This window comes from Roseivirga sp. YIW32 (genome assembly GCF_057219245.1).
Genome location: NZ_JBXVVG010000001.1, coordinates 1,552,298 through 1,666,359 on the forward strand (window position 1 = coordinate 1,552,298; position 114,062 = coordinate 1,666,359).

At 43.5% G+C, this 114,062-nt stretch carries 115 protein-coding genes and 1 tRNA gene (2 of these 116 running past the window's edge); 66 read left to right on the forward strand and 50 right to left on the reverse strand.

The window, feature by feature from the left end; genetic code table 11:
- The 5 genes from yidC to dapB all read left to right on the forward strand — a co-directional run.
- A protein-coding gene (yidC, locus tag AC2D6U_RS07500; RefSeq protein WP_484720333.1) for a membrane protein insertase YidC crosses the window boundary here: on the forward strand, positions 1–356 show its 3' portion. It extends 1,486 nt beyond the left edge of the window; only the last 356 of its 1,842 coding nucleotides appear in the window; the start codon falls outside the window, past its left edge; the stop codon is at positions 354–356.
- A 309-nt stretch (positions 357–665) separates the two neighbouring features.
- The gene (locus tag AC2D6U_RS07505) at positions 666–1,436 is read left to right on the forward strand and encodes a ParA family protein (protein ID WP_484720334.1); all 771 of its coding nucleotides are present in this window, start codon (positions 666–668) and stop codon (positions 1,434–1,436) included.
- Positions 1,437–1,443: 7 nt separating this feature from the next.
- The gene (locus tag AC2D6U_RS07510) at positions 1,444–2,349 is read left to right on the forward strand and encodes a ParB/RepB/Spo0J family partition protein (RefSeq protein ID WP_484720335.1); all 906 of its coding nucleotides are present in this window, start codon (positions 1,444–1,446) and stop codon (positions 2,347–2,349) included.
- A gap of 66 nt (positions 2,350–2,415) precedes the next feature.
- Positions 2,416–2,922, forward strand: a complete 507-nt coding sequence (locus tag AC2D6U_RS07515) for a DUF5683 domain-containing protein (RefSeq protein ID WP_484720336.1) — start codon at positions 2,416–2,418, stop codon at positions 2,920–2,922.
- The gene (gene dapB, locus AC2D6U_RS07520; protein ID WP_484720337.1) at positions 2,919–3,638 is read left to right on the forward strand and encodes a 4-hydroxy-tetrahydrodipicolinate reductase; all 720 of its coding nucleotides are present in this window, start codon (positions 2,919–2,921) and stop codon (positions 3,636–3,638) included. Before AC2D6U_RS07515 ends, dapB begins: the two co-directional genes overlap by 4 nt.
- Here dapB and ung read toward each other — a convergent pair whose 3' ends face one another.
- Complete coding sequence (ung, locus tag AC2D6U_RS07525; protein ID WP_484720338.1) at positions 3,639–4,301, reverse strand: uracil-DNA glycosylase; 663 nt, start codon at positions 4,299–4,301, stop codon at positions 3,639–3,641.
- 69 nt (positions 4,302–4,370) lie between these two features.
- On the opposite strand from ung, the gene apaG reads away from it, so the two are divergent.
- Together apaG and AC2D6U_RS07535 are read left to right on the forward strand one after the other, a co-directional pair.
- A complete protein-coding gene (apaG, locus tag AC2D6U_RS07530; RefSeq protein WP_484720339.1) occupies positions 4,371–4,760 on the forward strand; it encodes a Co2+/Mg2+ efflux protein ApaG in 390 nt (129 codons plus the stop codon).
- Between the two features lie 2 nt (positions 4,761–4,762).
- The gene (locus AC2D6U_RS07535; protein WP_484720340.1) at positions 4,763–5,530 is read left to right on the forward strand and encodes an O-methyltransferase; all 768 of its coding nucleotides are present in this window, start codon (positions 4,763–4,765) and stop codon (positions 5,528–5,530) included.
- On the opposite strand, the gene AC2D6U_RS07540 is transcribed toward AC2D6U_RS07535, so the two are convergent.
- Complete coding sequence (locus AC2D6U_RS07540) at positions 5,527–6,111, reverse strand: methyltransferase domain-containing protein (protein WP_484720341.1); 585 nt, start codon at positions 6,109–6,111, stop codon at positions 5,527–5,529. The genes AC2D6U_RS07535 and AC2D6U_RS07540 overlap by 4 nt on opposite strands.
- Before the next feature lie 104 nt (positions 6,112–6,215).
- On the opposite strand from AC2D6U_RS07540, the gene AC2D6U_RS07545 reads away from it, so the two are divergent.
- The 3 genes from AC2D6U_RS07545 to pulA all read left to right on the forward strand — a co-directional run bounded on the left by AC2D6U_RS07545 (position 6,216) and on the right by pulA (position 10,468).
- Positions 6,216–7,124 (forward strand): chromosome segregation protein SMC, encoded by a 909-nt coding sequence (locus AC2D6U_RS07545; RefSeq protein WP_484720342.1) that lies wholly within the window; start codon positions 6,216–6,218, stop codon positions 7,122–7,124.
- Between the two features lie 70 nt (positions 7,125–7,194).
- On the forward strand, positions 7,195–8,487 hold the full coding sequence (locus AC2D6U_RS07550) for an MFS transporter (RefSeq protein ID WP_484720343.1): 1,293 nt from the start codon (positions 7,195–7,197) through the stop codon (positions 8,485–8,487).
- The gene (gene pulA, locus AC2D6U_RS07555) at positions 8,456–10,468 is read left to right on the forward strand and encodes a type I pullulanase (RefSeq protein ID WP_484720344.1); all 2,013 of its coding nucleotides are present in this window, start codon (positions 8,456–8,458) and stop codon (positions 10,466–10,468) included. The genes AC2D6U_RS07550 and pulA overlap by 32 nt, the downstream gene beginning before the upstream one ends.
- Here pulA and AC2D6U_RS07560 read toward each other — a convergent pair.
- On the reverse strand, positions 10,465–11,256 hold the full coding sequence (locus AC2D6U_RS07560) for a PhzF family phenazine biosynthesis protein (RefSeq protein WP_484720345.1): 792 nt from the start codon (positions 11,254–11,256) through the stop codon (positions 10,465–10,467). The genes pulA and AC2D6U_RS07560 overlap by 4 nt on opposite strands.
- Complete coding sequence (locus AC2D6U_RS07565; RefSeq protein ID WP_484720346.1) at positions 11,237–12,100, reverse strand: DMT family transporter; 864 nt, start codon at positions 12,098–12,100, stop codon at positions 11,237–11,239. The genes AC2D6U_RS07560 and AC2D6U_RS07565 overlap by 20 nt, the downstream gene beginning before the upstream one ends.
- A gap of 36 nt (positions 12,101–12,136) precedes the next feature.
- Here AC2D6U_RS07565 and AC2D6U_RS07570 point away from each other — a divergent pair, with 36 nt between their 5' ends.
- Positions 12,137–12,583, forward strand: coding sequence for a peroxiredoxin (locus AC2D6U_RS07570; protein WP_484720347.1), 447 nt, complete (start codon positions 12,137–12,139; stop codon positions 12,581–12,583).
- Positions 12,584–12,623: 40 nt separating this feature from the next.
- The gene (locus AC2D6U_RS07575) at positions 12,624–13,508 is read left to right on the forward strand and encodes a hypothetical protein (RefSeq protein ID WP_484720348.1); all 885 of its coding nucleotides are present in this window, start codon (positions 12,624–12,626) and stop codon (positions 13,506–13,508) included.
- On the opposite strand, the gene AC2D6U_RS07580 is transcribed toward AC2D6U_RS07575, so the two are convergent.
- Complete coding sequence (locus AC2D6U_RS07580; RefSeq protein WP_484720589.1) at positions 13,492–14,148, reverse strand: ABC transporter ATP-binding protein; 657 nt, start codon at positions 14,146–14,148, stop codon at positions 13,492–13,494. The two genes, AC2D6U_RS07575 and AC2D6U_RS07580, sit on opposite strands and share 17 nt — an antisense overlap.
- 125 nt (positions 14,149–14,273) lie before the next feature.
- Between AC2D6U_RS07580 and sucC the strand changes: the two genes are divergently transcribed.
- The 3 genes from sucC to AC2D6U_RS07595 all read left to right on the forward strand — a co-directional run bounded on the left by sucC (position 14,274) and on the right by AC2D6U_RS07595 (position 16,141).
- Positions 14,274–15,485 (forward strand): ADP-forming succinate--CoA ligase subunit beta, encoded by a 1,212-nt coding sequence (sucC, locus tag AC2D6U_RS07585; RefSeq protein ID WP_484720349.1) that lies wholly within the window; start codon positions 14,274–14,276, stop codon positions 15,483–15,485.
- Between the two features lie 9 nt (positions 15,486–15,494).
- Positions 15,495–15,568: transfer RNA gene (locus AC2D6U_RS07590), tRNA-Arg, on the forward strand.
- A 123-nt stretch (positions 15,569–15,691) separates the two neighbouring features.
- Positions 15,692–16,141 carry a hypothetical protein gene (locus tag AC2D6U_RS07595; RefSeq protein ID WP_484720350.1) on the forward strand — a complete coding sequence of 150 codons (450 nt, stop codon included), beginning with the start codon at positions 15,692–15,694 and terminating at the stop codon, positions 16,139–16,141.
- Here AC2D6U_RS07595 and AC2D6U_RS07600 read toward each other — a convergent pair.
- From AC2D6U_RS07600 to AC2D6U_RS07610, 3 genes are read right to left on the reverse strand one after another with little or no spacing between them, the layout of a single operon-like run.
- On the reverse strand, positions 16,071–16,574 hold the full coding sequence (locus AC2D6U_RS07600; protein ID WP_484720351.1) for a polysaccharide biosynthesis/export family protein: 504 nt from the start codon (positions 16,572–16,574) through the stop codon (positions 16,071–16,073). The two genes, AC2D6U_RS07595 and AC2D6U_RS07600, sit on opposite strands and share 71 nt — an antisense overlap.
- The gene (gene kdsA / locus AC2D6U_RS07605) at positions 16,567–17,415 is read right to left on the reverse strand and encodes a 3-deoxy-8-phosphooctulonate synthase (protein WP_484720352.1); all 849 of its coding nucleotides are present in this window, start codon (positions 17,413–17,415) and stop codon (positions 16,567–16,569) included. The genes AC2D6U_RS07600 and kdsA overlap by 8 nt, the downstream gene beginning before the upstream one ends.
- Positions 17,412–17,948 (reverse strand): KdsC family phosphatase, encoded by a 537-nt coding sequence (locus AC2D6U_RS07610; protein ID WP_484720353.1) that lies wholly within the window; start codon positions 17,946–17,948, stop codon positions 17,412–17,414. Before AC2D6U_RS07610 ends, kdsA begins: the two co-directional genes overlap by 4 nt.
- Positions 17,949–18,061: 113 nt before the next feature.
- Here AC2D6U_RS07610 and AC2D6U_RS07615 point away from each other — a divergent pair, with 113 nt between their 5' ends.
- The 8 genes from AC2D6U_RS07615 (at position 18,062) to AC2D6U_RS07650 (ending at position 29,409) form a co-directional block, all read left to right on the forward strand.
- A complete protein-coding gene (locus AC2D6U_RS07615; protein WP_484720354.1) occupies positions 18,062–20,476 on the forward strand; it encodes a penicillin acylase family protein in 2,415 nt (804 codons plus the stop codon).
- Positions 20,473–20,835 carry a hypothetical protein gene (locus AC2D6U_RS07620; protein WP_484720355.1) on the forward strand — a complete coding sequence of 121 codons (363 nt, stop codon included), beginning with the start codon at positions 20,473–20,475 and terminating at the stop codon, positions 20,833–20,835. The genes AC2D6U_RS07615 and AC2D6U_RS07620 overlap by 4 nt, the downstream gene beginning before the upstream one ends.
- Positions 20,832–22,733: a phosphoglycerate dehydrogenase gene (gene serA / locus AC2D6U_RS07625; RefSeq protein ID WP_484720356.1), complete on the forward strand. Its 1,902-nt coding sequence runs from the start codon at positions 20,832–20,834 to the stop codon at positions 22,731–22,733. The genes AC2D6U_RS07620 and serA overlap by 4 nt, the downstream gene beginning before the upstream one ends.
- A 74-nt stretch (positions 22,734–22,807) precedes the next feature.
- Positions 22,808–24,532, forward strand: coding sequence for an amidohydrolase (locus AC2D6U_RS07630; protein WP_484720357.1), 1,725 nt, complete (start codon positions 22,808–22,810; stop codon positions 24,530–24,532).
- Between the two features lie 436 nt (positions 24,533–24,968).
- A complete protein-coding gene (locus tag AC2D6U_RS07635) occupies positions 24,969–26,153 on the forward strand; it encodes an MFS transporter (protein ID WP_484720358.1) in 1,185 nt (394 codons plus the stop codon).
- Positions 26,146–27,228: an aminotransferase class V-fold PLP-dependent enzyme gene (locus tag AC2D6U_RS07640; RefSeq protein ID WP_484720359.1), complete on the forward strand. Its 1,083-nt coding sequence runs from the start codon at positions 26,146–26,148 to the stop codon at positions 27,226–27,228. The genes AC2D6U_RS07635 and AC2D6U_RS07640 overlap by 8 nt, the downstream gene beginning before the upstream one ends.
- Positions 27,229–27,332: 104 nt before the next feature.
- On the forward strand, positions 27,333–28,232 hold the full coding sequence (locus AC2D6U_RS07645) for a universal stress protein (protein WP_484720590.1): 900 nt from the start codon (positions 27,333–27,335) through the stop codon (positions 28,230–28,232).
- Between the two features lie 55 nt (positions 28,233–28,287).
- Positions 28,288–29,409 (forward strand): DmpA family aminopeptidase, encoded by a 1,122-nt coding sequence (locus AC2D6U_RS07650; RefSeq protein WP_484720360.1) that lies wholly within the window; start codon positions 28,288–28,290, stop codon positions 29,407–29,409.
- Here AC2D6U_RS07650 and AC2D6U_RS07655 read toward each other — a convergent pair.
- The gene (locus tag AC2D6U_RS07655; RefSeq protein ID WP_484720361.1) at positions 29,406–29,870 is read right to left on the reverse strand and encodes a MarR family winged helix-turn-helix transcriptional regulator; all 465 of its coding nucleotides are present in this window, start codon (positions 29,868–29,870) and stop codon (positions 29,406–29,408) included. The two genes, AC2D6U_RS07650 and AC2D6U_RS07655, sit on opposite strands and share 4 nt — an antisense overlap.
- 123 nt (positions 29,871–29,993) lie before the next feature.
- Here AC2D6U_RS07655 and AC2D6U_RS07660 point away from each other — a divergent pair, with 123 nt between their 5' ends.
- From AC2D6U_RS07660 to dapA, 8 genes are all read left to right on the forward strand, one after another.
- Positions 29,994–30,533 (forward strand): RNA polymerase sigma factor, encoded by a 540-nt coding sequence (locus AC2D6U_RS07660; protein WP_484720362.1) that lies wholly within the window; start codon positions 29,994–29,996, stop codon positions 30,531–30,533.
- A gap of 31 nt (positions 30,534–30,564) precedes the next feature.
- On the forward strand, positions 30,565–31,086 hold the full coding sequence (locus AC2D6U_RS07665) for a hypothetical protein (RefSeq protein WP_484720363.1): 522 nt from the start codon (positions 30,565–30,567) through the stop codon (positions 31,084–31,086).
- Position 31,087: 1 nt separating this feature from the next.
- The gene (locus AC2D6U_RS07670; protein WP_484720364.1) at positions 31,088–31,576 is read left to right on the forward strand and encodes a hypothetical protein; all 489 of its coding nucleotides are present in this window, start codon (positions 31,088–31,090) and stop codon (positions 31,574–31,576) included.
- 70 nt (positions 31,577–31,646) lie between these two features.
- Positions 31,647–32,870, forward strand: a complete 1,224-nt coding sequence (gene xseA, locus AC2D6U_RS07675; RefSeq protein ID WP_484720365.1) for an exodeoxyribonuclease VII large subunit — start codon at positions 31,647–31,649, stop codon at positions 32,868–32,870.
- Positions 32,870–33,064, forward strand: coding sequence for an exodeoxyribonuclease VII small subunit (gene xseB / locus AC2D6U_RS07680; protein ID WP_484720366.1), 195 nt, complete (start codon positions 32,870–32,872; stop codon positions 33,062–33,064). The genes xseA and xseB overlap by 1 nt, the downstream gene beginning before the upstream one ends.
- Position 33,065: 1 nt before the next feature.
- Positions 33,066–35,117: an NAD-dependent DNA ligase LigA gene (gene ligA, locus AC2D6U_RS07685; RefSeq protein ID WP_484720367.1), complete on the forward strand. Its 2,052-nt coding sequence runs from the start codon at positions 33,066–33,068 to the stop codon at positions 35,115–35,117.
- On the forward strand, positions 35,117–35,638 hold the full coding sequence (locus AC2D6U_RS07690; protein WP_484720368.1) for a DUF6913 domain-containing protein: 522 nt from the start codon (positions 35,117–35,119) through the stop codon (positions 35,636–35,638). Before ligA ends, AC2D6U_RS07690 begins: the two co-directional genes overlap by 1 nt.
- Entirely contained in the window at positions 35,631–36,491 is an 861-nt protein-coding gene (gene dapA, locus AC2D6U_RS07695) for a 4-hydroxy-tetrahydrodipicolinate synthase (RefSeq protein WP_484720369.1), read from the forward strand. The genes AC2D6U_RS07690 and dapA overlap by 8 nt, the downstream gene beginning before the upstream one ends.
- 63 nt (positions 36,492–36,554) lie before the next feature.
- On the opposite strand, the gene AC2D6U_RS07700 is transcribed toward dapA, so the two are convergent.
- On the reverse strand, positions 36,555–36,728 hold the full coding sequence (locus AC2D6U_RS07700) for a histone H1 (RefSeq protein WP_484720370.1): 174 nt from the start codon (positions 36,726–36,728) through the stop codon (positions 36,555–36,557).
- Between the two features lie 99 nt (positions 36,729–36,827).
- Entirely contained in the window at positions 36,828–38,078 is a 1,251-nt protein-coding gene (locus tag AC2D6U_RS07705) for an aminotransferase class I/II-fold pyridoxal phosphate-dependent enzyme (RefSeq protein ID WP_484720371.1), read from the reverse strand.
- Between the two features lie 152 nt (positions 38,079–38,230).
- On the opposite strand from AC2D6U_RS07705, the gene AC2D6U_RS07710 reads away from it, so the two are divergent.
- From AC2D6U_RS07710 to AC2D6U_RS07720, 3 genes are read left to right on the forward strand one after another with little or no spacing between them, the layout of a single operon-like run.
- Positions 38,231–39,715 carry an acetyl-CoA carboxylase biotin carboxylase subunit gene (locus tag AC2D6U_RS07710; RefSeq protein WP_484720372.1) on the forward strand — a complete coding sequence of 495 codons (1,485 nt, stop codon included), beginning with the start codon at positions 38,231–38,233 and terminating at the stop codon, positions 39,713–39,715.
- Complete coding sequence (locus AC2D6U_RS07715) at positions 39,716–41,023, forward strand: DUF1015 domain-containing protein (RefSeq protein WP_484720373.1); 1,308 nt, start codon at positions 39,716–39,718, stop codon at positions 41,021–41,023.
- Positions 40,989–41,564 (forward strand): Maf family nucleotide pyrophosphatase, encoded by a 576-nt coding sequence (locus tag AC2D6U_RS07720; protein ID WP_484720374.1) that lies wholly within the window; start codon positions 40,989–40,991, stop codon positions 41,562–41,564. Before AC2D6U_RS07715 ends, AC2D6U_RS07720 begins: the two co-directional genes overlap by 35 nt.
- A 24-nt stretch (positions 41,565–41,588) precedes the next feature.
- Here the strand turns inward: AC2D6U_RS07720 and AC2D6U_RS07725 are convergent, their stop codons facing one another.
- The 3 genes from AC2D6U_RS07725 to sdaAB are packed head-to-tail and all read right to left on the reverse strand — an operon-like array spanning position 41,589 to position 45,123.
- On the reverse strand, positions 41,589–42,965 hold the full coding sequence (locus AC2D6U_RS07725; RefSeq protein WP_484720375.1) for an efflux RND transporter periplasmic adaptor subunit: 1,377 nt from the start codon (positions 42,963–42,965) through the stop codon (positions 41,589–41,591).
- Between the two features lie 9 nt (positions 42,966–42,974).
- On the reverse strand, positions 42,975–44,435 hold the full coding sequence (locus AC2D6U_RS07730; protein WP_484720376.1) for a TolC family protein: 1,461 nt from the start codon (positions 44,433–44,435) through the stop codon (positions 42,975–42,977).
- A gap of 10 nt (positions 44,436–44,445) precedes the next feature.
- Entirely contained in the window at positions 44,446–45,123 is a 678-nt protein-coding gene (gene sdaAB / locus AC2D6U_RS07735; RefSeq protein ID WP_484720377.1) for an L-serine ammonia-lyase, iron-sulfur-dependent subunit beta, read from the reverse strand.
- Between the two features lie 88 nt (positions 45,124–45,211).
- Between sdaAB and AC2D6U_RS07740 the strand changes: the two genes are divergently transcribed.
- Positions 45,212–46,030 (forward strand): aminotransferase class IV, encoded by an 819-nt coding sequence (locus AC2D6U_RS07740; protein WP_484720378.1) that lies wholly within the window; start codon positions 45,212–45,214, stop codon positions 46,028–46,030.
- On the opposite strand, the gene AC2D6U_RS07745 is transcribed toward AC2D6U_RS07740, so the two are convergent.
- On the reverse strand, positions 46,008–46,802 hold the full coding sequence (locus tag AC2D6U_RS07745; protein WP_484720379.1) for a thymidylate synthase: 795 nt from the start codon (positions 46,800–46,802) through the stop codon (positions 46,008–46,010). The two genes, AC2D6U_RS07740 and AC2D6U_RS07745, sit on opposite strands and share 23 nt — an antisense overlap.
- A gap of 99 nt (positions 46,803–46,901) precedes the next feature.
- Here AC2D6U_RS07745 and AC2D6U_RS07750 point away from each other — a divergent pair, with 99 nt between their 5' ends.
- A complete protein-coding gene (locus AC2D6U_RS07750; protein ID WP_484720380.1) occupies positions 46,902–49,109 on the forward strand; it encodes an efflux RND transporter permease subunit in 2,208 nt (735 codons plus the stop codon).
- On the opposite strand, the gene AC2D6U_RS07755 is transcribed toward AC2D6U_RS07750, so the two are convergent.
- The 6 genes from AC2D6U_RS07755 to AC2D6U_RS07780 form a co-directional block, all read right to left on the reverse strand.
- The gene (locus AC2D6U_RS07755; RefSeq protein WP_484720381.1) at positions 49,104–50,465 is read right to left on the reverse strand and encodes a DUF5723 family protein; all 1,362 of its coding nucleotides are present in this window, start codon (positions 50,463–50,465) and stop codon (positions 49,104–49,106) included. The two genes, AC2D6U_RS07750 and AC2D6U_RS07755, sit on opposite strands and share 6 nt — an antisense overlap.
- Position 50,466: 1 nt before the next feature.
- On the reverse strand, positions 50,467–52,047 hold the full coding sequence (locus AC2D6U_RS07760) for a hypothetical protein (protein WP_484720382.1): 1,581 nt from the start codon (positions 52,045–52,047) through the stop codon (positions 50,467–50,469).
- 29 nt (positions 52,048–52,076) lie between these two features.
- Positions 52,077–52,277 carry a PspC domain-containing protein gene (locus AC2D6U_RS07765; protein WP_484720383.1) on the reverse strand — a complete coding sequence of 67 codons (201 nt, stop codon included), beginning with the start codon at positions 52,275–52,277 and terminating at the stop codon, positions 52,077–52,079.
- 25 nt (positions 52,278–52,302) lie between these two features.
- A complete protein-coding gene (locus tag AC2D6U_RS07770; protein ID WP_484720384.1) occupies positions 52,303–53,310 on the reverse strand; it encodes an endonuclease/exonuclease/phosphatase family protein in 1,008 nt (335 codons plus the stop codon).
- A 115-nt stretch (positions 53,311–53,425) separates the two neighbouring features.
- Complete coding sequence (locus AC2D6U_RS07775) at positions 53,426–55,840, reverse strand: ABC transporter permease (RefSeq protein WP_484720385.1); 2,415 nt, start codon at positions 55,838–55,840, stop codon at positions 53,426–53,428.
- A gap of 87 nt (positions 55,841–55,927) precedes the next feature.
- Positions 55,928–57,025: an alanine racemase gene (locus tag AC2D6U_RS07780; RefSeq protein ID WP_484720386.1), complete on the reverse strand. Its 1,098-nt coding sequence runs from the start codon at positions 57,023–57,025 to the stop codon at positions 55,928–55,930.
- Between the two features lie 115 nt (positions 57,026–57,140).
- On the opposite strand from AC2D6U_RS07780, the gene AC2D6U_RS07785 reads away from it, so the two are divergent.
- From AC2D6U_RS07785 to AC2D6U_RS07805, 5 genes are read left to right on the forward strand one after another with little or no spacing between them, the layout of a single operon-like run.
- Positions 57,141–57,992, forward strand: coding sequence for an SPFH domain-containing protein (locus AC2D6U_RS07785; protein ID WP_484720387.1), 852 nt, complete (start codon positions 57,141–57,143; stop codon positions 57,990–57,992).
- A 10-nt stretch (positions 57,993–58,002) separates the two neighbouring features.
- Complete coding sequence (locus tag AC2D6U_RS07790; RefSeq protein WP_484720388.1) at positions 58,003–58,146, forward strand: hypothetical protein; 144 nt, start codon at positions 58,003–58,005, stop codon at positions 58,144–58,146.
- A 1-nt stretch (position 58,147) separates the two neighbouring features.
- Positions 58,148–58,309: a type II toxin-antitoxin system antitoxin gene (locus AC2D6U_RS07795; protein ID WP_484720389.1), complete on the forward strand. Its 162-nt coding sequence runs from the start codon at positions 58,148–58,150 to the stop codon at positions 58,307–58,309.
- 1 nt (position 58,310) lies between these two features.
- Positions 58,311–58,523 (forward strand): zinc ribbon domain-containing protein, encoded by a 213-nt coding sequence (locus tag AC2D6U_RS07800; RefSeq protein ID WP_484720390.1) that lies wholly within the window; start codon positions 58,311–58,313, stop codon positions 58,521–58,523.
- A 2-nt stretch (positions 58,524–58,525) separates the two neighbouring features.
- The gene (locus AC2D6U_RS07805) at positions 58,526–58,903 is read left to right on the forward strand and encodes an SdpI family protein (protein WP_484720391.1); all 378 of its coding nucleotides are present in this window, start codon (positions 58,526–58,528) and stop codon (positions 58,901–58,903) included.
- A gap of 23 nt (positions 58,904–58,926) precedes the next feature.
- Here AC2D6U_RS07805 and AC2D6U_RS07810 read toward each other — a convergent pair whose 3' ends face one another.
- Entirely contained in the window at positions 58,927–59,172 is a 246-nt protein-coding gene (locus AC2D6U_RS07810; protein WP_484720392.1) for a hypothetical protein, read from the reverse strand.
- Positions 59,173–59,505: 333 nt separating this feature from the next.
- Between AC2D6U_RS07810 and leuS the strand changes: the two genes are divergently transcribed.
- Complete coding sequence (gene leuS, locus AC2D6U_RS07815) at positions 59,506–62,289, forward strand: leucine--tRNA ligase (RefSeq protein WP_484720393.1); 2,784 nt, start codon at positions 59,506–59,508, stop codon at positions 62,287–62,289.
- 65 nt (positions 62,290–62,354) lie between these two features.
- Here leuS and AC2D6U_RS07820 read toward each other — a convergent pair whose 3' ends face one another.
- Positions 62,355–63,098 carry an NIPSNAP family protein gene (locus AC2D6U_RS07820; RefSeq protein ID WP_484720394.1) on the reverse strand — a complete coding sequence of 248 codons (744 nt, stop codon included), beginning with the start codon at positions 63,096–63,098 and terminating at the stop codon, positions 62,355–62,357.
- Between the two features lie 128 nt (positions 63,099–63,226).
- Here AC2D6U_RS07820 and AC2D6U_RS07825 point away from each other — a divergent pair, with 128 nt between their 5' ends.
- Positions 63,227–64,033, forward strand: coding sequence for an FKBP-type peptidyl-prolyl cis-trans isomerase (locus tag AC2D6U_RS07825; RefSeq protein ID WP_484720395.1), 807 nt, complete (start codon positions 63,227–63,229; stop codon positions 64,031–64,033).
- A gap of 41 nt (positions 64,034–64,074) precedes the next feature.
- Here AC2D6U_RS07825 and AC2D6U_RS07830 read toward each other — a convergent pair whose 3' ends face one another.
- The gene (locus AC2D6U_RS07830) at positions 64,075–64,560 is read right to left on the reverse strand and encodes a hypothetical protein (RefSeq protein ID WP_484720396.1); all 486 of its coding nucleotides are present in this window, start codon (positions 64,558–64,560) and stop codon (positions 64,075–64,077) included.
- Positions 64,561–64,755: 195 nt separating this feature from the next.
- On the opposite strand from AC2D6U_RS07830, the gene AC2D6U_RS07835 reads away from it, so the two are divergent.
- Positions 64,756–65,301, forward strand: coding sequence for a VOC family protein (locus AC2D6U_RS07835; protein WP_484720397.1), 546 nt, complete (start codon positions 64,756–64,758; stop codon positions 65,299–65,301).
- Positions 65,302–65,325: 24 nt separating this feature from the next.
- Here the strand turns inward: AC2D6U_RS07835 and AC2D6U_RS07840 are convergent, their stop codons facing one another.
- From AC2D6U_RS07840 to AC2D6U_RS07915, 16 genes are all read right to left on the reverse strand, one after another.
- Positions 65,326–66,348, reverse strand: a complete 1,023-nt coding sequence (locus AC2D6U_RS07840) for a c-type cytochrome (protein ID WP_484720398.1) — start codon at positions 66,346–66,348, stop codon at positions 65,326–65,328.
- A gap of 3 nt (positions 66,349–66,351) precedes the next feature.
- Positions 66,352–67,686 (reverse strand): OprD family outer membrane porin, encoded by a 1,335-nt coding sequence (locus tag AC2D6U_RS07845; protein ID WP_484720399.1) that lies wholly within the window; start codon positions 67,684–67,686, stop codon positions 66,352–66,354.
- 13 nt (positions 67,687–67,699) lie between these two features.
- Positions 67,700–68,113, reverse strand: coding sequence for a YeeE/YedE family protein (locus tag AC2D6U_RS07850; protein WP_484720400.1), 414 nt, complete (start codon positions 68,111–68,113; stop codon positions 67,700–67,702).
- Between the two features lie 4 nt (positions 68,114–68,117).
- The gene (locus AC2D6U_RS07855; protein ID WP_484720401.1) at positions 68,118–68,693 is read right to left on the reverse strand and encodes a YeeE/YedE family protein; all 576 of its coding nucleotides are present in this window, start codon (positions 68,691–68,693) and stop codon (positions 68,118–68,120) included.
- 1 nt (position 68,694) lies between these two features.
- Positions 68,695–70,104, reverse strand: coding sequence for an MBL fold metallo-hydrolase (locus tag AC2D6U_RS07860; RefSeq protein WP_484720402.1), 1,410 nt, complete (start codon positions 70,102–70,104; stop codon positions 68,695–68,697).
- Between the two features lie 92 nt (positions 70,105–70,196).
- Complete coding sequence (locus tag AC2D6U_RS07865; RefSeq protein ID WP_484720403.1) at positions 70,197–71,909, reverse strand: SulP family inorganic anion transporter; 1,713 nt, start codon at positions 71,907–71,909, stop codon at positions 70,197–70,199.
- Positions 71,910–71,992: 83 nt separating this feature from the next.
- Positions 71,993–73,696: a tetratricopeptide repeat protein gene (locus AC2D6U_RS07870; RefSeq protein WP_484720404.1), complete on the reverse strand. Its 1,704-nt coding sequence runs from the start codon at positions 73,694–73,696 to the stop codon at positions 71,993–71,995.
- Positions 73,635–73,919: a hypothetical protein gene (locus AC2D6U_RS07875; RefSeq protein WP_484720405.1), complete on the reverse strand. Its 285-nt coding sequence runs from the start codon at positions 73,917–73,919 to the stop codon at positions 73,635–73,637. Before AC2D6U_RS07875 ends, AC2D6U_RS07870 begins: the two co-directional genes overlap by 62 nt.
- An 18-nt stretch (positions 73,920–73,937) precedes the next feature.
- Positions 73,938–74,405 carry a hypothetical protein gene (locus tag AC2D6U_RS07880; protein ID WP_484720406.1) on the reverse strand — a complete coding sequence of 156 codons (468 nt, stop codon included), beginning with the start codon at positions 74,403–74,405 and terminating at the stop codon, positions 73,938–73,940.
- Between the two features lie 427 nt (positions 74,406–74,832).
- Positions 74,833–75,462: a Crp/Fnr family transcriptional regulator gene (locus AC2D6U_RS07885; protein WP_484720407.1), complete on the reverse strand. Its 630-nt coding sequence runs from the start codon at positions 75,460–75,462 to the stop codon at positions 74,833–74,835.
- A 20-nt stretch (positions 75,463–75,482) separates the two neighbouring features.
- On the reverse strand, positions 75,483–76,745 hold the full coding sequence (locus AC2D6U_RS07890) for an NAD(P)/FAD-dependent oxidoreductase (protein WP_484720408.1): 1,263 nt from the start codon (positions 76,743–76,745) through the stop codon (positions 75,483–75,485).
- A gap of 147 nt (positions 76,746–76,892) precedes the next feature.
- Complete coding sequence (locus tag AC2D6U_RS07895) at positions 76,893–77,435, reverse strand: ferritin (protein ID WP_484720409.1); 543 nt, start codon at positions 77,433–77,435, stop codon at positions 76,893–76,895.
- Positions 77,436–77,462: 27 nt separating this feature from the next.
- On the reverse strand, positions 77,463–78,956 hold the full coding sequence (locus AC2D6U_RS07900; RefSeq protein WP_484720410.1) for a TolC family protein: 1,494 nt from the start codon (positions 78,954–78,956) through the stop codon (positions 77,463–77,465).
- Complete coding sequence (locus AC2D6U_RS07905; protein WP_484720411.1) at positions 78,953–80,272, reverse strand: HlyD family secretion protein; 1,320 nt, start codon at positions 80,270–80,272, stop codon at positions 78,953–78,955. The genes AC2D6U_RS07900 and AC2D6U_RS07905 overlap by 4 nt, the downstream gene beginning before the upstream one ends.
- 57 nt (positions 80,273–80,329) lie before the next feature.
- The gene (locus tag AC2D6U_RS07910) at positions 80,330–82,504 is read right to left on the reverse strand and encodes a peptidase domain-containing ABC transporter (RefSeq protein ID WP_484720412.1); all 2,175 of its coding nucleotides are present in this window, start codon (positions 82,502–82,504) and stop codon (positions 80,330–80,332) included.
- 2 nt (positions 82,505–82,506) lie between these two features.
- The gene (locus AC2D6U_RS07915; RefSeq protein ID WP_484720413.1) at positions 82,507–83,181 is read right to left on the reverse strand and encodes a TetR/AcrR family transcriptional regulator; all 675 of its coding nucleotides are present in this window, start codon (positions 83,179–83,181) and stop codon (positions 82,507–82,509) included.
- Positions 83,182–84,149: 968 nt separating this feature from the next.
- On the opposite strand from AC2D6U_RS07915, the gene AC2D6U_RS07920 reads away from it, so the two are divergent.
- Together AC2D6U_RS07920 and speB are read left to right on the forward strand one after the other, a co-directional pair.
- The gene (locus AC2D6U_RS07920; RefSeq protein WP_484720414.1) at positions 84,150–85,814 is read left to right on the forward strand and encodes a glutamine--tRNA ligase/YqeY domain fusion protein; all 1,665 of its coding nucleotides are present in this window, start codon (positions 84,150–84,152) and stop codon (positions 85,812–85,814) included.
- Positions 85,814–86,629: an agmatinase gene (speB, locus tag AC2D6U_RS07925; RefSeq protein WP_484720415.1), complete on the forward strand. Its 816-nt coding sequence runs from the start codon at positions 85,814–85,816 to the stop codon at positions 86,627–86,629. Before AC2D6U_RS07920 ends, speB begins: the two co-directional genes overlap by 1 nt.
- Here the strand turns inward: speB and AC2D6U_RS07930 are convergent.
- Positions 86,609–87,790, reverse strand: coding sequence for an aminotransferase class V-fold PLP-dependent enzyme (locus AC2D6U_RS07930; RefSeq protein ID WP_484720416.1), 1,182 nt, complete (start codon positions 87,788–87,790; stop codon positions 86,609–86,611). The genes speB and AC2D6U_RS07930 overlap by 21 nt on opposite strands.
- Before the next feature lie 61 nt (positions 87,791–87,851).
- On the opposite strand from AC2D6U_RS07930, the gene mltB reads away from it, so the two are divergent.
- Positions 87,852–88,793, forward strand: a complete 942-nt coding sequence (mltB, locus tag AC2D6U_RS07935) for a lytic murein transglycosylase B (protein WP_484720417.1) — start codon at positions 87,852–87,854, stop codon at positions 88,791–88,793.
- Positions 88,794–88,847: 54 nt separating this feature from the next.
- On the opposite strand, the gene AC2D6U_RS07940 is transcribed toward mltB, so the two are convergent.
- Positions 88,848–89,120, reverse strand: coding sequence for a hypothetical protein (locus tag AC2D6U_RS07940; RefSeq protein WP_484720418.1), 273 nt, complete (start codon positions 89,118–89,120; stop codon positions 88,848–88,850).
- Positions 89,121–89,323: 203 nt separating this feature from the next.
- Here AC2D6U_RS07940 and AC2D6U_RS07945 point away from each other — a divergent pair, with 203 nt between their 5' ends.
- Complete coding sequence (locus tag AC2D6U_RS07945) at positions 89,324–90,088, forward strand: YdcF family protein (RefSeq protein WP_484720419.1); 765 nt, start codon at positions 89,324–89,326, stop codon at positions 90,086–90,088.
- Here the strand turns inward: AC2D6U_RS07945 and AC2D6U_RS07950 are convergent.
- Positions 90,085–90,387: an ArsR/SmtB family transcription factor gene (locus AC2D6U_RS07950; RefSeq protein WP_484720420.1), complete on the reverse strand. Its 303-nt coding sequence runs from the start codon at positions 90,385–90,387 to the stop codon at positions 90,085–90,087. The genes AC2D6U_RS07945 and AC2D6U_RS07950 overlap by 4 nt on opposite strands.
- A 91-nt stretch (positions 90,388–90,478) precedes the next feature.
- Here AC2D6U_RS07950 and AC2D6U_RS07955 point away from each other — a divergent pair, with 91 nt between their 5' ends.
- A complete protein-coding gene (locus tag AC2D6U_RS07955; protein WP_484720421.1) occupies positions 90,479–90,982 on the forward strand; it encodes a metallophosphoesterase family protein in 504 nt (167 codons plus the stop codon).
- 44 nt (positions 90,983–91,026) lie between these two features.
- Here the strand turns inward: AC2D6U_RS07955 and AC2D6U_RS07960 are convergent, their stop codons facing one another.
- Positions 91,027–91,380, reverse strand: a complete 354-nt coding sequence (locus AC2D6U_RS07960) for a hypothetical protein (RefSeq protein WP_484720422.1) — start codon at positions 91,378–91,380, stop codon at positions 91,027–91,029.
- Positions 91,381–91,537: 157 nt separating this feature from the next.
- Here AC2D6U_RS07960 and hisS point away from each other — a divergent pair, with 157 nt between their 5' ends.
- The 4 genes from hisS (at position 91,538) to AC2D6U_RS07980 (ending at position 96,077) form a co-directional block, all read left to right on the forward strand.
- A complete protein-coding gene (hisS, locus tag AC2D6U_RS07965; protein WP_484720423.1) occupies positions 91,538–92,896 on the forward strand; it encodes a histidine--tRNA ligase in 1,359 nt (452 codons plus the stop codon).
- A 68-nt stretch (positions 92,897–92,964) separates the two neighbouring features.
- Positions 92,965–94,701 (forward strand): T9SS type B sorting domain-containing protein, encoded by a 1,737-nt coding sequence (locus AC2D6U_RS07970; protein WP_484720424.1) that lies wholly within the window; start codon positions 92,965–92,967, stop codon positions 94,699–94,701.
- 24 nt (positions 94,702–94,725) lie between these two features.
- Entirely contained in the window at positions 94,726–95,058 is a 333-nt protein-coding gene (locus AC2D6U_RS07975; protein ID WP_484720425.1) for a YbaB/EbfC family nucleoid-associated protein, read from the forward strand.
- Positions 95,058–96,077, forward strand: a complete 1,020-nt coding sequence (locus AC2D6U_RS07980) for a glycosyltransferase family 2 protein (RefSeq protein ID WP_484720426.1) — start codon at positions 95,058–95,060, stop codon at positions 96,075–96,077. Before AC2D6U_RS07975 ends, AC2D6U_RS07980 begins: the two co-directional genes overlap by 1 nt.
- Here AC2D6U_RS07980 and AC2D6U_RS07985 read toward each other — a convergent pair.
- Positions 96,070–96,285, reverse strand: a complete 216-nt coding sequence (locus tag AC2D6U_RS07985) for a PspC domain-containing protein (protein ID WP_484720427.1) — start codon at positions 96,283–96,285, stop codon at positions 96,070–96,072. The genes AC2D6U_RS07980 and AC2D6U_RS07985 overlap by 8 nt on opposite strands.
- Before the next feature lie 119 nt (positions 96,286–96,404).
- Between AC2D6U_RS07985 and AC2D6U_RS07990 the strand changes: the two genes are divergently transcribed.
- The 4 genes from AC2D6U_RS07990 to AC2D6U_RS08005 all read left to right on the forward strand — a co-directional run bounded on the left by AC2D6U_RS07990 (position 96,405) and on the right by AC2D6U_RS08005 (position 100,598).
- Complete coding sequence (locus tag AC2D6U_RS07990) at positions 96,405–98,201, forward strand: tetratricopeptide repeat protein (RefSeq protein WP_484720428.1); 1,797 nt, start codon at positions 96,405–96,407, stop codon at positions 98,199–98,201.
- 132 nt (positions 98,202–98,333) lie between these two features.
- Positions 98,334–99,311, forward strand: coding sequence for a pyruvate dehydrogenase complex E1 component subunit beta (locus AC2D6U_RS07995; RefSeq protein WP_484720429.1), 978 nt, complete (start codon positions 98,334–98,336; stop codon positions 99,309–99,311).
- A 27-nt stretch (positions 99,312–99,338) separates the two neighbouring features.
- A complete protein-coding gene (locus AC2D6U_RS08000) occupies positions 99,339–99,833 on the forward strand; it encodes a uridine kinase family protein (RefSeq protein ID WP_484720430.1) in 495 nt (164 codons plus the stop codon).
- 48 nt (positions 99,834–99,881) lie between these two features.
- On the forward strand, positions 99,882–100,598 hold the full coding sequence (locus AC2D6U_RS08005; RefSeq protein ID WP_484720431.1) for a hypothetical protein: 717 nt from the start codon (positions 99,882–99,884) through the stop codon (positions 100,596–100,598).
- A gap of 4 nt (positions 100,599–100,602) precedes the next feature.
- Here the strand turns inward: AC2D6U_RS08005 and ffh are convergent, their stop codons facing one another.
- Positions 100,603–101,937 carry a signal recognition particle protein gene (gene ffh, locus AC2D6U_RS08010; RefSeq protein ID WP_484720432.1) on the reverse strand — a complete coding sequence of 445 codons (1,335 nt, stop codon included), beginning with the start codon at positions 101,935–101,937 and terminating at the stop codon, positions 100,603–100,605.
- A gap of 135 nt (positions 101,938–102,072) precedes the next feature.
- On the opposite strand from ffh, the gene AC2D6U_RS08015 reads away from it, so the two are divergent.
- From AC2D6U_RS08015 to AC2D6U_RS08030, 4 genes are read left to right on the forward strand one after another with little or no spacing between them, the layout of a single operon-like run.
- Positions 102,073–104,496: a YfhO family protein gene (locus tag AC2D6U_RS08015; RefSeq protein WP_484720433.1), complete on the forward strand. Its 2,424-nt coding sequence runs from the start codon at positions 102,073–102,075 to the stop codon at positions 104,494–104,496.
- Between the two features lie 4 nt (positions 104,497–104,500).
- Complete coding sequence (locus AC2D6U_RS08020) at positions 104,501–105,652, forward strand: glycosyltransferase family protein (protein ID WP_484720434.1); 1,152 nt, start codon at positions 104,501–104,503, stop codon at positions 105,650–105,652.
- Positions 105,645–106,193 carry a class I SAM-dependent methyltransferase gene (locus tag AC2D6U_RS08025; protein ID WP_484720435.1) on the forward strand — a complete coding sequence of 183 codons (549 nt, stop codon included), beginning with the start codon at positions 105,645–105,647 and terminating at the stop codon, positions 106,191–106,193. Before AC2D6U_RS08020 ends, AC2D6U_RS08025 begins: the two co-directional genes overlap by 8 nt.
- Positions 106,194–106,202: 9 nt before the next feature.
- A complete protein-coding gene (locus tag AC2D6U_RS08030) occupies positions 106,203–107,681 on the forward strand; it encodes an oligosaccharide flippase family protein (protein WP_484720436.1) in 1,479 nt (492 codons plus the stop codon).
- On the opposite strand, the gene AC2D6U_RS08035 is transcribed toward AC2D6U_RS08030, so the two are convergent.
- A complete protein-coding gene (locus AC2D6U_RS08035; RefSeq protein WP_484720437.1) occupies positions 107,655–108,953 on the reverse strand; it encodes a glycosyltransferase family 4 protein in 1,299 nt (432 codons plus the stop codon). The genes AC2D6U_RS08030 and AC2D6U_RS08035 overlap by 27 nt on opposite strands.
- Positions 108,954–109,034: 81 nt before the next feature.
- Here AC2D6U_RS08035 and AC2D6U_RS08040 point away from each other — a divergent pair, with 81 nt between their 5' ends.
- Positions 109,035–109,481 carry a hypothetical protein gene (locus AC2D6U_RS08040; RefSeq protein ID WP_484720438.1) on the forward strand — a complete coding sequence of 149 codons (447 nt, stop codon included), beginning with the start codon at positions 109,035–109,037 and terminating at the stop codon, positions 109,479–109,481.
- On the opposite strand, the gene miaA is transcribed toward AC2D6U_RS08040, so the two are convergent.
- Positions 109,468–110,388, reverse strand: coding sequence for a tRNA (adenosine(37)-N6)-dimethylallyltransferase MiaA (miaA, locus tag AC2D6U_RS08045; RefSeq protein WP_484720439.1), 921 nt, complete (start codon positions 110,386–110,388; stop codon positions 109,468–109,470). The two genes, AC2D6U_RS08040 and miaA, sit on opposite strands and share 14 nt — an antisense overlap.
- A 113-nt stretch (positions 110,389–110,501) precedes the next feature.
- On the opposite strand from miaA, the gene AC2D6U_RS08050 reads away from it, so the two are divergent.
- Genes AC2D6U_RS08050 through AC2D6U_RS08065 form a run of 4 tightly spaced genes read left to right on the forward strand, consistent with a single transcriptional unit; the run spans position 110,502 to position 112,200 of the window.
- Positions 110,502–110,816 (forward strand): Hpt domain-containing protein, encoded by a 315-nt coding sequence (locus AC2D6U_RS08050; protein WP_484720440.1) that lies wholly within the window; start codon positions 110,502–110,504, stop codon positions 110,814–110,816.
- The gene (locus AC2D6U_RS08055; RefSeq protein WP_484720441.1) at positions 110,797–111,165 is read left to right on the forward strand and encodes a response regulator; all 369 of its coding nucleotides are present in this window, start codon (positions 110,797–110,799) and stop codon (positions 111,163–111,165) included. The genes AC2D6U_RS08050 and AC2D6U_RS08055 overlap by 20 nt, the downstream gene beginning before the upstream one ends.
- A gap of 1 nt (position 111,166) precedes the next feature.
- Positions 111,167–111,442 carry a hypothetical protein gene (locus tag AC2D6U_RS08060; RefSeq protein ID WP_484720442.1) on the forward strand — a complete coding sequence of 92 codons (276 nt, stop codon included), beginning with the start codon at positions 111,167–111,169 and terminating at the stop codon, positions 111,440–111,442.
- Entirely contained in the window at positions 111,439–112,200 is a 762-nt protein-coding gene (locus AC2D6U_RS08065) for an MBL fold metallo-hydrolase (RefSeq protein ID WP_484720443.1), read from the forward strand. Before AC2D6U_RS08060 ends, AC2D6U_RS08065 begins: the two co-directional genes overlap by 4 nt.
- Here the strand turns inward: AC2D6U_RS08065 and pyk are convergent, their stop codons facing one another.
- Positions 112,201–113,634: a pyruvate kinase gene (gene pyk / locus AC2D6U_RS08070; RefSeq protein WP_484720444.1), complete on the reverse strand. Its 1,434-nt coding sequence runs from the start codon at positions 113,632–113,634 to the stop codon at positions 112,201–112,203. It abuts the gene before it with no gap.
- A 1-nt stretch (position 113,635) separates the two neighbouring features.
- Positions 113,636–114,062: the 3' portion of an IPExxxVDY family protein gene (locus tag AC2D6U_RS08075; RefSeq protein WP_484720445.1), read on the reverse strand. It continues 2 nt past the right edge of the window; the window shows 427 of its 429 coding nt (coding positions 3–429); its start codon straddles the right edge of the window (only 1 of its three bases is visible, at position 114,062); the stop codon is at positions 113,636–113,638.

A 114,062-nucleotide genomic window follows, 5' to 3' on the forward strand; every position in this document is an offset into this window, starting at 1 on the left:
TTACCTTGTTGATGACCATTTCGACCATTGTGTATACATGGTCAAATAACCAAGTAAGTACCGTACAAGGGCCAATGAAAAACATCGGATACATTATGCCGGTGATGTTCATGTTCATTTTGAATAGCTACTCATCAGGTCTTAGCTTTTACTATTTCGTTTCGAACGTCGTTACCTTTAGTCAACAAGCGCTGATTCGTCGATTTGTGGATGATGAAAAGATCAGAGCAACCTTGATGGAAAACAAAAAGAAGAACGCCAACAAGAAGAAATCGAAGTTTCAGCAGCGTTTGGAAGAAGCCATGAAGGCTAGCCAGGAAGCACAAAAACAGAAACAAATCAAGAAGAAAAAATAAAATAAAAAGGAGGTGAACGCCTCCTTTTTTTGTGCTCTTCACAAAAAACAGACGCTCAGGTTCTTAGGCCTTCTAGATGTGCATAAGTCCACGAACTGTGGAATTCTCTGTTGATTATTCTTTGGCCTATTCTTATATCTTTGTATCGGTTGCTTTCACGCTGAATACAATGCGTTGTCAGAGAAGAACAAAGACAAAAAAAGAAACCAAAAGCAGGACGCTATCGCCTGAAAAGAGCGAATAGTTTCCAAATTGGGCCCTGAAAGCGAATTACTTTACCTAATAAATAGACTCTTTTCAAACTAACTAATGGGAAAAATCATTGCGATAGCAAATCAAAAAGGGGGCGTTGGTAAAACGACTACTGCTATGAATTTAGCAGCGAGCTTGGCCGCCTTAGAATATAAAACATTGGTTGTAGATGCTGATCCACAAGCCAATACCACTTCTGGACTTGGGCATAACCCGCGTGAGATCACCAAAAGCATTTATGAGTGTATGGTGGGTAAGTACACCATCAACGAGTGCATCCTGGAAACTGACATGGAAACCCTCAAGCTGGTACCCTCTCATATTGACCTGGTAGGGGCTGAAGTGGAAATGGTCAGCTTGACCAATCGTGAGGAAAAGATGCGCGAGGTTTTGCATGTGGTGAAAGATGACTACGACTTCATCTTGATCGATTGTGCCCCTTCATTAGGCTTGATCACCATCAATGCCCTAACGGCATCCAACTCGGTCATCATTCCGGTGCAATGTGAATATTTTGCCTTGGAGGGTTTAGGCAAGCTATTGAATACCATTACCATTATTCAAAAAAGACTGAACTCGAATCTAGAAATTGAAGGCATTCTATTGACAATGTATGATGTGCGGTTGCGTTTATCGAATCAGGTGGTGGAAGAAGTACAAACACATTTTAAAAGCATGGTCTTTAAAACGATCATCCCTCGAAATGTGAAATTGAGTGAATCACCGAGCTTCGGTGTTCCTGCTATTGTACACGATGCTGAAAGTAGAGGCGCCTTGGCCTACTTGAGTTTGGCGAAGGAAATTGGTGAGAAAGTAGTTGCAGAATAATTTGAATATGGCAGTTCCTAAAAAGAAGAAAAACGCACTGGGTAGAGGTTTAGGTGCACTTTTAGAAGATTCCTCTCCATCACATGAAAAGGAGTCGCTCGGGGCAAATGCCAGTGGCACCATGAATGAAATACCCCTTGATCAGATTCAGGTAAACCCATTTCAACCTAGGATTCATTTTGACCGAACCGCCCTAGAAGAATTGGCTGAATCCATCAAAGTACAGGGCATTATTCAACCGATCACTGTCAGAAAACTAGGCGATAAGGAATACCAACTCATCTCAGGGGAGCGTCGTTTTCAGGCCTCTAAATTGGCAAAACTCAACAGTATCCCCGCTTACGTGAGAATGGCGGATGACCAGCAAATGCTGGAAATGGCGCTGATCGAGAACATTCAACGAGAAAATCTGGACGCCATTGAGATCGCATTGAGTTACCAGCGTCTGATCGAAGAATGCAACCTGAAGCAAGAACAGCTTGGTGAACGCGTAGGAAAGAACAGAACAACCGTTAACAACTACTTGCGCTTGTTACGACTACCGCCTGATATTCAAGCCGGCATTCGAGACAAAAAGATCTCCATGGGCCATGCAAGAGCGATCATTAACGTAGACGACGTCGACAAACAGCTCCACATTTACAAGAAAGCGGTCAATGAAGAGCTTTCAGTTCGCAAAGTAGAACAATTGGTACGTGATTTGATGGCAAAGGCAACGGACGATCCTAAGCCAGAAAAGAAGAAAAGCAGTCCACACCGTTCGTACGAAGTACAACAAGTGCAGACCAAGCTTTCTTCGCATTTTGGTACGCGGGTAAGCTTGAAAGCCGATGGACAATTCAGAGGTGAGATCAAGATTCCTTTTGTTTCGACCGAAGATTTGAATAGAATTCTTGAGATCATCGACCTCTAAATGCGTCAATTCTGTAGTTGTTTCCTCCTTCTGCTCCTAGCCTTTCCGTTAAGGGCTCAAGATACCTTGCAAACCAATCGAGGCATTGTGGGAGGTGAACAAATTACCATTGATCCGGCACCTCGAAAGTTTTACGATCCTAAGGTAGCGTCGACTCGTTCGGCGATCATTCCGGGTTGGGGACAACTGTACAACGACCGCTGGTGGAAGGTACCCATCATCTATGGTGGCTTAGGTGTTTGTGTCTACTACATTGATTTCAACCAACAGCAGTTCAAAACCTTTGAAGGCTTAGCGCAAGAAGAACTGGCCAAACCTCCTGCCGAGCAGGACCCTAATGCCTTACGATTTTATCAGCGCAGTGCTGATACCTGGCGAAAGAACCGAGACCTTGTTTTTTTAACAACGATTGGTGTGTATGCCCTTCAGATCCTTGAAGCTTCCATCGATGCTCATTTGAAAGGATTTGATGTGGACGAAAAACTGGCGTTGAACCTAAAGCCTAAATTTGGTGTCATTAACAACGGCACACCCTATGTTGGAATTGGCTTTACTTTACCCATTGGAAAATGAGAATATTACTACTTGGATATGGCAAAATGGGCCAATTAATTGACCGTTTGGCTTCTGATCAAGGACATCAGGTCGTTGGCAAGATCCATATTGACAATCAAGATGAGCGTAATCAATACAATGCGTCAAATACTGATGTAGCGATTGACTTTTCTCAACCGGAAGCCGCTGTGGACAATATCAAGTGGTGCATTGATCAAGGCATTCCAGTTGCCGTTGGCACGACCGGATGGCTTGCTGAGAAAGAAGCGGTAGACGCATACTGTGAGGCCAAAAACGGCACTTACCTTTATGCCTCGAATTTCAGCATTGGGGTAAACATCTTCTTCAAGCTCAATGCCTACTTGGCCAACTTAATGGCTGGGCAAATAGCCTACAAGGTGAACACGAAAGAAGTACATCATACAGCCAAAAAAGATGCCCCCAGTGGTACTTCGATCACATTGGCTGAAGGAATTATAGCCAACCTACTAGAAAAAAGCCATTGGGTCAATGAAAAAACAGAGGACCCATCGGCATTATCCATTATTTCAGAACGAATTGACCCAACACCAGGCACTCATGTGATCGAATATGCTTCCGCGGTTGACACCATAGAGATCAAGCATACAGCACACTCTAGAGAAGGTTTTGCCAAAGGAGCCCTCGCCGTTGCTGCGTGGCTAAAAGATCAAAAGGGAGTCAAAAAGATGGATGATTTTCTTGAAAGTGTATGATCACCAATCAATGATGGCTTTGCCTTTTTCCTGCAAGTAATGATTGGCTTGACTAAAGTGCGCTGATCCAAAGAATCCACGATGGGCGCTCAATGGCGAAGGATGAACAGACTTTAGTATCAAGTTTTGCGTAGGATCAACGATACTTGCCTTTTTCTGGGCATAGTTACCCCAAAGCATGTACACTATCTCCTTTTTCTCTGAGGCTAAGGCCTTAATGACGGCATCCGTGAACTCCTCCCACCCTTTTTTTTGATGCGAACCGGCTTGATGCGCTCTAACAGTCAAGGTCGCGTTCAATAATAGTACGCCTTGTTCCGCCCATCGCTCAAGTGATCCATTAGGCGGTATTTCTTTGCCTAGGTCGTTCTTGATCTCTTTAAAGATATTGGTCAAGGAAGGAGGAAAAGGCATTCCCTCATGCACTGAAAAACACAGACCATTAGCTTGTCCCGGTCCATGGTACGGGTCTTGCCCCAAGATCACCACCTTTACATCATCAAAAGGGCATGCATCAAACGCCCGAAACAGCTTCTTTCCTGGTGGATACACCTGATGCTTTTTATACTCTGTTCTTACAAATTCGGTGAGTTGCTGAAAATATGCTTTCTCAAATTCTTCTTGAAGTACTCTATGCCAGCTTTCTTCAATTTTTACCGCCATGAAAAATTCATTTTTGAAGCCCTTTCATTTTTAGAACTAATCTATAACTTTAATTCCAGAAATAGCATCATGGTAGTAACCGCAATAACAGAAGGGATTAAGGTCAGCGTCGAGACCAACTACCAGCCGGAGTATTCAAGTCCTGCTCAGAATCACTATGTCTTTACCTATCGAATCACCATTGAAAATGATGGAGATTACACCATTAAGCTCCATAGAAGGCATTGGTTCATTCGGGATTCAAACAATGAACCACGAGAGGTGGAAGGTGAAGGCGTGGTTGGGCAACAGCCTATCTTAGAACCAGGAGAAAAGCATCAGTATGTTTCCGGTTGTAATTTACGCTCCGGGTTTGGCAAAATGTATGGAACTTACTTAATGGAAAAAATTGTGGATGGTAGTCAGTTTGAGGTCATCATACCAGAATTCTCAATGATTGTCCCCTTCCTATTGAATTGATCTTGCATCAACTCATCGCTTATATCAACTACTGGCTTCGTCAAGTTGATGAACACTCACTCCACTCTCCTTTTGTCTATCGACTCTACACCGAACTCATCAAAGGTCCGTTAGCACCAGATCAAGAGATCGAAGCACTCCGAAATACTCTAAAAAAAGACCAAACAACCATTTCTCTAACTGATCTGGGTGCCGGTTCGCGGGTCTCGTCCAAAAAAGAACGGCGCATTGCTTCCATTGCTAAGTTCAGCGCCAGCCCTCCTAAGTTTTCAATCTTCCTTCAAAAACTAATTGAATTGTCAAATGCCAAAAGGGTTTGGGAACTGGGCACATCGTTGGGACTAAACACGCTCTACATGGCCAAAGCGAAGGAAGTTGTAGTGGTCAGCTTTGAAGGTGACCCAGCCTTGGCTGACATGGCGGGTCAACACTTTGATCGTGCGAACACCCACAACATCACGCTTGTTCAAGGAGATATTGACCAAACCCTCCCCATAGCCCTGCAAAGTACCGACACCATCGATCTAGTGTATTTAGATGCGAACCACAGCTATGCCGCCACTCTAAATTATGTCCAACAGCTCCTACCCCACATGAGTCCAAATGGGATCTTGGTCCTCGATGACATCCATTGGTCTAAAGGAATGGAGCGCGCTTGGAAGCAAATACGGAAAGAACAGCATCACAGCTTAAGCATAGACCTTTTCGATGCTGGTCTTCTGTTTTTGAACAAAGACTTACCTCAAGCAGACTATATCTTGAAATTTTAACAAGGAGTCAGTGCTATCCAAAGCTCATTACCAGCTCTTGGAGGAACGGAATTAAAGGCTGTCTCCATTTTCAGCATGGTAAACTCCTTTTCAAACAGCGATAGATAAGTGGATTGATCTCCACCAAATGGTGGCTGATCAGCGTTCAATGGGATATTGAACAAAAGCCCCACCAGTTTGCCTTGAGGCTTGAGCAATTCCTTCATCTTACGAACATAGGCCCCTCTTAAGGAGGGATTTAGGGCACAGAAAAAGGTTTGTTCGATGATCAGGTCGTATGCTCCTTGATGAGCAAAAAAGTCTTTGTGCAACAATTGATTCTCCGGCCAATCGATTACCCGTTGTTTCAGATGATGTAAGGGCTCAATGGATAGATCCAGTACATCGACCTGCCGAAACCCCTTTTCCCACAAGTACTCCGCCTCATAGGCGTTTCCTGATCCCGGAATCAACACCCGCATATCCGTACTTTGTAATTGATCGATGTACTCCTTGATTGGGGTCGATACTTCCCCTATGTCCCATCCGGTTTGATGATTGAGATATCGCGAGGTCCAAAAATCTTCATTGAGCTCTATCATGGGGTGAAGTTGAGAATCTTTGATTAATTAGAAAAAGTTTAGGTAATTCGCCCAATATTTAACCAAGAAGTCGTTTAATAGTTGGTTTTTCAGTGCGCAAAAAAATGACAGAGGAGAAGAAAAATAAAAGAGATCAAATTAGAATTGCTTTGATCGTTGCCATTATCATCGTTATTGGTGGGGCTGGCTTCAAGATCTATACTGATTATAAAGACAAGCAGGCACTTCAGGCCGAATATGACGCGACTCGTTTGACGCTTACAACCAAACTGGACAGCATCTCCATCCAACTAAACGACAGGATATCTGAAATTTCTGCTCTGGGAGGCGATATTGATTCGCTGATTTCCCTAAAGGATTCGATCACAGCTGAGCGTGATCAATTGCAACGGACAAGAGTAGCCAATAAAGCCCTGATCAGGCGCTTGGACAATAAAGTGCAAGGCTATGAAGAGCTGCTGATCGCCAAAGACGAAGAGATCAAAGAATTGCAAGAATTGAACACCAAGCTACTTTCAGAGAACAATGAACTGAAAGAAGAGCAAAACGAATTCAAGGCAAGTTTAAATCAAGCCGAGCAAAAACAGCAAGCATTACAGCAGCAGATCGCCTTGGCAGCCAAACTGCGGGCCGAAAACATCAAACTATACAACATCAACAGCAGAGGGAGAGAACGTGAAGGAGATTTCAGAAGCCGACAGGCACAAAAGATCAAGGTGACCTTCAACCTGGCCGAGAATGATGTGGCTCCGGTTGCCGGGCACCAGATCATGATACAGGTAATCGACCCTTCAGGAAATATCATTTTTGATGTTGCGCGAGGTTCCGGTACCTATGAAGTCGATGGTCGCGAAGAGATCTACACGTCCATGCAAGAAATACTCTTCGATAATTCCAAACAAGCGCTCTCCTTTGTCTATGACAAGGGCTCAGAGTTTGCAAAAGGTGACCATAAGATCGTGATCTTAGCCGACACCTACCAGATCGGTGACATCACCTTTAATGTAAGGTAATTCTGCAAACGTTGTCATTTCTAGTTGAAGTGGAAAAGTGTATATTTCTAGACACTTTTCAATCTTTACCATGCTAGACATTCAACAGCGATTCACAAAGTCATTTTTTGTGCTCTTGAGCCTCCCGGCGACTGCCATGGGCTTTGCCCTTTCCGTTCAGATCGCCGCGCTAAGCTGGATACTCAACACACAATTTGGGTTCAATCTAGAAGAGATCGGATTGGTATGGATCGCGGGGCCTGCTGCCGGTATCCTAGGTCAGCTCATCATCGGCTTCATTAGCGATAAAGTGTGGTTTTGGAACGGCAGAAGAAGGCCTTTTATCCTCATCGGAGGTACTATTGCTGCTTTAATGCTCTTGGCTTTACCTAATATTGGGGTCATCAGCGATGCCCTTGGCTTTGAAGAAGTCTTAGGTGTGGCCATTGCGGTTGCTCTCTCCTTAGATCTAGCGATCAACATCAGCTTTAACCCAACACGTTCAGTGATTGCAGATGTTACACATGAAGGAGATGTGAGAACCAAAGGATATACCTGGATGCAGACCATCTCTGGTTTTTTTGGTGTTGTCGCCTATTTGATCGGAGCCTTCGTCGGCAATTACATCCTCATTTACCTGGGAGCTATTTTGGTTTTTCTTTTTTCCGTACTCCCCACCCTCTTCATAACCGAACCAAGGGAGCTCGACAAACAGGATGAATTGGGGGCGAAAATACCCAGAAGAGACACGAACTATCCAGAATTCATAAAGATCTGTTTGGCGCATGCATTTACATGGATAGGTGTGCAAACCATGTTTATTTACACCTTTTCTTTCATCAAAGAAAACATCATGGGCTTTGCCACAACGGAAACGATCAGTGAACTACAAAATGATGAAGTAGGCTTCATCACCGGTATTTCGTTCGCTATTCTGAACACAGTAGGTTTTTTGTTACCCGCAGTAGTGCTTGAACCGATCACAAAAAAAATTGGGCGCGTAAGAACCCATGCACTCTGCATCGCCACCATGGCATTGGGCTACGCTCTGGTGATCTTCTTTGGAAATTCTCAGGCCATGCTTTTTCTGTTAATGGCCATTATCGGCGTTGGTTGGGCCGCAGTGGTCAGCCTTCCTTTTGCCATCATGTCGGAAGTCGTCGATCAGTCTAAAATGGGCCTATACATGGGCCTATTCAATTTATCGGTGGTGATCCCACAACTCATTGCTTCGGGCTTAGGCAAATGGATCGACGAAGCCCCTAATAAAAACATGATCTTTGTGGTCAGCGCCATCACCTTAGGTATTTCAGCCATCTTGTGGCTTATAGTAAAAGAAAGTAAGAAAACGAATGAAAGTATCAGCCCGGCACCAAGCCATTAATTGTAGTTTTTGTCTTATTCTATTGATTCTATTCTCTGCCTGTATGAGTCAGCCCAGCTATGAAACTGTCGATGATTACCCCGTCTATGAGGGGAATGATTTAGGTCTTACATACAACTCCTCCAAAAGTAGTTTTAAGATTTGGTCTCCCGCCGCAGAGGAAGTCCTATTGCATCTATATGCCGAAGGACACAGCGAGAACAAACTCGAAACCCATGACTTAAAAAAAGGAAAATCGGGTGTGTGGGAACTGACTTTATCAGGTGATCAGGCGGGCAACTATTACACCTACCAAATCAAACAAAATGGAGTATGGCGACAAGAAAAGCCTGATCTCTACTCAACCGCAGTTGGTGTCAATGGGGCACGAACCATGATCTTAGACCTAAAAGACACCGATCCTGCAGGGTGGGAAGATGATCAGAGGCCTCCGCTTAGCGCTCCAAACGATATCATCATTTATGAAGCACAAATTCGAGACCTGACCATCGCGGAAAACTCGGGGGTAAAGGAGAAAGGCAAATACCTTGGCTTAACAGAGGTAGGAACTCAAAATAATCACGGTCAATCGACCGGCTTAGATAATATCAAAGACCTTGGAGTCACTCATATCCACCTCCTCCCGACCTTTGATCACCGCAGTATTGACGAGACTCGTCTGGATGAACCACAATATAATTGGGGCTATGATCCCTTGAACTACAATGTTCCGGAAGGCAGTTTTTCAACCGACCCCTACAACGGAGCGACCCGCATCAAAGAATTTAAACAAATGGTGCAAACCTTTCACGAAAATGGCATCCGGGTCATCTTGGATGTCGTGTACAATCATACTGGGCAAACCGAGGATTCAAACTTCAATCAGCTCGTGCCTGATTACTTTTATCGCAAGAATCCCGATGGCACCTTTTCTGATGCAGCAGCTTGTGGAAACGAAACGGCCTCAGAGCGGGAAATGATGCGAAAATACATGATTGAGTCTGTGACCTATTGGGCGACTGAATACCACTTGGATGGTTTTCGTTTCGATCTGATGGGTATCCATGACATTGAGACCATGAACGCCATTACTGATGCCTTGCATGCCATAGATCCCAGCATCTTCGTTTATGGAGAAGGTTGGACAGCAGGTGCATCTCCTCTTCCGCAAGAAAAACTGGCCTTAAAGGCCAATACAACAGAATTAAAGGCAGTAGCTGCTTTTAGCGATGACATTCGCGATGGGCTCAAAGGCAGCGTGTTCATTCATGAAGATGGCGGGTTTGTTAGTCAAAAACTAGGAATGAAAGAAAGCATCAAGTTTGGCGTGGTGGGCTCAACAGAGCACCCACAAATTGATTATGAAGCCGTCAACTATTCCAACGCCCATTGGGCAAATTCGCCTGCCCAATGCATCAACTACGTGTCTTGTCACGACAACCATACCTTATTCGACAAGTTGACACTTTCACGACCCGAAGCCACAGCTGCGCAGCTCAAAAAAATGCATCTCTTGGCTCAAACCATCGTGCTGACTTCTCAGGGCGTGCCCTTCCTGCATGCCGGAACAGAATTTCTGCGTACGAAGAATGGAGTAGAAAACTCTTACAACTCACCTGATGAAGTGAATCGCATTGATTGGGACGAAAAATTCAAACATGAAGACGTTTATAATTACTACAAAGAGCTAATTGCCTTAAGAAAAGCACATCCAGCCTTTCGCATGAGGAGTACTGAAGAAATTCAGCAACACCTAATGTTCTTAGATTATGCAGGAGAGAACTTCTTGGCTTACCAACTCAGCGATCATGCCAATGGGGATGAATGGAATAACATCTTGGTGCTTCTGAATGGTGCCGATACGAACAAAACCCTAAAGTTACCTGAAGGACAATGGACCTTGGTCGGTAATGGCAAACAAGTCAATCAAAACGGAATGGGTGTACGCTCGGGTACTCTTACTGTACCTGCCATTACAGCTTACATCCTGAAACAAGATTAAATTGAGAGCGTCGTTTCAAATACTTTGACGGCATGACCTGTGATCAACACACGGTCTCCGCTTAGTGCTAATCCAAGATTCCCTCCTCTTTCAGAGGCCTGATATGCCTTAAAGGAAGTTTTGCCTTTTCGGTTGGCCCAGTAAGGAGTCAGAATGGTGTGCATGAAACCGGTGACCGGGTCTTCCTTGATGCCGAGGTTTGGGGCAAAGTACCTGGAGATAAAATCAACTTTGCTCCTAGCCGACCAAGCCGATATGATCAAGCCATTTTGAGCAAGATTTGCTACTTTTTTATCGTCCGGGTCAAAGGCTAATAGTTCTTGCTCATTCTTGAAAATAAAGATCATCTCATTCGGTACCTCCAGTACTTCATGCAGCTCAATATCAAACTGCTCGTTATAGTCTGCCAACTGACCTGAGGATAAGGTTTGAGGCATTTGACTTGGGAAATCAAGGCGTAAGCCCTCTTCTGTATAGTCAACATACAACGGACCACTTAGGGAATCGAACTCAATGGTTTTATGGGTTGGCCAATAGCCCTCTGTATAAAGCACAAAAGAGGAGGCTAAGGTAGCATGCCCACACAATGGAACTTCTCGCGCAGGTGTAAACCATTGAATATTGCAGTGATCGGCATAAACCTTCACAAAAGCGGTTTCCGATAAGTTCATCTCCGATGCAATCGCCTGCATCATCTCGACATTGAGTTCCTCTTCTACAATGCAGACAGCCGCAGGATTCCCTTTGAAGCGCTCTTGCGCAAAAGCATCAATTTGAAACAGTCTCATTTGCTTTCTCCTTATGATTCTTATACATCACATTCAATACAACCCCCAGCATGACGCAGGTCATACCTAAATAAGTTAATAAATTAAACGTCTCTCCGAAAAGTACAAAGCCAAAACCTAAGGCATAGAGTACGCCAATAAAGTTGATGTTGGCCACCTTACTCAAGTCCTCTGATTGATAGGATTTGGTCATGAAATATTGTGCGAACTGGGTCAACACACCAATGGCAATCAACAAGCCCCACTCAATCCCTTCGGGTTGAACCCAATGGAAGACAGAATAGGCTCCTACGATAGGGAGCGTCACGAGTGGAAAATAAAAGATGATCACCAAGGGGTGTTCGGACGTTTTTAGCTTTCGGATCATGTTGTAAGCGACACCGGAGAAAAAAGCAGCACCAAGACCCAATAAAGCCATAAATGGGGAAACACGCGGGTCGAATCCCTTAATCATGACGATCCCCACAAAAGAGACGGCAAAAAACACCCATTGCAATGGGAATACTTTTTCCTTGACGATCCAGACGCCTAAAATTGCCGTAAATATTGGACCTAAGAACATGATGGTTACGGCACTAGCCAAGGGAATCTCTTGAAGCGTCGTGAAAAACATCATTAGGGCCAGAGCACCGGCCAAGCCTCGAATGAATAAGACCTTTCGGTTTTTCCCCAAGGGATTGATCTTTTTGAGGCCTAAGGTTGTTCCGGACATGATGAATGAAACAATTGACCTAAATAATATGATTTCTATGGCAGGAATGTTATCTACGTACTTGACCAATACATTCATCACCGCAAAAATGAATGTGGCCAATAACATGTAAATAACTCCTCTGGAAAACATGCCCAAAATTGTTGAATTAAAACTATACCTCCTTATATGTCTTTAAAAAAAGGATCACCCGCTCCAGATTTTGTTTTGCCATCGACCGCTGGCGATAAATTCCGATTGAAAGATCATTTGCCTTGTATCATTTACTTTTATCCGAAAGACTTCACCCCCGGTTGTACAGAGGAGGCCTGCTCTTTTCGAGATGGCTTTGAAGAGCTGAAAGGACTTGATATCAGTGTCTATGGCATCAGCCGTGATGGAATTGAAAGCCACCAAAAGTTCATCAAAAAACACGGGCTGCCTTTTGAGCTTCTCAGTGATCGGTCCGGCGAAGTGTGTAAAAAATACAGCGCCTTAGTCCCTCTAATCGGTGTACCCAAGCGCATTACCTATTTGATTGATAAAGAGCAAAAGATCGCTGCAGTCTATTCTGACATGTTCGGCGCAAAACAGCACTTGAACCAAATGATAGCCGAACTAAATAGAAAAAAATAAGGGAAAACCGCGTTGGAATTCTAAATTTACTGTCCTTAAAATGACGAACAATCACATCAAAGCCTTTTTATTCACTCTTCTCCTTGGACTGTCATGCAGTGCAATGGGCCAGCGATTCACGACAACGAATAGCTTTGATCGACTATCCAAGGTAACTGTTGGGTTCAGCGCGAATACCTATTTTGGTGAGTTGCGAAGAGCACGAGATCCAAACTTGCAGGCAGCTCTTGGATTTGGGATAGGCTATGAGCACTTGATGACGGACAATGTTGGGCTTAGGGCGCAATTCAGCTATTACACCATAAAGGCCGATGATTCAGTGGCAACCATTCCGGCTCAACGCGACCGTAACCTTAATTTCAAAGCAAATAATGTGGAGTTCGTGGTGCAAGGCATCTATTACACGCACCGACACCCCGCCAAGGGCTATCGCGATAGGGCCTTTGTCAATCCTTTCTTCCATTTAGGAATTGGCGTAACCACAAACAACCCGGTGCAGAACTTGAATGGAACAGACTATTCCATGCGTCCCCTGAGCATAGAAGGTGAACAATATGGCGGTCTTGCCCTCATTGTACCGCTAGGCATGGGGATGGACATTTTTGTTAGTAAGAACTGGGATCTGCAATTGGACCTACAGTACAATATTGCTATGACTGGTTATTTGGATGATGTTAGCGGTGTTTATCGTGATCAAGCCTCTTTTACAGATACGGATGGCGTACCCGCAATTACCTTAGCCCAATTATCTGATCCTCGAACAGTCTTAACTCCTCCTATCGCTCCGGTAGATGCCGGAACACGGCGTGGAGATGGTACTAATGATTCATATCTTAGAGCCTCGATTAAATTAGCTTATTATTTACCGAAATCGCTCTACGGAAAATCCTCCATTCGCTGCCGCGTAATCAAGAAGACAAGATAAGCCCATCTTTTAGGGTCACGATGCGATCTGACATTTTGGCCAATTGATCATTATGAGTCACGATGACAAAGGTGTATCCTAATTCGTCTCTTAGCCGAAAAAACAGTTGATGCAAATCCTCTGCTGAACGAGTATCCAAATTACCCGATGGTTCATCTGCTAAAACCAACTGCGGCTCATTGATCAAGGCCCTAGCTACCGCGACCCGCTGCTGCTCACCTCCAGATAATTCCGAGGGCTTGTGGGTTAGTCGCGCACTTAAGCCCAATAAGCCCAACAATTCACTCGCTCTTTTTTTAACCTCTTGTTGGCGCTTACCTGCAATTAAGGCAGGCATGGAGACATTTTCTATGGCATTGAATTCCGGTAACAGGTTATGAAATTGAAAAATAAAGCCAAAATGCTTGTTGCGCAATTCCGAGATCTTCGTTTGGCTTACGGTCAGTAGATCAACTCCATTTAAAAACAGTTCGCCTGCATCTGCTTGATCCAAGGTGCCTAGAATATGAAGAAGTGTGCTTTTGCCAGCACCTGAAGGTCCAACAATCGAGAGCACCTCTCCTGTTAGAATGTCAAGATCGATACTTTTCAACACCTCTACATGTCCGTAACTTTTGCTAATCGCCTTTGCCGATAATATGTTTTCCATAAACTTAATCCAAACATAAACAGATTATGGAGAATGTAAACGAAATGATGGGTCATTAGCGTGAATTGACTTGTTATTATAGGCCCTTTGGCTTACTTTCGCACAAAATCTGAGACATGAATATTCACGAGTATCAAGCGAAAGAATTACTAAAAAAATACGGTGTTAAAATTCAAGAAGGAATTGTAGCAGATACACCAGAAGCAGCAACAGCTGCAGCTCAACAACTCAATAAAGAAACCGGCACCAGCTGGTACGTTGTGAAAGCTCAGATTCACGCCGGTGGACGTGGTAAAGGAAAGGTGCAAGAAACAGGATCGAATGGTGTTGTCTTGGCCAAAAGTTTGGATGAGGTTGGACCAAAGTCAAAAGCCATTTTAGGTGGAACCTTGGTTACACACCAAACAGGTGCAGAAGGTAAATTGGTCAATAAAGTCTTGATCGCACAAGATGTGTACTATCCCGGAGATAGCGAACCCAAAGAATATTACCTGTCCATTTTACTTGACAGAGCGAAAGGATGGAACGTGATAATGGCCTCTACCGAAGGGGGAATGGATATTGAAACGGTGGCCGAAGAAACTCCTGAAAAGATCATAAAAGAATGGATCGATCCAAAAGTTGGTCTTCAAGGTTTTCAGGCAAGAAAAGTTGCTTTTGCTCTTGGCCTAGAAGGACAAGCCTTTAAGGAAATGGTGAAATTCATTTTTTCACTTTACAAAGCCTATGAAGATACTGACGCCAGTCAATTTGAGATCAACCCGGTATTAAAAACATCGGATGATCAAATCCTTGCTGTTGATGCAAAAGTGAACTTGGACGACAATGGCTTGTTCAGACACAAAGATCTCCATGCACTACGCGACCTTTCGGAGGAAGATGGGGCAGAAGTTGAAGCCGGTGAGTATGGCTTGAGTTATGTCAAACTAGATGGCAACGTGGGTTGTATGGTGAATGGTGCAGGTTTGGCAATGGCAACCATGGACATCATCAAACTATCTGGTGGAGAGCCTGCCAACTTTTTAGATGTAGGTGGAACCGCAAACGCAGAAACAGTAGAAGCCGGTTTCCGCATCATCATGAAAGATCCTAATGTCAAAGCTATTTTGATCAATATCTTTGGCGGTATCGTCCGTTGTGACCGTGTGGCCAATGGTGTGGTTGAAGCGTATAAAAAAATTGGAAATATTGATATTCCGATCATCGTGCGTCTGCAAGGCACAAATGCAGAAGAAGCAGCGAAGATCATCAATGAAAGTGGATTAGCGGTGCAGTCAGCGATAGTATTGAAAGATGCAGCGCTAAAAGTGCAAGAAGCACTTGCTTAAAATTAATTCGCACCCGTAGCTCAACTGGATAGAGCGCTGGATTTCGGCTCCAGAGGTTGAGGGTTCGACTCCTTCCGGGTGTACTATAGACAATGCCTTCAATAGAAGGCATTGTTTTTGAATTAATTATTAAGCTATTTGTCCAACCTCACCCCAATGATTGGCAAACTATCTATTTGCTTAACTTTATACGTATATACGTTTTGATGAGAAAATTCTCTTTCACTGTTTTTTTACTCCTTGCCTTATTGGAATTCACTAATGCGCAAAACTTCTATTCTGCTAGAAGAAATAGAACAGTGATGTTTTCTTATGGCTTAGGATTAGCACAGTATCATGGAGATTTGCATGACGTGCTTTATGATGGTATGGGTTCCGCAACAGGCTACTCCTTTGGCATTGGCTTGAGGAAAAGGCTCGGAAACTCAGTTTCTTTGAGATTTGACATCAACCACTACCAGATCGGTGGTGCTGATGCCGACAATCAAGCAATAGGAGCCATTGCTAGATCTGGTAGTAAAAAGAGTTTCGAAAATGATACACGTGCTGAGCGCAACTTAAGTTTTAGAGCCAGAAATTGGGAAGTTAATTTACAGGCCAATTTAAAATGGTATACGGTATACCACTCAATTTCACACTCACCAAAATATCCTTGATGTCTGGACGAATCAATTCCTCAATGGCGTATTTTAATTCTGTTGTTGTCAAGCCAGAAGCATTCACCCGACCCAACCCATTGATCTCGATGTTCCCGTCTTTGTCGGCATTATAGCCTGTTAAATAAGGATCATTCATTCCTCCTCCTTGACCTCCTCCTTGATTCCCTGCCATCATAAGGTTATCTGGCCGCGCAAAAACGGGATAATAACGCTCCACTGCTTCTAACTGGCTGCTATAAAAATTGATGAGCAAAATATCATTGGGCTGCAAACGGTAATCCACCCGTTTCAATGAGATCAACTGGTCATTCTCTAATCTGGGGTCGAGCTCTTTGTTCTGCAAGTACACGACCTTCTCATTAGGAATGCAGCTACTGGCTAAGACCAGAAGGACCAGAAGGCTAAAAAATTGCTTGAGGGTATTACTCATCAAAAGTGAAATTTGCTTTTTGGCCGAGCTCAAATGCCTCTTTGGCCATGGTGAGAAAATCATTCATCTTGTGTAGTGGCACCATATTGGGGCCGTCACTTTTTGCAGTTTTCGGATCAGGGTGAGTTTCAATGAAGAACCCATCGACCCCGGCTGCACCAGCCGCCCGACATAAATAGGGGGCGAATTCTTTTTGCCCACTTGAGCTCCCTCCTGCACCTCCGGGTTGTTGTACGCTGTGGGTGACGTCAAAAACTACAGGCGCAAATTGCCGCATGGTGGGTAAGGCACGCATATCCACCACCAAATTGTGATAGCCCAATGAAAAGCCTCTTTCTGTTAAAATGACTTTGTCATTTCCTGTTGACTTTACCTTGTCAACGGCGTATTGCATATCTTCCGGAGCCATGAATTGGCCTCGTTTGATCTTTACTGTTTTTCCTGTTTTTCCTGCAGCTACCAAAAGGTCTGTTTGTCTACACAGATAAGCGGGTATTTGCAATGCTTGCGCCACGTCACTCACAGGTTTTGCCTGGCTGGCTTCGTGAATGTCGGTGACAACAGGGAGGTCAAATTCAGCGCCTATCCTTTCTAATACGCGTAATCCTTGATCAAACCCTACCCCTCTGTACGAATCGACCGAGGTACGATTCGCTTTATCGAAAGATGCTTTAAAAATAAACCGAATGCCAAGCCTTTCACAAGTTTCTTTGAGGCTTTCTGCCACTTGAGCGCAAACCTCCCAAGACTCTATGGCACAAGGTCCTGAAAACAAGACCATTTCACCTTTTCCGATGGTTATTCCGTCGGATATCTCTACCCCTCGTTCAAATATTTTCATTGCATTAACTTTTCAATAATTGCGTCGTATTTCCCTTGGGCCTTTAAAATCAAGTCAGCCAGCTCGCGCAAAGCCCCTTTTCCTCCTGAATTTGTCAACACCCAGTCCACTCGTTCTTTTACTTTTTCATGTCCGTCATTGGGGGTAGCACTCAAGCCTACCTTTGTCAAGATGGGCAAGTCATTGATATCGTCTCCGATATAGGCGACTTCGTACATCTCAAGAGCATGTTCTTTCAACACAGCAGATAGTGTCTCCCCTTTGTGCTTGATGCCATGAAAATGGAAATCAAATTTCAATTCTTCACAACGATTTTTAACGACTTGCGAGTCTCTACCGGTTATGACCCCGATAAGCACGCCATTGGCTTTCAAGTACTGAATGATCTGTCCGTCCTTCACATTGAACTGCTTGTACTCCATTCCCGCATTGTCGTAAATGATGGAACCATCTGTCATGACTCCATCGACATCCGTGATCAGACACTTGATCTGCCGGGCTTTTTCAATTAGTCGTTGCTTATCCTCTATCATTGGGTGGTAAAGATATAAAGCTAAACAGCTTTCTGATAAAATAGATGATTTTCGGCGGCTCTTCTTCTTTCATCGCAGGAACATTCTTATGTTGTAGAAATTTCTTTTTGCTTATGAAATGGCTCAAGTTTTTCTTTCTACTTTTCTTGACTGCAGGTAGTTTTTATGCCTTGAACACTAAGTTTGGACAAATCCCACCATTGGGTAAATTCTTGTCTCCCAATCAGGGTTTTTGGCAAAATGATGATTCTGAAGACGGGTTTATTGAGGATGCCGCACTCCCCGGCTTAAGCTCAAGTGTTGAAATAAGCTTCGATGAGCACCTCATCCCACATGTATATGCTTCCTCAAACAAAGATCTTTATCGGGCTCAAGGGTATTTGACCGCTCAAGCCCGGCTGTGGCAAATGGAGTTTCAGACCTATGCAGCAGCCGGCCGATTGTCAGAAATCGTTGGACCAAGTGCGTTGACTTATGATAGAGAACAGCGTAGAAAAGGAATGGTCTGGGGGGCAGAAAATGCCATGAACTTCATGATGGAAGACCAAGAGATCGCTTCGTATGTAACGGCCTACACCGAAGGGGTAAATGCTTATATCCGTGCACTTTCCCCCGATCAATATCCCGTGGAATATAAATTACTAGACTATGCACCCGAAGAATGGACGCCACTAAAAACTGCCTTATTGTTGATGTACATGACGGATATGCTGGCCGGTGGTGACAATGACTTGGAGTTTTCAAATCTTGTCAATGAAATGGGGCAAGAGCAATTTGATTTTTTATTCCCTGATTTCTTCGACGCCATTGACCCGGTCATCCCAAAAGAAAGGGATTGGTCAAGCTGGGAAGTCGAGGTACCCGAAGTTCCAAAAGGTGCTTACCCTGTTGACCCCCAAACCGGTTTTATGACCAAGCCACATCCAGATAACGGCAGTAACAATTGGGCCATTGGCCCGGAGAAGTCTGTCAGTGGCAAACCAATTTTGGCGAATGACCCACACTTGGGCCTCAATTTACCTTCCATTTGGTACGTGATGCATTTGCAAACGCCTGAGAAAAACACCTTCGGAGCCACCTTGCCCGGAGCATTAGGTGTGATCTCAGGCTTTAATGAGTTCATTTCGTGGGGCGTGACCAATGCCACCAGAGATGTGAAGGATTGGTATCAGATCGAGTTCAACGAGGACAAAAGTCAATACTGGCATGATGACCAATGGAAACCTACTTCCTTACGAATTGAAGAGATCCAAGTGAAGGGTGAAGAGACTTTTTATGATTCCATCTATTTTACCCATCATGGTCCCGTTAGCTATGACGAAAGTTTCAAAGGAAATAGAGGACAGTCAACTGGCTATGCCATGCAATGGATTGGTCATGAAGCCAACAACAATCAACGCACCTTCATCGAGCTTAACGCAGCCCGAAACTATGGGGATTATGTTTCCGCATTGAGTCATTACACGGCACCTGCTCAAAACTTCGTCTTCAGTTCCACTGAAGGTGATATCGCCTTGTGGATTCAGGGGAAATTCCCGAACAAATGGGAAGGGCAAGGCAAATTCTATCTTGACGGAAGCAATCCTGAACACGACTGGCAAGGGTACATCCCACAAGAGCATAATGCGCATGTCAAGAACCCTGAAAGAGGCTTTGTCAGCTCTGCCAACCAACATCCGGTAGATGAGCAGTACCCTTATTATGTTTTTAATGATGGCTATGACATGACGAGAAGCCGCGTGATCAACGATTTCTTTCGATCAAAGGAGCAATTCGACATTGAGGATTTCAAGGCATTGCACAACAACAATTACAATTTACTGGCAGCTGAACTCGTCCCCGTTTTTTTGAGGGAATTAAACACAGACGGCCTATCGGCTGAAGCGCTGGACGTACTGGAGCTGGTGAAGAATTGGGATTTCAACAATGACATGGAATCTGAAGAAGCCACTATTTTTCAGCTTTGGTGGCCGAAAGTTCGAAATGCCATTTACGATGAGATCGAAGCTATGGAAAGCCGCGTGCGGTATCCTTTTACTTACAGAACCTACGAACTACTGCGCGACTACCCGGAACATAAATTGATGGATATTCAGTCTACCGAAAAAATAGAGACTGCTGCTGACCTGATCACTGACGCTTTTATCACAACAGTGGAGCAGGTCGCAAAAATGAAAACTCAAGGTACTTCACTCAAATGGGTAGATTACAAAGGAACCTATGCAGGACATTTGCTTCAAGGATTACCGGCCTTCTCTCGCTTTAACATTCCCATCGGTGGAAATGGCGGAATCGTTAATGCCACGAGCAAGAATCATGGACCATCCTGGCGGATGATCGTTGAAATGTCTGATCCACCAAGGGCATATGGCGTGTATCCGGGTGGACAGTCCGGGAATCCTGGTAGTAAGTTCTACGATGATTTGATCGATATTTGGGCAAAAGGAGAGTATCTCAGCTTAGATCTTAAACGGCCCACTGAGGCGAGTTCCGCATTCATCAAACAAACCTTAAGCCAACAACAATGAAAAAGTCAATCCTGAATTTCATCTTCACCCTTGTCTTAGGTTTCCTTTTTTCCTTGATCCTACCCTGGTGGTCAGGCATGCTAGCAGCACTTCTCGTTAGCGCAATCGTTCGCCTAAGAAAAGCAGCCGCTTTCGTTGTTCCCTTCTCAGCAATCGCCTTACTTTGGTTAGTGAATGCCTTCTGGCTCAGTAGTGCTAATGATTTTATTCTTGCCAAGAAAATCACCGTTTTGCTTCAAATAGACAATAATTTGTTCTTGTTATTTCTGGTGACCGGAGTAATTGGCGGGTTATCAGCAGGTTTTGCTGGCTTATTAGGCAACCAGATCCACCAACTCTTTTTCGCTAAACCAGAATGAGCCAACTCACTACTGCCCACCACTTCATTATTGATTTCGACAGTACCTTTACCCAAGTCGAAGCCTTGGATATCCTTGGAGAGATCTCTCTTGCTCAACATCCTGAACGCGAACAACGGCTGGCACGCATTAAGGAAGTGACCGATCAGGGAATGGCAGGTGAACTCTCCCTGAGGCAATCCTTAGAAGCGAGAATAGAGATCCTTGATGCACATCGCGATCACTTGAATGAGCTGGTGAATCGTTTAGGCAAAAAGATCTCCAAGTCCTTCGAACGAAACAAATCCTTTTTCGAACAAAATGCCGAACATACTTACATTGTTTCGAATGGTTTTAAAGATTTTATTGTTCCAGTAGTAGCCCAATTGGGCATTAAACCAAGCCATGTCTTTGCCAACGAGTTTGTCTTTGATGTCTCCGGTAAGATCATCGATTTCGATCGAGAAAACGTCTTGTCATCGAATGGAGGAAAAGTTAAATTGGTACAAGGGCTTGCATTGGATGGTGAGGTCCACATGATCGGCGATGGCTATACCGATTATGAAGTAAAAGAAGCCGGTGTCGCCAAACAGTTTTGGGCGTATACAGAAAATATTGAACGGGACAAAGTTAAGGCCAAGGCCGACCACATTGCCCCAAGTTTTGACGAAATCCTATTTAAGAACAACATGAGCGGAGCCCTTTCTTATCCCAAAAATCGAATTAAAATGCTGCTTTTGGAAAACGTGCATCCAAAAGCCCTCGCTCACCTCAAAGAAGATGGCTTTGCTGTAGAAACCTATCCAGCAGGATTAGATGAAGAGGAGCTTTGCCAGAAGATCAAGGGCATTCACGTCTTGGGCATTCGTTCCAAAACGAATGTGACTCGAAAAGTATTCGAGCATGCAGATAAACTGATGGCCATTGGGGCGTTTTGCATCGGCACCAATCAGATCGATCTTCAGGCGGCTTTGGAAAATGGCGTCGCAGTATTCAATGCACCCTATAGCAATACACGTTCAGTTGTTGAATTGGCTATTGCAGAGATCATCATGTTGATGCGAGGAATCCCGGATAAGAACCAAGACATGCATCAGGGAATCTGGTCCAAAACGGCGAAAAACAGCAACGAGATTCGAGGCAAACAACTCGGCATCATTGGCTATGGAAACATTGGCTCTCAGCTTTCCGTGTTAGCCGAAAACATGGGCATGCAAGTGCAATACTTCGATATTGAAGAACGCTTAGCCCTAGGCAATGCGACTAAGTGTAAAACCCTCGAAGAGCTTTTGAAAAGCTCCGACATCGTTAGCTTACACATTGACGGACGTCCTGAGAATACAAATATTTTTACCTCCAAGGAATTCGATCAAATGAAGGACGGTGCTATTTTCTTGAATCTTGCTCGAGGTCCTGTGGTAGACATCAGCGCTTTGAAAGCAGCCTTAACATCGGGTAAAATCTTAGGTGCCGGTGTGGATGTTTTCCCTGAAGAACCCAAGAGCAATCAAGATCCTTTTGAATCTGAATTGATCGGTCTACCCAACACGATCTTAACGCCACATATCGGGGGCAGCACCCAAGAAGCACAGGAGAACATTGGTGAATTTGTCCCTAACAAGATCATGGATTACATTAATACAGGTGACACGGGCTTGAGTGTCAATTTTCCTAACCTGAATTTGCCTGCGTTGAAGAATGCCCACAGACTGCTCCATATTCATGCGAACAAAACAGGTATCCTCGCGCGCATCAACCAATTGCTCGCCGAGCACGACGCCAATATAGTAGGTCAATACTTGAAGACGAACGAGACCATTGGCTACGTGATCACGGACATCGACAAGGCCTACGACAAGGAATTGATCAAAGCCCTGCGCAACATTGAACATACCATCAAATTCAGGGTGCTTTATTGAGTCTGCCTTCTGCATAAGATTGATTTGTTCGAAGCACTCAATTGCCTTAGCTTAGACTAATTAATTCAGATACTATGTTTTCACTTAGAAAAATCAAACAGACCTTTGCTATTGCTTGCACATTTGTTTTGTTCAGCTGTGGCCCAAGCGAAGGACCCGACTCCATTTTCATCAATGGAGAAATATATACCGTTGATCTCTCATCTCCACAAGTAGAGGCGGTTGCCGTTACGGACGGCATGATCAGTGCCGTTGGTTCAACTGCCGACATTTCAGCGCTCAAAGGAGACAATACTGAGGTGATCGACCTAAACGGTCAAACCATGACTCCTGGATTTATTGAATCCCATGCCCACTTAATGGGCATTGGCTATAACAAGCTTGAGCTAGACCTCATGTATGTGAAAACCTATGATGAATTGGTCGAGAAGGTCGCTGAAGCGGTAGCTAAGGCAGAGCCTGGCGATTGGATCACGGGAAGAGGCTGGCATCAAGACAAGTGGATCAAAAAACCAGACAACATGGTCAAAGGCTTTCAAACGCATGACCAAATGAGTGCGGTAAGCCCAGACAATCCCGTTTTCTTACGACATGCCAGTGGTCATGCAACCTTTGCGAATGCCAAAGCCATGGAAATGGCTGGCATCAATAACCTGAGCATCGAAAGCTTACAAGGTGAAGTAGAGGGTGGTGAGATCATCAAGGATGAAATGGGCAATCCGACGGGCGTATTAACAGAGCGCGCTTCTATGCTAGTGGCCAAGTATGTTCCACAGGACACAGAAGAAAATGCAGAAAAGGCATTGCAATTGGCACTTGAAGAATGTGCACGCTTGGGCATAACCAGTTTTCATGATGCCGGTTCAGGACAAGATTTCATTGACCGCCTGCAGCGATTCAAAGACCAAGGCAAGCTAACTGTGCGCATGTACACCATGCTGACGGGAAGGAATCCGGACTTGCTCGAAGAATGGTATAAGAGAGGCCCGATGATCGACCCGGATCATTTCCATACGGTGCGTTCGATAAAACTGCATACCGATGGCGCCCTAGGCCCACGCGGAGCATGGCTCCTGCAAGCATACGCTGACCGTGTAGGACATTTTGGGCACGAGACCCTTCCCATGGAAACAGTGTACGAAGTATCTAATAGGGCCTTGGAGACTGGTTTTCAAGTGTGCTCTCATGCCATTGGCGACCGCGCAAACCAAGAAGTACTGGATCGATACGAACGAGCATTCGACAATTTCCCGGCAATTGACCGCCGAGCACAACGATTCAGAATTGAACATGCCCAGCACCTGAGCCTGAATGACATTGCACGCTTCGGCGAGATGAACGTCATTGCGGCCATGCAGGCCATTCACATGAGCTCGGACCGTCCTTGGGCCATCGATCGCCTCGGTGAACAACGGATTGTCGAAGGCGCTTACGTATGGCAAAAGCTCATGGATGGTGGAGCGATAGTTTCAAATGGAACGGATGCACCCGTAGAACCGCTGGACCCACTTCCCTCCTTTTATGCGTCGATCACAAGGAAGACCTTAGAAGGTTTACCGGAAGAAGGCTTTGAGGCCGACCAGAAAATGTCGCGTGCCGAGGCATTGAAGTCTTATACCTTAGATGGAGCCTACGCTGAATTTGAAGAGGACTTCAAAGGTTCTATCGAAGTGGGCAAAGCGGCAGATTTTACGGTGTTTGATAAAAACATCATGACCATTCCAGAACAAGAGATCCTCACAGCGAAATCAGTGATGACGGTAGTGGGTGGAAAGATCGTATACAAGGATAAGGACTAGCGTTCTCATGACTCCACATGAAGTGTAGCCATGACTAAAATATAAAAAGCCCCGAAATCGGGGCTTTTTATATTTTCCCAAGAAGCTTTAAGGTCTGATCGAACCTCTCTTAAAGACAAGATTTGGGCTATCCTTAATTTCGCAACAGTCCACTGTTATCCTGCACTAAGTACGAGGCCATAAAGTGCAATACTTCATGGTTGAGGCCTTGTTTTGAAAGAGATTCACCCGGTATTTGAGTTAAAATTGTAAAGTTCGAAAACTGGTCTAAACTCACTTGGGATGTCTTAGTCTCTTTAATTACTATACAAACTTAAGAAGCTAAAGGTTGCATCCCACGCTATTCTTTCTATTTCTGGACTTTCGGCTAGAAAAAGCTTCACCATTTCATTCTCCCAGAAATTAGTTAGTTTGCACTTTTAAAGACGCTTGTTCATTGACTACTGACACAAAGATCCTTACCAAGGATTACGCTTTTCATTTTGTTTCCTACTTCTTCATGGCTGCGGCGTTCTATTTTTTGCTGCCAACTCTTCCGGTGTATGCCGTAAATGCCTTAGATGCCAATAAAAACCAAGTTGGTTACATCATCGGGGTGTATGCGCTCGCTGCCTTGATCATCAGACCTTTTAGTGGCTATGCACTGGATGCCTACGGCCGAAGGTCGGTTTATCTTTGGGCCCTTGGGGTTTTTACGGTATTAATGGGTTTTTATCACCTGGCGGGGAATTTTTATGTACTCCTCTTGATCAGAATGCTACACGGTTTTACCTGGGGCACCATCACTACGGGGGGAAGTACAATTGCCGCTGATCTGACTCCGGAAAGCCGGAGAGCCGAAGGCATTGGCTATTTTGGGATGGCCATGGCCTTCTCTATTGCTTTTGCCCCCTATGCTGGAGATCAGATCATGGGGCAGGATAACTTCAACAACTTATTTACTGTAGCAACCATCGTATCGATTGCCGCATTGCTTTTGGCTTTATTGGTGAAAATGCCAAACATAAAAACAGGTGAAACGAAATTGAGTGTTTCCAAAATGTTCGAAAAGCGAGTGAATCGATTGGCGCTTGTGATGTTCATGGGAGCTTTCCCTTATGCCGCCATCATCTCCTTCATCAGTATTTACAGCGATGAATTGGGTCTGAAGCAAGGAGGACTATTCTTCATTTTTATGGCGATCGGCGTGATCTTAGCGCGCGTATTCGTTGGAAAGGTAATGGATAAAAAAGGACCTAATGGCTTAGTGCTTTTCGGGATCCTTATTACGGTTGCCGGGCTATTTTTGATGAGTTATGTTTCTACTTTTTGGCCCTTGATGGCAAGTGGTATTTTGGTAGGCATTGGCAATGGCATCATCATGCCGACCGTACAGACCATGGCCCTCAACATGGTTCCTGTAGAACGTCATGGCGCGGCGAACGCCACCTTTTTCTCCGCAGTAGACCTCGGCATTGGTGCCGGCTCCATCAGCCTGGGCTATATCGCAGAGTATTTTGGCATTGCGGTCATGTTCTTCATTTGTGGAATCATCTTATTGCTACCTTTACTCTTTTATTTCTTATTCGTGGTCAAGCACTACGAATTCCATGTTGAAAAATTGAGTCACGCAAATGCCTAAAAAGATATTCTTTACACCCGGTCCTTCTGCTCTATACTTTACCGTTGAATCCCATATAAAGGATGCCTTAAAGGCTCAGGTAATGGAAATCAATCACAGAAGTGCACAGGCAGAAGCTTATTTCAAAACGGCAGCGGAGAACCTTAAAGTGTTGATGGATATTCCATCGGATCGGCAGGTCTTGTTCTTGAGTTCTGCTACTGAGATCTGGGAAAGGCAATTGCAAAACTTGGTCATCAACACCTCGCATCACTTTTGCTATGGCGCCTTCAGCAACAGATTCTTTGATTTTGCACAACGGCTAGGCCTATCGCCGACTCAGTCGATAAGTGATTTCGGTAGTATACCCGATTTGAATTTCGATGAGATTCCTGAAGAAACAGAACTCATCGCTTTTGCCCTGAATGAAACCAGTACCGGAGTTAGTTTCCCTACAGAAAGGCTCACCCAACTACGCGAAAAACGCCCCAATGCCTTGATTGCTGTCGATGGTGTTTCGGCATTTCCTGTCATTGATATCGACTTTAGCCAAATCGACAGTGCCTATTTCTCTGTCCAAAAGTGTTTTGGCTTACCGGCAGGGCTTGGCGTGTGGATCTTGAGCCCTCGTGCCATTGCCAAGGCCGAAGAAAAACTAGCCAAAGGACATTCCATCGGGACCTACCAAGCCATTCCGAATTTGATAAAGAATGCATTGAAATACCAAACTACCTATACTGCTAATGTCTTTGATATTTACCTGTTGAGCAAAGTGACTCAAGACATGCTTGAAAGAGGAATCGATGTCATCAGAAGAGAGGCCAACTATAAAAGTGTCTTGTTGCAGCACATGGTCGATAAACACCCGTTATTGACACACTTTGTTGAAGACAAAGCCATTCGTTCTCCAACGGTGACCGTGGCCAATACGGCAGCTAACTCGAATGAGCTTCTGGCCACCCTGAAAGAGAAAGGCTTTGTTTTGGGTAATGGCTATGGATCGTTCAAAGGCAAGCAAATCCGAATCGCCTCTTTCCCGACACATTCCAAGGAACAGATCGAACTTTTGGTGGACGTCGTCAATTCAATCGTTTAGGAGAATGGATTTTTAATGCTAAATTCACAAATAACAACTTTTTATCACGCAATACCCCTATTTTTGCAGTGTAATTAGATACCATGCCTACTAGAGAGAAAATAATGGTTTTGATGGATACTTCTGAGGCCGACAAAACCTTGCTGAAATTCTTAGAACCCATTGCAACGAACAGTGAAACCAAAGAAATTCACTTTTTCAATAGCATTAGTGAAATGAAAATACCAGACCAGGTATTGAAGAGTTTTCCGGAGATCAAAGAAAACTCGATTCAGGAAAGAAAATCTCAGCTTCAAGGCCTGGCAGAACAACAGCTACCTACCGACCTATACAAGATCAGCCAATTCCACGTAAAGGAAGGGGCTCCTTCAAAAGCCATTTTGCGATTTGTTGAGAAACAGAAAATAGACCTCGTCTTAATGGGAAGGCATAAAGATTTCATTGGCGGAGGTGTTTTATCGAATCGATTAGCGAGAAGAGCTGAATGCTCGATTTTCATCGTTCCGGAGGCCGCTGAATTGAATCTTCAATTGCTACATGTTCCATGCGACTTCTCTGAGCATTCCAAAATCGCGATGGAAGAAGCTATTAAAATCTCTCGCAAGTACAAAGACATGAAGATCATCTGTCAGAATGTCTTTACTGTTCCTGGAGGCTACCACTACAGTGGCAAAACCTACGATGAATTTGCCGAAATCATGAAGGAAAATGCCAAAAAGGAATTCAAGCAATTCATGTCAGAAATTGATCATGAAGGTATTGACTTAGAAGTGGTTTATTCCTTAGATACGAACGACAACCCTGTCACCGACATCATTGATTTTGCGCATGAGCACAAGCCCAGCGCGATCATTATCGGTGTCAAAGGGAGGACAGCCACGACCGCCCTGTTCATTGGAAGCCGTGCCGAACAGTTGATCCAATACAACAGTGACATCCCTATGATGGTGGTCAGACCGAAAGGGAAAAATTCAGGAATTATTGACCTGATCAAAGAAATCTAGGAAAGAGAGGCTGAGAAATCAGCCTTTTTTCATGCACTTCTCTTAACTTGATTCCATGAAGGCATTGTCAACGCTCATTTTCCTCTGCTTGCTACCAATCTTGAGCTACGCCCAGCGCCCGGCAGATCTAGGTATCGAATTCGGTGTGATGAAACCTGGCACCCTCAATATGATCACCGATGTGCCTGGAGTGAAGGTAGGTCAGTTGACCCTCATTGAAGGTGAGCATATTCGCACAGGAGTAACCGCCATACTTCCTCACGGCAAGAACCTTTACCAAGAGAAAGTCCCTGCAGCCATCTATGTGGGCAACGGTTATGGAAAGCTTGCCGGTATTAGTCAAGTGATGGAATTAGGCAACCTCGAAACGCCAATCATCCTCACCAATACGCTCAGTGTACCCATGGGAATTCAAGGAGCCGTAAAGTATACCTTAGGTTTGCCGGGAAATGAAAATGTGGCTTCGGTGAACGCGGTAGTTGGAGAAACCAATGATGGTTTTCTCAATGACATACGCGGCATGCACGTTACCGAAGAACATGTGATTGACGCCATTTCCAAAGCCGAAGCAGCCGTCATGCTGGAAGGGAATGTAGGCGCTGGCACCGGTACTTCTGCTTTTGGTTTCAAAGGTGGAATTGGCACTTCCTCTCGTGTCATTCCAATGAGTATGGGCGGCTATACTGTGGGCGTTCTCGTCCAAACCAATTTCGGCGGCAACTTGACAATAGCAGGAGCCCCAATTGGTAAGGAGTTGGCCACTTATCCTTTTCGAAATGCCATAGAAAAGAGTGACGGTTCATGCATGATCGTGGTCATGACCGATGCACCACTTGATGCGCGACAATTGGAGCGCCTCGCAAAACGTGCGATGTTGGGCCTGGCAAAAACAGGAGGAATCGCATCCAATGGTTCAGGTGATTATGTGATTGCCGTTTCAACCGCAGAAAACATGCGGATAAAGAACCAATCCAATCAGACCACAACTGGCGGAAACCCCTTACGAAATGATGAGATGTCTCCCCTCTTCATGGCTGCAATTGAAGCAACAGAAGAAGCCATCGTGAATTCTCTTTTTGCTGCACAAGACATGACCGGTCGAGCTGGTAATACACGATATGCACTACCACGAGCCAAGGTGCTCGAATTACTCAAAAAATATGGTGTGATCGATTAATCGGTGGTAACTCCCCTCATCAGGTCAAGGGTGTCGCTCGCTTTTTCAAATAGCTCATTTTCCATCGTCTCGAATTGAGCGATCCAAGCATACATGTCGGCATCTGCCGCTGCTAACAGCTTCAGGCCTTCATCGGTGATCACTACATCTTTTGCTCGTCGATCCACTTTTGATACTTTTCGCAGAACAAGCTGTTTTGATTCCAATCGGTCAACGATGCGCGAAGCATTAGACATGCGATCTAACATGCGATCGATGAGCGAATTGATGGTGCAAGGTTCTGGATACGCACCGCGTAAAATTCTCAGTACGTTGTATTGTGGAACAGTAAGGCCAAAAGGCTTGAAGATGGAATTTTGCTGCTCCATGAGCCAACTATTGGTGTACATCACGTTCACCATGAGTTTCTCATAGGCATTTTCAAAACTTTTACCTTGTTTGATGTCTTCTTCGAGGCTCATAACAATGTAATGAAGGGCGAATTTAACAATTCTGCCAAAGGATTGCCCAGACAACTCTAAAATTTAGTCGGCAATTAAACCTTCTGCTCTTTTTCTCATCTAAATATCATAATTTCAATTGTTTTGGAAGACAGCCAACTACTTAATGATTTCAAGTCTGAAGCCACTCGACAAAGGGCTTTTCGTGAACTCGTGGATAAGTACAAGGAACGCATCTATTGGCATACGAGAAAGATCGTCATTGATCATGAAGATGCCGATGACGCAACACAAGAGACCTTCATAAAGGTCTATCGTGGTTTGAAAGACTTTCGAGAAGCTTCACAGCTCTACACCTGGATATACCGGATTGCGACAAATGAGTCCTTGAATTTATTGAAGAAAAAGAAACGGCATGAAGCATCCCCACTAGAGGATGTTTACCAAGCATTAGAACAAACCATTGACTCGGGTCATCTGATCAGTGGAGAAGAGATTCAATTGAAATTGCAGAAAGCCTTATTGCAATTACCAGAAAAACAACGGCTGGTCTTCAACATGAAGTATTTCGATGACCTCAAATACGATGAAATCGCTGAGATCACAGGAACAAGTGTAGGCGGACTTAAGGCGAGTTACCATCTAGCCGTCAAAAAGATTGAAACCTATTTAACAAGTGCTTAAACCATTTGAAGATTAAAACGTCAAAGAAGCAGTGAGTAAGAAAGAAAACCATAGCGAATCAGCAGCACATCATCCCGGAAAAGCTTATTTCGATTCGCTTACCGACAGGATCATGGAACGAGTTGAATTGGAAGAATCGGTGCTTTTCACCGACAAACGACTAAAGGTTTTGCCTTTCACTACTCCCGAAGGCTATTTTGATCAATTAGGAAATAAGATCCTGGCGGAAACAGCTGTTGAAACAAAAGTAATTCCACTATTTGCCCGAACCTGGGTTCGGTTTGCTGCAGCAGCGGCCATCGTATTGATCGCAATAGCTGGATTTGTATTGAGCCCTACATTTTCAACGAATGAAACTGAAGGGTATTTGAGCAATATACCCGATGAATTGTTGATCGACTATGTGGCGTCAGACGACAACGCAATAGAAGAACTTTTCATGCATGAAGAGGTGATGGAAGCCGTTATCGAAGACATGATGGCTGATATCGCATACAAGTACGAAGACCTGATCGATTTCGAGAAGGATGGACTTTACTTAGACAATTATTAAGATGAGAAACACATTGATCATATTACTCACCCTATGCTCCCTTAGTGGGTTCGCCCAGCGCGATAGCAATAGCCGCATGGACAGTGAGCGCATCAAAGCAGCCAAAGTGGCCTTTCTAACTGAAAAGCTAAATTTGGATTCCGAAACAGCACAGCAATTCTGGCCCATTTATAATGAGTTTGAAACGGCAAAAGATGAATTGAACAAGCAATTCTTCAACACCATGAAGAATGAAGTAGGGCTTTCCAATCCGCGAAAAGCCATGGAGGAGATCAGTGAAGCTCAAGCCGAGCAGATGGTTAAACTCATGTTTGAGAAGCGTGCTCAAGAGCTCAAGATCGAAATGGACTACATCGCTAAAGTGGGCAAGGTATTATCGGCTAAACAAACCTTAATGGTCAGCCAATTCGACGCAGAGTTTCGTCGTACACTGATGAGAAAGTTCTCTGAAGAGAGTCGAGAAAGAAGAAAATCAAACGACAATGATTGATAAGATCCTGCTTCGGCAGGATTTTTTTTGTCCTTATTGGTGACATCGATCACGTGTACTACCTTGCGTCATGGCTCACTTGACGCTCTTCCAATTCAATCAACAACTCAAAGAAACCCTTCAGGCGCAGATCGCTCCTCAACAATGGGTCATTGCTGAGATCGGTGAATTGCGCATCAATCAGAAAGGGCACTGCTACATGGAATTGGTTGAAAAGGAAGGCAATTTTATTCAGGCAAAGATCCGCGCCAATATTTGGGCCTATCAGTTCAAAAGCCTTAGTCAAGCCTTCCGACTGGCAACAGGAAGCACGCTCTCACCAGGTCAGAAAATACTACTGAATGTTACGGCTAACTTTCATGAAGTGTATGGCCTGAGTTTGACCGTAAACGACATTGATCCAAACTTCACCTTGGGAGAAAGAAGCAAGCAACGTGAGGCGATCCTCAAACGACTGAGTGCAGCAGGAGCACTTGATCAAAACAGCTCCCTCCCATTACCTTTAGTACCTCAACAGGTCGCCGTGATCAGTTCTGCCACTGCGGCAGGATATCAAGACTTTGAAGAACATCTGCAAAATAATCCACGGCAGGTTGATTTTCGATTAACCCTGTTCAATGCCCTAATGCAAGGCGACCAAGCTCCTCCTTCTATCATTGACGCGATCGACCGCATAGAGGCATCCGGCCGTTTTGACGTGATCGTATTGATCAGAGGTGGAGGAGCACAAACCGATCTGGACTGCTTTGATGATGAAGCCCTCTGCATGCGCATAAGTAAACTCCAAACACCCATATTGACTGGAATAGGTCACCAACGCGATCAGACATTGACCGACCTAGTGGCTCACACGGCACTCAAGACGCCAACCGCAGTAGCTGAATTCTTAATCGATGGTGCTTACCGTTTCGATGATGCTCTTCATGACGCTTTATTGAGGATCAAAAGGAGCTTATCCCAAAGTCTTCAACTGCGAATTAATGAGTTGGAGAAGTTTGAAATCAGACTTGAAAGAGAGGTCAACCATCAGCTGGATAAAGCTGATAACGTACTTACTCAATTGAGCACAATAATACAGCACAGGGGTAAACAACGGTTAAAAATACTTCAAACGGAACTGACTCAATTGAGTGACCGTATTTACTTGAACGATCCCAATACCCTTTTCAAAAAAGGCTACACCATTACCCTAAAAAACGGTAAGCGTATTCAGGAACAAAATGTAAATTCGGGTGATGAAATCCTCACTATTGGAGCCGGCCTGTCGATCAAAAGTAACGTGATAGATAAATAATGGACAAACAACTCAGTTATAGTAAAGCAATTGCTCGCATCAACGAAATCGTGGAAGAGATCGAATCAAACGAGCCAGACGTTGATCAATTAACAGCTTTGGTCAAAGAAGCCACAAACTTGATCGCTTCTTGCAAAGAACAGCTGCAAGATGCCGATGCACAAATAAGTGAAACACTTGAAAAGCTCGCTTAGCATGAATGTAAAAGAAGCGAAACAAGAGATCGAGTGGCTAAGCGAACTCATTGAATACCACAACGAGCTGTATTACCAGCAAAGCAGAACTGAGATTTCGGATCAGGAATTTGATCAATTGTTGGAAGCTCTCATCAAACTTGAAACGGAGTTCCCTGAATTAAAAAAACCAGATTCGCCTAGCCAACGAGTTGGCGGGACCATTACAAAAAACTTTGAAACTGTTGTTCACAAATACCCCATGCTCTCGTTGGGCAATACCTATTCCAAAGAAGACTTAAAGGAATGGGATGAACGAGTGCGCAAGGGTTTAGGAGATGATGACTTTCAATATTTCTGTGAACTAAAGTTCGACGGCGTAGCCTTGAGTCTCACTTATGAAGATGGTTTATTGGTTAGAGCCGTAACTCGAGGAGATGGCACCCAAGGAGATGACATTACTACGAATGCCAAAACCATCCGAAGTATTCCTATTCGCATAAAGCAGGATGTCCCGCCTTCTTTTGAAGTAAGAGGGGAAGTTTTCTTTCCAAAACACGAATTCAATCGCGTGAACGAAGAAAAGCTATCCAATGGAGAGCAAGCCATGGCCAATCCTCGTAACGCTGCCTCTGGCACATTAAAAATGCAAGATTCTGCTATCGTTGCACACCGAAAATTGGATTGCTACCTCTATTATCTATTGGGAGAAGCTATCCATGTTGAGACGCATTCCGAAGCGATTGAGCAACTCATCTCATGGGGCTTTAATGTTTCACCAACCTTCAGGCGCTGTAACAACATCGCAGAAGTACTGGATTATATTGAAGAATGGAAAGATAAACGGCACGAATTGGATTCGGAAACAGATGGTGTCGTCATCAAGGTTGACCGATTCAATCAGCAAGAAGAGCTAGGCTATACAGCCAAAAGTCCTCGATGGGCAATTGCCTATAAATACAAAGCAGAAAGTGCCGAGACCATCCTGGAAAGCGTGTCCTATCAAGTGGGCCGTACAGGTGCGGTCACTCCCGTAGCAAACCTGAAGCCCGTGCATTTAGCAGGAACAACTGTGAAGAGGGCCTCATTGCACAATGCCAATGAAATTGAACGCTTAGGCCTTCGAATCGGTGACACCGTCCATATCGAGAAAGGGGGAGAGATCATTCCCAAGGTGACTGCTATCAATTTCGACAAGCGTCCAAATGACTCTGTCCCGTTTGCATACATTGAACAATGCCCTGAATGTGGCACTCCTTTAGCACGAGCAGAAGGTGAAGCCAATCATTATTGTCCGAATACCTTAAGCTGCCCTCCGCAGATCCAAGGCAGAATTGAGCACTTTATTCAACGCAAGGCAATGGACATCGATAGTTTAGGCAGTGAGACCATTAGAGGCTTACTCGACAAACAATTGATCAGCAATTATGCTGACTTGTATCGCTTGACTTTCGACGAACTGAATGGACTTGAATTCACCAGCTATTCCGAGAAAAAAGGAGAGCACAGTATTCGTAGCCTTCGTGAAAAATCAGCGCGGAATATCATTGAGGCCATAGAAAAATCGAAGGAAACACCATTCGAAAAGGTACTTTTCGCGCTTGGTATTCGTTTTGTCGGCCAAACGGTAGCAGAAAAACTAGCAATGCATTTCAAAAGTATCGAACAACTTGCTCAAGCCTCGTACGACATGCTGATCGAGGTACCGGAAATTGGTGATCGCATTGCACAAAGTGTCATGGACTTTTTCCAAAACACAGCATCAGTACAGCTCATTGACCAACTAAAGGCAGCAGGTGTTCAGCTTGAACTGGAAGAACAAGAAAACGAGAACCAAAGCAATACGCTTGAAAACAAAACCTTCGTTGTGAGTGGCGTATTCAGCACGTTCAGCCGTGACGAGTTAAAAGCATCCATAAAAGCCAATGGAGGCAAAGTCGTCTCTTCTATTAGTGCAAAATTGGACTACCTCCTTGCTGGAGACAAAATGGGCCCTGCTAAATTGGAAAAAGCTACGCAACTCAATATTAATATCATCAATGAAGAGGAATACATTCAACTGATCAACTCCTAATGTCGTTTCTCGGAAAAAAAATACTCAACCTTAGGTCACGGCCTAAAAAAACAAAAAGAGCCAATCTTGAGCAACTAAGCTTTGAAACCAGTACATCATTTGGTCTCTTCTATACTTGGGAGAATAGGGCTAAAATGGAGTCGATAGAAGCCTTATCCGAGGCCCTACAAGCAGAAGGTAAAACAGTGAGTTGCCTCTGCTTCAATCCATTAAAAGAAGATATCGCGTCCATTCACCCGACCTTCGGTATCGAAAGCTTGAGTTCTTTTGGAAAGTTTAAGTCAGAAATTGTCGAGCAATTCATGCATCAACCATTCGATTATTTACTTCTTCTCGATTTCAACTTATCCGAAATATCAACCTACCTCTGTGCGCATGCACAGGCATTATGCAAAGTGGGCATTCATCAGGAACAAACGGAAGACTATTTCGATTTAATGGTACAAGTCAATGCCAATGCGGGCATCGATCAATTTATCGAACAAGTGGTTAAATACATTAAGATCATAAAACATGAATAAGTTAACGGGCACAGGAGTCGCCTTGGTGACTCCTTTTGATGAAGAAGGAGCAATTGATTTTCAGAGTTTAGAAAAACTCTTAACGTTTACTGGTCAATTTGTAGACTATTTCGTAGTAATGGGTACTACTGGTGAAAGTGCCACTTGCTCCCAAGCAGAAAAAAAAGCAGTGCTCGATTTCTGCAAAAAAAACAATCCCAATAATTTACCCATTGTTTATGGCATTGGAGGCAATAATACGGCTGCCGTGATTGATGAGATCAATTCGACAGATCTGGAGGGTGTAGAGGCTATCCTATCGGCCAGCCCGTACTACAATAAACCTAGTCAAGCAGGGATAGAGGCCCACTTCAATGCCTTGGCCAATGCAGCGCCAAAGCCCATTATTCTTTACAATGTACCTGGTCGTACAGGATCGAACATGCAAGCTGACACTACCCTCTCGCTGGCCAAACATGAGAACATCATTGGAATAAAAGAAGCATCCGGTGATTTAAAGCAATGCCAACAGATTGCTGCCAATAAGCCTGCCGACTTCTTACTCATCAGTGGTGACGACTTGCTTACCGTCGATATCATAGCAATGGGTGGAGTAGGTGTAATTTCTGTCTTGGCCAATGGTTTTCCTGATTCCTTCAGCGCATCCATTGACAAGGCTATCGCAGGGCAATACGATGAAAGCAGAAAGGTAATGTCGAGTTTCGAGGAGATCAATCCATTACTCTATCAAGAAAGTAATCCAGTAGGCATAAAAACGGTACTTTCTTTAAAAGGCGTATGTAGCAACAATGTGCGCCTCCCGTTAGTAAAGGCTTCAAGTCAGCTTAAAGAGCAACTTTCAGCCCTTATTTAATCGAAAGGACATAAAAAAAGCCAATCTTTTCAGATTGGCCTCTTTATTTTTTTGAGTTCGATATTAGCTGTTCTTAATGTTTTGAACATCAACTCTGATATCCTGCGCTAGATTTTTCAACTCCTGCATTCCTTTTCTTACTCTAGTGCCGGCAGCTTGATTTCCTTTATCATAGAATTTTTCGAAGTCACCTTCCAAAGAATCTACCAAGCTTTTTACTTTCTCAAATTGACTCATATTACTGTGTTTTAAGGTTGTTGATAAATGTATTTAACAGAAGCAAGATAAATCAAAATGTTGATTAATCAACAGTAAACGCACTTTATTTTGATTTTTTTACTCCCCAAAAGCAATTGCCAGTTCCTCTTCACGGTACTTTCCGGAAGCCAGTTTTCCTTTGATGGCTTCGAACGCCTGAATGGTTTGCTCAACGTCTTCCAAAGAATGTGAAGCTGTCGGAATCAATCGCAGAATAATCATTCCTTTTGGAACTACAGGATAGATAACTACCGAACAAAATATGTTGAAGTTTTCTCTAAGGTCCTTGCTCAACGCCGCGGCCTCTCCCACTGTTCCGTTAAGCACTACTGGTGTTACACAGGACTGCGTTGTTCCAATGCTAAAGCCTTTTTCTTTTAATCCATTCTGCAAGGCATGGACAATTGTCCATAATTTGGCCTTATGTTCCGGATTGTCTCTTAACATCGACAGTCTTTTCAATCCACCAATGACGAATGGCATAGGCAGGGACTTTGCAAAGATCTGAGAGCGCATGTTATACTTTAAGAACTTGATGATCGCTGCATCTCCTGCGACAAAAGCTCCAATTGCTGCCATTGATTTGGCAAAAGTCGAAAAATAGATGTCGATTTCGTCTTGACAACCGAGCTCTTCCCCAGTGCCAGCACCTGAAGCACCCATAGTACCGAATCCATGGGCATCATCAACTAATAACCTGAACTGGAACTTCTCCTTCAGTTTAATGATGGAGGGAAGGTCTCCGAGATTTCCGGTCATCCCAAAAACACCTTCGGTGATCACCAAAATACCGCCTCCGGTCTCTTTGGCCATTTTGGTTGCCCGCTCTAGCTGCTTTTCTAGATTTTCAATGTCGTTGTGAGGAAAAACGAAACGTTTCCCCATGTGCAAGCGCACGCCATCAATGATACAAGCATGACACTCGGCATCGTAGACAATAATATCTTTTCTATCCACTACGGCATCAATGATTGATAAGACACCCTGATAGCCGTAATTCAATAAATAGCCTGATTCTTTCCCTACAAAATCAGCAAGCTCTTGCTCCAGTTGCTCGTGATATTTGGTGTTACCAGACATCATCCGCGCTCCCATTGGGTACGCAAGTCCCCAATCTGCTGCAGCCTTTGCATCAGCCTCTCTTACCTCAGGATGGTTTCCCAAGCCTAGGTAATTATTCAAACTCCACGTCAGCACCTCTTTGCCCATAAAGGTCATCCTAGGTGCGATCTCCCCCTCTAACTTAGGAAACATAAAGTAACCTTCAGAAACATCTGAATGCTTACCCAATGGCCCCTGATTCGTCAATAATTTTTCAAATAGATCCAATGCTTATCGATTTAATCTTGTATTTCTAAGAAATGAAGTGCCAAAGGTAACACTATAATTACCATTTATCAAAAATGAAAAGGGGCATATAGGCCCTTCCCTTCTTTAAGAAATTCAATTTAATTAACTAGCATTGCAGAAAAAACCAATCGATGGAAATCAAAAAGATCTTAGTCGCTAATAGAGGAGAAATTGCCGTTCGTGTAATCAAAAGTGCTAAAAAACTAGGCATCAAAACGGTCGCCATTTATAGCGATGTAGATAGTGGTTCTCCTCATGTGATGCTGGCTGATGAGGCCGTCAATGTAGGGCCTGCCCCCTCGTCACAGTCTTACCTCGACATGGACAAAATCATTGCCGTTTGTAAGTCGCTAGAAGTGGATGCCATCCATCCTGGCTATGGTTTTTTATCTGAGAACGCCACCTTTGCGAAAAAAATAGAAGAGCATAATTTGATCTTTATTGGCCCCTCTGCCCATGCCATAGAGGTAATGGGCGATAAACTGGCAGCGAAAAACACAGTTGCCCAATATGATGTCCCCATGGTGCCTGGTGTGGATCATGCCGTTGCCACTGCGAAAGAAGCCAAAGAAATTGCTGCGTCAATCGGTTATCCTGTACTGATCAAAGCCAGTGCTGGTGGTGGTGGTAAGGGCATGCGCGTAGTTGAAGAAGAAGCGATGCTCGAAGAACAGATGGAAAGAGCCATGAGCGAAGCCAAGTCCGCTTTTGGGAACCCAGCCGTTTTCGTAGAAAAATTCATTGCCTCCCCTCGCCATATCGAGATCCAGATCATAGGCGACCAACACGGCAATATTTGTTACTTATTTGAACGAGAATGTTCAATTCAACGAAGGCATCAAAAAGTAATTGAAGAGGCTCCCTCCGCCATCTTAACCCCTGAGATCAGAAAAGCAATGGGCGAAGCAGCCATAGGAGTAGCCAAATCATGTGGCTATTACGGCGCAGGAACTGTCGAATTCATCGTAGACAATGAGCTGAACTTTTTCTTTTTGGAAATGAACACACGGCTCCAAGTTGAACATCCTGTGACAGAAGAGATCTCCGGCATTGACCTTGTGGCTGAACAAATACGGGTAGCCGAAGGAAAACCTCTCTCTTTCAAACAAGAAGATCTATCGATCAATGGGCACGCCTTTGAAGTGAGGGTCTATGCCGAAAATCCACGAGAAGGATTCCTTCCTGAAACCGGAAGATTAAATGCCTACCGAATCCCTAAGGGTGAAGGCGTGAGAGTCGACGATGGGTTTGAAGAAGGGATGGAAATTCCCATTTATTATGACCCCATGATCTCCAAACTCATCACACACGGGAAAGATCGAGAAGAAGCTCGCCTACGAATGATCAAAGCAATTGAGGACTATGAAATATCAGGATTAAGCACCACCTTGGATTTCTGCAAATTTGCCCTCGAACACGAGGCCTTCATTTCCGGGGACTTCGACACCAAATTCGTCGATAAGTATTTCACTCCCGAAAAGTTGAATATTTTTTCAGCTGAGCATGAACAATTGGCCATTGCCTTGGCCTCACATCTTGCAAGCCAGGATGATCGATTGGCCAGAGAGGCAGCAGAAAATCATCACTCCTCAGATTGGAAGCAACAACATAGATAAATGGCAGACATTTTACCGTTCAAGGCCTGGCGCTACAACAAAAGCCTTTCGCATAGCATCAGTGAATTGGCCTCGCCACTTTTTGATGTCATCAACGACAAACAAAGCGAAGCCTTATATCAAATTCCACTGAACAGTATCCACTTAAGTGTTCCAAAATCGCAGGAGACCCCCGACAATGCGCGGCAAACCATTGACAATTGGAAAAAAGAAGGAATCATCTGTCAAGACCCTATTCCTGCGATCTATGTGTATTATCAACAATTCACCTTACCCGGAATCGCAGAGCCCTTGGTTCGTAAAGGGTTCATTTGCATGATCAAAGCGGAAGATTGGGGGAAACTCGATTCCCCCATTTTAAGACACGAAAACACAATTCCACATTCCGTTGAAGGAAGAGTAGCCGTTTTGGATGCTACGGAAATGAATGTAAGTCCTACCCATGGACTTTATCACGACGAATCATTCGAGCTGGAGTCTTATATGGATGAAGCGATGAGATCGCCCGTTTACGAATTGGAAGATTATCAAGGGGTAACCGACCGATTGGCCATTATTCACGACCTGGACATCATCAAAAAATTCGTGAGCCACGTAAAGGATCAGCAGATCATTTTGGCAGATGGACATCATCGACTAGAAAGCTCGATCGCCTACCGTCAACGACGAAAAGCAGCGAATCCTGATCATAATGGAACGGAAGGATACAATTACCACTTGATGTATTTGACGAACGGTGCATCTAAGGACCTCAGAATTTTACCCACCCATCGCCTTATTCATGGCATGGAGACATTCGATAAAGACACCTTGCTCAAGAAGCTGAGTGAGTTTTTTACGATCAATCCATTGGACGATCCCTACGACATTGAAGATATTTTGCTTGGGAAGAAATGGGCATTCGGACTCCTCTTCGGTGAAGAAGTCTATAAAATTCGCCTCAAACCTGAAGTTCATGCACAATTGAATTGGGATTTCCCTGATTTGCTCAAGGAGTTGGACCTTACGGTCATGCACTACTTTATCATTGAAAAGTGTTTGGGCATACCAGGTAAAGACCAACGCCGATCACCTTACATTAGCTTTGAAAGAAACTTTCCTCTGTGCGTAAAAAAGACGATCAAGGGTGAAGCACAGTGTGCATTGATCACAAAAGAAATTGATATGAATACGGTGAGATCCGTTTGTCAATCGGGCTATACCTTACCTCAAAAATCTACCTTCTTTTATCCAAAAGTGATCAGTGGTTTTTTATTTGCCTCAATCAAAGAAGATGAATTTAGCCTACCGTTTGATCTTGGCCTCTAAGTCTCCACGGCGAAAGGAGTTGCTGGATACTTTAGACATACCTTTCCAGGTAGAAACCTACCCTATTGAGGAGGATTTCCCGGAAGCTTTGCCACCCGAGGAGGTCGCCGAATTTCTTGCCATCAAAAAAGCGAAGGGCTTTCGACAACTTCAACAAAGCGAATTACTTCTCACTTCAGATACCACCGTGATCCTAAACGCTAAAATACTCGGTAAACCGGCCAATAGAACAGAAGCCATTGCCATGCTCACAGCTTTGAGTGGAACTCGGCATGCGGTAGTCAGTGGCGTTTGCTTGACCACCTCAACCCAGCAGGTCAGCTTTAGTGAGAAAACTGCTGTCAATTTTAGACGCTTAAACCCCGATGAAATTGAGTACTACGTTGACCAGTACCACCCTTTCGACAAAGCAGGAGGTTATGGTATTCAAGAGTGGATCGGAAAGATCGGCATCACCTCAATTGAAGGAGATTATTACAATGTGGTGGGCCTACCTCTGCAATCCCTCTATCGACAACTCCAATCAAACTTTAGTGCATAAAAAAAGGCCTGTCGGCCTTTTTTTTTAATTTGATGCTGTTGCGGCTTCAGTAGCTGCGCTTGGCTTACCTCCTGCCTTCGCAGTGACCAGATCACCATCTTTCAATCTCTTGGAGACGATAAAGAAAGGACCCGAAATCACCTCTTGGCCTTCTTCTAGACCCGATAGGATTTCAATGTTGTCGTAATCACTGATTCCTGTTACTACTTCATACAGTTTAGCTGTTCCGTTCTCATTGACAAACACCACCTCTTTTAAGTTTTCTGTTCTTGCTGATACCGTGGCGTTCGCTGCATTCGCATTCGCCGTAACGCCATTGATCTCATTCTGATTACGCGTTGTCACTGCCGCCAATGGCACGGAAAGCACATTGGCCTTGGTGGTCGTAATGATCTCCACACTGGCTGTCATTCCTGGACGAAATGGCGATGGACCTGAAATCTCAGATAACAAATCGGAAAAGCTTTCATTCAGGATGCGGATCTCAACTTTGAATTCCGTGACGGCATCTGCACTGGCCTTTGGGTTGGCTGTATTGGCAATGGCCGTTACAACACCTTTAAATTTTTTATCCATTGCAGTATACGAGTCCACATCGATGATCGCTGTGTCTCCCTCACTTACCCTGATGATGTCGTTTTCATTGACATCCACTTGAACTTCCATCAAGTTGAGGTCTGCCAATCGCATCATTTCTGTACCTGCCATTTGCTGTGTTCCAACTACCCGTTCACCTTGCTCAACATCGAGCTTAGATATGGTTCCTGATGTTGGAGCCCTGACTACCGTCAAGCGTACATTCTCGGCGGCTTCATCAACTGTTGCCTGACTTGATTGCACGATATATTCCGATGCTTTTACCCGTTGTTCTGCCGCATCCAAATTGTACTTGGCTACTTCAAAGTTTGCCTTTGCAGTTTCGTAGTCGCTATCAGACAAAACCTGCTCATCTTTAAGCTTTTGTGCTCGCTCAAAGGCCAACTTAGATTGTGTCAACTGTGCTTCGCTTCTAAAATAATCTGCTCTTGCCGAAGCCAAATTGGCTCTTTGTTGATTTAGGTTGGCACGTGCTCGATCCAAAGCCGATTGTAGGTTGTCAGGGCGTATCTTGACCAAGATCATGCCTTCAACCACATCGTCGCCTTCTTCCACGTTCAGCTCAATGATCTCTCCGGCTACGTCCGGGCTAATTGCAATTTCCGTGACAGGCTGAACCACTCCTGAAGCGGTCACTTTTTCAACGATGGTTGCCTTCTTTACATTTCCTAGCTCCACCTCTAGCATTGTGGGAGCCCCAATGATTCCTGATTTCTTGCCGACTATTGCCAGCACTAAAATCAACACCACTGAAATCAATAATATCCAAATTAGTTTATTGGATCCTTTTTTCTTTTTTGCCATGACCTTTTCTTAATCTAAAGTGATTGGGTTACCTAAATAAAAATCTAAAATCTTCACCCGGAAGATGAAAGAGTATTTTGATTGTGTAAGTGCTGCTCTTGCGGCAAACAGGTTATTACTTGCCACCTGAAAATCCGTAAAATGAGCGGTTCCTACATTGTACTGTTGTTGTGTGGCTCTGAAAGTTTCTTCCAAAGCAGCAACACGCTTTAACGACGCTTGATACGACTTATAGCTTGCGATAGCATTCGTATGTGCCGTTTCTACATTTTGTCTTAAGGTATTCTTTGTGTTTTGCGCAGTGATCTCAGCACGTTGTTTTTGAATTTCAGCTCGCTGGACAGAAGATTTTGTTGCCAAACGGTTGAAAATAGGAATGTTCAAGTTTACCCGAACGGATTGACCCAGGTTATCTTCAAATTGATCATTCCAAACATAGTTTTCATTTCGAGTCGGAATAGTCACCGTTCTCGGATTAGATAAAACGGTTTCATTGGTTCCTTGCACGAAACCAATGGGTGCCGCAGGTACATTGACGTCTTGAGTTCCCGTGATCTGAACAGCTTGGTCTGAATAGTTAGTAGTAAGACTTCCAGCAACAGATAAGGAAGGAAGAAATCCACTTTTAGAAATTTTCACACCTATGTCAGAACTTTCGACTCCGAGTTCAGCGCTTTTCACTTCTGGTTGGGTAGTGAGTGCGATTTTATAAATTTCATCTGAATCGGTCACTTCAATCGCTACGTTTTCGACAGCAAGTTCTGGCACTTCAATTTCTAGGTCCTCGATGGCCGGCATTTGCATCGACTGCTTCAGGTTGAGTATGGAAATTGATAAAGTGTTTTCTGCATTGACCACAGAGACTTCATTTGAAGCTACCTGAGATTCTAGATCTAACTGATTGGTCAGAGGTAAAGAACCAGCAGCAACTAAGACCTTGGTACGCTCCAATTGTTGTTTGGTTACTTCCAACTGGAATTCTGCATTTGCCAGTTGCTCTCTGTTCAAGAGTACATTGAGGTAGTTGGTGGCCACATTCAATGCAATGTCGTTTTTCGCTTTTTCCAGATCGTATTGACTTGCCTCAACGTCAATCTTATTTCTTTTGATCGTATTCCTCATCATTCCACCCTGGTAAAGATTCACGCTGGCATTAGCGGAAATACCTCCACTCAAGAAGTCTCTACTGACGAAGTTGTTGGTTACCGGATCAATGGTACGACCAAATGATTTACCCAAACTTCCACCTGCATTCAAGTTCGGCGCAAGGGCCCACTGCGACTGCTTCAAATTGATCTCTGTACCCAATTGATTTAACTCTGAGTTTCTGACGTTTAGGTTATTCTCCCAAGCGTAATTGATACACTCCTCCAGCGACCAAGTCTCTCCTGGTCCCTTGTCCTGACCCTTTACGAGCGAGAAACTCAATAGGAGCATCAATGTTGTTTTAGTAATCGTTCTGAATTTCATTTCCTTTTTGTTAAAAATCTATATCAGGGATAAAGGTCACCGCCTTTATCCAATGTAAATGCTTTAAATAATCTAGAGTAACCTGCGGAGGTTTGCTATCGATCTCAATGACATGACAGGCTAAATCATTCTTACCTTTTCTATTGACCGACATAGAAGCAATGTTGCACTCATCATTAGCCAATACTGTTGCGATGAACGCCACGGCACCCCTCCTGTCTTCAGCAAAGATCATTAGGGTAGACAAATTTGCATTAAAACCAACAGAAAACTCATTCAAGCCAACAATTTTGATGACGCCTCCACCTCTACTTTCGCCGATCACCTCAACCTGCTTTTCACCAGCAGAGGCTTTTACTTTGACCGAGTTAGGGTGCATGATCGAGGCATTGCCAACTGACCTGAATTTGAATTCAAAGCCATGTTTCTCTGCCTCCTCAAACGCCGTTTTGATCCGAATGTCATCGGTTTTGAAATCCAACAATCCAGCAATGATTGCCCTGTCGCTTCCATGCCCTTCGTAGGTTCGTGCAAAGGAATTATAAAACGTGATCTCCGCTTTTTCAGGAGAAGCCCCTAAAAACTTGCGTGCCACACGACCAATACGAACCACTCCTGCTGTATGCGAGCTTGAAGGACCTATCATCACAGGTCCGATCATATCAAATACACTACTTTGCTCTGCCATGGTTACACAGGTCTTTACGTTACGGCGCAATGATAAGGAAATAACACTCTCATGATTTCTGTTTATGTTTGAATGGTTGATTCATTCCATGAAAGCGATATATAACTCCCGAATTACCGAAGAGGAAAACATCCAAATCTCTGCAAATAACCGCGGATTCTGCTATGGAGACGGGCTATTCGAAACGATTGTTACAGGTACACAGCGAATTAATTTAATTCCTCAACATCTTGATCGGCTGATGCGGCACTCAGAACGTCTCGGGATTCAGCTATCGAAAACGACACTTCAGGAGCTACCTGAAAGAGTTGAAGCCCTTAGACAGCTAAACAACATTGAAGGTGATTGCCGAACGAAAATCATGGTATGGCGTAAATCAGGAGGTCTTTACGCACCAACTGAGCAAAATGGAGAGGTGTTGATCACACAAAAAAAGACGTCAAAACCACTTGTCAATTGTGCAGCAACAATTGGAATCTCCAATGATGTCCAAAACCATTATTGGAAGTATGCGGGCATTAAATCATTGAACGCCCTGCACTATGTAATGGCAGGGCAAGAAATGTTGCGTAAAGAATTGGATGAGATCATCCTTCTCGATCAACGTGGTTTTTTGAGCGAAACGCATCTCGGGAATCTTTTTTGGCTGAAAGACGACAGGCTGTACACACCGGCATTAACAACTGGATGTGTTGAGGGAGTGATGAGGAGTTTCATCATCAACTTCTACCAAGATATCGGAAGCCCAGTAGAAATCGTTGAGGAGAAACCGGATGCGCTTGATGAGGCGAACAGCATGTTCTCGACAAATGCATCGGGTATCACTTGGTTCGAAGGGTATAAACGGTCTCTTTCCGACCCAACCCTTTTTCTTGAAGAATTGATCAAACGGCTACAGCAGCCTTGATATGAGGATGAGGATCATAACCGATCAACTCAAAGTCCTCAAATTTAAAATCGAAGATGCTTTTCACTGAAGGATTGATCTTCATGGTTGGCAATGGCCTGAACTCTCTGGACAATTGCAATTCAGCCTGCTCATAGTGGTTACTGTAAAGATGTGCGTCTCCAAAGGTATGAACAAATTCACCGGGCTGAAGGTCGCATACCTGAGCCACCATGAGTACAAGAAGGGCATAACTCGCAATGTTAAACGGTACACCTAAAAAGACATCTGCACTACGCTGGTAAAGCTGACAGCTCAGTTTTCCATCTGCCACATAAAACTGAAAGAACGTGTGACATGGAGGAAGCGCCATGTGATCTACATCTGCCACGTTCCATGCACTCACAATGAGCCTTCTACTATCCGGATTCGTTTTGATGTTGTGGATCAGTTTTTCGATCTGGTCTATGGTGCCACCGTTTCCATCAGGCCAGTTGCGCCATTGATAACCATAAACCGGACCCAGATCTCCATTTTCATCCGCCCATTCATCCCAGATTCTTACCCCGTTATCCTTCAGGTATTTGATGTTGGTATCGCCCGCTAAAAACCACAGCAACTCGTGAATAATAGAACGTAAGTGAAGCTTTTTGGTCGTGACCACTGGAAAACCTTCTGACAGATCAAAACGCATTTGGTAACCAAATACACTCTTAGTTCCGGTACCCGTGCGATCACTCTTTTCTACTCCATTGGCTAAAATGTGTCGCATGAGGTCGTGGTATTGTTGCATAGTGGATGGGCTTTTCTTGAACTATTGAATGTTCAAAATAAACGAAATTCCCTTGAATGAGAAGGGTAATTATGAAGAAAATTCTGCTACTTCGTTTCAATGAAAGCAGAGCACCTGAAGCGCTTTTCACAATTCTCAATTACCTTGATCATCGGCCTCTCTGTGCTGTCTATCTTTCAATTGAATAAACTGAGGTTCGACTATTCATTCGAAAGCTTTTTCCCGATCAATGACCCGGAGTTGGATTATTATGAACGTTTCATCGATGCCTTTGGCCAGCAAAATGACTTCTTATTTCTCGCCATTGAAGACCTTGACCTACAGGACACGAGTCACTTGTCTCATTTGGCAGAGATTGAGGAGGCCTTAGAAGAAATGCCTGAAGTCATTGCCGTTCGAAGCCTCTTTGATGAAGCGATCTATCAACTTACTCCTTTCGGCCTGAATAGCATCCAAAAATATCCGATCGATCGCCCCATAACGTTCAACGATAAGCAGCAGAAGACGGATATTGGCCTTTATTTTAGCAAAACTGAAGATGCCGTTTTGATGGTTATTCAGCATCAGCCATTCGAAAATAAACGTGTAGCGGACAACTTCTACTCCGACTTGCTATACTGGTTAGATGCAGAGGTTCGCTTCCCTACCGTTAGTTCAGGTAAAATTCAAATGCAGAAAGACTTTACTGAACTGCTGGAACAAGAACTGGGCTTGCTTTTGGGTACTGGATTTGGTGTCTACCTTGTGATCCTTTTCTTTTTATTCAAAAGTGTCAAACGTGTTTTTTATTCCGTCCTGGTCATGGGGTTCACCCTTTTATTGACCCTTGGCATAATGGGTTTTGTCCATCAACCGATTGACGTCATGATGGTCATGCTTCCCGCCATTTTGCTCATTATCTCATTATCAGATTCCATTCATTTGATCAATAAATATGACTATCACCTCAGCAGATCCCCTAACGAACATGCCCTTGTCATCGCCTTCAATAGCATCGGAAAAGCCAACCTCATCACTTCGCTTACCACAGCCATTGGTTTTCTAGGCCTTTATTTTATTCCGATCAAACCCATTCGTGATTTTGGCTTGTATGCTGCCATTGGCATCATGATCGCCTTGATCGTCACCATGACCTTGATCCCTGCTCTGCTTTACTTTGCACCCGGAAAGCCCCAACGGAGTAAAGGACGACAACAGCTCGAAACACTCACTAGACGGCTAGGTGCTTTCGGAAAGAACACGAGGTGGTTGACTGTCCTGACCTCATTGGTCATACTCTCAGGTATTTTCCAACTAAAGCTGAATACCGGACTGATTGTTGGATTACAAAAGGATGAACCCCTATTAGAAAAGGTAGCTTATTTCGACCAGCATTTTAATGGATACCGCCCCGTTGAAGTTGGCATCGAATTGAATGAATCACATCCCACAGATACACTGATCAGCCGTAAGATTGAGCAGATCGAGAGACTCCTTGCCAAAGAATTTCAAGCAAAAGGCATCAATTCAACCAACACCTTGGTCAAGAAGATCAATTCTTCGATCTATGGTGGATCACCAAACTACCTAAAGCTGCCTAAAACACAGGATATTCCACGAATAAAACGCTTTTATGAAAGTAAAAAACTCGAAGATGCTGTCCGTACCGTTTCCTCTGATTCGCCTCAATTGATTCGCATGTTTGGCCTCTCGCCTGACCTCGGGAGTAGCTATTTTTTGAATCAAAAAAGCAAACTCGACAGTCTGTTTAATGAAATAAACGATGAGAATTTTGAAGCTAGACTCACAGGCAGCTCCTATCTAATTGACAAGACTGATCGTTATGTAATCGAAGCTCTTTTAAAAGGGTTGGCCTTTGCTTGTTTGACCATCACCTTGATCACTTTACTCTTTTATCGTTCTTGGCAAACTTCCCTTTTGATCCTGCTGGTGAATGTGATTCCCTTGTTGCTACTTTTTGGCCTGATGGGTTTACTAGGGATTGATCTGAACATTTCAACAGCCATCATCTTCACGGTAGCTTTTGGTATAGCCGTGGACGATAGTATCCATCTGATCTCGCGCTATCGTTTAGAAAAAGAAGCCGGAAAATCAAAAGACGAGGCACTGGATTTAGCTCGTTATCAAACGGGAAAAAGCATCTTATTTACCTCCATCGCCATCTCACTTGGCTTTGGTGTACTCCTGGGGTCTGGATTCTCTGCTGTCTATTACCTAGGTCTTTTTATTTGCTCTACTGCTCTTATCGCAGTCTGGTTTGACCTGAAACTGCTACCCTATTTGATCGCGAAGTGGAAAGTGTTATAGCTTATCGAGGTCCACGATCTTATCTTTTTTCCATTTCTTGTATCCAAACATAAGATTGAAACCAAACCTGAAGTCAACTTTCGAATACTGCTCTGGTCTATTCAAGAGCAGTATGTTATCAAGTGCCATGTAAAGTTGCACCGGACCTATACTTGATGCCAAGCTTGCCCCTAAATTGAACTCGGTATTGGCTCTTCGATAAGAACCCACTGCACCAACTACAAAATTTTCAAATCGGTGGTTAAAGGATAAAGCAACGTTTCCGGGCAGATCACTGAAAGCGTTATTCTTAAAATATGTTAGAGAAAAACGATCATTTGGTGTTATAAAACCTGTTGCTGTAAAGTAATACCGCGTACCTAAATTTGATTCAAAAGCCTCTTGTGTTTCATTTGAATTGAACTTAGATCCCAAACTGTCTCGAAGAATGTTATCCGCTTCACCAATGCTGGTCAAATCGAGCCCCTGATAGGTGACAATAGCGTCTTCCGTTTGGTAATTTCGAACTTGTTCGGTCCATTTGATCTTTCCGATATCATTGATGGCCGCCTCTAATTGCAAAAAGGGCAGCACCTTGTATTTGGCTCCAAAATCAAATGCTACGGACCTGTTTTGATTGCTGATCAGGTAATTTGTGAATTCATTACCCTCGTAGGCCCCTGAATTAAAGAGAAAATCTAAACCCGCTGTATTCACTTGCCCGTCGTTGACGGAGATGGTCCAAAGAAAATCTTCTTCTCTTGTATGAAGACTTCCTTCAAAACTATCCTCAAGAGAGCCATGGAATAAGCCTTGAACCAATTTGACTCTGGCGCCAATGGTTAATTTATCATTTAAAAACTGATTGGCATATCCTAGACCGTACTCATTGATCCCATTCATGACAAATTTTGTGTCAGACAAATCAACTGTGGACCCAATCGCATTGGTATTGCCATTGGCAAGGAATTCAAGCAAAGGTTCTCCATAGACCAGATCAAAGGTTGCCCGAGTGTTCGCAAAGAATGAAAACGCTCCCTTCGTTGTGTTGATATTGAGCGTAAACAAATTTGAACTCAAATCGAAGTTGGTGAAGTTTTCATTTTGAGCCGACGTTCGCAACACGTCAAAATCAATGACAAATTGGCCTTGGTCATTCTTCGACAGCAGCTGTTCTAATCTAAAGTCTGCTTGAATACTGGTTCCAAAATTAAGTGCAGGGACACTGACTGAAACCGAATTGTTCGGAATAAAGGCAGGTTGCAACGATTGCGTTTGTTGCACAAGATCTCTTAATTCGTAGAAGGCAAAGTAACCTTGTCCATGCACCTGAATTCCAGTAATAAAGAGAATGATGATGATCGCTAGCTTTTTCATATTACCCTCCCGTGCCTTTTAGTTCAACATCTGCCTGAAGGGCAATATTTATCGTAAGCAAATAATCGTCGTAGAACTTTACCGCCAAGCCTTGACCCGCATTGGTTGAAGAAAGCCGTGCTCGAACATTGAGTCGTGCTGCGTTCTCCATTTGCCGAAGGTCTTCATCTTCCAGTAAAACTTCCGTTGAACCTGTTGCTGCTCCAATGGTACGTCCATCAGGACCAACCTCAGCGGCACTGAAGACTGGCCGCTCATCAATGGTATAGATAACGTTACCATTTGCATCTAAGAACTGGATCTCCAAATCACCACCCATTGGCATTTCATTGGCCGAGTTCACTTTCAGCAAAGCTCTTTTCGCTTGTTCTACTGCTTCCCCATTCTTGAAGTCAAAAGTTTGATTTGCAATCAGTTCATCGATGGCCATATCCAAAGGTATTTCAATCAAAGCTGCCGCTTCTAAGGTATTGAGCTCATTCAAGAAATTGTATTGAACAGGTCCATTAATCGGATTAGAAATAGCGGAAAGACCCAAGCTAAAGGCACTTGGCTGGGCAGAAAAAAGTTCGGCTATATTGGAATTGGTAGCGTCTATGCTATGGATGGTCTCTCTCGTTCCTCCTTGTTCATTGATGGTGGGCGCATCAACCGTGACCAACTGCTCGGTAATGCTACCCGTCAAATTGATTATGGTCCCATCGGAAGTACTGGCTGATATTCCTGAATAATCCACTCCTAGGGGGAAGCCAAAAGAGTTTTGAATAATGAATTGAAGGCTGGGGTTAGCAAACCTTAAATCGCCATCCTCAAAAATCTCAAAGAATGCTAAATCAATTTCTTCCAAGTTGATGTTCAGCCCTTGACGTCCCACATTGCCATAAAGATCTGAATAGCCTGTGTTTCTGATTCCCAGATCAAAACTGACTCCGTCATTGGGTGCAAGATTACCTCCTGCAGGAATATCAAAGGTATAGGCAACTTCCACCAGGAATTTATTGGCTGCCGGATTGCCTAGCGCATCTAGATGAAGCAAGCCCACTTGTCCATTGAGTGCATTAGTCTCTTGTGCATTGCCTGATGCTGCAATTGTTCCATTAGCCACTACTGGTGTTCCATTCTGCGCAAGAGAGCGAAATGTCACTGCATAAGTTAAAGGATAGGAAACCGTAGAATTGAGGGACAAATTCAAGGTGCCATTATCGAAATAAATGCTATCAATTGCCTCATCTCCCTGACTTGAGAAATCAAATTCAAAAGTCTGCCTGGCAGAGAAAGGTTGTGTTGCGGGCGCATTATTGATTGTGGCATTACTTGGAAGACTGCCGCTAAAGGTTTGGTCTAGAATGTCTAGAAAATCAGAGGCTCCTTGCGCAGCTAAGCGTTCTTCGTAGATAATGGTCACCACATTATCTTCACCTGGCTCTATTATGGCAGAGCCATTATCCAATTCGATGAACAGTTCAGACACTGAGTATTCAATCTCGCCCAACGGAATGGCCAAACTACCGTCCCAAACGAATTCTCCGAATTCAGCATCTTGAAAATAATCAAGATTGCAGGCGGTCAACAATGCTATCATCGTAGCGGTAGCTAAACAATTTTTTATTTTCATCTTGAACGTTTTTCGGGCATGACAACCCAAAGGATGATATAAACCAAAATGCCCGGAAAGGCGGCACTAAAAAATGAAATCAATACATAAAGCACCCTTACCAACGTCAGGTCCCAGCCCAACCAATCGGAAAGACCGGCGCAAACACCCGCGATCATGCGTTGGTCGACAGACCTGTGAAGCCCTTCAGAATTCATAGCAATAATAATTTCAACCTTAAACTCAGTCTTTCAAACGATATTTACCAATCAAGGGGAAATGATCGGAAAACTCAACCTCATTCAATGTTTCAAATTGCAATAATTCTATCCCATCACCAAAAAATTGATTGTCAATACGCAAAAAAGGTATTTTCCCATTGTAAGTAACTCCAAAGCCATCCCCCCCTTCTTCAAAGGCATTGGTCAACCGATCGCGAAGTTTAAAGTAGTTGAAACTGTATGGCACATCATTAAAATCACCAGCTATTAACACTGGGTATGGCGATGCGTCTATGTGCTCAAGTAAGGCATCGATTTGTTCAGCTCGTGCTCTACTTCCTTTCAAAATACGGAATTTGACATCGTCGTATTCATTTCGAATGCCTTCGCCATCTTGCAGCTTCTCAGGATTGATCCCCATGGATTCCAAATGCAAACTATAGATGCGCAGCGTGTCATCTTTCAACTTAACGTCAGCAAAAAGCACATTATTCAGCTTTTCTTTCCCAAAAAGAAGACCGCTTTTCAAAATAGGGTATTTAGAAAAAAACGCCACGTTGAAACGCTCGGCATCGGTCGCATCAAAATATCCTCCCCGCCCTTTTATTCGATTTGAAATTCCTCTTTGCGCATAATACTCCTGAAAACACAAGAAATCAGCTTGTTGGTCAACGATCCAATCGATCACCTCATCATAGTTTTCTGCCTTTGCCTCAGTGAACCATTTCACATTATAGCTCAGCAAACTGAAGTCTGCTGCCTGCTCTGCCTTTTCTGAAGTGCCGAAAACAAAGGAAAGTGAATAAAATGGCCAAGCGACAAGGAGAGTGATGAGGTAGATGTACCAATACCTTCCATTCAAAATAATGGAAAAGCTGAACAAGAGCGCACTACATAAAATGATCACGGGAATGGCCAAAGAAATAATGGATGCGTACTGAAAAACTAAGGGAGACACCAACACGCTGCCATAAACGATCATGGCCAGTGTCAGCCACATAATCCCAAAATACTTTCCAAGGATGCGCATTTGTTTGTTGCTCTTGTATCAGTGAACAGTATAATTAGTAAAATCTTATCTGACAAACACAAAAAAATGCGACAGGTGCCGCATTTATTATTTGATTCCGGATGTTAACATCGCGCTACTCACTTCTTAGTGCGTTCACAGGATTGGCTATAGCCACTTTGATGGATTGATAACTCATGGTCAAAAGAGCAATAAAAAATGCACTCGTCCCCGCTAGCAAAAAGACGGAGACATTGATATCAGGACGGTAAGCAAAGTCTTGAAAATACCAGTTGACACCATACCAACCTGCCGCTGACGCCACGGCAAAAGAGATCAATACCAAAACAGATACTTCTTTGCACATGATGTACACCAATTGGCTCATTGACGCTCCCAAGACTTTACGAATGCCGACCTCCTTGGTCTTCTGCTGGGCAGTAAAGGCCGCTAAACCAAACAAACCCAAGCAAGCTATGATTATGGCCAAAACAGCAAAGACGCTAAAAATATCACCCAGTCTTGACTCTGCCTGATACATGTTGATAAAACGGTCATCTAAAAATGTATATTCAAACGGTTGACCAGGAGCAAAAGCTTCCCATTGTGTTCTGGCTTGCTCAATTACAGTCTGGTAGTCCTTAGCATTGAGCTTGAGTGATAAAAATCCTCCTCCGGTCCCCAAACGCATCACAACGGGGCCGATTTCCTCTCTCAGCGATTCAAAATGGAAATCTTCTAAAATACCAATGACCTTAAAAGGAATTAGTCCCGAACCATCGTCATTGAAATCCCCGATCACTGCATTTTCCAGATCAGTGATCCCAAAAAGCTTTGCCGCTTTCTCGTTGATCACTATGGCCGATGAATCGGTTTGCAGGTCCTTTGAAAAGAACCTCCCTTCTTTCAATTTAAGACCGAAAACATCAGCATAATTGACATCCACACGCCAGTTTTGGCTCACAACCCCACGTTCTTGGTCGATCACGGCGTCTGGAAATAATACGGTGGATGATCGACTACTTGAGGTAGGTAAAAACCATGAAACCGAAGTCTCCTCCACTTGAGGTATTCCATCCATTTGATCCTCGTAGGCCTGAGCGGTCTCATCCAATAAATACATATTGTGAATGATCAAAACCTGGTCTTTTTCAAAGCCAAGCTTTTTGCTTTGGATATATTGCATCTGATTGATGATGCTAAACGTTCCGATGATCAAAAGTATCGAAACGAAAAATTGAAAGGAGACGAGTACTTTTCTTAATCCTCCACTTTTCATCCCCATACTTAGGTTTCCTTTCAACACCTTGACGGGAGAAAAAGCGGAAAGGAAAAACGCTGGATAGATTCCTGCCAGTACGCCTACAACTACTGTCCCGACCAATACGATAGGTACACTACCCACCAGATCCAGTTCCATCTGCTTGTCTGCCAATTGGTTGAATAGTGGGATGGAAATATAGGCAAGACCCAAACCTAGCAATCCGCCAATCATGGTGATGACCACAGATTCAGAAATAAACTGGCCGATCAACTGTCCTTTCAACGAACCCATCACCTTTCGCAAACCGACTTCCTTCGCTCTATTGGCAGATCTCGCCGTAGATAAATTCATGAAATTGATACAGGCAATGACCAAAATGAATCCGGCTATGGCTGAAAAAATATAGACATAGGTAATATCACCCTCGGGCTCAAAACCACCGAAACCATTGGAATACAAATGTATCTCACTCAAGGGTTGCAAAAAGTACTCGAATGAGTTCCCCGCTGCTTTGAACTCATCATAGCCCATATCGAGGTATTGCTTGAGTTCTGCTCCCATTTTGTCAATCGCCAGCTCATTCATGAGCTGCTCTACATCATCGACATTGGCATTTGAGTTTAAGGTGACATAGGTCTCGTAATTCTGGTTAAGCCATGCAGGACTGTTGTATTCTTCCTCTCTAGTGATAAACGAAAGGATCATATCAAAATGAAAATGGGTGTTTTGAGGAATATCTTCATATACCCCAGCGACCATATAATCCGCAGAATTATCCATTTTCAAGATCTTCTCTAATGGATCTTCGTCACCAAAATACTTTTTCGCCATGCTTTGGCTAATCACCATCTGATTTTTTCGCAAAAGGGCTTCTTCAGGATTCCCTTTGATCATATTGATTTGGAAGATGTCGAAGAAGGTCTCATCTGCAAAAACAACATCCCGCTCGGTAAAAACCATGTCCTTATAGTTCACAATCCAAGAACCTGATCTTCTAAAACGTAAGCGTTCTTCTACTTGAGGAATTTGATCTCTAAAGGTCGCACCTGCAGGTGACGGGTTTTGAGCTCCCTTAAATTCTCGCCCATTGAAGCTTCCTTCAATTACTACACGGTAAATGTTTTCTTGATTATTAAAATGCTTGTCATAACTCAACTCATTGATGACGTAGGTCATGATGAGCAAACAGCAAGCAGTACCAATGGCTAAACCAGCAATATTAAGAAATGAAAAAAACTTGTCTTTGAAGAGACTGCGAACCGCAATTTTGAGGTAATTTTTGAACATGACGTTGTTGTTGAGTTTTTGACCTTTGAAATGCCGACCAACATTTCAACACAAAGACGCCCACTGCAACTCATAAGTTGCATCACCTCAACAAGTTTTTTCCAAATGCTCAAATAGTTGACCGTCCAAGGTGTGATACGACTTCATCAAATTGGCCGTCAAACAAGAATGTATGGGCAGAATACCAACAACATCACCGACTCGTAGGGTTTCATAAGTGACGGCATCAACTTCCAACACACCGTGCTCCTGAGAAATGGATACTAGTTTGGCCTCAGGAATGATCTGTGACCAACCTTGCTCTTCGAGGATCACCATCTCACCATAAAACTTCTGCTGGTTGCCATCCACTAAATGATCCTTAGAAAAATGGACTGCCCCACCATGAATGATCACTCGGTTATTCCCGTTTTTTGCTACAATGGGACAAGCCAGCGCCACGGCAATTTGGCTCTCTGAGCACACATTCAGGTAATTCATGACCAGGTCATAAAAAATAAAATTGCCCGGACCAATCTCATCTACCCCATTCATTTCTTCAACAACAGTACAACCAGGGGTATCCCCAATTCGGATCTTGAACTCTCGTTCAGTGGCCAAATGGCTCTTGACAAAATTCATCCGCTTGATCACCAGAGCCCAAATCTGCCGAATCTCTTCAATGCTATGCGCACTGTAGGTATTACCCGGGTGACAATACAGGCCATAAAAGGATAACAATGGGCTAGCCTCAATGGCTTCCACCATGGTCTGAATTCGTTCCATATCATTTGTGGGCACGCCACTTCTACCATAACCAGCATCCAATTCAACCATGACGTGGACCGTATTCGTTAACTCCTCCGACAACTGATCGATCGTTCCTAACTCCGTCAACAATAGGGTAATTTGACAACCATCCTTCGTCAAACGATTCACCTCATCCACTTCCAAAATGTTAAACGGAAAAGCAATGGTGATGTCATTCCAGCCATTGGCTGCAAAATAAGACGCCATCTTCACTGACGACACAGTGATCTTGCTCACACCTTTTTGCCTTACCAATTCACCGATCTCTTTCGACTGATGTGTTTTGAAATGTGGGATCAAATCGACTCCTGTGCGACTGGCTTTTTTGATCATGAAATCGAGATTCGCTTCCGCCTTCGCTAAATCAAGTAAGAGAGTGGGTCTTTTGATGTGCATGAACGAAGATACACAAGCGTCTTCAATTTTTTTTGAGCAAGGTGTAACCTCAGGAAATTTTCACCGTTATTGAATTTATATTGATACTATTTTGATATCATATTAAATTAACGCTATGAACAACGAAAAACCATTTAAGCCTTTATCAGGATTCGGCATTTTAACAGTTGCCTTACTGATTTTCATTGCTGCTATTGTCGGTATTGTTCTATTTAGAACCCCATTAGCTGCATTATTATTTCTTGTCTTCTTTTTCATGCTTCCTGGCTTTTTCATCATTCAACCAAATACCTCTAGGGTGTTGGTCTTTTTTGGTGATTACAGAGGCACCGTTAAATCGAACGGATTTTTCTGGGTAAACCCATTCTTTTCTAAGAAGAAGGTCTCTTTGAGAGCTCATAATTTTGACAGTGAACGTGTGAAGGTGAACGATAAATTAGGTAATCCGATCATGATCAGTGTCATCTTGGTTTGGCAAGTAGAAAATACTTACAAGGCCGCTTTCGAAGTCAATGACTACGGGCACTTTGTCCGCGTGCAAAGTGATGCGGCCGTTAGAAAGCTCGCCGGTTCATTTGCCTATGACAATTTCGAAGATGACGGTGAGATCACCTTGCGCTCAGGAATGGAAGAGGTAAATCACGACCTGGAGGAAGAACTATCTGAACGACTGTCTATTGCGGGTATTAAAGTGATCGAGGCTCGTATTGGCTACTTGGCCTATGCCGAAGAGATTGCCAGTGCCATGCTACAAAGACAACAGGCCACTGCGATCGTCGCTGCACGCTATAAAATTGTTGAAGGTGCAGTCGGGATGGTAGAATCTGCCTTAGAAGAATTGAATAAAAAGCAGATTGTTGACTTGGACGAAGACAAAAAAGCGGCTATGGTCAGCAACCTCATGGTGGTACTTTGTTCTGATAAATCTGCTTCACCCGTGGTAAATACCGGTACGTTAAACCATTAATAAAGAAACAATGGAGTACAAGATCATACAAAAAGGACCCTTTGAAAAGGTCGATAAATTTGAGAGAAGACTGAATGAATTGTCGATGTCAGGTTGGCGAGTCATTACCTCCCTCGGTGACTTCTATTTGGTCTTAGGAAAACAAAAACTTTGATATGCCAAAGAAGAAACCCTTTGTGCTAAGAATAGATCCCGAACTCTTGGCAGCCGTTGAAAAATGGGCTGCTGATGAGTTCAGGAGTACAAATGGCCAAATGGAATGGCTCATCAACAAAGCACTAAAAGAAGCTAAAAGAACCCCTAAAACGAAAGAATAACATGCAACATCAAAATTACAAATGCCCGAAATGCCATCATCGAAGTTTTGAAACCGATACCATAGCCACCACCGGTGGGGGCTGGTCGAAAATATTTGACTTACAAAACAGAAAGTTTCATGTGATCTCCTGTTCGAATTGTGGATACTCTGAAATGTACAAAGGAGGTCGTTCACGATCGATCACACAGATCTTAGACTTTTTCACAACCTAGCGATGGAAGAACAAGGCGCATTGATTTTTGCTCATTTGATGATGGGCGTATCTACGCTTTTGCCAGCGTTGATCATGAAGAATTTAGACCTTGATGACCCCAATATGTGGATCGGTTATCGCACACCTTGGTCGATGAAATCTGTCCATACCTGGCGCTATGCCAATACCAAAAGCGCAGATTATTTGCTTTGGGCGGCTTTGAGTGTCATTGCGATTCAAGCGACTACCTTCTTTTTACTGGAACCTGAGATCAGCTTGATGATCGCAGCGGGGACTTTAGTGGTTGCCATCGCAGCGGCCATGATCAAAACCGAAGTAGGTTTAAGACAAAACTTCGATAAGGAGGGAAATCCAAAGATTGATCTCGATCGCTTCTGAGTTCGTCCTGCTTCTGTGGCGAATCAACCACCGATCAATAACACTTTCTGGTTCTCCGTAATGGCATCCACCATTTTGGTATAACTGATGCGTTCTCCGTTTTTTCTCGAGACGTAGAAATACTCTAAGCCATCAAGTTCTACCACACACTCGCCCAATTCATAGCGCAGTGATTTGACCACCGCGCCCTCTACGATCGGGGTGCCGTTCAAATCCAACAATTTAGGAGGCTGTTTTTCTTTAGGTTTCTTATTGAAAAGGCCGAACATATCGAAGTATTAGATCGCTAATATAGTGGTCATTTTGTTTTTGTTATCATTCTGAAGGAGCCTAACCCAAAATCACAATACAATGTCCGACTATTGAACCTCTGTACATCAATTCAGGGGAAAGACTGCTTAGTGAGCTGCTTTGCCGAACCAACTTCGGGCGGAAACGATCACAGGGACGTTCTAATCAGGAGATTCTTCGCTACTCCCGATGATATCGGGATCAGCTCTGAATGACATTAGAGAGATGGTTTTAATTCCTCAAAACCATTTTCTATGGAGCGAAAAACACTAATTTTGCTGCCTTATTGAAACTGAACAGGTTAAGCGGTAATGGCGGACTACAATCACAAAGAAATTGAGCCTAAATGGCAGGCCTTTTGGAAGCAAAACGAGACATTCAAAGCATCGATCGATAAGAACAGACCGAAGTTCTACTCGCTCGACATGTTCCCCTACCCTTCCGGTGCCGGGCTTCATGTGGGGCATCCGCTAGGTTATATTGCCTCAGATATTGTCTCTCGTCATAAGCGAAACAAAGGGTTCAATGTGCTGCATCCCATGGGTTTTGATGCCTTTGGTTTGCCTGCCGAGCAATATGCTATTCAAACCGGCCAGCACCCCGCCATCACTACAAAGCAAAATATTGAGCGCTACAAAGAGCAGCTCGAAAATATTGGCTTTGCCTTCGATTGGGACAAAGAAGTCCAAACCTGTGATCCGAGCTATTACAAGTGGACACAATGGATCTTTATGCAGATCTTCAACAGCTGGTACGACCACAAGGCAGAAAAAGCCAGGCCAATCGCTGAACTGATCTCTCTTTTTGAAAAAGAAGGAAATACAAACGTCCACGCCGCTTGCGATGATGATACCCCGGAATTCTCTGCTCAGGATTGGAAGAACTGGTCTGAGCAAGAACAACAGCAAATGTTGTTGAAGTATCGCCTCACTTACCTCTCTGAAACTGCCGTCAACTGGTGTCCTGAGCTCGGAACAGTGTTGTCTAATGATGAGGTAAAAGACGGCTTCTCAGAGCGTGGTGGCTTCCCAGTCATTCGTAAAAACATGCAGCAATGGAGCATGCGCATCACTGCTTATGCGGAACGCCTGCTTCAAGACTTAGAAGCCATCGATTGGCCGGAACCACTCAAGGAAATGCAGCGCAACTGGATCGGTAAATCGAAAGGAGCGGAAGTTCGATTCAAAGCAGAGCATTCTGATGTCGAGATCGAAGTATTCACCACTCGTATCGATACCATCTTCGGTGTTACCTTCTTGTCATTGGCTCCAGAAAGTGAATTGACCGCCCAGCTCACCACTCCGGAACAAAAGGAAGCCGTCGATGCCTATGTGGCTCAAGCGGCTACACGCTCTGAACGCGATCGTATGGCCGATGTGAAGACCATCTCGGGTGTGTTTACGGGTAGCTACGCCATTAACCCCTTCAATGGAGAAAAAGTACCGATCTGGGTAGCTGACTATGTTTTAGCCGGCTACGGCACTGGAGCCGTAATGGCCGTTCCATGTGGAGACCAAAGAGATTATGATTTCGCCAAGCATTTTGACCTTCCCATCGTTCCCGTGATCAAGGATGCAGACATCAGTGAAAAAGCGGACGCGAGAAAGGACGGCACCATGATCAATTCAGGCTTTTTAAACGGACTTAGCTGTCTTGAAGCCATCGATAAAGCCATCGCTTTTGCGGAAGAAAAAGGAGTGGGTAGAGGCAAGATCAACTACCGTCTTCGCGACGCCATCTTTGCTCGTCAGCGGTACTGGGGTGAACCTGTTCCGGTTTACTTCAAAGATGATGTTCCCTATTTGGTGGACGAAAAAGACCTGCCCATTATTTTACCCGATGTAGACAAATACTTACCCACTGAAGATGGTGATCCACCACTTGGTCGTGCCGAAAACTTCATGTATAAGCCGGCAGGAGAAAGCACAGCGTATCCACTGGAGTTGAGTACCATGCCCGGTTGGGCAGGTTCGAGCTGGTACTGGTACCGCTACATGGATGCCCACAATGAAAACGCCTTCGTCGATAAAGAGCCACAAGCCTATTGGCAGAATGTGGACCTGTACATAGGTGGTTCTGAACATGCTACAGGGCACCTCCTCTACTCACGTTTCTGGAACAAGATCTTATTCGACCTAGGTCATGTGAACCAGGAAGAGCCATTCAAAAAACTGATCAACCAAGGGATGATCCAAGGGAGATCGAATTTTGTGTACCGTATTAAAGGGCAGAATAAATTTGCCTCCAAAGGCTTGGCGCAAAACTATGATACTGTGGCAATGCATGTAGATGTGAGCCTTTGCCGCAATGATGAATTGGATATTGAGGCGTTTAAAAAATGGCGTCCTGATTTGGCAGATGCTGAATTCATTCTCGAGGATGGCAAATACATTTGCGGCTGGGAGGTAGAAAAAATGTCCAAGTCGAAATACAATGTGGTCAACCCCGATGACATCATCGAGCGTTACGGTGCGGACACCCTTCGTCTCTACGAAATGTTCCTTGGTCCTTTGGAGCAATTTAAGCCATGGAATACGAATGGCATTGATGGGGTGCGCAAATTCTTGGGTAAACTTTGGAGACTCTTCCACAATGCACAAGGCGAGTTTGAGGTATCAGATGCTGAACCAACAAAGGATGAACTGAAGTCACTTCACAAGACCATCAAAAAAGCGGAAGAGGATATCGAAAGATACTCTTTCAATACTTCGGTTTCCACCTTTATGATTTGTGTCAACGAGCTATCTGCATTGAAGTGCAACAACAGACAAATTCTTGAGCAGTTGTTAGTAGTGATTTCTCCTTATGCCCCTCACATCACGGAAGAGCTCTGGTCGATGCTTGGGCATGAAGGCAGCATCGTCGATGCACCATATCCTGAATTCAATGAGGAATACCTCAAAGAAGATGATAAAGAATACCCAGTGATGATCAATGGCAAGATGCGAGCCAAGATCACCGTTTCAGCTGACTTGGATAAACAAGCTATTGAAGAAGCGGCATTGGCCAATGAAAACGTTCAGAAATGGCTTGAAGGCAAAGCACCGAAGAAGGTGATCGTGGTGCCGAATAAGATCGTGAATTTGGTGGTGTAAAAGCTATAGGCAGTAAGCTATTAGCTATTAGGTAAGAATTCTTTAGGGTCCTTTTTTGCTGTTGACTAAAGCTGTGAATAGCTCAATGGCTTCAGGTAGACCCTTAAGATATTATTCATATTGCCTTTGAACTCATCCATTGCCGTGATCTTTTTCCACACTGGATGCTGTATAAACTTTGCCCATCCAGCAGCGTTGGCTTCTTTAGACTCTGTGGCTAACATATAGGTCAAGCAGGGCATGGCACCTCCTGCCAGGTTTACACCAAAGAACACCATGTTAAGACCAGCATCATCGAAAATCGGAAACTCATATTCGTCGAACATTTTGAGCTTGCTACGAAGGGCTGCCTCATTATGACTCGTATAAATTCTCAATTCAAAAAAGCCATCGGCATTTTCAGGGTCTTTCAATGCTGGAAAGCCATAAGATGATTGAATGAGACTTGTTTCAACCCGGTCAAATGGAAGCTCATCCACACCAGCATTTAGATAGTCAGAAGAAGCGGCTTGATACTGGTCATCTGCTTCAAGTCTTGTTCGGGCTGCTTGAAAGTCCGAGATCGAGCTATAGGGAATCAATACATAGACCTTCGTAGGCAATGAGGCGCCATCCTCCTGAAATACTCCGATCTTTTCACTACCCAATCTATTCATTGCAGGGATAAACGCCTCAGACAAATAATTATGTAATAGGTCTGCAGATTTGAAGAAGTTGAGTTCATAGGTTCTCAGTTCATATACCTCTTGTTGCGCAGCGCTTGCCAACCAAAAGCAACTCAAAAAAATAATGATTGCTGATTTTCTCATATTTTCCGTATCAAAGTGTCCAATCTAAGTAAAAACATTATTCAAACCGTATAGAACATTAATGAAGCCCGCACATATTCTTCATTATCCCTAAAGATTCATACCTTGGCTGCCTTTAATAAATTATGATGAAAAAGATTTTACTCACCGCAGTTTTTGCGGCAATGACACTCGGCATTATTTCATGCGATTCGGATAAAATGATGCAAACCGAATCAGGCCTTCAATACAAGTACAATAAAAAAGGCGAAGGCAGAAAAGTGGAAAAAGGCTCTTTTGTGAAGACAAAATTGAGTTTAATGATTGAAGATTCAGTTGTATGGACTTCATACTCCGCTCCAGATTCTCTCTTCTCTTTTGTGGTAGGCTATTCTGGAGTCATTCAAGGCTTTGAAGAAATGGCCTTATTGATGCGTGAAGGTGATGACGTCTACGTAGCCATTCCTGATTCGTTGGCTTATGGTGACCAAGGAGCAGGAGATGTAATTCCACCGAATGCGACAGTTGTTTATGACCGCTACGAAATGGTCAGTGTGTCTGAACCAAAATTGATCTTATCCGATTCTCTTATCGGTGCATATCAAAAAGGTGGTGACGAAGGGATGTTTGCTTTCTTTGATCAACTGAATGAAACTGGAGAGATCAACAAGTACCACACGGAATTGCAACTGATGGAGCCTTTGTTGAGTCAGATTTTTCAAAGCCAGCAGATGGCTACACTCGAAGGACTCATCGAACGATTCGATACAGAAATATGGGTAGGTGACCAAAACATGCTAAGCTATTACAGCATTGTGGCCGTTCAAGCACAAGGCAGAAGCGAAGAAGCCATCGCGATGGCAAAAGACCTCTTGGCGAACAACCCAGAAGAAGAATGGGTGCAAAACCTTATTGGTCAGCTTGAAGCACAGAAAGCACAAGCAGAGCAACAGTAAACATGATTCGAAAAATTTACAAAGCCCCGGTTGGGGCTTTTTTATTTCTCAAAGATATGTCTGTTGCGCATAAAGTACTCTTGCTCACCTTCATATAGCACCCATTTTTCAACTTGGATCCTCTCCGGAGTTACATTCACCGTTTTCCGAAAACTTGCTGGTCGATTATTGTCTTTGCCTTTACTTGTCAAAATGAGTGACCAATGTGCCGTATCTATCAATTCAGAAGACTCCAAGGACCATTTCCCATTATGATAGATTTTATCACCTTTGACTCGAAAACTATCTTTTCTTTTCTCTGTTCTTCCGTTACCCTCATTGTAGAAATACTCGAAAGAGAGCTTCCCTTTATGTAACTCTGCAACCATTCTAACAGGAAGATTAACGAGCGTCTCGTCATCTCCATAATTTAGATATGTGAGTGTGCCTTGCCACTCTCCCTCGAAGACTTTTAAATAGTCAGCATCGATATTTTCACCTTTGGGCATCAGTGTGATGAATAATACTGTGATGATTAGCTTTTTCATAAGTTTTGATGTTTGATAACCCTAGGGCCAATTCAATGCCAAAACGATAATAGACTGTACTACTGATACTTACGGAAAACACCGCAATCCTTTACTGTTCCTATGTGAAACAGTCAATCACAAAATGAAACACTTCATTGCTGTTCGAACAATTGCGATATTCTATTTAAATTGATTAGTCAAAATAAGTTCATCATGAAATCAATGACCTGTAATCAGCTAGGAGGCGCTTGTGAAGAAGTATTCTCCGCTCAGACTTTTCAAGAGATCGCTCAGTTGAGCCAAGTACATGGCCAAGAGCTGTTACAAAAAGGAGACGCCGCCCATATGCGAGCCATGCAAAGTATGCGGGAGAAGATTGCAGACCCAAAGGTCATGCATAACCCGATTCATTGGTTAGAAATAGCCGTTACCGATCTAGAAAGAGCTACGCAGTTTTATGAAGATGTCTTCCATCTTCAAATGGAATATATCGAGATGCCAGACAGTAAAATGTTTATGTTTGGAGATCCTGAAGGAACCGGCTCAAGTGGTGCACTTGTTCAAGCTCAAGACAAGCAACCCTCTGAAGATGGCACTATGGTATACTTTTCATGTGAAGATCTTACCAACGAACTTCAATCTATTGAAGAAGCCGGTGGCCAAATAGTCGTACCTAAAACAGACATAGGTGAATTTGGATTCTTCGCTCAATTTATCGACACAGAGGGTAACAAAATTGGATTGCACTCTCAACAATAAACCAAATCATAAATAGAGGTTTATTCATTTTGTCTTTTTAATCCCCAACTCCTTCTCATACCAGGCCATGATCGGTTGGAACGGGCCGAACTTATGTTGTTCAGCTGAAAACCCATCTACCCAAGGACCATAAGGTGTTGACACCGGTTTCATGTTCTTATCTGGGAAATCGGCCTCAGGATTCGCTTTCATTGGTCGTTCAAAGGAATTGATATAAGCGGCTACATGATAGGCCTCTTCGTCGGTCAAGACCGGATCATCCTTTGTGGCTTGTAAATAAGGCATGTTGGCCTTAATGAATTCGGCTGCCGTGATCAACCGATGCATACCTGCCCCGTGATTATAAGAATTCTGTCCCCAAAGTGGAGGATAAACGTAAAGCCCATCTCCTGCCCTTTGCCCTTGCCCATTCTCCAAATGGCAGGTCTGACAATGCTTTTGATAAACCAATCGTCCTTTTTCTGGGTCAGCCTTCACTTCCGGCAATTGCACCTTGGTAAATCCTTTGTAATAATCCTCTTTCTCTTCTGGAACATCTTCACTGAGCCATTCCATATAAGCCAGCATGGCCTTCATCTCCAAGCTTTCATGAGGTATCTTCTCACCGTTCATACTCCGCTCCATACAGCCATCAATACGTTCTGCTAAGGTGCCGACCTTATTCTCTCTGCCCCTGAATTGCGGAAAACGATTGGCAACTCCTACAAATGATCCTGCCCCTGGTTTTGTCCCTGCTTCTAAATGACAACTCTGGCATGTCAGAAGGTTACCCGCATACTGTTTGTCCACTTTCTTTGCTAATGGACCAATCAACTCAGGAGATTTCGTGATGAGCGTATGCCCCATTCGAATCAAAGATTCCTTTTCATGACCCACCAGGTCCATTGAGACCTGTCGAGGCCTCCATTTTTCTGGTTCGATTTTCTTAGAGGCAAAAAGATCGGGATTGATCAGGCCCATTATCCCAAAAGCGACTGTCGCAAAAAGCACAAAGACAACGAGGCCGGTGAGCTTTGTGATCAATGCTATTTCTTTCTTGACATTCATGATCTAAAAAGTATAACTCAAAATAAAATCCGTATGGAAAATATTGGCTCGATTGATCAAGAAGCGATCTTCCTCTCCAATATCTTCTGCTAAAAATCGATACGCGGCATAAAGCTCCGCGCTTAACCCTTTCAAGAACGAAGTCGAGGTGTACTTTACCGAAACATCCAAATGACTATGAGAAGGCAAACGGTATTTACTCTTGGCATAGTCTCCAGGAAAAGGCAGCCAACTTCTAGAAATGCTGCTGATGTAACGATATTCCCCTTTGTCTGTTCTGACTGTACTTTGCCATTTGAACATCACTGCATGGGCATCACGGATGCCTTCCAATCGTGTTCTTCTCTGAAAGGTATAAAAAGGCTCTAAACCCCAATCGCGTGTTAGCTGAAGTCGACCTTGATCGAAAAACCTTGAATAATTCAGGTGAAACGAATGATTTCGTACACCCTTTTCGACGCGTAACCCCAAGTAACTCGCGCGCTCATCGGGAAGATATGTCAACATAGGATCTGCATTTCCACCATCATTGATCTTGAACTGCTGAATAAAAAGTGCATTGGCTGACCATTCATTCCCTAGTTCAACCTTGGTCTCTAGCAAAACATTGTTCATGACATTGTCCACATATTGATTCCAAACCGCCAGATGCCAATAGGGATTCACTTGCCAATCCACACCAATCATCGCGATGTAATTGGATGTAACATTCCCTAAGTAACGGCTGGGTCCACCATCCACTCGAAAGCCATTTCCTCCTCTTCCAAACGAATCACCAATGTTTCGAAACTGCGCATCGAATCTAGTCGCAAACCGATTGATCCAAGCGGCCTCTATATTAAGATTCTCTAGTTCTCCATAATGGTAAAACACCCCTTCGCTCGCATCCGGAAAAGGCCAAGGTTCAGGATTGATGATAGGCGAAGTAAACAAGTGACGCCCAAAGATGAGTTTATGCTTGCCCACGTTAACCTCTGCATTCAAGACGGCAAGTTCAAATGCGGTCGTACCATCTAACCAGATGGGGTTCCATAAGTTGCCTTCGTAAATTGGCCCGTTCAATGTAGACGGATCGATCCTTTTGACGCCATCCAGTCCTAAGTGCATTAAGCCATAACCTGAAGCATAGAAGGTTAACCATGGCTTTGCCTGATACGAAAGATCAACGTGCGCATGTACAACAGAAAGATAGAAATTCGTTAGGTCTCCCTCGTTCATTGTTTGCATTGACCTGACCGTGGCAAGCCCATCCCACTGCAAACGTGATGCAGTGATATCTTTTTGTGCATAGGCCATTTGAACCATACTGAATAAGATGGCTACGGTCAATACTCTCATATTTTCTAAGGATTTAGTGAGGAAGCTTATCCCTCAACATTCCATAAACGAATGTACCTAAAACGGCAAAGGCAATCACAACTGCAATCGCTAAAATGCCATTACCAAGCAAAACAAACATTGGCCCCGGACAAGCGCCTGTCATTGCCCATCCCAATCCAAAAATTGTTCCGCCGATCAAATACCTTGGGATCGAGAACTCCTTTGGTGTGAAGACAATTTCGTTTCCTGCGATGTCCTTCATTTTTCTTCGCTTGATGAATTGAACCGCAAGGATTCCAAGCACCACAGCAGAACCGATCACACCATACATATGAAATGACTCAAACCTGAACATCTCATAGATCCTGTACCATGAAATGATCTCTGCCTTGGTAAAGGTGATACCAAAGAAGATACCCAAAAAGATGTATTTTAAGAATTTCATGTGCTTAGAGTGTTAAAATATAAGGTAAAAGAAGGTGTGTCATGACAAGGCCACCGATAAAGAAGCCAACCACAGCGATCAACGAAGCTGGTTGGAGATCACTAAGCCCACTAATGGCATGTCCACTTGTACAACCGCCTGCATAGCGCGTACCGAATCCGATCAAAAAGCCGCCAACCACGAGCATGATAAATCCACGCAATGAGAACAAAGCATCAAAACTGAATAGCTCCATCGGTGCAATATCCGAACCCGGATTTGCAATACCCAAAGTCTCTAAATTGGCTTTTGTGCTTTCCGAAATGGCAACTGCTGTATCCGGAGATAAGAACTGATGTGCAATAAAACCACCAATGACCGTGCCCAAAGCAAAGACCAAATTCCAGGTTTGCTTTTTCCAATCGAAGTCAAAAAAATCGCAGCTCTTGCCTCCGCCAATGATGGAACACATTGTTCTCAGGTTGGCAGAGAGTCCAAAATTGTTGCCGAAGTACAGCAACATGAACATGGTAAAGGCGATAATTGGCCCTGCTACATACCAGGGCCAAGGTTGTTGAATAAACTCTATGATACTTTCCATCTTAATTTAATGTACTCGGACAAACGTAATCTGTTACTTCAATACCTGCTTCAACAATGGCGTCAAAACCTCCGGCTACATCAACCAGCTGCTCATACCCTCTCGATTTTAAGATCGAAGAGAAGATCATTGAACGGTACCCACCTGCGCAATGCACATAATATTTAGTCTCCTTGTCAATTCTATTCATTTCATCATTGACAAAATCTAACGGCGTGTTCTTCGCTTTTTGAATATGCTCGGCCAAATACTCTCCCGGTTTTCTCACATCCAAAATATTGGTTGATTCCTCCTCAATAATGCCTTTGAGTTCTTCCGCCGAGATCGAATCGATCGCGTCTACTTCCTTACCAGCCGCAATCCAAGCATCCATACCCCCGTCTAAATAGCCAAGTGTATTGTCATAGCCCACGCGCGATAATCTTGTCACGATTTCCTCTACTCTGTCTTTGTCCGCGACCAAGACAATCGGCTGCTGAAGATCGGTGATCAATGCGCCTACCCAAGGTGCAAAGTTGCCATCAATGCCAATGAAGATCGAATTAGGAATAAAGCCTTTTCTGAATTCGTTTTCGTGTCTCGTATCCAACACCAAGGCACCCTCATGATTAGCCATCGCCTCAAAGGTTTCAATGTCAAGGGCTACGTTTCCTTTTTCCATGATGCTATCAAGGCTATCGACACCTTGCTTGTTCATCATGGCGTTTTTAGAGAAATACTGTGGAGGAGGTAAAATACCCGTTGTCACCTCTTTAATGAAGTCTTCTCGGCTCATATCCGCTCTTAATGCGTAATTATTCTTCTTTTGATTCCCTAAAAGATCAGAAGTCTCTTTACTCATGTTCTTACCACAGGCAGAACCTGCGCCATGCGCCGGGTAAACCACCACATCGTCGGGTAAGGTCATGATCTTATTTCTTAAGCTATCGAATAGCAAACTTGCCAAATCTTCCTGAGTCAAGTCAGACTTCACAGCCAGATCAGGTCGACCTACATCACCAATGAACAAAGTATCTCCACTGAAGATCGCATGTTCTTTACCGTTCTCATCGATCAGTAAATATGTTGAACTTTCGGGAGTATGTCCGGGTGTATGCAATACTTTGATCTTGACATCTCCCAATTCGAAGATCTCTCCATCCGTTGCCTCATGCATATCAAACTCCGTTTTCGCCCCTGGGCCGTAAACGATCGTTGCTCCGGTTTTACGGGCAAGATCTACATGACCTGATACAAAATCAGCATGGAAATGGGTTTCAAAAATATATTTGATGGTCGCATGGTTCTTCTCCGCCATCGCAATGTATGGGTGAGTTTCACGAAGTGGGTCGATAATTGCCACCTCTCCTTTGCTTTCAATGTAGTAGGCACCTTGTGCCAAACAACCTGTGTAAATTTGATCTATTTTCATCACTTAACTTTTTTCTAAAACTGGTATATAACCGTACAATGGTGACGCTAAATTCGTTCCTCTAGAGGATTCAGACCGTAACCAAAGTTACATTATTTGTTATGTTGTTGAGAAATTTCGCTAGCCCTGCTTTCATAATTTGCTGAGAGACAATAATTGACCGCATCATCCGTCGTCAAGAAAAACACTTCCCGATTCTTTGGAATCAAATCATTCTTGTAGAAGGCATCTCTGACCGGGCCACGTACTTCGGCAAAGACAATGGTAACCTCCTTTTCTTCCAGGGTTTGAAAAAGATCCTTCAAGCCACTGATCGCTGTTGCATCCACATAGGCCACAGATGAAGCATCCAAAACAACGTACCGTTGCTTCCCTGTTTTAGATTCTAGGGCTTGTAGAATACGCTCTTTGATGGTTTGAATGTTTACAAAAGCAAAGGGGGCATCTATCCGCATCACCACAATATTTTCCCATTGTTTTAACCCTTCGAATCGGTTGACATTTCGGTATTCGCTGAAACCGCTCACCTTTCCAAGTATAGCGATGTGAGGATTGGCCGCTCTAAACAATAAGATGAGAATGGATAAGACAATGCCACCAACAATACCCGGAACCATCCCTAACTGAAGGGTAATGATGAAAGTCGCCATCAATAGGCCGAATTCAACCTTATTCGTTTTCCATAACTCCTTCACATAGGCGAAATCAACAAGACCCGAGACGGCAACCATGATGATGGAGGCCAAAATGGCATGCGGTAGATCGTAGAATAAGGGGGTTAGGAAGAGTAAGGTTAATCCTACCAAAACTGCGCTGATGATGGAAGACAATGGTGTATTCGCCCCGCTTTGATGATTCACCGCTGAACGCGAAAAACCTCCTGTCACTGGATAACTCTGAAAAAACGAGCCGATCAGATTGGCAGCACCTAGGCCAATCAATTCTTGATTGGGCAATACATTATAATCGCGGCGTTTGGCTTCTATCGCTTTTGCAACTGAGAAGGCTTCCATGAAGGCCACCACGGCTATGGTCAGTGCCAAAGGCAGTAGCTTCATAATGGTTTCCATCCTCAAGTCTGGCATAAGCAGGCTAGGCAAACCACTCGGCACTTCTTTCACGATACTAACCCCCCGTTCATCCAGCCCCATGGAAGAAACCAATAGAATGCCTAAAACAACGGCCATCAAAGATCCCGGGACCTTAGGTGCATATTTTTTCAGGGCTTTGATGAGTACAATACCCGAAATACCCAACAAGAAGGTGGGCAGATGGGTAAAACGGATAGACTGAACCGCATTGATCAATATATTGATCACCTGATTACTCTTTTCAATGTCTACTCCTATGAGGTATTTCAATTGATTTAATCCGATGATCAGCGCAGCGGCAGATGTAAAACCACTAATGACAGGCTTGGCCAATAAATTGGTGATGAAGCCCATCCGGATTATCCCCAATACTAATTGTGTTGCACCCATCAGGAAAGCCAACATGATGGCATAAGTGACATAAGCCTCAGAACCCTCCATGGCAAGAACAGAAACACCTGTCGCCACGAGTAGGGAATCCATTGCAACAGGAGCAACAGAAAGCTGTCGAGAGGTGCCAAAAAGTGCATAGATCAACTGCGGAACAACCGAAGCGTACAAACCATAGACAGGCGGGAGCCCCGCAATCAGCGCATAAGCCATTCCTTGTGGAATGAGCATCACGCCAACGGTGAGCCCTGCAAACAAGTCGCCGCTCAGCCACGACTTTTGGTAATTAGGAAGCCACTCAAGGATGGGAAAATACTGCTTCATTTGGGCTATCGTCGATCAATACTAAAGGTATCCGATTAAACACATAATCAAGGTAACGATTGTTACAAAGATTCAACCCCCCATTATTCCAGAACATCTGACCTCGATCGTAGTTCTTGCTCAGGAGTACCTGACAAAACGGACAGTCTTTTATACGATTCATTTACCCAATCCTGGTACTTATCGTCTGACTCTTGGTAGGCATCTGCAAAAATACTGTAGTACTTGATGGCATCTTGTTTTTCACCAAGTTGATCATGCATCTGTGCTAAACGATAAACCAAATAGCCCCAGGTAGCACCATTTGTTGCCGACCCGTTGGTACCGTCGGAAGGATACCGTGTTTCTGCCAAGTTTTTATAAACGCCTTTTGCCTTTTCAAATTCTCCTAATAATCTATAATTGTCTGCCTTGAAGAGATTACGAGTTCGTGAAAAGTTTACGGCAATGTTGCGGTCAATTTCCCTAATCTCCGTAACGGCCGAATCAATATACTCGAGAGAGACTTGGTACTCTTTTTTATAATAAGTCTCAAAACTCTTCAAATTGTAATAAAGAAGTCTCGAAAACTCTGAAACCGAGCCCACATTTGAATATGTATTGTCATCAAAATAACTTAGTAGAGCATTAGTTCTGGTATAAAAGCCCGAATCATCACCACTTGCCAAATACATTAAACCTTGGATATACTGAAAGACCAATTTAAAATCCAGTTCTATGTCAGGACTTTCCAAGTAAAAATTCATGCTTTCGATTATCAAGTTTTCTTTCCCTTCAAAGAATCTAAGATCAGGATGCCCATCTGCTAGAAAAAGCGTGTAGATTTCGTTAGTGAAATAACCTTCTAAGTACTCATCAAAAACATCCTCAACAAGTAAAGCATGTCTTCCAGTGGAAGAAAATTTAGCTCTCAAGTAAAAATTAGTATATTCTTCTAGGATGGGATCTAGCTTCATCATCCGGTCAATTAACTCTAGTCCATTGACTTGCTTCATTGCAGGGGTTACTTTGAAATAGAACTCATCCACATCAATTTGATTAGCCACTTTTAAGAGCTCTTCGTCGGTCACCTCATCCTTTATATTCAAAATCTGAAACTCTCTGTTAAGATCTTGAGTACCTGTTCCCTCGAGTAACATAATATAACCTTCTGCCTCATCCACATTTTCTTCGATAATTGCGATATCAATCAAATGTAGTAGTACCTCTTTGTTGGTCGAATCTATTGCCAATAATCGCGTAAGGTAATCTTTGGCTTCTGTCACATCGCGAGCCTCTAATTCTCTATGATGAAATACAGATTCTGCCATTCCCATGAGAATTTCGCTTGATTCGCCATACTTATTTAAAAGTCGATTAAAGTTTCGTTCTGCACGGATATCTGATTTTTCAAACTCAATTTTGGCCTGTACAATCTCTCCTAATTTTCCACTTGACATTTCACTACTTAGTTCCTGAAGCCTGTAGAGATTAGGTAGGTATTCATTCTTCCTAATCTCTTGATCAAGTCCCAGTTGTAGCCAACCCGCGATTTCCAGATACTTGGCATAAGCCAGAATAAATGTGGAGTCTTTATCGATAGATTCTCTTATTTTTTCTAGCGCACGTTCATAATTACCTTCTTTAATAGAAATTGTACTCTCAATGTAGGGTGGAATCGCGTCAGGGTTCTGTGCCGTCATGATGGCACTACTATTAAAGGTCTTCCCTTTGCGATTGAGCTCTTCAGCCGCCAATCGTTGTGAGGACTTCATCACAATGTCGTAGTAGTCTCCTTTCCTTTCCATTCTCTATAATAGGTTCACCCAACGGAGCTCCTGTGACATCGTAGGTATTCAGCGTAAACTCTAGCCGATCGCCAAAAACAGACATGGTACCCAAAACTGACCGATTAGCCCCGATGGCACTCGAGATCTTGGCTGCATCCGCAATGGTGATGATATCCAAACCTTCCTGATTGATTTCATTGAGCAACAAATCATTGTCCGCTGCATTGAGATCAGGAATCAAATTGAGCTGGTTATTGATCTATCCCTGAATACCATATTTATAGTTATCATCGAGATCACCGACTAGCTTTATTGGATAAACAGCAATCGCATCTGTTTCTGAGAGCACAGGTGCTTCGGATCCACTTCCAAACTGCCGATCGACAAGAAGTAAGATCACTGCAACCCCCAAAACCACTGTAATGCCTTGATTCAGGATCTTGCCCGTTCTTTTTGTGAATTTACCTTCAGGAACCTGGTCGGTCTTTTTAAAGCCTTCGGTTGTTAGCTCAAAGATCCACGCTGCGATGACCGCAATGGGTAAACCAACCCCCAGTGAAATGTACACCACTCTTTTAAAGCCCGTGGTCAACTCAAAAGTATTAGACATGACATCAACAAACTGGATGATCGCCCAACTCGCTACGCAATAAAAGATGAACACTTTTACTACGTTTCGCTCTTTTAGTTCTTCCCAAAAATTCATTAATCCATCAATGTCCGACATTGCAGCAAATCGTATTTATGTGTACATAAATATATTCAATAAATCATGGCTTCAGCCAAATGCTGTATTTTTTGATACGAACAGCAATTCTCTTTATAGATTTCTAATAATTGGTATAACTTTTATGATTCATCATGACACTCACCAAGACGTAAAAAGGAGTGTCAGGCTTGTTTTCCGCGCAGAATAAAGGAAGGGTTGATTAGGGGCGTTGCAAAGCGCTAAACCTTTTCTCACGGTTTTCCATTTGTTGATTCTTCAACAAAAAGAGATAAAAAAGGGAAAGGAGATCGTGATATGAGCCAGTAAGACAAACAGAATCTAACTCTACATGGCTTTAAGAACTCCACCAATAAAAACCGTATGAAAAACCTAAGCCTTCAACAATTCAGCATCTACCAGAAGATACTTGGTAAAGGATGCTGAATTAAAGTACCTCAATTCGGTTACGGTGCAATTCAATACGCTCCTCTTTTTCGAGTTTTTTGAGCAACCGGGAAACCACAACCCTTGACGTATTCAATTCTTGGGCAATTTTTTCATGGGTCTTATTGATGACGAACGAACCAGAGCTTTGCTTTTTATCGAGCAAATACTTCATCAATCGCTGATCCATGTTCATGAACGCAATGCTGTCTATGGTGTTTAACATTTCATCGAAACGGTCGTGATAGGAATCAAAAATAAACTTTCTGAAGCTACGGTATTTGACCATCCAAGTATCGATGTTTTGCATAGGCACCATCCAGATGACAGCCTCCGTTTCGGCAATTACCTTGAATTCACTGATCTGTGACCCCATGCAACAAGAGATACTCATCGCACAAGCATCTCCACCTTCCAAGTAGTAGAGAAAAATCTCCCGTCCCTCGCTATCCTCGCGCATCACCCGTAGAGTGCCAGAGATCACCATCGGCATTTGGGAGGCCTCCGAACCGGGAGAGATCAACAGTTGCCCCTCGCGCACTTTCATTAACCTACCGGATTGGACAATCTCTTCAATCAATGCATTTTCAAGATGTTCCGATTGCAACACTTGCTTAATCTGATCTTCCATAAGCTTCTTTTTGAAAACCGCTAGACAGGTTTTCCTTTCATCATTTTATTCCAATAAAGATAAGGAAGCATATATTTTTTCAGCATCCACAGCCTCCAATGTTCTTTGTAGGAATCAAATACCAGCATTTTTTTCAGTTGCGGGTCTGGCGTAAAGTTATTGTTGTAATCGAACTCGGCCAAGACCATTTTTCCATATCCTGTCACCAAAGGACACGATGAATAGCCATTGTATTTCATGTCAGTGATGGTCTGTTGTTCCATCAGCTTTAGGATATTCGCAACAACAATAGGGGCTTGCTTTCGGATTGCGGCACCCGTTTTGGCAGTCGGTAGCCCAGCGGCATCGCCAAGTCCAAAAATATTGGGGTATTTGACATGCTGCAAGGTTTCAATATTTACATCTAACCAGCCCGCCTCATTGGACAAATCCGATTTTTTCACAAAATCAGGAGCCGTTTGAGGAGGAGCCAAATGGAGCATATCAAAAGGAATAACGATGTGGTCTTCACCTTCTTTCCTTGCATTGATTCCCTCTTTTTCAGCAAAGCTCAAATCCCCCTTCTCAAGGTTCATTACTTTAAACGTAACCTCATTCTTCTCACCATCAATTTTTACAGGAGCATAAAAAGGTTGGAAATGAATGCCGTATCGTTCACAAACCTCTGTCAGTGTTTTGGCCACCTCAGGCACACCAAATATGATTGTACCTGGAGTCCCAAAGATGACGTTAGTTTTATCTAAAAGTCCATTTCTCTTGAAATAATCAGCTGCCAGATACATGATCTTTTGCGGCGCACCTCCACATTTAATAGGTGTGGTGGGCTGGGTAAAAACAGCATTTCCTCCTTTAAAATTCTTTAGCACATTCCAAGTATGCTTAGGGTCTGTGTAGTTGCTACAGACTACTCCTTTATCTAGTGCTTCCGGCAACCCCTCAATCAAACTAGGGTCTAATTTTATCCCTGGAGCTGCGACCAAAAAGTCATAAGTGTATGAATTGCCTTCTTTAGTTTTCACCGCATTATTCTCTGGATCGAACTGATCAGCATACTCTTTTATCCACGTAACACCTTCTGGAATCAATGAAGCCATAGGTCGTGCGGTTTTATCGAAGTCATAGGTATTCGCACCCACTAAGGTCCATGCCGGCTGGTAGTAGTGCGTATCGGCTGGTTCGATCAGCCCAATTTTCAATGATTTATTGGCTCTTTTGAGCTGGGCGGCAACCATGATTCCGGCTGTTCCGCCTCCAATGATGATGATTTGATGATGGTTTGACATAACACCTTTGTTTGTTCTGTTAATGCTAGCGATTTTTGGCTGTCAATATTGTCACAATTGTTACAAAAGATCATGACATTCATCAGGTGGGCAACAAAAAAAGGCATCCCTAGGGATGCCTTTTTTTGTTAAAGTCGTTCAGAGCTACTAGGCCTCATTCTTTGCGGCCTCTTTACCAAGGTTTAAGATCTCTTTATCGATGGTCCACAAACCGACACCATCTTCACCGATCAAATCAAACAGTTCAACGGCTCTTCTCGCCAAAGTCTCTTCTTCTCTCTGTTCTTCGACGAACCAATTCAAGAAGTTCATGGTGGTAAAATCTTTGATATTGTAGCAGTGGTTTACGATCTCGTTAATGGAGTTCGTAACTGCGATCTCATGCTGCAAAATTTCTTCAAAAACCTCACGCAGTGAATTGTAGTGGTGCTTGATGTTGGTGATTTCAGGCTGAATAGCATGTCCACCTGCCTCATTGATGTAATGGAAAAGCTTGAGCATGTGGCCTCTTTCTTCTTCAGAATGCATGTATAAGAATTCGGCTGAATTCTCATAACCAGTCATTTCACACCATGAGGCCATTGATAAATAAGAAGCGGATGAGGAGGCTTCTTTTTGTATCTGGCTATTGAGTAAATCTTCGGTTTCCTGGGTTAATGATCTTTTGGCTGTTACTTGCTGTCTTTCCATAATTGAATTTCTATTTCGCAAAGATACTTAATTCGACTCAATTGATTCTTCCAATGGAGGCGCAAATTTAAGATATTCAAATCCGGCAGCCCAATAGAGTTCAGCCCTGGCCTTTTCAACTTCTGCTTTGATCTTTTGCAATTTGATCTGTGCCTCAAGCAATTTGTCTTGCTGAAAATTAGCTTTGAATAGGTCACTTTCTCCAAGCTCAAGATTAAGCAATTCAGCATCTAACAGCACTTTGTAGTTATTTACCGCCCCTTCGATCACACGGATCATCTGCTGAGAATTACTTAAATCGAAATAAGCGGCCTGAATTCCATTGATGACCTCTTGTTGTTTAAGGTCTCGTTCAAAATTGGTCTGACCAATCTTGATCTGAGTCTGTCGTAGCTTCGCTCGCTCTTTTCTTAAGAAAAGCGGAAACTCCAGAGCGACACCGAACTTGTAATTATCCGTAAAATTAAGGCCCGTCGAATTCCCATTGGGTGATATGGGCGCATTAATAAAGTTATAATTCAGGTCGATGCGAGGTTTCAGGTTTTCCTTAGCCAATCGCTCTTGCACGTCGAGCTGGTCCAATTTAAAGCCCAACTTCCTCAATTCCGGATGCTGTGTAAGCGCCTGTGTGATTAAAGAGTCCATCGGAATCTCCTCAAAACGCAGTGCATTCACTTCGAGATTGGGGACTAGGGCATCCCCTATTTCCAATGGGATCATCTCTTGACTCCAAAGAAAATTGCTCAGGATCAAAGAGGCTCTTTTGAAATTGATCAACGCCTCTTGTCTTTCACTGAATCGATTTTGGTAGGTGATGGCAGCCTGTACCGTATCCACAACAGCTGCTTCTCCAAATTCATAATTTACCCTCACACGACGGTAGATCTCTTCACTGATCTTTAAACTTTCATCGACCAATCGGTAGTCAGAATAATGAAAGTACCATGTCCAGTAGGCTTTGGTCGCCTCTAGCAATACTTTGTTGATCATTTTCAGGCGTTCAGCATCTGTCAATTGCGTAAAAAGCTCCGCTTGTTGCACATCTGCCCTTCGCTGATCGATGAACAAGCCTCTACCAATTGGAAGACTAACACCAGCAGTGATCTGCATAAAATCATCGGCTTCTGGTATGGTGTTTTCAGGATTTAAGAACTGTCCCTCTGCCCTATTAAAAGAGACTTTCGGGTCGATGGGAAACCAAACAGGAATCTTTAACTCACTTTGTAGTTTGTTCCAGTAATTCTTGTCATCGAACCGCTTGACATCCCACATCGCAGAGAGTTTCGGATCAAAAGCGCCACGTGCCAAACGGACTTCCTGTAAGGCATTGTCAGTCATCAATTGTGCCTGACGGACAATGGGGTGATTGGCAATGATCAACGAAGCAAAATCCTCAATGGTAAAATACTCCAAAGAATCTACTGGTTTCAAGATGTCATCGATCGACTTGATCTCAATACCTTGTCCCCTCAGTTGAAGAAAAGCCGTTAAGAAGCCGATCATATAGATGAGACGTCTCATTTCTTAGCCTCCATTTTATCATTTTTCATCGCCTTTGACTCATCCTCTCCAGGAGCATCATAAAGACTTGGAGGGAATCCATTCAACTGTCTCCAGATCTCGTACCACACAGGCACATCCTCGAGCATCACCCATCCTTTCGTTCCTGAGCCCATTCTGAGTTGCTCCGGCCACGGTTCGTCATTCGGGTGTGGTGTAACTAAGATCCTGAACTTTCCTCCTTTACTGTTGACTCGATCGATCACACGAACGATTCCTCCAAACGTTCCAACCGATACATTTGGCCAACCCGAAAACTGGAGGGCCGGCCATCCATCAAACTCTATTCGGACCTCTCTTCCAGGGGCGATCAGTGGCACATCCATAGCATTCACATACATCTCAACGGCCATCTCAGGGTTTTGGGGCATGATCTGAGCGACGGATTCTCCCTCCTTGATCGTTTCTCCAATACCGGCCTTCAAGGCGCGGACGACGTAACCCGCCTGCGGAGCCACCAATTGGTACTGCTCGTTTCGAATGGTCAAATTGGTCAGCTCATTGCGCATTTTTGTCAAATCAGCTTGCGAAGCGAAAATATCAGACAGCGTACTATTCAAGTCACTCTGTGCTTTGCTGATTTTCTCCATGTATTCTGATGCTGTCGCTGAAATACTTACCTCAACATTGATCAACTCTGTTTGCGTTTCGAGGTATTTGTTCTCAGCGCTTACCACCTTCATTTTAGCTTCTTGAAATTTAGATTCTGTTTCTTGAATCTTGGTAGTTGCAATGTTACCGGCCTCGTAAAGCTTTTGATTACGCTCAAAAATATTCTTCTGGTTCGCGAATTGGACCTTTGCCGCTTCGTAGTCGATGCTGTCAGAGGTCAATTTAAAACGTGCTTGAAGCAGTTTATTCTCAGCCTGCTGTATTTTGGCAGCCATCAACTTTTCTAAGGCATCGATCTGATCTCGCAAACTTTGCACCTTATTCTCTTTGGCACTGATCCCATCCTCTTTTGCATCGATCATTTGTTGAGTTCTGGACAATAATTCTGGATCGAAAAACTTGTCCTTGATCTCCGCGAGCGTCAAAATGGTATCGCCTTGATTGACGTAGTCACCTTCTGTGATATGCCATGCGCTTATTCTACCAGCGATGGCCGTCTCAACGGATTGAGGTCGTTCTCCTGGAGAAAATGCTGTCAGATTACCGGTTCCGCGAATGTTCTGCTGCCAAGGCAGGAATAACAAGACGAAGAACAAAAAGGTAACCGATAGCAGGATTCTGGCAACGGTTTTACCGGAATCCGGCGTTTTCAGTGTCCGAAACAAAAGGCTCTTTTCCTTTACCTGGGACCTAATTGAATTTTCAGAAATATTCAACATGTCTTAAACCTTTATTAAATCGTTCAACAAACCTTTTTTCAGTAACTCTTCAAAAGTACCCTCTGCTGTGATGCTGCCATCATTCAGGATCACCACACGATTACACGCTGACATCACTTGAGGATCGTTGCTTACGGCAATCAAGGTACAAGGACTTTTATCAATGACAAGGTCGATCAAGCGCTCCTTCTCTGATCGCTGAAACATGGTGAAAAAATCATTTAAGATCATCAATCGTGGCTTTTTCACCAGACACCTTGCCAAGATGAGCTTATTAATGAAGGAAGAAGAATACCCTTTCCCACCCCCTATGATCTCGGATTTCATGCCGTTTGGCAACATGTTAACCTGATCTGACAGACCGACAGCTTGCAACACTTCAGCCGCTTCTTTCGTGGTAACCGATGGTTTACCAATGGTGATGTTATCTAGAATGGTGCCTTCAAAAAGGTCCTCTTCCGAAATATTCTTGGCTACCTTATCCCTCAAATTGGTCAAATCAAGGTCTCTCATGCTATATCCATTGACGGTGATTATTCCCTCATAATCTTGGTGTAGACCAGATATGGTCCGTGTGAGGGTAGTTTTACCAGCATTGTTCCCACCGACAATACAAACCTTATCTCCACAACCGAAGCTTAAATTGATGTTCTTTAAGACCTTGACCTTTGAGTCCGGATAAACGTAGGATAAGTCTTTGATCTCCACTTGAAACCCTTTCTCCTCCTTCGTGTCGGCCAAATCAATACCACCTGCCTTCTCGAGTGGAAGGTCCGTGACTTGACTGATCTTATCAACAGCCGTGAGCATGTCATAGACCACATCCATGTAGGTGATGATCTTTTCTACTGAATTCAAGATCAAAATGATGATGACTTCTGAGGCAACAAATTGCCCCAACGTAATCTCTCTTCCGACGACCAGGTTTGTACCAATGATCAATAAACCTCCTGTAATCGCTGCCTTGAAAAGAATGATGTAAAAGTACTGCGAGACCAAGACCTTAAAGTGGACCTTCCTGTTGATCAAGTAGTTATTCACATTGTATTCGGTCTTCTTAAGCGGTAATGAACTGTTTCCAGAGATCTTAAAGGAATTGAGTGTTCTGGCCAACTCTTCTAACCAATAGACCACTTTGTATTTGAACTTTGATTCCTTTATCGAAGACTTCAATCCTTTTGGACCTGTTAACCTAAAAATGAGAAGTAAGGTCAACACCAAGACCAAGCCAAAAAAGACAAAGAATGGGTGGTAGAACGAGAGAAGTAAGAGACCAAACAAGATCTGAATCACACCCGACATTAAGTCCCCTAACAACTTAGGGAGTCCTTTCTGAATGGTCAGTACATCAAAGAACCTGTTCACCAATTCAGGCACGTACAATTTAGACAGCGCCTCATGTTTTAGTCTAGGAATCCTAAAGGTGAACTCAAGAGCGGCTTTGGTAAAGATCCGTCGCTGCAAATACTCGACGATGGTAATTTGCATGATCTGTAAGCCCCCAGCGGCAAGTACACCAATTAGAACCAAGGTGATGAGCAAGTAAATCGAGCTAAAGACTACACCGCCGGAAATAAGCTCAACAGTCGCTTGGATACCCAAAGGCAAGGTTAGCGAAACGATACCCACAAAGGCCGCATAAACGAAGACATAAAAAATGTCCTTCTTTTCTGCACCCAATAACCTGATCAATCGAGCAACTGGCGTGAGTTGGATGGGAGTATCATTGTCTTCATGATCAGAAACCAAGCTTTTGTAGCTGAAAGCGCCCATCAGTAGCAATTCACCATCTTCATTCAAGATCAAAGAATCTTCCAGATCCTCTAGCGAAAGGTCTTCCGTCGTCCGGTCGCTAAATTGAACAATATTGAATGTATCCTTTTTCCCCTTTGAGATCACAACGGGGGCAAAACCATCTTTCGTGTAGCGAAATGCTACCAATGGAATTGCAATGGAAAGTAATAACTCTTTCAGCTCATCTTTGGGCATGGGTTGATCGAGGAGAACCAATTTCACGGTATTGGCCTCTTCAATAAGATCTCTTTTGAATTCAAAAATTTCGTCGACTGTATATTCTCTCTGTGTTGCACTTAAGCCCTGATACAGGGCTTCCTCTAAGTTTTCACCGAGAAGCAAGGTGACATTTTTGATGACGTTGGCTATCTGCTGGCTATTCATTTCTACTTGCTAATGGTTTTCATGATCATTTCAAGAATGAATTCAAAGTTTTGCTGGTAAGGGTCGTTCCCAAACTTATGATGATCTGTCAATCGAGGCAGATGATCATAAAAGAATATCTGATGGTGTGCAGCCTCTAAAGCCGTACTAGCCAAAGTATGTGCATACTGATACTTGGGATTAATTTCGTGAATGATTTCTGCAATGCGGTCACAAAGGGACTTAAAGGCCAAAAAAGCTCCGCTGCGATTATACTCGTCTACGTTCTTATTCAAAAAGGTCTTGTCCGACTCATTGATCACAATACGCTGTAGGGCATTTTCATCAACATTCTCAAAGAGCTTGTCATAGTGTTTTTCTTCTGTGATCAGCTTAACGACAGTCTTTAGTCGCTCTTTGGGGTCGTCAATGTTATTAATGGAATAGGTCAGACGATACTCAAGCCAATGCCAATACCAAGCGATCAGGTAGACCAACAAGCTGTGCTTATTTTCAAAATAACGATAGATCGAAGCCTCTGTCGAATCCATCTGCTTTGATAATTTCTTAAATGTGAAGGATTCGAGTCCCATCTCATCGATCATAGCAATGGAGGTACTGATGATCCGCCGACCGAGTTCTGTTTCTTGAGGATCTCTTAAGAAGATCTTTTCACTGATCTTTATCTGTAGTAACATTTATTAGGGTAATAAACCTATTAATGATAGTATTACTGTTACATTCTTCAGCTATACAACGACCAACAATAGAAAAGGTTTCCGATTAGTCAAAAAAAAGACCGCTCCCCAGCGGTCTTTTTCAGTATTTTTTCAAATACCCCCAAATAACAAAAGCGGGGGACGATTGCTCGCCCCCACTCATCCTGCCATGATTAGATCACAGCAGCATGCCAAGTTACTGTTCAGCACTTTACTCCCCTCCACGACTACGTCATTTCGGTTTGTGCTATCTCTTTTCAGCTTCGCTCGATGAATGTGCACAGCACGTATTCAAGGTATGCAGCTTGCGATTTGTCTCTGACGAGCTGATCGAATGTAAAACCCAAACCCGAAAGTCTAGTCTTTACATTGCAATTCCGAAGAATTACCAAAAGCCGAAGCTTTGCGATCGACACAATCAAAATAGATTTTGAATCAACAACTTAATGCTGTCGATCAATGTGCTTCTGTCCTAATCACTTAATAAAAAGCGTTTAAAACGTCTCTGACTACTCCCTTTCACGAGCGATCATAACCAAACGAAGTCCCTGATACGTTCGAATGGCACGGCATCGGAGAACCGATACCTAGCACACTATTGTGTCCACCGTTTCAACCAATATATTCATACTGGTCTTTCACGACATTTTTTCGAGCTTCCCCCGAAGAGAGACTGAAACTAAGTTTCAGCACTTTATCCCTCACTTGGTATCTCTAAGGTAGTTTACATAACTTTACAGGCAAACTTTCTAACTCCCTAGTTTTCAACAAGTTTCCCACCTCTTCATACACAGTGTTATCCACAGGTTTGTCCACAAAGTTGTCCACATTTCTCACCTTTACCCCCCTTTTATCAAAGCAATTCCTGAGGATTTCCCAAAAAGAAATTTTCCCCTTATCGGTCGAATCATTGCTTTTCACTAAAATTGCAGCATAAAGGCAAGGCAATGAGCGAAACGGAAAAGACATCTTTGAATTTTATTGAACAAATGATCGAGAAAGATCTGGCTTCTGGCAAGAACTCCTTCGTTCAAACCCGTTTCCCTCCTGAACCGAATGGTTACCTGCATATCGGGCATGCAAAGTCTATAGTGTTAAATTTTGGTCTCGCAGAAAAATACAAGGGGAAGTGCAACCTTCGCTTTGATGACACTAACCCGGTAAAAGAAAGCCAAGAGTACGTCGACTCCATCATTAGCGACATTAAATGGTTAGGATATGATTATGGTGAAGAACCCCTTTTCACCTCCGACTATTTCCAAACTCTCTATGATTACGCGATCAAACTCATTAATAAGGGGTTGGCCTACGTCGATCATCAATCGGCAGAGGAAATCAGTGCAGGGAAAACCACTCCTTCTTCTCCCGGCATCCCGAGTCCTTACCGCAATCGATCGATAGAAGAGAACCTCAAAGACTTCGAAAAAATGAAGAATGGGGAATTCGATGAAGGCGCTTGTGTATTGCGCGCCAAAATCGACATGGATTCCCCTAACATGCACATGCGCGATCCGATCATTTACCGAATCAAAAAAGTGAAGCATCACCGCTCAGGAGACCAATGGTGCATTTACCCAAATTATGACTTCGCTCATGGACAATCAGATTCTATTGAGCAGGTGACGTATAGTCTTTGTACGCTAGAATTCAGAGACCATAAACCTCTTTACGATTGGTTCATTGAGCAATTGGAGATTTTTCCTTCCGAACAAACTGAATTTGCTCGTTTAAACCTGAGCTACACCATCGTAAGTAAAAGAAAGCTACTTCAATTGGTGGAAGAGGGTAAGGTCAGTGGCTGGGATGACCCTCGCATGCCGACTATTTCTGCCTTAAGACGTCGCGGGTTCACCCCTGCTTCGATCAAGAGTTTCGCACATAAAATTGGGGTAGCTCGTAGAGACGGCATTACCGATGTGGCACTATTGGAGCATGCGGTCAGGGAGGACCTCAACAAAACAGCCAACCGCGTATTTGGAATTCAAAACCCGGTAAAACTCATCATCACCAATTGGCCTGAGGATAAAGTTGAGATCATGCAGGCGGTGAATAATCCCGAAGACGAATCGGCTGGCACTCGTGACATGCCGTTTTCTCGTGAGCTTTACATAGAGCAGGAAGATTTCAAGAAAGACCCTCCCTCTCCACGCAAATGGTATCGCTTAGGACCAGACCGGGAAGTACGCTTGAAATACGGATACATTGTCAAATGCACAGGTTTTAAAGAAGACGAGAACGGAGAAGTCGGTGAAATCTATTGCGAATATGATCCTGAAACAAAGAGTGGACAGGACACGAGCGGTAAAAAAGTCAAAGGAACACTCGGTTGGGTTGCCGCTCAGCATGCCGTTAAAGCCGAAATCAGGTTATACGATCGATTGTTCAAAACTGAAAACCTGAATACCATCGATGATGATTTCATGAATCACCTAAACCCAGATTCCTTGCAAATTATCAGCAATGCCCTACTTGAGCCAAGTTTAAAGGAGGCCAAAGTGGGTGATCAATTTCAATTCGAAAGACAAGGGTATTTCATAGTTGATAGGGATAGCACTGAAGAACGGCTCGTTTTCAATCGAACCGTCACGCTACGCGATAACTGGAAGGGTTAATGGCACTTCAGCGAGCTCAAATCGATGAACTTAAGCCAAATGACATTGCGATCATCGGTTATCCTTTTGATGCGCATTCTTCTTTCCTCAGAGGACCTGCAGAAGGCCCGGAATTGATCATTTCCAGCCTGGAGAGTGATTCAGCAAATTTTTATACTGAAGCACTTCACGACCTTAACGGGCATTCTCGTATCAAATGGTGTGGTCTCATAGACCACTCAAACTACCATGATTTTCATCAACCCATTGAATCAATTTTAAGGCGTGGAGCCATTCCAGTTTCACTTGGCGGCGATCATTCCATTAGCTACCCCATTCTAAAAGGAATGCAAAAAAAGTATCCTGCATTGAGTATTCTCCATTTTGATGCGCATGGTGACTTGTATGACGAACTGGATGGAAACCCCTATTCTCATGCCTGCCCATTTGCACGCATCATGGAAAACGGCTACGCACAACAGCTTACACAGGTCGGCATACGTACGTTAACACAACATCAAGCAGAACAGGCAGAAAAATTCGGCGTTACCGTCAACACCATGAATCAGCGTAACCAGCTCAAAGGTCTAGAATTAACAGGCCCGGTATACCTGAGCTTCGATCTGGATGTGTTAGATCCGGCATTTGCACCTGGCGTGTCGCATCATGAACCTGGCGGTTATAGTACGCGCGAGGTGCTCGACATTCTTCAGTCCTTAGCATTGGATATCGTTGGAATGGACCTGGTGGAGTATAATCCAAGGAGAGACCTAAATGGTGGCACAGGAATGGTGGCAGCAAAAATACTAAAGGAGCTACTTGCCAAACTTCTTTAGCGCATCGATGAATTGATCGATCTCTTCTTCTGTGTTATAATAATGAACAGAACATCGAACAATCTCTTCCAGCCCCTTTTCAGTCATGTCCAGATAGGTATTTGAGCGCCCGTTCCAACTCACATTGATGCGCTGTTGCGCCAAGGCTTGCATTACTGCATCGGCCGAATACCCTCGAACGGTAAAGGAAACAATACCACCCAACTGAGTGCCAAGATCATGACAGGATACATGGGGCAAATCTGCCATCTTGATTCTGGTGTATGCAGCCAACTCAGTGATTCGTTGCCATATCTTAGGCACACCAATGTGCATGGCATAAGCAGCGGCTTGTTTTAAGCCAAGCTGGGTTGCTCTATTGCCTTCCCAATTTTCAAACTTCTGCGCACTCGCTTTAACCTCATAATCCGCTTCACCAATCCACTCGGCACTGTGCAGATCGACCACATAAGGACGAATTTTGGGCATTGTTGCCTCGCGGACATACAAGAATCCCGTTCCACGAGGTCCGCGCAAATACTTCCTACCTGTTGCAGATAAAAAATTACAATGCAGTTGATTTACGTCTAAAGGATATTGACCTACTGTTTGACATGCATCCAATAGATAAAACACCCCTTTTTCTTTGCATAAAACTCCAATTTCCTCCGCAGGTGCCAGTTGACCTGAGTTTGTCGGCATGTGTGTGATCGATACAAGCCTCGTGCGCGGTCCGATAGAACTCTTCAATGCCTCAAGATCGACATCTCCCTGCTGATCATTCGGTAAGACATGAACTTTTGGCTTGGACGGGTGATGCAGGTAAGACAGGTAATTGCTGGCATAATCGGATCGATTACAGATCAGTTCATCTCCGGGCTTCCAATCAATGGAATAGAATGCCGCTTGCCAAGCAGCGGTTGCATTTTCTACCAATGCAATTTCAGAAGGCTTCGCAGAAATCAACTTGGCGATAACGGCATAGGTCTCTTCTAGCTCTTTGCTTCGCTGACGACTCAGCTCATATCCTCCAACCAGTGCTTCCTCTTTCAAATACTCTAGCACCACATCTCGAACCTCGTTTGGGGGCAGTGCCGCTCCGGCATTATTCAAATGAATGACCCGCGACGTACCCGCTGTGTCTTTCCTAAAGTGTTCGATCTCCTCCGCGTTAAAGGTCATAAAACAAATAAGCATTTTTTCGTTACGAAATGCGGCATATCTTCACAACAAATACCAGGACATGAAGTCAATTCTCTTCTTTTTTCTATTAAACATTTCCTTTGGGCTCTTCGCTCAAGTAGATGAACTTGCCCTCCAATCTTTTGCACAAGAATTTGAGCGGAAGCACGGTAAACCAACAGAAGAAGTCCTCAACATTCTCAATCAAGCACAATTTCAACAAGAGATCATTGATAAGATCAGTAAACCGGCAGAGGGCACAATGACATGGGCTAGATACCGTAACATTTTCATCAAAGAAGAACGCATTCAAGCAGGCAAGGAGTTTTGGAAAACCCATGAAGAAGCTATCGAACGAGTGTCAATGGAAACAGGTGTACCCCCAGAGGTCATTTTGGGCATTATTGGCGTAGAAACTTACTATGGTCGAATCAAAGGTTCTTACAAAGTGCTGGACGCACTGTTTACCCTTGGTTTTGGCTATCCGAAAAGAGCCAAATTCTTTAAGTCAGAATTAGAAAAATTCTTGATCCTGGCTGAAACAGAAGGACTCGACGTTTACAGCATCGAGGGTTCATATGCCGGCGCCATGGGCTATTCCCAATTTATGCCCAGCTCTTACATTGCTTATGCCAAAAGTTACGATGAAGGCGGTAATGCAGATTTGATGAATTCTCCTGAAGATGCCATCGCCAGTGTTGCAAATTACATCAAGGTACATCGTTGGCAAAAGGGCGCGCCAGTTACCACAAAAGCGAATTTTACAAGAGAAGTGAGTAATTTGAATAAACAGGCTTTAAGGCCTAAAAATCAACTGTCTGCGTATACCGCTATTGGTATTTTGCCTGAAGATCCGATCACTGGAGATCCCAAAGCCACTTTGGTCAAACTTGATGATGATTATTGGTTCGGCTTCTACAATTTCTATGTGATCACCAGGTATAATCATAGTCCATTATATGCCATGGCAGTGCATGAACTCGGTATGGCAGTGGTCAATTGACCCTAATTATAAGCCTAGAAACTTTCGTTGGGTAATTTAACGGCAAAGGGTCTGCTAAGAGCATCTTAGTTGCAAAAGAACTTCCTCAACCATGGCTGCATACACTACATCTGTCTGCTCTTCCTTCAGCTTTGCCAACAATAATTCGGCAAGCTGCTCATCCGAAAGCCCTTCTCCGCTTGCATTTAACTTCGTCCGTAATTCTTGCAATCTTCTTTTGCCTTGTTCCTCCAGGTAGAAAATAATCCCATTGATGGTGATTTTCTGGCTGTGATGACTCGCATCAAAAAATACATTGGACTGCCCTAGCATAAATCTACTGATCAAATGACTCCCAACTATTCTTCGTATCCCATGTAAAGAATGCTGGTGTACTAAAGATGATCAGATAGCTCAAAATGTTGCATGAACATAAAGAATTAACAAAAATTAAGTACTCAGCTCACCATTGATCGACACTCAATTTGTCACAACTTTTCTTCAAAAGGGCGTATATTCGAATCAATTAATTTTTTTTTAAAAGCAGTCCATTGTTTTTCATTCTTTCTAAGCTCCTGATCATTTTCATTCGCCCCATCACTTGGATGATCGTGGCTTTTGGCTTTTCGGCCGTAACAAAAAATAAACGAAAAGGCAGGGTTTCATTTGCTATCGGGCTCACCATGCTGGTCTTTTTCTCTAATCAGTACATTGCCAATCGAATGATGCTATGGTGGGAACCCGCGCCAATACCAATGGTTGAGGTAGGACATTATGATGTTGGGATTGTCTTCACAGGTATCACGAAGGGAAGCAAAACGCCTAGAGATCGCGTGTATTTTAATGCCGGAGCAGATCGTATTACCCACACCTTGCAACTATATAATGATGGCAAGATTGACCACATCCTGATCAGTGGTGGTGTAGGTTTTGCACAAGAAGGCATGTCTTATGCTGCTATTCGCTTGAAATCATTTTTAACCATGGCGGGTGTTCCAGACTCAGTGATCACAACAGAAATTGGCGCAGTCAATACCTATGAAAATGCAGTGAACTCAGCAGAAATATTAAATGAGCAGTTTCCACACCAAAAGTACCTTTTGATTACATCTGCTTTCCACATGAAGCGTTCTTCTCTATGCCTTCAAAAACAAGGGATTGCATTTGACGAATTCCCAGCGGGATATCAATCGGATCGGAGTACCACTAATTTCGATGATCTTTTCTTCCCGAGCGCTCAATCGATTAATAAATGGGAGTTGCTAATAAAGGAATGGACTGGTTTAGCTACCTATAAACTCATGGGATATCTTTAAAAGACCATCACCTGAACATCTTCCAACACCTTGATGATGTCAGGCACTTCCTTCAATCGTAAAAAATAGAAAATGTTTTTGCCCTCTCGCTTACTGCCTAGAATGCCTTTCATTTTCATATTTGCCAAATGATGAGAAGTTAGCGATTGCTCTAGGCCTAAATAAGCCGTAATGTCATTCACGCTCATCTTTTCGTTGGCATTCAACAAATCGATGATGGCCACACGCATAGGGTGAGCTATGGTTTTGAGAACAAAGGCTATTTTCTCAACCCTTTTGTGGTCCAATTTTTCTTCCATAACAATAGGTTGCTCAAATATATAAACATACATTCATATTAAAAAGGAAATTTATATTTTTCTACGAGGCTTCCAATGCCTATCATTACACATGCTCAAACTTGGACTGCTATCCGATACACACGGTTTTTTAGACGAAAGGATTGAAAAATACTTCGACGGTGTTGATGAAATTTGGCATGCAGGAGACATTGGCGAAAATGGCGTTCTTGAAAAACTACAATCTTTCAAGCCTATAAAAGCCGTGTTTGGTAATATCGAAACACCAGTACGTCAACGCAGTCTTCCCGAATTCATCATTGAAACGATAGAAGGAGTTCAGCTCCTAATGATCCACATTGCCGGCCGACCTGGGAATTATGCCAAAGGCATCGATCAATTAATCAAAACACATCAGCCGGATGTGTTGATCTGTGGACATAGCCATATATTACGTGTGGAAAGGGACCCTAAATACAACTTACTTTACATCAATCCAGGGGCTGCTGGGCATCATGGTTTCCATAAGAAAAGGACCTTACTTCGTTTTAGTGTGAAGGACAGCAAGTTGCAGGATATCGAAGTAATTGAACTAGGCAGCAGAGGCAGGGCATAAAAAAAGCCCCATAAAAGGGGCTTTATATGGTTAAGCCAATTTACCTACTCCTCTTCCTTTGTAGCTTCCTTCTTCTCAGCCTTCTTCTCTTTTGCTACTTTTTCTGCTTTTGGCTTAGCTTCTTTTTTCTCAGCCTTAGGAGCTGCTTTCTTTGTTTCTTTTTCAGTCTTTTCTGCCTTAGGGGCAGCTTTCTTTTGTGCTTTTGGAGCCTCTTCTTTTACCTCAGCTTTAGGCTTCGCTTCTTTCTTAGGCGCTTCTTTGACGAATGATGCTTTTAATTCTTCTACATCAACGTTTTTCAAAACAGGTTGAGACGACAATGATTTTATTCTAGCAACTCTAGCCTTAGCTGTTTGCTTATTTCTTCTCCCTTTTCTCTTTAATCTTGTAACTCCCATTTTCCTAGGCCTTTTGTAAATTGAGCGGCAAAGATAAGGACATAATTTATTTTAATAAACTTTCCCTCGAACTTATTTCTAATTTTTACAACAGATTCAGCCGTATATCCGATGTCATACGTATTCAATTCTTTAGATTTGCGGTAAATCGTTTCCTATGTCCCAAAAACCTGCACTTCCAAAAGGCACAAGAGATTTTGGTCCGTCCCAAATGTACAAGCGCAATTACATTTTGGATCACATCAAGGCCGTCTTTAACAACTATGGTTTCATGCCATTGGAGACACCTGCTATGGAAAATTTAAGTGTATTAACCGGGAAATACGGAGAGGAAGGAGACCAACTCCTTTATAGGGTGCTGAACTCAGGCGATTTCTTGAAAAAAACAACGAGCACTGACTTTGAACAAGGTGCCAAGGCATTGGCCCCAAAAATTGCAGAAAAAGGATTGAAGTACGACCTAACAGTCCCTTTTGCTCGCCATGTTGTTATGCATCAACATGAGATTGCTTTTCCTTTTAAGCGCTACCAAATTCAACCGGTTTGGAGAGCCGATCGACCGCAAAAAGGGCGCTACCGGGAATTTTACCAATGTGATGCCGACGTGATCGGTACCCAATCGTTGATCTGCGAAGCAGAGCTCATGGGCATAATCCATGAAGTATTTGAAAGACTACATTTCAAGGATTACCGCGTATCGATCTCGAGCCGCAAGGTCTTAGAAGGACTGGCGGAAAGTTGTGAAGTGAGGGATCAATTCACATCTTTTTGCACGATTCTAGACAAGCTGGACAAAATCGGGGAAGAAAAAGTAACTACTGAACTACTAGGAATTGGTGTAACCCAAGAACGTGCCCTATCCTTGTTTGCCGCGCTAAAAAGCGATCAGGCGCTAGATACCATTGCACAATTGATCAGCGACTCTTCCATTGGAAAAGAAGGTATTGAAGAGGTCAAGCAAACCTTGGCCTACATGGAGGCGCTCAACATCCCAAAAGACCGGTTCGTGTTCGATCCCGCTTTGGCTCGGGGACTCTCCTACTACACCGGTGTGATCTATGAAGTAAAACCTACTTCCATCCAGATGGGTACCATTACAGCAGGTGGTCGATACGATGACTTAACGGGTATTTTTGGTTTGCCCAATGTCTCCGGGGTTGGGGTTTCTTTTGGGATCGATCGCATCTACGACACCTTGGAAGAACTAGACCTTTTCCCGAAGCATGCCATAGAAAGCACTACCCTACTGATCACTAATTTTGATGAAACTTCTGAAAAGGTAGCACTGTCTTTACTCAGCGCGCTCCGAAAAGCTGGGGTTAAAACAGAAATATTCCCAGAATCTACCAAGCTGAAGAAGCAAATGACCTATGCCAACAAAAAACAGATCCCTTATGTATTGTTGGTAGGATCAGAAGAAATAGCGCAAGGGGCCTTTGTTTTGAAGCATATGGAAAGCGGAAAACAAGAGGCATATAGCTTGGAAGGACTCATTGGCTACTTTACCGATCAATAAGATTGTCGGCTTTGTGATCTTTTTCATAAGTTCCTGTTCAAATTATCGTTAGTTCGATAAGGATTTCAATGAAAAGGGTAGCATCAACTTTTAATAACCAAGTTTTTTTAAAACTGACCGTAATGGTAATGCTCTTTGCCATTACGCCAAATGTCGCCGCCCAAGTTCTTAGCGAAAGAGGCAATTTTAGAGTCAATACAGTTTTCGGTTGTGGGCCTCTGGAAGTTCAAACAGAAGTACTTTTGGGAGGAGTTACAGGGACGGTGCTTTACTTTTATGACAATACCTTTAACCCGAATGACTGCTCCAGTGACTTTTTCACAGACCCTGTAACACCTGGATGCATCAATTCTGCTAATCAAACAACGAATGACCGATATGTTTATGATACACCTGGCACCTATTATTTGGTGCAAATCATTGCAGGGGCAAATCCCATTATTGATTACATTGAGATTAACGTTATCGAAGCGACTCCTCCAGAAGTTAATGTGAATTCCTGCGAGGGCAACCAACTCACCCTAACCATCAACTCAGCTGCTGATCCCTACGACTCTTATGAAATCGACTTTGGTGACGGTACTGTAACAAATGAAGTCAGCACCGGAGCAAGCACTGTGGTAACCTACACTTACGCCAATCAAGGTGACTATGACATCTCCGTCTCCGGTAAATTGAACGATGGCGTTGATGTAAACTGCGGCATCTCTCCCACGCAGCGGATCACCACGCTAGACATTATCCCTGTTCCTTCCATTACTGAACTGGTCAATGAATCCATCAATACCATGGTACTGCGCTATGAAAGGCTTAATCCCAGCATCAATTATGTCCTTCAACTGAATACTGGTAGTGGATTTCAAAACATGCTATCCATAGACCCTACGCAAAACCCGAATGAGCTCACCATTTCAGACAACGCCTTCGACAATGCCAACGCAAGCTACACGTTTCGAATTGTCGCTTCTGACCCTTGCGGCAGCGCAGAACCTTCAAATCAAGCTTCGACCATCGGCCTCGATTATCAATTGGTAGACATCACCAACAGCATCAACGTTATCTACTCATGGACAACCAATGAGCCCGCAACGCCCATGGACTTTGTTCAAAATGGGACCACCTTATTTTCTACCCCAGACTTATCCGGATCAAGAACCGAAGCTTATTCGAATTGCGCAAACCTTTCTGCTTTTTACATGGAAAAGACCATTGGCTCGCTTCTGGTTAGGAGCCTCACCTTATCTCCTTTTCAGAATGAAAACTTAGACCTACCTGCTCCAAATGCTCCCGATGGAGTTCTGGAAGACAACAACATAGAACTCACCTTTGCTGCTCCACCTTTTGCCTTTGATCAGATCGAGGTGTTCCGTAAAGATGGAGCCGGCCTTTTTAATTCGATCGGCACCACCAATGGCTTGAATTTTACAGATTTTGGCGTTTCCGGCAACCTGACCGAAGCTTGTTATTTGATTCGCTACACGGATGCTTGTGGCAATCAATCGCTGCAAAGTTTTGAAACCTGTATCCCACTAGACGGCCTGCTGATGGCTCCAAATGCCTTTAGTCCTAACGGTGATGGCATTAATGACACCTTTGAAGTTGGAAGTGGTGTCTTTACCGATTTTCAACTACTCATCTTCAATAAATGGGGCATTCTGGTCTACCAAGGGAATGACCCAACACAAGGTTGGGATGGAAATGTGAATGGTGAAGAAGCCCCGGTTGGCACCTATCAATACAAGATCATGTATTTGAAAAACGGTCTTAAACTTATCACCACTGGAACTGTTACATTAATTCGGTAGTTTTATCCCAAAAAAAGAAAGCGCATGTTTGATATGATGAAAATGATGGGCAAAGTGAAGGAGATGCAGGCCAAAATGAAGGAAGCCCAAGACAATCTCGCTTACATCAAAGAGACAGGCGAGGCTGGAGCAGGGTTGGTCAAGGCTGTGGTCAATGGTAAAAAGGAAGTAGTGTCCATCGATATAGACGAAAGCCTAATGACCAGCGACGACAGAGAGATGGTGCAGGACCTTACCGTTGCCGCCATCAACAATGCCATGGCAAAGGCCGATATCAGCGCTAAAGAAGAAATCAAAAAAAGTACAGAAGGCATCATGCCTAACATTCCAGGAATGGATTTCGGTAACATGTTCTAATGAATGAATTAAGCATTGCTTTACTCAATTACAATGGGAAAGCGCATCTCGAAAAGTACTTACCTTCTGTAATTCAATTCAGTGCCGACTTTCCCATCATCGTGATCGATAATGGGTCAGACGATGATTCCGTAGCGTTTTTATCAACGCATTATCCTCAAATAGAGCTGATTCGTTTTGAAACAAACCATGGGTTTTGTGGAGGTTATAACCTAGCCCTTGAGCTCATCAAAAGCCGATACGTGGTGCTGCTGAATACGGACGTTGAGGTCACTGAAGACTGGGTCAGGCCCGTTCTCACTTACTTACAGGAAAACCCAACGGTAAAAGCGGCACAACCCAAGATCCTCTCGCTCGAGCAAAGATCGCACTTTGAATACGCTGGTGGTGCCGGCGGGTTTCTCGACACAATGGGATATCCTTTCTGCCGAGGCCGCATTTTTGAAACCATGGAGGAGGATAAGGGGCAGTATGAGGATATCACCAAAATAAGCTGGGCATCAGGGAGTTGTCTTTTTATCGATCGACAAGCTTACCTAGAGATCGGTGGATTGGATGAACACTTTTTTGCACACATGGAGGAAATCGACCTTTGCTGGCGGATGTGGAATGCAGGCTATGAAATAGCCGTTGTTCCCGCAAGCAAGGTTTACCATCTCGGAGGTGGTACACTTCACAAAAGCAGTCCTAAAAAAACCTACTTGAACTTTCGGAATGGGTTAAGTCTGTTGCTGAAAAATGAAAAGGGTCGGCAACTCCTCTGGAAACTACCTTTGCGATTGTTATTGGACTGGAGTGCCATTTTGAAATTTTCCATCCAATCGGGTCCACAACATGGCTTGGCTATTGTGAGGGCACATCTTGGCTTTTTCCGTCAATTTAGATCAAACCTCAAAAGACGTCCAGTAAAGTTCAATTCGAAACGCCCCTATTTCCATGGTCTCTTGGCGTTGAATTATTTTATCCTGAACAAACACGAATTCAAGGCCTACAAAAACAAGATCTCAGGACTTAATTGAACCACACGGGATTTTGCCTTCTTAAGTGTTTTCTGATGTTAATCACCCAAGCCAAGGCGAGATAAATGATCACTGGAGATCCAAAGGTGATAAACGACGCGTAAATAAAGAAAAGACGAATACTCGAAGTGGAAAGATTGAGTTTTTCACCAAGTTTTGTACAAACACCAAAAGCTTGGTATTCAAAATATCGTTGGATTCGTCTCATATTGAAAAACTGTGACTAAATTACAATTAAAAAGTCATTTTAAGCATCGGAATTGCGTAAAAATTATTAAACTTGCACCTCTTAAAATCGCGAATTAGACGAAATAATCAATTAGAATTATGAGACACCAATCTTTAAAACTGGTAATCCCCGTAATGATGCTCGCCCTAGTAGCCCTAACAGGCGGTTGTGCATTGCCACAAATGATCAAAGCAGCAAAGGATAATCAGGTTGTTGTAACACCCAATCCGCTTGAAGTTCATGCAGATACGGTGAAATATACAGTTTCAGCTACCCTTCCTCCAAAGCTACTAAAGCCTGGTAAAGTATTTACTGTGAATAGCTATTACCGTTACGGCACACAAGAACTTCAATTGAGAAGTATTGAATTCAGAGCGGAAGATTATCCGAATTCAAATTCAGAGCCAATCAATGTTACTGAAGAGTACATGTTTGCTTACTATCCTGGAATGGAGCGTGGAAACATAGAAATTCAAGGCGTAGCCTCAAATCCAAAGAATGGTGCGTACAAAGAAGGCGAAAGATTGGGTATTGCAGATGGTTTGATCACGACATCAACCCTAGCGCAGCCATCTTATGCAGCTTCTTACGCTGACCACGGCTACAACGACAAAGAAGAATTGATCCCAACAAATGTTGAATTCTTCTTCGATCAAGGAAGATCAGTCTTCAAAACATCTGAAAAGAAAAGTGATAGAGGAGAGCGTTTCGCAGCCTTCATCGCTGAGAAAAACGTAACCAGAACAGTGACCATCACTGGTACTCACTCTCCAGAAGGTAAAGAAACCATCAACTCTGATCTTTCAGAAGAAAGAGCTGCTGCTATTGAAAAATGGTACAGAGAGCAAATGGATGCCTATGATTACCAAGGAATGGCTGATGAAATCAGATTCATCAAGAAGCCGATCGTAGAAGACTGGAATGGTTTGAAGTCTATGTTGGCTAGCTACAATGGCATCAACTCTTCTCAGAAATCTGAGTGGACAAGAATCATCAATGGAACAGGTTCTTTCGAGCAAAAAGAAAAGCAACTCCAGAAGCTGTCTACTTACAAGCAGGTATTCAACGAGATCTATCCTAAGCTAAGAACAGCAAAGACTGAAGTCTTGACTGTTAAAGAGAAAAAATCTCCAGAAGAGATCGCTACGTTGGCCTTGGCCATCGCAAATGGTTCTCAATCGGCTGATGCACTTTCTGTAGAAGAAATGGCTTATGCAGCAGCGAACAACCCTTCTTTAGAAGAAAAGAAAAAAATCTACGAAGCAGCTGCTAAGAAGAATGACACTTGGGTGATCCACAACAACTTGGGCGCTGTTCATTTAGAAATGGCTATGCAGACTTCTGGTGGTGCACAAAGAAACCATATCAGCACAGCGTTGAATCACTTCAACATCTCTAACCAAAAGAAAGCAAATGTTCAAGCGCAGGCGAATATGGGTATGGCAATGGCCATGCAAGACAACCTTTGGGGTGCGCACGCTGCACTTTCAAAAGCAGCAAGCATGAACCCTGGCAATGATGTTCGTCAGAATATCAATGGCACAAAAGGATATGTTGAAATCAGAGTAGGACGTTATGACCTTGCACTTCCTTCATTGAATGGTGCGTCAAATAAAAGCACTGATCAATACAACAAAGGTCTTGTTCAATTATTGACAAATGACTATGCCAATGCACAAGCAACTCTTGAAGGTGTGATCTCAAGCGATAGAGGTTATGTATGGGCACATTATGTTGCCGCTGTTGCTGCAGCTCGTCAAGAAAACGAGAACAAAGTAATTGAGCACTTAGGAAACGCTGTTAATGCAGATGCTTCTTTGAAAGCAAAAGCGTTGAACGACCTTGAATTCAGACAATACTCTGGAACGCAAGCGTTCTTGGATCTTCTGCAATAAGAAGTTCTTCCTAAAAAACATTATGCCTCTCCTCTTCAGGAGGGGCATTTTTATTTCTTCAATTCTGTAGATTCTGATGTTGGGAATTGAGCCCCTTATGTTTATTTTTGACCCGCAAATAAATCCAAGTTCATGAGAGTAATTCAATTTAGAGAAGCCTTAAGAGAAGCTATGTCTGAGGAGATGAGAAGAGATGAAAACATCTTCTTAATGGGTGAAGAAGTTGCCGAATACAATGGAGCTTACAAAGTAAGTCAAGGCATGCTAGATGAGTTTGGAGAAAAAAGGGTGATTGATACCCCCATTGCGGAGTTAGGCTTTGCAGGGATCGGAGTCGGTGCAGCAATGAATGGCCTTCGTCCCATCATTGAATTCATGACCTTTAACTTTTCATTGGTTGCTATTGACCAGGTGATTAATTCTGCCGCCAAAATGATGTCGATGTCTGGCGGACAATTCAATGTACCGATCGTATTTAGAGGCCCAACAGGTAACGCCGGTATGCTGAGCTCTCAGCACTCACAAAACTTTGAAAATTGGTACGCCAATACACCTGGATTGAAAGTAGTTGTGCCTTCAAATCCTTACGATGCAAAAGGCTTGTTGAAATCATCCATCAGAGATGAGGATCCTGTCATTTTTATGGAATCTGAGTTGATGTATTCCGATAAAGGGGAAGTACCTGAGGGAGAGTATCTATTGCCGATCGGACAAGCCCATGTGGTTAGAGAAGGTGCTGATGTGACCTTAGTCTCTTTTGGTAAAATGATGAAAGTAGTGAACGAAGCGGCGGAAGAGTTAGCCAAAAATGGCGTAAATGCCGAAGTGATTGATTTGCGCTCTGTTCGACCTATCGACTACCCTACCCTTATCGAGTCTGTGAAAAAGACCAACAGAATGGTGATCGTCGAAGAGGCTTGGCCCCTTTCTTCTATCGCTACGGACCTGGCATTCAATGTACAGAAAGATGCTTTTGATTACCTGGATGCACCGATCAAACGAGTTAATAGTTTGGATCTTCCGCTGCCTTATGCTCCGACACTGATTGAGGAGATCCTTCCCAATGTTAAGAAAACACTAGACGCAGTTGACGCTGTGATGTATAGATAAATTAAACCGGGTTCGCCCGGTTTTTTTATGGCCGCTCAATTAGTACTTATTGGTGGAGCTAGCCGCTCAGGCAAGTCGAGTATCGCTCAGGCACTTGTGGGGGAATTCCAAAATTGTCTTCATTTGGATCTAGACGATTTTGTCAAACCGCATAATGAACTCCCTACCATTAATGATCGCATCGATTGGGAACAACCTCAAAGCATAAATTGGAATTTACTCCTTGAGGTGATCGAACAAAATGAAAGCCGTCAATCGTTACTGATCATGGAGGGTATCTTTGCCTTTTGCCATCAAGACTTAAATCGAAAAGCGACCGTAAAAGCTTATTTGACCTTAGAACGCGATACCTTCTTCCGAAGGAGAAAACAAGAGACCCGCTGGGGAACTGAACCGGAATGGTACCTACAGCATGTGTGGAATGCCCACCTTCAATGGAAAAATCCTTACGATACCTCTATCGATGTTGTCGGAGAAGCAAATGAACAATTCGTGCAACAAATCATTTCTAAACTCAGATAATTTGATGATTCACAGATTTGTCTTAGTTTAACGAAAGAATTAGTTGTAATGAAGAATATTTTGCTCTTAATTTTTCTTGCTCTGTGCCTGTTCGCATGCAATCGACCACAGGAAGAGCCACAAGAAGCCACGGAGCAAATTGAACCCCTTCCAGATAAGGACGGTCCTATCCCTCAAATTTCAATTGACATTCCGGATCACCAATTTCAATTCAATTCCTTAAAACTGAATCAATCATTGGCTGAACTTGACCTCCGAGCGTTCAAACACTATGGAGAATTCTATACTGACGACTTCACCATTTTTCGCTTAGACCGGATTGACTACTTAGCAGAATCCTATTACATCGATGACATCAACCTCTATTTCATCGATAGTCTACTTGTCAAGATTCAAGCCTTCTTGCGTGAAGATCGCTCAACCGAATTTCTAACCAACTATGGACGCGCCACCATCTCGATCAACAACTACAGGAATAAGAAGCTCTTAGAAGAAGAAAAAATTCTTCAGCGCGTCAATGGTAAACTCAGGATCAATCAAAAAATAGACTATTACACCCTTAGATGGGATCGCTCAGATCTAGACATTGAATACATTGTCAATAAGCAAGCAGACAGTACATCTTCTAAAGTCACCCGTTTATTGGACGACAAGAATCATCGTTTCAAACTGACTTTTCAAACCAAAGACTTCAATAATCAAATGGCTTGGGTAAAATGGGAAGCGTATAAAGAAGCAAGAGGACTCAGTAGTCCTGAAGAATAGCTGCTTAGCGTTTACCTGCCATATTGGCGAGGTTTGCCATTGCGCGCTTACCTCCCATTTTATTCATGGCTTTCATCATCTTGCGCATTTGACTAAACTGTTTCATCAAGTTATTGACCTCCTGAATCGACGTGCCTGATCCTTGTGCAATTCGTTTTCTTCTACTTCCGTTGATCACCTCAGGGTTTGCCCGTTCATCGGGTGTCATTGATCGGATGATCGATTCAATAGGCTTGAACGAATCGTCGTCCACATCAATTCCTTTTAAGGCCTTCCCCATGCCTGGAATCATGCCTAACAGGTCTTTCATGTTACCCATTTTCTTGATCTGCTCCAGTTGAGAGAGGAAATCATCAAAATCAAATTTATTCTGACGGATCTTCTTATTCAGCTTTCGAGTTTCTTCTTCGTCAAAGGCATTTTGTGCCTTCTCTACAAGGGAAACCACGTCGCCCATCCCCAAGATACGGTTGGCCATTCGGTCAGGATAGAAGACATCAATTGCCTCCATCTTCTCACCAGTCGAAATGAATTTGATCGGTTTATCCACCACAGTTCGAATGGAAAGTGCCGCTCCACCCCTTGAATCACCATCCAATTTCGTCAGCACAACTCCATCAAAATCCAATCGCTCGTTGAAGGTCTTGGCTGTATTCACAGCATCCTGACCCGTCATGGAATCGACCACAAACAATGTTTCTTTCGGCTTAAGTGCTTTTTTCAACGACTCAATCTCTTGCATCATTTGCTCATCTACAGCCAAACGTCCGGCAGTATCGACGATCACGATCTTCTTCCCGATCTTTTTGGCATATTCGATCGCATTGTTCGCAATCTCAACGGCATTTTTATTCTCTGGCTCGGCGTAAACCTCCACACCAATCTGCTCTCCTAAAACCTTCAACTGATCGATCGCGGCAGGACGGTAAATATCGCATGCAGTCAATAACACTTGTCTCCCCTGAGACTTTAGCATATTCGCCAGCTTACCCGAGAAAGTGGTTTTACCAGATCCTTGAAGTCCTGAAATCAAAACAACTGCCGGATCTCCTTGAACATCAATGTCCTTTTTCTCTCCTCCCATCAACTTGGTGAGCTCTTCGTTGGTGATCTTCACCAAAAGCTGCCCAGGAGACACGGAGACCAATACGTTGCGGCCAAGCGCCTCCTCTTTGATCGTATCAGTAACCTCTTTGGCTACTTTGTAATTCACATCGGCATCAACCAGCGCTCTTCTGATCTCTTTCACCGTTGTCGCCACATTGATCTCTGAGATCGAACCCTGACCCTTTAAGGTCTGAAACGCTTTCTCTAACTTTCCACTTAAATTCTCAAACATAGCAAGCCTATTTTTGGGTGTGCAAAAATAGCCATTTTTCCGAGCATAAAAAGCCTATTTGGCGCACAAACTCCCTTTGAGGTTTTCTAAATCCGCATTGAATCGTGATATTGGAAGCCATTTTAGCAAAAGCCTATGAAGCCAATTAAGTTTCAACAACACATACTTCCTCATCTCATTGCAGTGCTTGCCTTTTTGGTGATCACCGTCCTGTTTTTTAGTCCAATCTATTTTGACGATAAGGCCTTGAATCAAGGAGATATTGCACAGTGGGAAGCAAGTGCGCAAGAATTGATAGAGTACCGGGAGGCTACTGGTGAAGAAGGCCTTTGGACGAATTCTATATTTGGAGGAATGCCCGCCTATTTGATCAGCGTCAAATGGAGTAATGGATTGATCAAAACCGCACATGCCATCTTCACCTTAGGTTTGCCTCATCCGACTCGATTGATCTTTGGGGCTATGCTCTCTTTCTATATCATGTTGCTGTGCTTTAAGGTGCGGCCATACATAGCCATTATGGGAGCCTTAGCCTTTGGACTTTCATCGTACAACGTCATTGGGCTAACCGCTGGGCATAACGCCCGCATTGCAGCGGTTACGTTTATGCCTTTAGTCTTGGGGGGAATTCATTTGGCCTTTGGAAAGCACAAATGGTTAGGTGCAGGCTTGACAGCCTTAGCCTTGGCCATGGAGATCAGGGTAAACCACCTACAGATCACTTATTACCTTGCGTTTATTGTTGCCCTTTATGGTTTAATGCGCCTCATCGAATTTGCTAAAGCCCAACAGCTTAGGTTCTTTCTCACCCGATTAGCCCTACTTTTCGGAGCGGCGATCCTGGCCGTTGGCAGCACCTTTGGAGAGCTTTATACCACCTATGAATATGGAAAATACTCAAACCGTGGCCAATCAGAATTGACGCAACAAGTAAATCAAGAGATGAATGAAGATGGGCTTTCCACTACCTACGCCTTTCAGTATTCAAATGGCATTTGGGACCCGCTCACACTCTTTATCCCAAATGCCTTAGGAGGTGGTCGGCCTTTTCCTGAAGATGGTAAATTGGCAAATTTTTTAACGCAAAATGGAATCAGAGGAGCTCAAGTACAACAATACTTAACTGCTGTTCCGACGTATTGGGGGAAAGAAAGTCCTACTACCTATTATGCAGGCGCGATCATGACCTTTCTCATGGTACTCGCCTTGATGCTTTTGGATCGTAAATACACCATTTGGCTGGTGGCTGTGGCTCTTCTGGGTATTCTTTTTTCTTACGGTCGCAACTTACCTGGTTTCAACTATTTCATGTTTGAGCATTTTCCAGGCTACAATAAGTTTCGATCGGTCACCTTTACCATGATCATGCCGATCTTTGCTTTAGCACTGATGGGATGCCTTGCCTTGGAGAATATCATGTCTCAGAAATTTGATAAAGCCCTCCAAAAGAAGTTATGGATCGCCATGGGCTCAACGGCAGGACTTGCCTTAGTGATCGCTGCAGTGGCCGGAATCTTTGGATTCCGATCGGGCTTTGATGCCCGTTTGCCAGACGACATGCTCTCAGCTGTACTCAGCGACCGAAAAGGACTCTTGAGGAACGATGCCCTTCGTACGTTTGGCTTGATCAGTGGATTTGGGGTCGTCCTTTTCTTGATGTTGAAAAAAATGGTTAAACCTCAGATCGCCTGCGCGCTCTTGGTATTTATCGCGGCTTTGGATGTCATCCCTGTCAGCAATCGTTTCATCACTGGAGCGAACTATGTCATGCCAAATAGAGCAACACTTCAACCAGCAAGTGCTGCTGATCAATACATTTTGCAACAACGCAAACTCGGAGATCGCGTGATCAATGCTTCAACACCTGCTTTTTATGATGGGAGAGCCTCACAATTCCATCATTTGGTCAATGGCTATCACGGTGCTCGTATTAGGCGATACCAGGAAATCATCGACAATGGGCTGATCACAGAATTTCAACGGGCAAGCAGCGGTGATTTAAGTAAGACGCCATTGCTGAATATGCTCAACACGAAATATGTCATTCAGAATCCTCAAGACCCTACCTCTGGTGTCATCGAAAACACAAATGCTCTTGGTGCAGCTTGGTTTGTTGGCAAGGTTGTTAGTGCTGCCACACCTGATGAAGAATTCCAAGAAACACTCAATTTAGAATCTCCCGGTACAACCGCAGTTATTCCTGCCGATGAAGTCTCTGCCACGGTGGCTACTTCTATAGGAACGATCGATCTGGTGGAGTATCATCCGGGATATTGGAAATATGAAAGTCGTAATGCGGGAGATGGTTTTGCTGTATTCTCTGAGATCTATTATCCAAAAGGATTTGAAGTAACGATCGATGGACAAGCCGTTGATATGACAAAAGCCAACTACATTTTAAGAGGCTTGGCGATTCCTGCGGGTGAACATGTGATCGAATTTAGGTTTAACCCTCAGGTCTATGCCATCGGAAATCCCATCATGTTGGTGATGAGTATTTTGGTGCTCTTGAGTTTTGCCATTGGCGTTTATGTAAGTCTGAAAGTTGACGAAGCATAGGAAGATGACACGACCAAAGGTTTTAGTGGTTACATTTTCAGACCTCAATTTTGACGCACGAGTAACACGTCAACTGCAATGGCTCGCACAAGACCATGAGGTAACATGTGTATGCTTTGAAGCTAACCGATCGATTGAAGGCATCAATTGGCAATTGATCTCGCAAACTCCATTGACACGAGTGCGCAAATTATTTCTGACCCTATGCCTACTGCTTCGCTTCTATTCTCTGGCCTATCGCCTTCAACATGACTACATAAGGACGTTGCGCGGACTTCTGCATACCCCCTTTGATTGGTTGATTGCAAATGATATCGAATCCATCCCCCTTGTGTTTGCTTTAAAAACACCCCATGCAAAGGTGTTATTCGATGCCCATGAGTTTGCTCCTCGACATTTGGAAGAAAGACGCTGGTGGCGGGTGCTATTTAAACCCTGGCATGTTCATCTTTGCGCAACATACATTCCACAAGTCGATCAGTTTTGTACCGTAAGCGATGGACTAGCAGATGAATACGAAAGCATGTTCAACAGACGCCCGGTCTTGATCACCAATGCCACAAAATATCATGACCTATCCCCTTCCCAAACAAGCGGAACGATCAGGCTCATTCATCATGGAATTGTCAATCGAAGCAGAAAGTTAGAGCTGATGATGCGTGCTGCTGCTTTGTTGGGAGAAGGGTATCAGCTGGATCTGATCTTGATGCTTCCCGAAAGTGCTTCAGCAGGTTCAAAACAGTATCTGGAAGAACTCAAGGCACTTGCTGCCGAACTCGGAAATGTTAAGGTTCTGGAACCCATGCTCAACAAAGAAATTGTCCCTTTCATCAATCAATACGACATTGGATTGTTCTTGCTAGAACCGATCAATTTTAATTACACTTTTGCCTTACCCAATAAGCTGTTTGACTTCATCCAAGCACGCTTAGCCATAGCGATTGGCCCTTCAATTGAAATGACCAAGTATGTCGAGCAATACGAGCTTGGTATTGTGAGCAAAAGTTTCGATTACGCGGAGTTCTCAGAAGCAATTGCCTCATTGAGTCATCAACAAATCGATCGAGCGAAAATAAATTCGCATAAAATAGCGATGGAACTCTCCGAAGAATCTAATAAAAGCCGTTTCTTGAGCCTATTGAAAAGCCATGTTTAGCACGTTAAAGAAAAAAGAAGCCCAATTATCAAAGGAAAGAAGGTTCAAACGAACCATTGATTTTATTCAAGGATCGGAAGATATACCTACTCGTATTTTAGACCTTGGTTCCCCAAATGCCTTGAGTGAGCGCCTTGGGCAGGAGGGTTTTGAGATGGAAAATGCCTTTGGTGTAGATTTTGACCTCCATCCTGAAATCATTGCCAAAGAAGGATTCGATGCTGTCACTATCTTCGAGGTACTGGAACACCTCATCAATCCGATGGGCATACTGAAAGAGATCAAAGCCCCCAAATTGTACGCTTCCATCCCGATGAGATTATGGTTCGCGAAGGCCTATCGCAATAAGAATGACGAATGGGATCAGCACTATCATGAATTTGAAGACTGGCAATTTGATTGGCTTTTGAAGAAATCAGGCTGGGAAGTGGTGAGGTCTGAGAAATGGACGAACCCTGCATTGGTTCCGGGCATACGCCCGATCTTGCGCACCCTAACGCCAAGGTATTATATAGTAGAGGCCGTAAGATCAACTAACTAATTTTCACCCTTGGGGATCGTCATCAATCAGAGCATCCGGGCATCCATCTTCTCCTACCTCGGAGTGGTCATTGGCTATGTCAACGTATTGTGGTTGTATCCCTTTTTTCTGGAGGCCAATGAAATCGGTCTTTTCCGAATCATTCAAAGCAGCGCCTATTTACTGGCTACTTTTGGGCAGTTCGGGATGGGTGCTACCTTCGTCAAATTCTTCCCTCAATACAAAAAGGAGAAGGGTTTTCTCCCCTTAGCACTTCTCATTTCAACAGTAGGCTATTTGCTCCTACTCAGTATTTGTTTGGTCTTTGAATCTAGCATTGCCGGTTATTTCTCCAAGGAGTCTCCACTCTTTGTCGAGTATTTCCAAGTCTCCTTGTTGATCACTTATTTGATCATTCTTTTTCAACTTTTGGAGGCCTATTGCCGGAGCATTTTGGATATCCGCATGCCCACTATCCTGAGAGACATTGGCTTGCGTGGTTTGACCATGGCCTTTGTGCTTCTTTATGGCTTTCAGCTGATCTCTTTCAACGCGTTGGTATGGTCTTTTGCGATGAGCTTTTTACTTGTGGCGGCCTATCTTCTTTTTTATGTGCTTTTTATCAAGAAAGCGAAAATAGCATTCAACTTCACCTTCCTGACCAGACCCGGGCTCAAAGAAATGATGACCTTCGGTGCCTTTGCCCTCTTGGGAGCAGGAGGCACCCAGATCATCCTTCAAATCGATAGCATCATGGTCAGCGGACTATTGGGCTTAGACGAAACGGGCATTTATACCATTGCCTTCTTTATTGGTACGGTGATCGAATTGCCGCGAAGAGCCATTGCTCAATTGAGTATGTCTTTACTCGCTGAAAATTTTAAGAAGAACGACATGGAGGCTGTTAAAAAACTCTACCAGCAAACGTCCATCAATCAGCTGTTTATTGGAGCACTATTATTATTAGGGATTTGGGCCAATTTAAAGAATGTTTATGCCTTTGTTCCGAATGGAGAACTTTACCAACAAGGTTTTTATGTGGTCTTGTTTATTGGTCTAGGCAAGCTATCTGATATGTTTTTTGGAGCAAACGGCGAGATCATTGTCATGTCTAAACACTACCGATTCAATGTATTAGCGGTATTCATTCTGGCGTTGCTCACCATTGTATTGAACACACTGTTGATACCCTCATTGGGTATTGAAGGAGCCGCATTGGCTTCATTGTTGGCGATGTTCAGCTTCAACTTACTGAAATACGTGTTTGTCTGGGTCAAACTAGGTCTGCAGCCGTTTACGATCAAAACGCTCATTGCCTGGTTCATCATTGGATTGGTATACTTCGGCCAGCTCTGGTTGCCATCCTTCGATAATGCGCTGATCGATCTGGTGATCAGATCGCTCAGCATTTCAGTGGTTTATTTTAGCCTTATGTACATTTTCAACGTTTCGCCAGAGGTCAATCAGCTGATAAAAAACGGGCTAAGCAGGATCAAAACCATGAAGTAGTTCGGCCAAACCTTTTGTGATATTTCTTCTGCTGTATTTTTCTATGTCTAGATACTGGAACTCTTCTCCAAAAGTACCATTGAGCAACTCATTGACAACCTGTTCGATCGAAACCAAGTCATCATAAGCGATCATTATCCCACTTTTGGTCTCTTTCAATATGTGTGCAACATCACTATGAGGGTCACCAAAGGCTAAAATGGGTTTTCGCTGTGCCAGATACTCGAATAATTTTCCAGGTAATTGAGTACTTGCTTCTTTGGTATTGGTCTGTAAAAGCAACAAGACATCTGCCTTTTGGTATGCCAAGGCCAGCTGCTCATAAGGAACCGAACCCGAAACCTGAATCTTTTCCTTTAATTTGGGGAGTGCATTGAATGCATTCAATACCACTGGACTAATAATTCCTGTGAACTTAAGTCTAATGTCATGCTGCTTGTCATTCAACGTCTTATTCAATGCGTCAAAGAATAACTCAGGAGATCGGCTTTCATTAAGCATGCCTAGGTGCAGAATTTGCATCTCAGTTGAATTCCCTTGATGCTGTTCTTCTTTAGGTAATTGGTTGAGATCAAATCCATTGGTGAAAACAGCAACTTTTCGAGCACCTAAACGCTTTAGATCTTCTGCCGCCTGATTGCCCGTTGCGAGCGTAACATCAGCTGCTTGAAGCACTTTCTTTTCCAATTTTTGATGTTTTTCGCGAATGAAGGAGAGCATCTGGAAGCGTTTCATGATGTCCCATTCTGTCCATGGATCTCGAAAATCGGCAAGCCAAGTAATGGAAGGATGCTGGCGTTTTAGCCGCCAACCGATCAAATGCACACTATGTGGTGGACCGGTAGTGATGACGTGATGGATCTGGTTGCTTTTTAACATGTCAGTCAAAAAAGCTGCCGAGGGTTTTACCCAGAAGATCTTGGGATCTGGAACAAATAGATTTCCTCTTAAAAAGATGCTTAAAGACTTGAACCAAGAGTGATTGGAGTCTTCCAACACTTGTCCTTGCTTCAATTCCTTAGTCCCCGTTAATTTTTTGAACAGACCGTAGGGTTCCCAAATCGGGAACTTCAGCACATCAACATGCTCACTAACCTCTTCAAGCAAACTGTCATCCTTGAGATCGAATTGCGGATTCTCTGGGGTAAATACAATGGGATCCCAACCAAACTCGGGTAAGTATTTACTAAATTTCAACCAGCGCTGTACACCTGCCCCCCCGCTGGGTGGCCAATAATAGGTAATGATCAATACTTTTTTGTTATCCTTCATATAGATCAACAGCTCATTTGCAAATAAGCCTAAAAAAACATTATTTCAGGCACATTTACGGTCAAACTCAACTCTACCTCTATGGGATTCATTCCAATTTTCGTTGCACTGCTGGGGCTTATCTTGCTCTATTCGCTCTATACATACAACCTCATCAAACCCAGAAAAACGCGAATCAACCAAGTCATCGATCAAATGGCAGCCAATAGCGGACAACGCAAACAGCTAATATTTGATCACAGCAAAGCAACAGATGATTCAACATTGCACGCAGTGGCCGAGGTATTGAAAAAGAGTTCAACGGACCGTTTTCAAAGTTACAAGAAAGAAGAGGAATTGATTGAACTTGTATCAAATGGGGTGAAAGGAATTTCAGATCAATCGATAAAAGAACAGCTTGAAAAAGCGAACGAGGCACAAAAGGCATTGATGCAAAAGCTAAAAAGCTATGGAAATGATTACAATCGATTGATCGAAAAAGCTCCAACGAGCTTCGTGGCATCCGTTTTTGGTTTTAAGCGCTTTTAATCTGCTCTTCAATCAAAGCTAACATCTCATTCAACTGATCTGGGTGAAACCAATGCGTGAGCGATTCTCGCTTAAACCAGGTAAGCTGTCTTTTTGCGTACCTGCGTGAATTTCTCTTCAACAAACGAATGGCCTCTTCCTTGTCATATTCCCCATCCAAATACCCAAAAATTTCCGTATAGCCAACTGTTTGCAAAGCGTTCAACTCTCGGTAGTCGTATAAAGAGGCAGCCTCGTCAAAAAGTCCTTGTTCTATCATCATTTCCATTCGGCGATCGATGCGCTCATAAATATGTGCTCGATCCATCTCTAAACCGATCTTGACGACTTCAAAAGGACGCTCAATTTTCTTCCTTTTTCGAAAGGACGAATAGGTTTTACCCGTAGACAAGATCACTTCCAGTGCACGAATTAAACGTTGGGGGTTCTGGCGATCGACCTCTTCATAATAGCTCGGGTCTTTTTGAGCCAATTGCTGCTGCAAAGGACCAATACCTTCGACCTTTAGCTGTTCATTCAATTGCTCTCTGTATTTCGGATCTACTGCAGGAAATTCATCGAGACCATTGCACACTGCATCTACATACAAGCCCGACCCTCCTACCAATATCGCTACCCTATTCTTCTTAAAGAGTTGATTCAGCAGGGTTAACACCTCTTTTTCAAACTGCCCAACGGAATAGGAATCCTCGATCGACAAGTGATTCACCATATAATGGGGCGCGGCAGCGAGTTCCTCCACAGAAGGTTTCGCCGTTCCGATGTTCATTTCTCGAAAAAACTGACGAGAATCTGCCGATATGATCTCTGCCTTAACCTGTTTTGCCAATTGAATGGCCACAGCGGTTTTGCCAACTGCCGTCGGTCCTACAAGGACGATCAACAAGGGTTTTTCAGAGATTGCCATGATTCCATTGGCAATATGTCGATTAATACGGTTTATTTGAAAAGCTCGAAAGAACAATGACATCAATGCCGGAAGAAATCAATTCGACCACCATATCAACTCTTCTTAGTCACATGAGTAAAACGGATTACTTGGAATTGGTCGAAGAGTTTATTCATGACACGCGAAGGCAACTGAAAGCGATCAGCAACCCTAAATTTAGTGCTGATCCGGAAACTGTTATACGAAGCGTGCATTCCATAAAAGGCAACGCGAGTTCTTTAGGTTTTGACCTCTTATCCCATCAATCAGCCGAATTCGAAAAGGCACTGAGGGAAGATGAAATAAAAGCAAATTCCGTTATCTTTGCCAAGTACAATTCACAAGTACACGATTCCATAAAAACCCTAGTTGACTATTTTAACATTGATGACAGACGTAGATTATAAGAAGGTATTGGTAGCGGAGGATAGTTCTGTAATTCAAAATTTATTGAAAAAAATTCTCCTCTTTGAGAATTGCAAGATCACTTCAGCAAAAGACGGACAAGCCGTGTTGGATTACTTCGATAACGAAGAGTTCGACCTCGTGATCATGGACATAAATTTGCCTAAACTTGATGGTTTGGCGGCGACAAAACAAATAAGAGCAAAGAGTAGCATTCCGATCATTGGCATTAGTGGCAATGCAAAGAATCTAAGTGAAAACACCTTCTTTGAAGCCGGTATGAATGAATACATGCAGAAGCCGTTAGATTATGACAAGTTGATCGAGTGGGTAAAAAAACACACCTCCTGATATGACCATAAAGTACACGAAACAGTTCCTCAACAAATTAGAAGACATTTTTGCGGAATCTGATTACGTGTTACGTTATGAAAAAGGCAGTTTCAAATCAGGTTATTGTGTACTGAAAGACACGAAGATCGCCATCGTTAACAAGTATTACACCACCGAAGGCAAAGTGAATGTGTTGATCGATATTTTGAAATCAATAGAAATCGATCGAACACTTCTCTCTCAGAAAAATGCCGATTTACTTGCACAACTCTCTCAAACCTCGTTGAAGCTTTGAACATTACTTTTCTAGGAACTGGAACTTCTCAGGGTGTCCCTGTAATCGGTTGTCATTGTGAAGTATGTGACTCCCTAGACTTTCGAGACAAGCGGCTGCGTTCTTCTCTATTGATCGAAGTTGATGGTCTCCATCTTGTAATTGACACTGGCCCTGATTTTCGACAGCAAATGTTGAGAGAACGCATAGACAAGCTAGACGCCTTGCTTTTTACTCATGAGCATAAAGACCACACAGCCGGCATGGACGACATCCGTTCATTCAATTTTTTGCAAAAGAAAGACATGCCGCTTTATGCAAGGAAGCAAGTAATTGAACAGCTCAAGCAAGAATTTGCCTATGTATTCAGTGAATCGAAATACCCTGGCATACCGAAGGTGGCCGTTCATGAGATCACAAATGCTCCATTTCAGATCGGTAACACGACCATTACTCCCGTAGAAGTACTTCATTATAAATTACCCGTTTTTGGCTTCAGGGTGAATGATTTTGCCTATATCACCGATATGAAAACCATTTCTTCGGAAGAGGAAAAGAAGCTCAATAACCTTGACGCCTTGGTCATTAATGCCCTACAGAAAACTGAACATCTATCGCACTTGACCTTGGACGAAGCCATTGATTTCGCTAAAAAAATTGGTGCTCGACGAACGTATTTCACTCATTTGAGTCACAGAATGGGCAAACAAGCTGACGTAGAACAAGAATTACCTGATGGCGTATTTATCGCCCACGATGGTCTTCAGCTACAGCTTTGATCATTCGGCCACATTGATCTTCAAGGCATTAGTTCTGCCCTTATCTCTGATGGGCATGGAGGCTGTTGTGATGAAAATATCACCTTTCTTAATGTAGCCGTGCTCCTTTAGCATTCTTTCCTGATCGGCGAAGGTTTCGTCCGTCGACTCCGTCTTGTCATAGAAAAAACCCTGCACACCCCAAACCAAACTCAGCTTTGGAATAAGCGACTTGTTCGGCGTGAAAATGAATATTTTGGCATGGGGTCGGTGTGATGACATTTTGAAGGCTGTATAACCCGAAAATGTGTTTCCTATCACCCCTTTGGCATTGACATGCTCGCTCAACTTACAAGCTGTAAGCATCAAGTTGTCATTTAGGAACGTATCACTGTCCGGATTGGGTAAGTAAAAATTATCGTAGATCTGAGCAGCACCTTCCATGGCAGAAATGGTCTTCGCCATCGATTCGACCGCTTGTATCGGATACTTCCCGGCTGCAGTCTCAGCAGAAAGCATCATAGCATCAGCCCCATCCAAAACCGCGTTAGCGACATCGTTGGTTTCAGCCCGCGTCGGTCGTGGATTACCGATCATACTCTCCATCATTTGCGTAGCAATAATGACAGGTTTAGCAGCCAAATTACACTTCTCCACGATCATCTTTTGTGCCATCGGCACCTCTTCCTGCACGATCTCCACACCCAGGTCACCTCTCGCAACCATCAGTGCGTCTGACTCGGCAATGATATCGTCAATGTTTTGAAGAGCTTCGGGCTTTTCAATTTTCGCAACCACACGGATGTCCTTTCCTGATGCCGCAATTCGTTGCTTGATGTCACGCATATCTGCTCCAGTTCGCACAAAAGATAGTGCAACCCAATCGACATCATTGGCAATACCAAACGCAAGATCTTCAATGTCTTTTTCTGTTAATGCTGGTGCAGAAACATTCGTGAATGGCAAATTGATCCCTTTTCTAGATTTTAAGATCCCTCCGTATTTTACAATGCAGTGTACATCATTCCCCTTTACCTCCTTAACGGTCAACTCTAAATTACCGTCGTCGATCAGCACCATATCCCCTGCCTTTACATCCTGGGGCAAATGTTGGTAGGAAGTGCTCACGCGCTCCGACGTGCCCTCGCAGGAATCGGTCGTAATGACCAGCTCTTGACCTTCTTTGATCTCGACCCCATTATCTTTTACCAATTCCACTCGAATCTTAGGTCCTTGAAGATCCTGGAGGATGGCCACATGACTACCTAATTCTTCGTTTACCTCTCTGATGGTTTTGATTACCTTTTCATGAAGTGCGTGTTCTCCATGAGAAAAATTCAATCGAAAAACATTCACACCTGCATGTACAAGTTGAGTAAGCATCTCTTTGCTATTGCTGGCTGGCCCAACAGTTGCCACAATCTTCGCGTGGTTCTGGGTCTTGAAGTGAGTCATCTTAGAAAATTAGGTTATCGCGCGATTTTAAGTTGGTCAAATCTACCTTTATCGCGAATTGCACGAAAGGTATTTCTCTGATTTTGTTGTAGAAAACGTTTTCATCGAAATTTGTGGATTCGTTTTCCAACATGATAAGGTAGTCGAATTGTTTGAGCTCAGGGAGCAAAAAAGCATCAAAGGAATCTTCAGAAAGCTCCGCCCTGTTTTTCAATATTCTGAACCGTGAATAGTCGTCCTCGTGCACATAATGCACAATGCTGATCTGCCTCGAGCGGTTAAATTCAATTCTCAATTCGGCAGTTCTTTCGAAATTCAACCCTTCTTTGGTATTCAGATACCAGGCGATTTTATGAGGTTTTACGTTTGCATTGAGCCCTATGAGCGTAAAGTCAAAATCATAGGTGACCTGTAATTTATTTTTACCC

What these genes read in the sequence shown, in the direction of transcription:
- AC2D6U_RS07505 (WP_484720334.1), top strand. Translation starts at nt 666, where the DNA reads ATGGGAAAAATCATTGCGATAGCAAATCAAAAAGGGGGCGTTGGTAAA.
- AC2D6U_RS07510 (WP_484720335.1), top strand. Translation starts at nt 1,444, where the DNA reads ATGGCAGTTCCTAAAAAGAAGAAAAACGCACTGGGTAGAGGTTTAGGT.
- dapB (WP_484720337.1), top strand. Translation starts at nt 2,919, where the DNA reads ATGAGAATATTACTACTTGGATATGGCAAAATGGGCCAATTAATTGAC.
- ung (WP_484720338.1), bottom strand. Translation starts at nt 4,301, where the DNA reads ATGGCGGTAAAAATTGAAGAAAGCTGGCATAGAGTACTTCAAGAAGAA.
- apaG (WP_484720339.1), top strand. Translation starts at nt 4,371, where the DNA reads ATGGTAGTAACCGCAATAACAGAAGGGATTAAGGTCAGCGTCGAGACC.
- AC2D6U_RS07540 (WP_484720341.1), bottom strand. Translation starts at nt 6,111, where the DNA reads ATGATAGAGCTCAATGAAGATTTTTGGACCTCGCGATATCTCAATCAT.
- AC2D6U_RS07545 (WP_484720342.1), top strand. Translation starts at nt 6,216, where the DNA reads ATGACAGAGGAGAAGAAAAATAAAAGAGATCAAATTAGAATTGCTTTG.
- AC2D6U_RS07550 (WP_484720343.1), top strand. Translation starts at nt 7,195, where the DNA reads ATGCTAGACATTCAACAGCGATTCACAAAGTCATTTTTTGTGCTCTTG.
- pulA (WP_484720344.1), top strand. Translation starts at nt 8,456, where the DNA reads ATGAAAGTATCAGCCCGGCACCAAGCCATTAATTGTAGTTTTTGTCTT.
- AC2D6U_RS07560 (WP_484720345.1), bottom strand. Translation starts at nt 11,256, where the DNA reads ATGAGACTGTTTCAAATTGATGCTTTTGCGCAAGAGCGCTTCAAAGGG.
- AC2D6U_RS07565 (WP_484720346.1), bottom strand. Translation starts at nt 12,100, where the DNA reads ATGTTTTCCAGAGGAGTTATTTACATGTTATTGGCCACATTCATTTTT.
- AC2D6U_RS07570 (WP_484720347.1), top strand. Translation starts at nt 12,137, where the DNA reads ATGTCTTTAAAAAAAGGATCACCCGCTCCAGATTTTGTTTTGCCATCG.
- AC2D6U_RS07575 (WP_484720348.1), top strand. Translation starts at nt 12,624, where the DNA reads ATGACGAACAATCACATCAAAGCCTTTTTATTCACTCTTCTCCTTGGA.
- sucC (WP_484720349.1), top strand. Translation starts at nt 14,274, where the DNA reads ATGAATATTCACGAGTATCAAGCGAAAGAATTACTAAAAAAATACGGT.
- AC2D6U_RS07595 (WP_484720350.1), top strand. Translation starts at nt 15,692, where the DNA reads ATGAGAAAATTCTCTTTCACTGTTTTTTTACTCCTTGCCTTATTGGAA.
- AC2D6U_RS07600 (WP_484720351.1), bottom strand. Translation starts at nt 16,574, where the DNA reads ATGAGTAATACCCTCAAGCAATTTTTTAGCCTTCTGGTCCTTCTGGTC.
- kdsA (WP_484720352.1), bottom strand. Translation starts at nt 17,415, where the DNA reads ATGAAAATATTTGAACGAGGGGTAGAGATATCCGACGGAATAACCATC.
- AC2D6U_RS07610 (WP_484720353.1), bottom strand. Translation starts at nt 17,948, where the DNA reads ATGATAGAGGATAAGCAACGACTAATTGAAAAAGCCCGGCAGATCAAG.
- AC2D6U_RS07615 (WP_484720354.1), top strand. Translation starts at nt 18,062, where the DNA reads ATGAAATGGCTCAAGTTTTTCTTTCTACTTTTCTTGACTGCAGGTAGT.
- AC2D6U_RS07620 (WP_484720355.1), top strand. Translation starts at nt 20,473, where the DNA reads ATGAAAAAGTCAATCCTGAATTTCATCTTCACCCTTGTCTTAGGTTTC.
- serA (WP_484720356.1), top strand. Translation starts at nt 20,832, where the DNA reads ATGAGCCAACTCACTACTGCCCACCACTTCATTATTGATTTCGACAGT.
- AC2D6U_RS07630 (WP_484720357.1), top strand. Translation starts at nt 22,808, where the DNA reads ATGTTTTCACTTAGAAAAATCAAACAGACCTTTGCTATTGCTTGCACA.
- AC2D6U_RS07640 (WP_484720359.1), top strand. Translation starts at nt 26,146, where the DNA reads ATGCCTAAAAAGATATTCTTTACACCCGGTCCTTCTGCTCTATACTTT.
- AC2D6U_RS07645 (WP_484720590.1), top strand. Translation starts at nt 27,333, where the DNA reads ATGGTTTTGATGGATACTTCTGAGGCCGACAAAACCTTGCTGAAATTC.
- AC2D6U_RS07650 (WP_484720360.1), top strand. Translation starts at nt 28,288, where the DNA reads ATGAAGGCATTGTCAACGCTCATTTTCCTCTGCTTGCTACCAATCTTG.
- AC2D6U_RS07655 (WP_484720361.1), bottom strand. Translation starts at nt 29,870, where the DNA reads ATGAGCCTCGAAGAAGACATCAAACAAGGTAAAAGTTTTGAAAATGCC.
- AC2D6U_RS07670 (WP_484720364.1), top strand. Translation starts at nt 31,088, where the DNA reads ATGAGAAACACATTGATCATATTACTCACCCTATGCTCCCTTAGTGGG.
- xseA (WP_484720365.1), top strand. Translation starts at nt 31,647, where the DNA reads ATGGCTCACTTGACGCTCTTCCAATTCAATCAACAACTCAAAGAAACC.
- xseB (WP_484720366.1), top strand. Translation starts at nt 32,870, where the DNA reads ATGGACAAACAACTCAGTTATAGTAAAGCAATTGCTCGCATCAACGAA.
- ligA (WP_484720367.1), top strand. Translation starts at nt 33,066, where the DNA reads ATGAATGTAAAAGAAGCGAAACAAGAGATCGAGTGGCTAAGCGAACTC.
- AC2D6U_RS07690 (WP_484720368.1), top strand. Translation starts at nt 35,117, where the DNA reads ATGTCGTTTCTCGGAAAAAAAATACTCAACCTTAGGTCACGGCCTAAA.
- dapA (WP_484720369.1), top strand. Translation starts at nt 35,631, where the DNA reads ATGAATAAGTTAACGGGCACAGGAGTCGCCTTGGTGACTCCTTTTGAT.
- AC2D6U_RS07700 (WP_484720370.1), bottom strand. Translation starts at nt 36,728, where the DNA reads ATGAGTCAATTTGAGAAAGTAAAAAGCTTGGTAGATTCTTTGGAAGGT.
- AC2D6U_RS07710 (WP_484720372.1), top strand. Translation starts at nt 38,231, where the DNA reads ATGGAAATCAAAAAGATCTTAGTCGCTAATAGAGGAGAAATTGCCGTT.
- AC2D6U_RS07715 (WP_484720373.1), top strand. Translation starts at nt 39,716, where the DNA reads ATGGCAGACATTTTACCGTTCAAGGCCTGGCGCTACAACAAAAGCCTT.
- AC2D6U_RS07720 (WP_484720374.1), top strand. Translation starts at nt 40,989, where the DNA reads ATGAATTTAGCCTACCGTTTGATCTTGGCCTCTAAGTCTCCACGGCGA.
- AC2D6U_RS07725 (WP_484720375.1), bottom strand. Translation starts at nt 42,965, where the DNA reads ATGGCAAAAAAGAAAAAAGGATCCAATAAACTAATTTGGATATTATTG.
- AC2D6U_RS07730 (WP_484720376.1), bottom strand. Translation starts at nt 44,435, where the DNA reads ATGAAATTCAGAACGATTACTAAAACAACATTGATGCTCCTATTGAGT.
- sdaAB (WP_484720377.1), bottom strand. Translation starts at nt 45,123, where the DNA reads ATGGCAGAGCAAAGTAGTGTATTTGATATGATCGGACCTGTGATGATA.
- AC2D6U_RS07740 (WP_484720378.1), top strand. Translation starts at nt 45,212, where the DNA reads ATGAAAGCGATATATAACTCCCGAATTACCGAAGAGGAAAACATCCAA.
- AC2D6U_RS07745 (WP_484720379.1), bottom strand. Translation starts at nt 46,802, where the DNA reads ATGCAACAATACCACGACCTCATGCGACACATTTTAGCCAATGGAGTA.
- AC2D6U_RS07750 (WP_484720380.1), top strand. Translation starts at nt 46,902, where the DNA reads ATGAAAGCAGAGCACCTGAAGCGCTTTTCACAATTCTCAATTACCTTG.
- AC2D6U_RS07755 (WP_484720381.1), bottom strand. Translation starts at nt 50,465, where the DNA reads ATGAAAAAGCTAGCGATCATCATCATTCTCTTTATTACTGGAATTCAG.
- AC2D6U_RS07760 (WP_484720382.1), bottom strand. Translation starts at nt 52,047, where the DNA reads ATGATAGCATTGTTGACCGCCTGCAATCTTGATTATTTTCAAGATGCT.
- AC2D6U_RS07765 (WP_484720383.1), bottom strand. Translation starts at nt 52,277, where the DNA reads ATGAATTCTGAAGGGCTTCACAGGTCTGTCGACCAACGCATGATCGCG.
- AC2D6U_RS07770 (WP_484720384.1), bottom strand. Translation starts at nt 53,310, where the DNA reads ATGCGCATCCTTGGAAAGTATTTTGGGATTATGTGGCTGACACTGGCC.
- AC2D6U_RS07775 (WP_484720385.1), bottom strand. Translation starts at nt 55,840, where the DNA reads ATGTTCAAAAATTACCTCAAAATTGCGGTTCGCAGTCTCTTCAAAGAC.
- AC2D6U_RS07780 (WP_484720386.1), bottom strand. Translation starts at nt 57,025, where the DNA reads ATGCACATCAAAAGACCCACTCTCTTACTTGATTTAGCGAAGGCGGAA.
- AC2D6U_RS07785 (WP_484720387.1), top strand. Translation starts at nt 57,141, where the DNA reads ATGAACAACGAAAAACCATTTAAGCCTTTATCAGGATTCGGCATTTTA.
- AC2D6U_RS07790 (WP_484720388.1), top strand. Translation starts at nt 58,003, where the DNA reads ATGGAGTACAAGATCATACAAAAAGGACCCTTTGAAAAGGTCGATAAA.
- AC2D6U_RS07795 (WP_484720389.1), top strand. Translation starts at nt 58,148, where the DNA reads ATGCCAAAGAAGAAACCCTTTGTGCTAAGAATAGATCCCGAACTCTTG.
- AC2D6U_RS07800 (WP_484720390.1), top strand. Translation starts at nt 58,311, where the DNA reads ATGCAACATCAAAATTACAAATGCCCGAAATGCCATCATCGAAGTTTT.
- AC2D6U_RS07805 (WP_484720391.1), top strand. Translation starts at nt 58,526, where the DNA reads ATGGAAGAACAAGGCGCATTGATTTTTGCTCATTTGATGATGGGCGTA.
- AC2D6U_RS07810 (WP_484720392.1), bottom strand. Translation starts at nt 59,172, where the DNA reads ATGTTCGGCCTTTTCAATAAGAAACCTAAAGAAAAACAGCCTCCTAAA.
- leuS (WP_484720393.1), top strand. Translation starts at nt 59,506, where the DNA reads ATGGCGGACTACAATCACAAAGAAATTGAGCCTAAATGGCAGGCCTTT.
- AC2D6U_RS07820 (WP_484720394.1), bottom strand. Translation starts at nt 63,098, where the DNA reads ATGAGAAAATCAGCAATCATTATTTTTTTGAGTTGCTTTTGGTTGGCA.
- AC2D6U_RS07825 (WP_484720395.1), top strand. Translation starts at nt 63,227, where the DNA reads ATGAAAAAGATTTTACTCACCGCAGTTTTTGCGGCAATGACACTCGGC.
- AC2D6U_RS07830 (WP_484720396.1), bottom strand. Translation starts at nt 64,560, where the DNA reads ATGAAAAAGCTAATCATCACAGTATTATTCATCACACTGATGCCCAAA.
- AC2D6U_RS07835 (WP_484720397.1), top strand. Translation starts at nt 64,756, where the DNA reads ATGAAATCAATGACCTGTAATCAGCTAGGAGGCGCTTGTGAAGAAGTA.
- AC2D6U_RS07840 (WP_484720398.1), bottom strand. Translation starts at nt 66,348, where the DNA reads ATGAATGTCAAGAAAGAAATAGCATTGATCACAAAGCTCACCGGCCTC.
- AC2D6U_RS07845 (WP_484720399.1), bottom strand. Translation starts at nt 67,686, where the DNA reads ATGAGAGTATTGACCGTAGCCATCTTATTCAGTATGGTTCAAATGGCC.
- AC2D6U_RS07850 (WP_484720400.1), bottom strand. Translation starts at nt 68,113, where the DNA reads ATGAAATTCTTAAAATACATCTTTTTGGGTATCTTCTTTGGTATCACC.
- AC2D6U_RS07855 (WP_484720401.1), bottom strand. Translation starts at nt 68,693, where the DNA reads ATGGAAAGTATCATAGAGTTTATTCAACAACCTTGGCCCTGGTATGTA.
- AC2D6U_RS07860 (WP_484720402.1), bottom strand. Translation starts at nt 70,104, where the DNA reads ATGAAAATAGATCAAATTTACACAGGTTGTTTGGCACAAGGTGCCTAC.
- AC2D6U_RS07865 (WP_484720403.1), bottom strand. Translation starts at nt 71,909, where the DNA reads ATGAAGCAGTATTTTCCCATCCTTGAGTGGCTTCCTAATTACCAAAAG.
- AC2D6U_RS07870 (WP_484720404.1), bottom strand. Translation starts at nt 73,696, where the DNA reads ATGGAAAGGAAAGGAGACTACTACGACATTGTGATGAAGTCCTCACAA.
- AC2D6U_RS07880 (WP_484720406.1), bottom strand. Translation starts at nt 74,405, where the DNA reads ATGTCGGACATTGATGGATTAATGAATTTTTGGGAAGAACTAAAAGAG.
- AC2D6U_RS07885 (WP_484720407.1), bottom strand. Translation starts at nt 75,462, where the DNA reads ATGGAAGATCAGATTAAGCAAGTGTTGCAATCGGAACATCTTGAAAAT.
- AC2D6U_RS07890 (WP_484720408.1), bottom strand. Translation starts at nt 76,745, where the DNA reads ATGTCAAACCATCATCAAATCATCATCATTGGAGGCGGAACAGCCGGA.
- AC2D6U_RS07895 (WP_484720409.1), bottom strand. Translation starts at nt 77,435, where the DNA reads ATGGAAAGACAGCAAGTAACAGCCAAAAGATCATTAACCCAGGAAACC.
- AC2D6U_RS07900 (WP_484720410.1), bottom strand. Translation starts at nt 78,956, where the DNA reads ATGAGACGTCTCATCTATATGATCGGCTTCTTAACGGCTTTTCTTCAA.
- AC2D6U_RS07910 (WP_484720412.1), bottom strand. Translation starts at nt 82,504, where the DNA reads ATGAATAGCCAGCAGATAGCCAACGTCATCAAAAATGTCACCTTGCTT.
- AC2D6U_RS07915 (WP_484720413.1), bottom strand. Translation starts at nt 83,181, where the DNA reads ATGTTACTACAGATAAAGATCAGTGAAAAGATCTTCTTAAGAGATCCT.
- AC2D6U_RS07920 (WP_484720414.1), top strand. Translation starts at nt 84,150, where the DNA reads ATGAGCGAAACGGAAAAGACATCTTTGAATTTTATTGAACAAATGATC.
- speB (WP_484720415.1), top strand. Translation starts at nt 85,814, where the DNA reads ATGGCACTTCAGCGAGCTCAAATCGATGAACTTAAGCCAAATGACATT.
- AC2D6U_RS07930 (WP_484720416.1), bottom strand. Translation starts at nt 87,790, where the DNA reads ATGACCTTTAACGCGGAGGAGATCGAACACTTTAGGAAAGACACAGCG.
- mltB (WP_484720417.1), top strand. Translation starts at nt 87,852, where the DNA reads ATGAAGTCAATTCTCTTCTTTTTTCTATTAAACATTTCCTTTGGGCTC.
- AC2D6U_RS07950 (WP_484720420.1), bottom strand. Translation starts at nt 90,387, where the DNA reads ATGGAAGAAAAATTGGACCACAAAAGGGTTGAGAAAATAGCCTTTGTT.
- AC2D6U_RS07955 (WP_484720421.1), top strand. Translation starts at nt 90,479, where the DNA reads ATGCTCAAACTTGGACTGCTATCCGATACACACGGTTTTTTAGACGAA.
- AC2D6U_RS07960 (WP_484720422.1), bottom strand. Translation starts at nt 91,380, where the DNA reads ATGGGAGTTACAAGATTAAAGAGAAAAGGGAGAAGAAATAAGCAAACA.
- hisS (WP_484720423.1), top strand. Translation starts at nt 91,538, where the DNA reads ATGTCCCAAAAACCTGCACTTCCAAAAGGCACAAGAGATTTTGGTCCG.
- AC2D6U_RS07970 (WP_484720424.1), top strand. Translation starts at nt 92,965, where the DNA reads ATGAAAAGGGTAGCATCAACTTTTAATAACCAAGTTTTTTTAAAACTG.
- AC2D6U_RS07975 (WP_484720425.1), top strand. Translation starts at nt 94,726, where the DNA reads ATGTTTGATATGATGAAAATGATGGGCAAAGTGAAGGAGATGCAGGCC.
- AC2D6U_RS07980 (WP_484720426.1), top strand. Translation starts at nt 95,058, where the DNA reads ATGAATGAATTAAGCATTGCTTTACTCAATTACAATGGGAAAGCGCAT.
- AC2D6U_RS07985 (WP_484720427.1), bottom strand. Translation starts at nt 96,285, where the DNA reads ATGAGACGAATCCAACGATATTTTGAATACCAAGCTTTTGGTGTTTGT.
- AC2D6U_RS07990 (WP_484720428.1), top strand. Translation starts at nt 96,405, where the DNA reads ATGAGACACCAATCTTTAAAACTGGTAATCCCCGTAATGATGCTCGCC.
- AC2D6U_RS07995 (WP_484720429.1), top strand. Translation starts at nt 98,334, where the DNA reads ATGAGAGTAATTCAATTTAGAGAAGCCTTAAGAGAAGCTATGTCTGAG.
- AC2D6U_RS08000 (WP_484720430.1), top strand. Translation starts at nt 99,339, where the DNA reads ATGGCCGCTCAATTAGTACTTATTGGTGGAGCTAGCCGCTCAGGCAAG.
- AC2D6U_RS08005 (WP_484720431.1), top strand. Translation starts at nt 99,882, where the DNA reads ATGAAGAATATTTTGCTCTTAATTTTTCTTGCTCTGTGCCTGTTCGCA.
- ffh (WP_484720432.1), bottom strand. Translation starts at nt 101,937, where the DNA reads ATGTTTGAGAATTTAAGTGGAAAGTTAGAGAAAGCGTTTCAGACCTTA.
- AC2D6U_RS08015 (WP_484720433.1), top strand. Translation starts at nt 102,073, where the DNA reads ATGAAGCCAATTAAGTTTCAACAACACATACTTCCTCATCTCATTGCA.
- AC2D6U_RS08020 (WP_484720434.1), top strand. Translation starts at nt 104,501, where the DNA reads ATGACACGACCAAAGGTTTTAGTGGTTACATTTTCAGACCTCAATTTT.
- AC2D6U_RS08025 (WP_484720435.1), top strand. Translation starts at nt 105,645, where the DNA reads ATGTTTAGCACGTTAAAGAAAAAAGAAGCCCAATTATCAAAGGAAAGA.
- AC2D6U_RS08035 (WP_484720437.1), bottom strand. Translation starts at nt 108,953, where the DNA reads ATGAAGGATAACAAAAAAGTATTGATCATTACCTATTATTGGCCACCC.
- AC2D6U_RS08040 (WP_484720438.1), top strand. Translation starts at nt 109,035, where the DNA reads ATGGGATTCATTCCAATTTTCGTTGCACTGCTGGGGCTTATCTTGCTC.
- miaA (WP_484720439.1), bottom strand. Translation starts at nt 110,388, where the DNA reads ATGGCAATCTCTGAAAAACCCTTGTTGATCGTCCTTGTAGGACCGACG.
- AC2D6U_RS08050 (WP_484720440.1), top strand. Translation starts at nt 110,502, where the DNA reads ATGAGTAAAACGGATTACTTGGAATTGGTCGAAGAGTTTATTCATGAC.
- AC2D6U_RS08055 (WP_484720441.1), top strand. Translation starts at nt 110,797, where the DNA reads ATGACAGACGTAGATTATAAGAAGGTATTGGTAGCGGAGGATAGTTCT.
- AC2D6U_RS08060 (WP_484720442.1), top strand. Translation starts at nt 111,167, where the DNA reads ATGACCATAAAGTACACGAAACAGTTCCTCAACAAATTAGAAGACATT.
- pyk (WP_484720444.1), bottom strand. Translation starts at nt 113,634, where the DNA reads ATGACTCACTTCAAGACCCAGAACCACGCGAAGATTGTGGCAACTGTT.